This is a genomic window from Gilvimarinus sp. DA14 (assembly GCF_024204685.1).
Lineage (GTDB): Bacteria > Pseudomonadota > Gammaproteobacteria > Pseudomonadales > Cellvibrionaceae > Gilvimarinus.
Map to the genome: position 1 here is coordinate 921,824 of NZ_CP100350.1, position 115,343 is coordinate 1,037,166.

The 115,343-nt window shown below is 52.7% G+C and carries 109 protein-coding genes and 6 tRNA genes (2 of these 115 running past the window's edge); 35 read left to right on the plus strand and 80 right to left on the minus strand.

The annotated features are described in order from the left end of the window. The 3 genes from NHM04_RS03960 to NHM04_RS03970 form a co-directional block, all read right to left on the minus strand. Positions 1-56 carry the start of a ScpA family protein gene (locus NHM04_RS03960; RefSeq protein WP_254265749.1) on the minus strand. The gene continues 793 nt to the left of window position 1, outside the view, so the window shows 56 of its 849 coding nt (coding positions 1-56); it begins with the start codon at positions 54-56; its stop codon lies off the left edge, out of view. An 86-nt stretch (positions 57-142) separates the two neighbouring features. After that, positions 143-769 (minus strand): L-threonylcarbamoyladenylate synthase, encoded by a 627-nt coding sequence (locus NHM04_RS03965; RefSeq protein ID WP_254265750.1) that lies wholly within the window; start codon positions 767-769, stop codon positions 143-145. Between the two features lie 89 nt (positions 770-858). Beyond that, positions 859-1,692, minus strand: a complete 834-nt coding sequence (locus NHM04_RS03970; protein WP_254265751.1) for a PHP domain-containing protein — start codon at positions 1,690-1,692, stop codon at positions 859-861. An 87-nt stretch (positions 1,693-1,779) separates the two neighbouring features. Between NHM04_RS03970 and NHM04_RS03975 the strand changes: the two genes are divergently transcribed. The 7 genes from NHM04_RS03975 (at position 1,780) to NHM04_RS04005 (ending at position 6,396) form a co-directional block, all read left to right on the plus strand. After that, positions 1,780-2,526 carry a VC0807 family protein gene (locus tag NHM04_RS03975; protein WP_254265752.1) on the plus strand — a complete coding sequence of 249 codons (747 nt, stop codon included), beginning with the start codon at positions 1,780-1,782 and terminating at the stop codon, positions 2,524-2,526. 28 nt (positions 2,527-2,554) lie between these two features. Next, the gene (locus NHM04_RS03980; RefSeq protein ID WP_254265753.1) at positions 2,555-2,854 is read left to right on the plus strand and encodes a YciI family protein; all 300 of its coding nucleotides are present in this window, start codon (positions 2,555-2,557) and stop codon (positions 2,852-2,854) included. Between the two features lie 132 nt (positions 2,855-2,986). Further along, positions 2,987-3,691, plus strand: coding sequence for a TIGR04211 family SH3 domain-containing protein (locus NHM04_RS03985; RefSeq protein ID WP_254265754.1), 705 nt, complete (start codon positions 2,987-2,989; stop codon positions 3,689-3,691). Between the two features lie 3 nt (positions 3,692-3,694). After that, complete coding sequence (locus NHM04_RS03990; RefSeq protein WP_254265755.1) at positions 3,695-4,318, plus strand: peptidylprolyl isomerase; 624 nt, start codon at positions 3,695-3,697, stop codon at positions 4,316-4,318. After that, positions 4,315-5,073 (plus strand): pyridoxine 5'-phosphate synthase, encoded by a 759-nt coding sequence (locus NHM04_RS03995; RefSeq protein ID WP_254265756.1) that lies wholly within the window; start codon positions 4,315-4,317, stop codon positions 5,071-5,073. The genes NHM04_RS03990 and NHM04_RS03995 overlap by 4 nt, the downstream gene beginning before the upstream one ends. Positions 5,074-5,159: 86 nt before the next feature. Beyond that, complete coding sequence (locus tag NHM04_RS04000) at positions 5,160-5,576, plus strand: CBS domain-containing protein (protein ID WP_254265757.1); 417 nt, start codon at positions 5,160-5,162, stop codon at positions 5,574-5,576. A gap of 43 nt (positions 5,577-5,619) precedes the next feature. Continuing rightward, positions 5,620-6,396, plus strand: a complete 777-nt coding sequence (locus NHM04_RS04005; RefSeq protein ID WP_254265758.1) for an RNA methyltransferase — start codon at positions 5,620-5,622, stop codon at positions 6,394-6,396. Between the two features lie 64 nt (positions 6,397-6,460). On the opposite strand, the gene NHM04_RS04010 is transcribed toward NHM04_RS04005, so the two are convergent. From NHM04_RS04010 to leuC, 20 genes are all read right to left on the minus strand, one after another. Next, the gene (locus tag NHM04_RS04010; RefSeq protein WP_371872596.1) at positions 6,461-7,744 is read right to left on the minus strand and encodes an ammonium transporter; all 1,284 of its coding nucleotides are present in this window, start codon (positions 7,742-7,744) and stop codon (positions 6,461-6,463) included. A gap of 323 nt (positions 7,745-8,067) precedes the next feature. Further along, positions 8,068-10,068, minus strand: coding sequence for a DUF3488 and transglutaminase-like domain-containing protein (locus tag NHM04_RS04015; RefSeq protein WP_254265760.1), 2,001 nt, complete (start codon positions 10,066-10,068; stop codon positions 8,068-8,070). Then, positions 10,061-11,026, minus strand: coding sequence for a DUF58 domain-containing protein (locus tag NHM04_RS04020; protein WP_254265761.1), 966 nt, complete (start codon positions 11,024-11,026; stop codon positions 10,061-10,063). Before NHM04_RS04020 ends, NHM04_RS04015 begins: the two co-directional genes overlap by 8 nt. A gap of 62 nt (positions 11,027-11,088) precedes the next feature. After that, on the minus strand, positions 11,089-11,952 hold the full coding sequence (locus NHM04_RS04025; protein ID WP_254265762.1) for a hypothetical protein: 864 nt from the start codon (positions 11,950-11,952) through the stop codon (positions 11,089-11,091). Between the two features lie 113 nt (positions 11,953-12,065). Further along, positions 12,066-12,986 carry a MoxR family ATPase gene (locus NHM04_RS04030; RefSeq protein WP_254265763.1) on the minus strand — a complete coding sequence of 307 codons (921 nt, stop codon included), beginning with the start codon at positions 12,984-12,986 and terminating at the stop codon, positions 12,066-12,068. Positions 12,987-12,998: 12 nt separating this feature from the next. Further along, positions 12,999-14,201 carry an O-succinylhomoserine sulfhydrylase gene (locus NHM04_RS04035; protein WP_254265764.1) on the minus strand — a complete coding sequence of 401 codons (1,203 nt, stop codon included), beginning with the start codon at positions 14,199-14,201 and terminating at the stop codon, positions 12,999-13,001. Between the two features lie 11 nt (positions 14,202-14,212). Further along, complete coding sequence (gene purF, locus NHM04_RS04040; RefSeq protein WP_254265765.1) at positions 14,213-15,754, minus strand: amidophosphoribosyltransferase; 1,542 nt, start codon at positions 15,752-15,754, stop codon at positions 14,213-14,215. 35 nt (positions 15,755-15,789) lie between these two features. Beyond that, entirely contained in the window at positions 15,790-16,290 is a 501-nt protein-coding gene (locus NHM04_RS04045) for a CvpA family protein (protein ID WP_254265766.1), read from the minus strand. Between the two features lie 87 nt (positions 16,291-16,377). Next, positions 16,378-17,016, minus strand: a complete 639-nt coding sequence (locus NHM04_RS04050; protein ID WP_254265767.1) for an SPOR domain-containing protein — start codon at positions 17,014-17,016, stop codon at positions 16,378-16,380. Between the two features lie 8 nt (positions 17,017-17,024). After that, entirely contained in the window at positions 17,025-18,281 is a 1,257-nt protein-coding gene (folC, locus tag NHM04_RS04055) for a bifunctional tetrahydrofolate synthase/dihydrofolate synthase (RefSeq protein ID WP_254265768.1), read from the minus strand. Between the two features lie 6 nt (positions 18,282-18,287). Further along, on the minus strand, positions 18,288-19,154 hold the full coding sequence (gene accD / locus NHM04_RS04060) for an acetyl-CoA carboxylase, carboxyltransferase subunit beta (protein ID WP_254265769.1): 867 nt from the start codon (positions 19,152-19,154) through the stop codon (positions 18,288-18,290). Positions 19,155-19,201: 47 nt separating this feature from the next. Further along, positions 19,202-20,008, minus strand: coding sequence for a tryptophan synthase subunit alpha (gene trpA, locus NHM04_RS04065; protein ID WP_254265770.1), 807 nt, complete (start codon positions 20,006-20,008; stop codon positions 19,202-19,204). 20 nt (positions 20,009-20,028) lie between these two features. Further along, the gene (trpB, locus tag NHM04_RS04070; RefSeq protein WP_254265771.1) at positions 20,029-21,252 is read right to left on the minus strand and encodes a tryptophan synthase subunit beta; all 1,224 of its coding nucleotides are present in this window, start codon (positions 21,250-21,252) and stop codon (positions 20,029-20,031) included. Continuing rightward, a complete protein-coding gene (locus NHM04_RS04075; protein WP_254265772.1) occupies positions 21,249-21,890 on the minus strand; it encodes a phosphoribosylanthranilate isomerase in 642 nt (213 codons plus the stop codon). Before NHM04_RS04075 ends, trpB begins: the two co-directional genes overlap by 4 nt. Before the next feature lie 37 nt (positions 21,891-21,927). Then, positions 21,928-22,836, minus strand: a complete 909-nt coding sequence (gene truA, locus NHM04_RS04080; RefSeq protein WP_371872578.1) for a tRNA pseudouridine(38-40) synthase TruA — start codon at positions 22,834-22,836, stop codon at positions 21,928-21,930. A 76-nt stretch (positions 22,837-22,912) separates the two neighbouring features. Continuing rightward, on the minus strand, positions 22,913-26,002 hold the full coding sequence (locus tag NHM04_RS04085; RefSeq protein ID WP_254265773.1) for a FimV/HubP family polar landmark protein: 3,090 nt from the start codon (positions 26,000-26,002) through the stop codon (positions 22,913-22,915). 339 nt (positions 26,003-26,341) lie between these two features. Beyond that, the gene (asd, locus tag NHM04_RS04090; RefSeq protein WP_254265774.1) at positions 26,342-27,451 is read right to left on the minus strand and encodes an aspartate-semialdehyde dehydrogenase; all 1,110 of its coding nucleotides are present in this window, start codon (positions 27,449-27,451) and stop codon (positions 26,342-26,344) included. Positions 27,452-27,564: 113 nt separating this feature from the next. Then, positions 27,565-28,638: a 3-isopropylmalate dehydrogenase gene (gene leuB / locus NHM04_RS04095; protein WP_254265775.1), complete on the minus strand. Its 1,074-nt coding sequence runs from the start codon at positions 28,636-28,638 to the stop codon at positions 27,565-27,567. Positions 28,639-28,659: 21 nt separating this feature from the next. Then, on the minus strand, positions 28,660-29,310 hold the full coding sequence (gene leuD, locus NHM04_RS04100; protein WP_254265776.1) for a 3-isopropylmalate dehydratase small subunit: 651 nt from the start codon (positions 29,308-29,310) through the stop codon (positions 28,660-28,662). Between the two features lie 12 nt (positions 29,311-29,322). Further along, positions 29,323-30,750, minus strand: a complete 1,428-nt coding sequence (gene leuC, locus NHM04_RS04105; RefSeq protein WP_254266593.1) for a 3-isopropylmalate dehydratase large subunit — start codon at positions 30,748-30,750, stop codon at positions 29,323-29,325. A 136-nt stretch (positions 30,751-30,886) separates the two neighbouring features. Between leuC and NHM04_RS04110 the strand changes: the two genes are divergently transcribed. Next, positions 30,887-31,750, plus strand: a complete 864-nt coding sequence (locus tag NHM04_RS04110; RefSeq protein WP_254265777.1) for a LysR family transcriptional regulator — start codon at positions 30,887-30,889, stop codon at positions 31,748-31,750. A gap of 47 nt (positions 31,751-31,797) precedes the next feature. Further along, positions 31,798-32,487: a TIGR04219 family outer membrane beta-barrel protein gene (locus NHM04_RS04115; protein ID WP_254265778.1), complete on the plus strand. Its 690-nt coding sequence runs from the start codon at positions 31,798-31,800 to the stop codon at positions 32,485-32,487. Between the two features lie 19 nt (positions 32,488-32,506). Here the strand turns inward: NHM04_RS04115 and NHM04_RS04120 are convergent, their stop codons facing one another. The 8 genes from NHM04_RS04120 to prmB all read right to left on the minus strand — a co-directional run bounded on the left by NHM04_RS04120 (position 32,507) and on the right by prmB (position 39,683). Continuing rightward, entirely contained in the window at positions 32,507-33,826 is a 1,320-nt protein-coding gene (locus tag NHM04_RS04120) for an ATP-binding protein (protein ID WP_254265779.1), read from the minus strand. Positions 33,827-33,836: 10 nt separating this feature from the next. Further along, positions 33,837-34,523 (minus strand): response regulator transcription factor, encoded by a 687-nt coding sequence (locus NHM04_RS04125; protein ID WP_254265780.1) that lies wholly within the window; start codon positions 34,521-34,523, stop codon positions 33,837-33,839. Beyond that, positions 34,523-34,780, minus strand: a complete 258-nt coding sequence (locus NHM04_RS04130) for a DUF3019 domain-containing protein (protein WP_254265781.1) — start codon at positions 34,778-34,780, stop codon at positions 34,523-34,525. The genes NHM04_RS04125 and NHM04_RS04130 overlap by 1 nt, the downstream gene beginning before the upstream one ends. A gap of 136 nt (positions 34,781-34,916) precedes the next feature. Further along, positions 34,917-35,921 (minus strand): MipA/OmpV family protein, encoded by a 1,005-nt coding sequence (locus tag NHM04_RS04135; RefSeq protein ID WP_254265782.1) that lies wholly within the window; start codon positions 35,919-35,921, stop codon positions 34,917-34,919. Between the two features lie 90 nt (positions 35,922-36,011). After that, on the minus strand, positions 36,012-36,785 hold the full coding sequence (locus tag NHM04_RS04140) for a rhamnogalacturonan acetylesterase (RefSeq protein ID WP_254265783.1): 774 nt from the start codon (positions 36,783-36,785) through the stop codon (positions 36,012-36,014). Positions 36,786-36,831: 46 nt separating this feature from the next. Next, positions 36,832-37,605 (minus strand): amidohydrolase, encoded by a 774-nt coding sequence (locus tag NHM04_RS04145; protein ID WP_254265784.1) that lies wholly within the window; start codon positions 37,603-37,605, stop codon positions 36,832-36,834. An 11-nt stretch (positions 37,606-37,616) separates the two neighbouring features. Beyond that, on the minus strand, positions 37,617-38,717 hold the full coding sequence (gene aroC / locus NHM04_RS04150) for a chorismate synthase (RefSeq protein ID WP_254265785.1): 1,101 nt from the start codon (positions 38,715-38,717) through the stop codon (positions 37,617-37,619). Positions 38,718-38,780: 63 nt separating this feature from the next. Further along, positions 38,781-39,683, minus strand: coding sequence for a 50S ribosomal protein L3 N(5)-glutamine methyltransferase (gene prmB, locus NHM04_RS04155; RefSeq protein WP_254265786.1), 903 nt, complete (start codon positions 39,681-39,683; stop codon positions 38,781-38,783). Between the two features lie 156 nt (positions 39,684-39,839). Here prmB and folE point away from each other — a divergent pair, with 156 nt between their 5' ends. Continuing rightward, positions 39,840-40,382 (plus strand): GTP cyclohydrolase I FolE, encoded by a 543-nt coding sequence (gene folE, locus NHM04_RS04160; RefSeq protein ID WP_254265787.1) that lies wholly within the window; start codon positions 39,840-39,842, stop codon positions 40,380-40,382. On the opposite strand, the gene NHM04_RS04165 is transcribed toward folE, so the two are convergent. The 6 genes from NHM04_RS04165 to NHM04_RS04190 all read right to left on the minus strand — a co-directional run bounded on the left by NHM04_RS04165 (position 40,383) and on the right by NHM04_RS04190 (position 45,276). Continuing rightward, positions 40,383-41,285, minus strand: a complete 903-nt coding sequence (locus NHM04_RS04165; protein WP_254265788.1) for a DUF4892 domain-containing protein — start codon at positions 41,283-41,285, stop codon at positions 40,383-40,385. Beyond that, complete coding sequence (locus NHM04_RS04170) at positions 41,269-42,117, minus strand: alpha/beta fold hydrolase (protein ID WP_254265789.1); 849 nt, start codon at positions 42,115-42,117, stop codon at positions 41,269-41,271. The genes NHM04_RS04165 and NHM04_RS04170 overlap by 17 nt, the downstream gene beginning before the upstream one ends. Positions 42,118-42,176: 59 nt before the next feature. Further along, complete coding sequence (sixA, locus tag NHM04_RS04175) at positions 42,177-42,632, minus strand: phosphohistidine phosphatase SixA (protein ID WP_254265790.1); 456 nt, start codon at positions 42,630-42,632, stop codon at positions 42,177-42,179. Positions 42,633-42,651: 19 nt separating this feature from the next. Further along, on the minus strand, positions 42,652-43,068 hold the full coding sequence (locus tag NHM04_RS04180; RefSeq protein ID WP_254265791.1) for a DUF4389 domain-containing protein: 417 nt from the start codon (positions 43,066-43,068) through the stop codon (positions 42,652-42,654). A gap of 98 nt (positions 43,069-43,166) precedes the next feature. Next, complete coding sequence (locus NHM04_RS04185; protein WP_254265792.1) at positions 43,167-44,189, minus strand: NAD(P)H-dependent glycerol-3-phosphate dehydrogenase; 1,023 nt, start codon at positions 44,187-44,189, stop codon at positions 43,167-43,169. Positions 44,190-44,775: 586 nt separating this feature from the next. Next, complete coding sequence (locus tag NHM04_RS04190) at positions 44,776-45,276, minus strand: flavin reductase family protein (protein WP_254265793.1); 501 nt, start codon at positions 45,274-45,276, stop codon at positions 44,776-44,778. Positions 45,277-45,511: 235 nt separating this feature from the next. Here NHM04_RS04190 and NHM04_RS04195 point away from each other — a divergent pair. The 8 genes from NHM04_RS04195 to NHM04_RS04230 all read left to right on the plus strand — a co-directional run bounded on the left by NHM04_RS04195 (position 45,512) and on the right by NHM04_RS04230 (position 49,717). Beyond that, positions 45,512-45,588 (plus strand) — tRNA-Pro (locus tag NHM04_RS04195). 40 nt (positions 45,589-45,628) lie between these two features. Next, positions 45,629-45,705: transfer RNA gene (locus tag NHM04_RS04200), tRNA-Arg, on the plus strand. Between the two features lie 106 nt (positions 45,706-45,811). Next, positions 45,812-45,887 (plus strand) — tRNA-His (locus NHM04_RS04205). A gap of 112 nt (positions 45,888-45,999) precedes the next feature. Next, entirely contained in the window at positions 46,000-46,851 is an 852-nt protein-coding gene (gene folD, locus NHM04_RS04210; protein ID WP_254265794.1) for a bifunctional methylenetetrahydrofolate dehydrogenase/methenyltetrahydrofolate cyclohydrolase FolD, read from the plus strand. Between the two features lie 24 nt (positions 46,852-46,875). Further along, the gene (locus tag NHM04_RS04215; protein ID WP_254265795.1) at positions 46,876-47,193 is read left to right on the plus strand and encodes a hypothetical protein; all 318 of its coding nucleotides are present in this window, start codon (positions 46,876-46,878) and stop codon (positions 47,191-47,193) included. 7 nt (positions 47,194-47,200) lie between these two features. After that, entirely contained in the window at positions 47,201-47,977 is a 777-nt protein-coding gene (locus NHM04_RS04220) for a pseudouridine synthase (protein WP_254265796.1), read from the plus strand. Beyond that, on the plus strand, positions 47,974-48,678 hold the full coding sequence (locus NHM04_RS04225) for a pseudouridine synthase (protein ID WP_254265797.1): 705 nt from the start codon (positions 47,974-47,976) through the stop codon (positions 48,676-48,678). The genes NHM04_RS04220 and NHM04_RS04225 overlap by 4 nt, the downstream gene beginning before the upstream one ends. Then, positions 48,671-49,717 carry a class I SAM-dependent methyltransferase gene (locus NHM04_RS04230; protein ID WP_254265798.1) on the plus strand — a complete coding sequence of 349 codons (1,047 nt, stop codon included), beginning with the start codon at positions 48,671-48,673 and terminating at the stop codon, positions 49,715-49,717. Before NHM04_RS04225 ends, NHM04_RS04230 begins: the two co-directional genes overlap by 8 nt. A gap of 4 nt (positions 49,718-49,721) precedes the next feature. Here NHM04_RS04230 and NHM04_RS04235 read toward each other — a convergent pair whose 3' ends face one another. Then, positions 49,722-50,450: a class I SAM-dependent methyltransferase gene (locus tag NHM04_RS04235; protein ID WP_254265799.1), complete on the minus strand. Its 729-nt coding sequence runs from the start codon at positions 50,448-50,450 to the stop codon at positions 49,722-49,724. 6 nt (positions 50,451-50,456) lie between these two features. Beyond that, positions 50,457-51,056 (minus strand): DNA-J related domain-containing protein, encoded by a 600-nt coding sequence (locus NHM04_RS04240; RefSeq protein WP_254265800.1) that lies wholly within the window; start codon positions 51,054-51,056, stop codon positions 50,457-50,459. A gap of 224 nt (positions 51,057-51,280) precedes the next feature. On the opposite strand from NHM04_RS04240, the gene NHM04_RS04245 reads away from it, so the two are divergent. The 5 genes from NHM04_RS04245 to NHM04_RS04265 all read left to right on the plus strand — a co-directional run bounded on the left by NHM04_RS04245 (position 51,281) and on the right by NHM04_RS04265 (position 57,447). After that, positions 51,281-51,356: transfer RNA gene (locus NHM04_RS04245), tRNA-Asn, on the plus strand. Positions 51,357-51,469: 113 nt separating this feature from the next. Next, on the plus strand, positions 51,470-51,751 hold the full coding sequence (locus NHM04_RS04250) for a pyrimidine/purine nucleoside phosphorylase (protein WP_254265801.1): 282 nt from the start codon (positions 51,470-51,472) through the stop codon (positions 51,749-51,751). 786 nt (positions 51,752-52,537) lie between these two features. After that, on the plus strand, positions 52,538-53,974 hold the full coding sequence (locus tag NHM04_RS04255) for a polysaccharide lyase family 7 protein (protein WP_254265802.1): 1,437 nt from the start codon (positions 52,538-52,540) through the stop codon (positions 53,972-53,974). Between the two features lie 71 nt (positions 53,975-54,045). Further along, complete coding sequence (locus NHM04_RS04260; protein WP_254265803.1) at positions 54,046-54,252, plus strand: hypothetical protein; 207 nt, start codon at positions 54,046-54,048, stop codon at positions 54,250-54,252. 150 nt (positions 54,253-54,402) lie between these two features. After that, a complete protein-coding gene (locus NHM04_RS04265; protein WP_254265804.1) occupies positions 54,403-57,447 on the plus strand; it encodes a TonB-dependent receptor in 3,045 nt (1,014 codons plus the stop codon). Positions 57,448-57,957: 510 nt separating this feature from the next. Here the strand turns inward: NHM04_RS04265 and NHM04_RS04270 are convergent. The 9 genes from NHM04_RS04270 to NHM04_RS04310 form a co-directional block, all read right to left on the minus strand. Then, positions 57,958-59,757 carry a VCBS domain-containing protein gene (locus tag NHM04_RS04270; protein ID WP_254265805.1) on the minus strand — a complete coding sequence of 600 codons (1,800 nt, stop codon included), beginning with the start codon at positions 59,755-59,757 and terminating at the stop codon, positions 57,958-57,960. A gap of 814 nt (positions 59,758-60,571) precedes the next feature. Next, complete coding sequence (locus NHM04_RS04275; protein ID WP_254265806.1) at positions 60,572-61,669, minus strand: polysaccharide lyase family 7 protein; 1,098 nt, start codon at positions 61,667-61,669, stop codon at positions 60,572-60,574. A gap of 38 nt (positions 61,670-61,707) precedes the next feature. Next, positions 61,708-63,360 carry a fructose-bisphosphatase class III gene (locus NHM04_RS04280; RefSeq protein WP_254265807.1) on the minus strand — a complete coding sequence of 551 codons (1,653 nt, stop codon included), beginning with the start codon at positions 63,358-63,360 and terminating at the stop codon, positions 61,708-61,710. Between the two features lie 33 nt (positions 63,361-63,393). Next, on the minus strand, positions 63,394-64,467 hold the full coding sequence (gene fbaA, locus NHM04_RS04285; RefSeq protein ID WP_254265808.1) for a class II fructose-bisphosphate aldolase: 1,074 nt from the start codon (positions 64,465-64,467) through the stop codon (positions 63,394-63,396). A 42-nt stretch (positions 64,468-64,509) separates the two neighbouring features. Beyond that, the gene (locus tag NHM04_RS04290) at positions 64,510-65,439 is read right to left on the minus strand and encodes a sugar kinase (RefSeq protein WP_254265809.1); all 930 of its coding nucleotides are present in this window, start codon (positions 65,437-65,439) and stop codon (positions 64,510-64,512) included. A 58-nt stretch (positions 65,440-65,497) separates the two neighbouring features. Continuing rightward, positions 65,498-66,250, minus strand: coding sequence for an SDR family NAD(P)-dependent oxidoreductase (locus NHM04_RS04295; RefSeq protein WP_254265810.1), 753 nt, complete (start codon positions 66,248-66,250; stop codon positions 65,498-65,500). Between the two features lie 110 nt (positions 66,251-66,360). Continuing rightward, positions 66,361-66,708: a cupin domain-containing protein gene (locus NHM04_RS04300; RefSeq protein WP_254265811.1), complete on the minus strand. Its 348-nt coding sequence runs from the start codon at positions 66,706-66,708 to the stop codon at positions 66,361-66,363. A 69-nt stretch (positions 66,709-66,777) separates the two neighbouring features. Then, positions 66,778-68,937: an alginate lyase family protein gene (locus NHM04_RS04305; RefSeq protein WP_254265812.1), complete on the minus strand. Its 2,160-nt coding sequence runs from the start codon at positions 68,935-68,937 to the stop codon at positions 66,778-66,780. A 6-nt stretch (positions 68,938-68,943) separates the two neighbouring features. After that, positions 68,944-71,154 carry a polysaccharide lyase 6 family protein gene (locus NHM04_RS04310; protein WP_254265813.1) on the minus strand — a complete coding sequence of 737 codons (2,211 nt, stop codon included), beginning with the start codon at positions 71,152-71,154 and terminating at the stop codon, positions 68,944-68,946. Positions 71,155-71,682: 528 nt separating this feature from the next. Here NHM04_RS04310 and NHM04_RS04315 point away from each other — a divergent pair. Then, positions 71,683-72,462, plus strand: a complete 780-nt coding sequence (locus NHM04_RS04315; RefSeq protein WP_254265814.1) for a FadR/GntR family transcriptional regulator — start codon at positions 71,683-71,685, stop codon at positions 72,460-72,462. A gap of 160 nt (positions 72,463-72,622) precedes the next feature. Then, on the plus strand, positions 72,623-73,927 hold the full coding sequence (locus NHM04_RS04320) for an MFS transporter (protein WP_254265815.1): 1,305 nt from the start codon (positions 72,623-72,625) through the stop codon (positions 73,925-73,927). 339 nt (positions 73,928-74,266) lie between these two features. Here NHM04_RS04320 and NHM04_RS04325 read toward each other — a convergent pair whose 3' ends face one another. Continuing rightward, positions 74,267-75,145: an NAD(P)-dependent oxidoreductase gene (locus NHM04_RS04325; protein WP_254265816.1), complete on the minus strand. Its 879-nt coding sequence runs from the start codon at positions 75,143-75,145 to the stop codon at positions 74,267-74,269. 619 nt (positions 75,146-75,764) lie between these two features. Here NHM04_RS04325 and NHM04_RS04330 point away from each other — a divergent pair. Further along, positions 75,765-76,541: a FadR/GntR family transcriptional regulator gene (locus tag NHM04_RS04330; RefSeq protein WP_254265817.1), complete on the plus strand. Its 777-nt coding sequence runs from the start codon at positions 75,765-75,767 to the stop codon at positions 76,539-76,541. Positions 76,542-76,716: 175 nt separating this feature from the next. Here NHM04_RS04330 and NHM04_RS04335 read toward each other — a convergent pair whose 3' ends face one another. The 3 genes from NHM04_RS04335 to NHM04_RS04345 all read right to left on the minus strand — a co-directional run bounded on the left by NHM04_RS04335 (position 76,717) and on the right by NHM04_RS04345 (position 82,152). After that, positions 76,717-79,644 carry a TonB-dependent receptor gene (locus NHM04_RS04335; RefSeq protein ID WP_254265818.1) on the minus strand — a complete coding sequence of 976 codons (2,928 nt, stop codon included), beginning with the start codon at positions 79,642-79,644 and terminating at the stop codon, positions 76,717-76,719. A gap of 376 nt (positions 79,645-80,020) precedes the next feature. Continuing rightward, on the minus strand, positions 80,021-81,493 hold the full coding sequence (locus NHM04_RS04340) for an alpha/beta fold hydrolase (RefSeq protein ID WP_254265819.1): 1,473 nt from the start codon (positions 81,491-81,493) through the stop codon (positions 80,021-80,023). Then, positions 81,478-82,152: a TIGR01621 family pseudouridine synthase gene (locus NHM04_RS04345; RefSeq protein WP_254265820.1), complete on the minus strand. Its 675-nt coding sequence runs from the start codon at positions 82,150-82,152 to the stop codon at positions 81,478-81,480. Before NHM04_RS04345 ends, NHM04_RS04340 begins: the two co-directional genes overlap by 16 nt. Positions 82,153-82,696: 544 nt before the next feature. Here NHM04_RS04345 and NHM04_RS04350 point away from each other — a divergent pair. Beyond that, positions 82,697-83,293 carry a DapH/DapD/GlmU-related protein gene (locus tag NHM04_RS04350; protein ID WP_254265821.1) on the plus strand — a complete coding sequence of 199 codons (597 nt, stop codon included), beginning with the start codon at positions 82,697-82,699 and terminating at the stop codon, positions 83,291-83,293. Positions 83,294-83,314: 21 nt separating this feature from the next. Here NHM04_RS04350 and NHM04_RS04355 read toward each other — a convergent pair whose 3' ends face one another. The 4 genes from NHM04_RS04355 to cysM form a co-directional block, all read right to left on the minus strand. Next, positions 83,315-84,229, minus strand: a complete 915-nt coding sequence (locus NHM04_RS04355) for a general secretion pathway protein GspB (RefSeq protein ID WP_254265822.1) — start codon at positions 84,227-84,229, stop codon at positions 83,315-83,317. Then, positions 84,229-85,848 (minus strand): ExeA family protein, encoded by a 1,620-nt coding sequence (locus tag NHM04_RS04360; RefSeq protein WP_254265823.1) that lies wholly within the window; start codon positions 85,846-85,848, stop codon positions 84,229-84,231. Before NHM04_RS04360 ends, NHM04_RS04355 begins: the two co-directional genes overlap by 1 nt. Before the next feature lie 66 nt (positions 85,849-85,914). Then, positions 85,915-87,264 (minus strand): 23S rRNA (uracil(1939)-C(5))-methyltransferase RlmD, encoded by a 1,350-nt coding sequence (rlmD, locus tag NHM04_RS04365; protein ID WP_254265824.1) that lies wholly within the window; start codon positions 87,262-87,264, stop codon positions 85,915-85,917. Then, complete coding sequence (gene cysM / locus NHM04_RS04370; RefSeq protein WP_254265825.1) at positions 87,245-88,150, minus strand: cysteine synthase CysM; 906 nt, start codon at positions 88,148-88,150, stop codon at positions 87,245-87,247. The genes rlmD and cysM overlap by 20 nt, the downstream gene beginning before the upstream one ends. A 260-nt stretch (positions 88,151-88,410) precedes the next feature. Here cysM and NHM04_RS04375 point away from each other — a divergent pair, with 260 nt between their 5' ends. After that, complete coding sequence (locus NHM04_RS04375) at positions 88,411-91,179, plus strand: response regulator (RefSeq protein ID WP_254265826.1); 2,769 nt, start codon at positions 88,411-88,413, stop codon at positions 91,177-91,179. Here NHM04_RS04375 and recO read toward each other — a convergent pair. Genes recO through lepA form a run of 6 tightly spaced genes read right to left on the minus strand, consistent with a single transcriptional unit; the run spans position 91,160 to position 96,633 of the window. Further along, positions 91,160-91,870, minus strand: coding sequence for a DNA repair protein RecO (gene recO / locus NHM04_RS04380; RefSeq protein WP_254265827.1), 711 nt, complete (start codon positions 91,868-91,870; stop codon positions 91,160-91,162). The genes NHM04_RS04375 and recO overlap by 20 nt on opposite strands. A gap of 12 nt (positions 91,871-91,882) precedes the next feature. Further along, a complete protein-coding gene (gene era / locus NHM04_RS04385) occupies positions 91,883-92,782 on the minus strand; it encodes a GTPase Era (protein ID WP_254265828.1) in 900 nt (299 codons plus the stop codon). A 9-nt stretch (positions 92,783-92,791) separates the two neighbouring features. Beyond that, positions 92,792-93,472: a ribonuclease III gene (gene rnc / locus NHM04_RS04390; protein WP_254265829.1), complete on the minus strand. Its 681-nt coding sequence runs from the start codon at positions 93,470-93,472 to the stop codon at positions 92,792-92,794. After that, positions 93,469-93,885 carry a DUF4845 domain-containing protein gene (locus NHM04_RS04395; protein WP_254265830.1) on the minus strand — a complete coding sequence of 139 codons (417 nt, stop codon included), beginning with the start codon at positions 93,883-93,885 and terminating at the stop codon, positions 93,469-93,471. Before NHM04_RS04395 ends, rnc begins: the two co-directional genes overlap by 4 nt. A gap of 54 nt (positions 93,886-93,939) precedes the next feature. Next, positions 93,940-94,800 (minus strand): signal peptidase I, encoded by an 861-nt coding sequence (gene lepB / locus NHM04_RS04400; protein WP_254265831.1) that lies wholly within the window; start codon positions 94,798-94,800, stop codon positions 93,940-93,942. Positions 94,801-94,815: 15 nt separating this feature from the next. Next, entirely contained in the window at positions 94,816-96,633 is a 1,818-nt protein-coding gene (lepA, locus tag NHM04_RS04405) for a translation elongation factor 4 (RefSeq protein ID WP_254265832.1), read from the minus strand. A gap of 208 nt (positions 96,634-96,841) precedes the next feature. Here lepA and dapE point away from each other — a divergent pair, with 208 nt between their 5' ends. The 3 genes from dapE to NHM04_RS04420 all read left to right on the plus strand — a co-directional run bounded on the left by dapE (position 96,842) and on the right by NHM04_RS04420 (position 99,546). Further along, positions 96,842-97,978 carry a succinyl-diaminopimelate desuccinylase gene (gene dapE / locus NHM04_RS04410; RefSeq protein WP_254265833.1) on the plus strand — a complete coding sequence of 379 codons (1,137 nt, stop codon included), beginning with the start codon at positions 96,842-96,844 and terminating at the stop codon, positions 97,976-97,978. Positions 97,979-98,079: 101 nt separating this feature from the next. Continuing rightward, a complete protein-coding gene (locus NHM04_RS04415) occupies positions 98,080-98,787 on the plus strand; it encodes a DUF1461 domain-containing protein (RefSeq protein WP_254265834.1) in 708 nt (235 codons plus the stop codon). Positions 98,788-98,808: 21 nt separating this feature from the next. Next, positions 98,809-99,546, plus strand: a complete 738-nt coding sequence (locus NHM04_RS04420) for a dienelactone hydrolase family protein (RefSeq protein ID WP_254265835.1) — start codon at positions 98,809-98,811, stop codon at positions 99,544-99,546. A gap of 26 nt (positions 99,547-99,572) precedes the next feature. Here NHM04_RS04420 and NHM04_RS04425 read toward each other — a convergent pair whose 3' ends face one another. Then, a complete protein-coding gene (locus NHM04_RS04425; protein ID WP_254265836.1) occupies positions 99,573-100,049 on the minus strand; it encodes an NADAR family protein in 477 nt (158 codons plus the stop codon). After that, on the minus strand, positions 100,049-100,543 hold the full coding sequence (gene dfrA / locus NHM04_RS04430; protein WP_254265837.1) for a trimethoprim-resistant dihydrofolate reductase DfrA: 495 nt from the start codon (positions 100,541-100,543) through the stop codon (positions 100,049-100,051). Before dfrA ends, NHM04_RS04425 begins: the two co-directional genes overlap by 1 nt. Before the next feature lie 254 nt (positions 100,544-100,797). Between dfrA and NHM04_RS04435 the strand changes: the two genes are divergently transcribed. Next, positions 100,798-101,553 (plus strand): proteasome-type protease, encoded by a 756-nt coding sequence (locus NHM04_RS04435; protein ID WP_254265838.1) that lies wholly within the window; start codon positions 100,798-100,800, stop codon positions 101,551-101,553. On the opposite strand, the gene NHM04_RS04440 is transcribed toward NHM04_RS04435, so the two are convergent. The 4 genes from NHM04_RS04440 to NHM04_RS04455 all read right to left on the minus strand — a co-directional run bounded on the left by NHM04_RS04440 (position 101,513) and on the right by NHM04_RS04455 (position 105,670). Further along, entirely contained in the window at positions 101,513-102,532 is a 1,020-nt protein-coding gene (locus tag NHM04_RS04440) for a putative zinc-binding metallopeptidase (protein WP_254265839.1), read from the minus strand. The two genes, NHM04_RS04435 and NHM04_RS04440, sit on opposite strands and share 41 nt — an antisense overlap. Continuing rightward, positions 102,529-103,482, minus strand: coding sequence for an alpha-E domain-containing protein (locus NHM04_RS04445; RefSeq protein WP_254265840.1), 954 nt, complete (start codon positions 103,480-103,482; stop codon positions 102,529-102,531). The genes NHM04_RS04440 and NHM04_RS04445 overlap by 4 nt, the downstream gene beginning before the upstream one ends. After that, positions 103,482-104,930, minus strand: coding sequence for a circularly permuted type 2 ATP-grasp protein (locus NHM04_RS04450; RefSeq protein ID WP_254265841.1), 1,449 nt, complete (start codon positions 104,928-104,930; stop codon positions 103,482-103,484). The genes NHM04_RS04445 and NHM04_RS04450 overlap by 1 nt, the downstream gene beginning before the upstream one ends. Positions 104,931-105,001: 71 nt before the next feature. Next, complete coding sequence (locus NHM04_RS04455; protein ID WP_254265842.1) at positions 105,002-105,670, minus strand: 2OG-Fe(II) oxygenase; 669 nt, start codon at positions 105,668-105,670, stop codon at positions 105,002-105,004. A 68-nt stretch (positions 105,671-105,738) separates the two neighbouring features. Between NHM04_RS04455 and NHM04_RS04460 the strand changes: the two genes are divergently transcribed. Continuing rightward, on the plus strand, positions 105,739-105,999 hold the full coding sequence (locus tag NHM04_RS04460) for a hypothetical protein (protein ID WP_254265843.1): 261 nt from the start codon (positions 105,739-105,741) through the stop codon (positions 105,997-105,999). Here the strand turns inward: NHM04_RS04460 and NHM04_RS04465 are convergent. Together NHM04_RS04465 and NHM04_RS04470 are read right to left on the minus strand one after the other, a co-directional pair. Then, positions 105,996-106,796 (minus strand): class I SAM-dependent methyltransferase, encoded by an 801-nt coding sequence (locus tag NHM04_RS04465; protein WP_254265844.1) that lies wholly within the window; start codon positions 106,794-106,796, stop codon positions 105,996-105,998. The genes NHM04_RS04460 and NHM04_RS04465 overlap by 4 nt on opposite strands. Before the next feature lie 6 nt (positions 106,797-106,802). Further along, positions 106,803-107,450, minus strand: a complete 648-nt coding sequence (locus NHM04_RS04470) for an OmpA family protein (RefSeq protein ID WP_254265845.1) — start codon at positions 107,448-107,450, stop codon at positions 106,803-106,805. Positions 107,451-107,579: 129 nt separating this feature from the next. On the opposite strand from NHM04_RS04470, the gene NHM04_RS04475 reads away from it, so the two are divergent. Beyond that, positions 107,580-108,080, plus strand: coding sequence for a leucine-rich repeat domain-containing protein (locus NHM04_RS04475; protein WP_254265846.1), 501 nt, complete (start codon positions 107,580-107,582; stop codon positions 108,078-108,080). Positions 108,081-108,091: 11 nt separating this feature from the next. On the opposite strand, the gene NHM04_RS04480 is transcribed toward NHM04_RS04475, so the two are convergent. The 9 genes from NHM04_RS04480 to queE form a co-directional block, all read right to left on the minus strand. Then, positions 108,092-108,355: a PilZ domain-containing protein gene (locus NHM04_RS04480; RefSeq protein WP_254265847.1), complete on the minus strand. Its 264-nt coding sequence runs from the start codon at positions 108,353-108,355 to the stop codon at positions 108,092-108,094. Between the two features lie 72 nt (positions 108,356-108,427). Next, positions 108,428-109,213 (minus strand): MBL fold metallo-hydrolase, encoded by a 786-nt coding sequence (locus NHM04_RS04485; protein ID WP_254265848.1) that lies wholly within the window; start codon positions 109,211-109,213, stop codon positions 108,428-108,430. 10 nt (positions 109,214-109,223) lie between these two features. Continuing rightward, positions 109,224-110,387 (minus strand): outer membrane protein assembly factor BamC, encoded by a 1,164-nt coding sequence (gene bamC, locus NHM04_RS04490; RefSeq protein ID WP_254265849.1) that lies wholly within the window; start codon positions 110,385-110,387, stop codon positions 109,224-109,226. A gap of 19 nt (positions 110,388-110,406) precedes the next feature. Beyond that, positions 110,407-111,282 (minus strand): 4-hydroxy-tetrahydrodipicolinate synthase, encoded by an 876-nt coding sequence (gene dapA / locus NHM04_RS04495; protein WP_254265850.1) that lies wholly within the window; start codon positions 111,280-111,282, stop codon positions 110,407-110,409. Positions 111,283-111,416: 134 nt separating this feature from the next. Continuing rightward, a complete protein-coding gene (gene nadA, locus NHM04_RS04500) occupies positions 111,417-112,484 on the minus strand; it encodes a quinolinate synthase NadA (RefSeq protein ID WP_254265851.1) in 1,068 nt (355 codons plus the stop codon). Positions 112,485-112,647: 163 nt separating this feature from the next. Further along, positions 112,648-112,723, minus strand: a tRNA-Lys gene (locus NHM04_RS04505). A 75-nt stretch (positions 112,724-112,798) separates the two neighbouring features. Further along, positions 112,799-112,874: transfer RNA gene (locus NHM04_RS04510), tRNA-Lys, on the minus strand. Positions 112,875-113,020: 146 nt separating this feature from the next. Next, positions 113,021-113,698, minus strand: a complete 678-nt coding sequence (gene queC, locus NHM04_RS04515) for a 7-cyano-7-deazaguanine synthase QueC (RefSeq protein ID WP_254265852.1) — start codon at positions 113,696-113,698, stop codon at positions 113,021-113,023. 13 nt (positions 113,699-113,711) lie between these two features. Next, positions 113,712-114,362 (minus strand): 7-carboxy-7-deazaguanine synthase QueE, encoded by a 651-nt coding sequence (gene queE / locus NHM04_RS04520; RefSeq protein ID WP_254265853.1) that lies wholly within the window; start codon positions 114,360-114,362, stop codon positions 113,712-113,714. A gap of 87 nt (positions 114,363-114,449) precedes the next feature. Between queE and NHM04_RS04525 the strand changes: the two genes are divergently transcribed. Further along, positions 114,450-114,767, plus strand: coding sequence for a hypothetical protein (locus NHM04_RS04525; RefSeq protein WP_254265854.1), 318 nt, complete (start codon positions 114,450-114,452; stop codon positions 114,765-114,767). A 3-nt stretch (positions 114,768-114,770) separates the two neighbouring features. On the opposite strand, the gene NHM04_RS04530 is transcribed toward NHM04_RS04525, so the two are convergent. Next, positions 114,771-115,343, minus strand: the 3' portion of a protein-coding gene (locus NHM04_RS04530) for a phosphoribosylaminoimidazolesuccinocarboxamide synthase (RefSeq protein WP_254265855.1). Its footprint extends 534 nt past the window's final position; only the last 573 of its 1,107 coding nucleotides appear in the window; its start codon lies beyond the right edge, outside the window; the stop codon is at positions 114,771-114,773.

Below are 115,343 nucleotides of genomic sequence, written 5' to 3' on the forward strand. Positions count from 1 at the left end.
ACCTCAGTCGTGGATTCTTCCTGGATCTGCGCCTCGGTTACTGTATCTGTGGACATAATCATTTCCGGTTACCGCCTGTCTCTGCGGCTGCGCTTAGGCTATTAAAGGGGCTATGGTATCAACAAATCCGCCGCGCACTCGCTCAGCCCGCCAACAGAGCGGAAAAGTCCCCTTTCCCCTGGCGAATAAGCTCTGGCGTGTCCTCAGTTAAACCCACAACAGTGGTGGGCTCCAGGCCGCAGAAACCACCGTCAATCACCAACTCGACCTGATGCTCCAGGGTGTCGCGGATATCATAGGGGTCGGTGAGCGGAAATTCGTCCCCCGGCAACAATAGCGTGCTGCTCATCAAAGGCTCGTTTAGCTCTTCCAGCAGCGCCAGGGCGATTTTATTGTCCGGGACACGCAAGCCGATTGTTTTACGCTTGGGGTGGCGCAGACGGCGTGGCACCTCAGAGGTGCCCTCAAGGATAAAGGTATAGGGACCGGGGGTGTGAGCTTTGAGCAGCCGGAATACCTGATTATCGACCCGGGCGTAGGTGGCAATTTCCGATAGGTCGCGGCACATAAGGGTAAAGTTGTGATCTTTATCCAGACGGCGCATGAGGCGAATCCGATCCAGGGCCATTTTATCGCCGATATGGCAGCCCAGGGCGTAAGCAGAGTCCGTCGGGTAGGCGACGATCCCGCCGCGACGAATTATGTCAACGGCCTGAGAGATCAGGCGAGCTTGTGGATTTTCTGGATGAATCTGGAAAAATTGTGCCACTTCAGAATCCTTTATACAGGCTATGGGGCCTCGCGGCCCGAAAGGGCCATTATAGGTTTGCGCCGGTCAGGTTACAATTATTGCCGTGCTTATTGCCAGCGATGCCACACAGCCCTGGCACCCTCGGGCAAGTGAGTCGCGCAGCCAAGCTCCTGCCAGGCGGCACCGGGCCGGTGAAAATCGCTGCCCAAAGATGCCTCTAGACCAAACTCAGCAGCGATAGCAGCCAAGTTTTCCGCCACACCACTAGGCTGCATGCCGCTTACCAGCTCCATCGCGCTACCTCCCGCGGCGCTAAAGTCAGCCACTAACGCACGTAGCTTAGTGCGCGTGAGCCCGTACTTGGCAGGATGCGCCAGTACCGCAACGCCGCCCGCACCATTGATGGCGTCAACCACCTCCACCATGGGGGGCCAGAGTAATTTGATATCGCAGCTTTTACCGCTCCCCAGATACTTTTTAAAAGCGCGCGACACGTCGGGTACCCGCCCGTCTTGCACCAGCAACTCGGCAAAATGCGGTCTACCGGGCTCTGCGCCAGCCAGCTCACGGGCGCGCCTGTATGCATCCTGCACTCCGATCTTGGCAAGCTTTGCGCCTATCTTCTGATTGCGGCAACGGCGGCGCTCGCCCTGCTTGCGCACCAATTCGGCCATGGCCGGATGTGTGGACTCAAAACCGAGCCCGACGATATGAACGCCTATTTTACCCCAGCGCGAAGACAGCTCTATGCCACTGACAAACGCCATATTCAGCTTGTCGGCCTCGCCCCTGGCCTCCGTTAGGCCAGCGAGCGTATCGTGATCGGTAAGCGCAATCAGCTCTACCCCTTTTTCACTCGCACGCTGCATCAACTCAGATGGGCTCAAAGCCCCGTCAGAGCAGTGGCTATGCATGTGCAAATCCACCCGCAATTGGTTCAAACCCACCCCTTTTCTTTCGATTTACCGTATAATTGCGGCGCTCAGCCGCCAGAAAAACTCACGCTACAGACAAGGCAATGTGCCGCAATGACTGATACAACTTCCCGGACCTCTGAGTCGACCTCCCAGCAAAACAACCCCGCCCAACCCGGAAAAAAGCGCGAGAGCCTGTGGGGCAACCTGTTGATCAACATCATCATTCCCACCCTGATTCTCAGCAAGCTCAGTGGCGAGGACTACTTAGGCACCCGCTTGGCGCTGGTAGTGGCCCTGGCCTTTCCACTGATATACGGCTTGAAGGATCTGCTGGTAAAACGCGAATTTAATGCCTTCTCGGCCCTTGGCGCCGTCAGTATTTTGCTCACCGGCGGCATCAGCCTGCTGGAGCTGGATCCACAGTATATCGCGATTAAAGAAGCGGCCATACCTGGGCTAATAGGTCTTGCCACTGTGCTTTCGATGAAAACTCGCTTTCCGCTGGTGCGCACCTTTCTCTACAACGACAAAGTGCTCAAAACCGATTTAATCGCCGAGCGTTTACACAGCGCCGACAATAGCGCCGCGTTTGATCGAGCCCTGCGTAACGCCTCTTATTTAGTTGCCGCCTCATTCTTTTTATCGTCATTTCTCAATTATGTGTTGGCCAAATGGCTGCTGGTAAGCCCCCCGGGAACCGAAGCATTTAACGCTGAACTCGGTAAAATGACGGCTTTGAGCTTCCCCGTAATCGCCCTGCCCGCCACCGTAGTAATGGCGGGCGCGCTGATGTACCTATTTCGCCGCATCCGCCAACTGACAGGGCTCGATTTTGAAGAAGTTATAAACGCCAACTAGCAACGTATAAAAGAGTTGAGAGACATTTATGCTTTACGCCATTATCAGTGAAGACGTAGCCAACAGCCTGCCCCTGCGCGCCAAGGCCCGGCCAGCCCATGTCGCCCGTTTACACGAGCTACGTGACAAAGGTCGGCTGATTTTGGCCGGCCCGCACCCTGCAGTGGATGCAGCGGAACCCGGTGATGCAGGCTTTAGCGGCTCATTGGTGGTAGCCGAGTTCGATTCGCTGGCCGACGCCCAGCGCTGGGCGGATGAAGATCCATACATAGAAGCCGGTGTTTACCAAAAAGTGACCGTCAAGCCCTTTAAAAAAGTCGCACCCTAGCTTGTAAGGCGCTGATTCGCTACTGGCGGCTCTAGGCGTGACACGGTTGACAGGGATTGGGGCACCCTTTCGTTAAAATAGCGACGGCGCTCGCCGGGCGCCTTACCAACCAATACGTATAAGGGTAACTTCGTGATTAACAGTAAAAGTATTCTAGCCGGTATTCTCAGCGCAATTGTTTGCAGCGGCGCCTTGTTGCTACCGGCCATTGGCCAGGCCCAGACTCTCTACGTGGCCGACGAATTGCGTGTACCACTGCGCAGCGGCATGGGCAACCAATACCGCATTATTCATCGCGGTCTACCCAGCGGCACCCGTCTTGAGCAGCTCAGCAGCAATACCGATGATGACAACAACGAGTGGACTCAGGTACGCACCCCTGAGGGTCAAGAGGGCTGGATTCGCTCGCAGTATCTACTCAATGAGCCGACTGCCGCCATTAAACTGGCCCGCCTCGAAGAGAAAATGAGCCAGCTCGACGGCGACCAGAGCGAGCTGCTGCAAACCAATGAGCAATTGAGCCAGGACAAAGCAAACCTGGAGCAGCAAGTCGACGAGTTACAGGCAAACCTGGAGCAGGTTCAAAGCGACTACGCCAACTTGAAAAAACTGTCGGCTAATGCGATTACCTTAAACCAGCGCCACAAAGAGCTGAACGAAAGTTACCAATTGCTGCAAACCCGCGCCGAAGTACTGAAAACCGAAAACGAGCGCCTGCAAACTGGTCAGCGCTATCGCGAGTGGTTGTTTGGCGCGGGTATTTTAATTGTAGGGGTTATCGTCTCTCTGGTATTGCAATCAATGGGCCGACGCAAACGTCGCTCGGAATGGGGTTAATACATGTTAAAACTGCTGCAAGCTTTCGCTACTTGTCTGCTAATTGCCATCGCCAATACGAGCATCGCGGCCGCGGACAACAATAACAAGTACGTTACGTTAAAAACAGATTTAGGCACTATGCTGGTAGAACTCTACCCGGAACAAGCGCCCATTACCGTCGCCAACTTTCTCCAATATGTCGACAGCGGGTTTTATGACGGCACCATCTTTCACCGAGTGATTCCCGGATTTGTGGTTCAAGGCGGTGGCTTTACGTTTGATTTCAACCGCAAAGAAACTGGCGAGCCGATTAAAAATGAATCTGACAATGGCTTGAAAAACCATTACCTGACTCTGTCTATGGCGCGCACTAGTGCGGTAGACAGTGCCACCAGCCAATTTTTTATCAACCTCAATCACAATGAGTCGCTCGACGGCAGTGCCGATAAGCCCGGCTACGCGGTGTTTGGCAAAGTGATCGACGGCGAACAGGTGGTAGAGAAAATCGTCGCAGAACCGCGGGGGATTTTTCGCGCTTACCCTGATGCACCCAATGCCGCCGTTCGGATACTGGAAGCCAAGCGCGGCAAGCATATGGAAAAAGCTGCACACACCTCCAAGCTGAAAGAGATGATTGCCGAGTGAGTACCGCCCTTAGTGTCAACTTGAACAAGGTCGCCCTGATCCGCAACTCCCGCGAGGGCCACTTCCCAGACCTGGTGGAGTTCGGCACCTTGTGCCTGGATGCCGGAGCCCAGGGTTTAACCGTCCACCCCAGACCCGATCAAAGGCACATTCGCCCAGCGGATGTATTCACTCTGGCAAAACTGGTGAAACAATTTCCAGGCTGCGAGTTTAATATTGAGGGCAACCCCTTCGCTGCACCTTTGGCCGATTACCCTGGCCTGCTTTCTTTGGTCGAGCAAACACAGCCAGACCAATGCACTCTGGTCCCCGATAGCAACGATCAACTCACTTCCGATCACGGCTTTGACCTCAACCGCGACAGCGAAAAACTAAAGCCCATACTCGCTAAACTAAAAACCTGGGGCGTTCGCGTTAGCCTCTTTATGGACCCTGATCGCGAGCAGATTGCCCGCGCCCGGGATCTCGGCGTCGAGCGCATCGAACTCTACACCGGCCCCTACGCCGAGCATTTTGGTACAAACCGCGGCTCTGAGCTGCTCGATGAGTACCGCAGCGCCGCTCACTATGCACAGGAAATAGGCCTAGCGGTGAACGCCGGACACGACCTGAACCTGGAAAACCTACCCGAGTTTCTCACCATTGAGGGCATCGCCGAAGTCTCCATCGGTCACGCTCTTACGGTAGATGCACTGCGCATGGGCATGACCCCCGCCGTTGCACGCTACCTCTCTATTTGCCAGCACTCGCGCTGAGCCTGTTCTACACTTGAGGGAAAAGCCTCTGGCCGAGCCCATGCTTGGCCAGAGTTCTCTTAACACAGTCAGTCAGGAGCGTTCCTATGCATTCGATTCTGGTTCAGGACTATATGCAAAAAGATCCGGTGGCCTTCGCGAGTAACACCAACCTGTTGCAGGTAGTGCACAAATTACTGGCCGCGCGAGTTACCGGTGCACCGGTAATCGATGAGCAGCGCCGGGTCATCGGCTTTGTTTCCGAGCAGGATTGCATCAAAGAAATTTTACAGGGCGCGTTTTACTGCGAAGAGCCCCCCATTGTTGCCAGCGTAATGACCAGCCAAGTCATAAGCTTTGCCCCGGGCAATTCCATTGTGGAAATCGCCCAGATCATGATCAGCCACAAGCCGAAAAACTACCCGGTAGTCAGCGAAGGAAAATTAGTGGGGCTGATTAGTCGGCGCGACGTGCTGGCAGCCTTACTGGACAATGACGAGGACTGTTATCTACGCGCCAAGTAGAGTAAGCTCAGGCGCTTTTATAAGGCCACTGACCGACTCAATTATGCAAAGGCGCGACAGCGAAGCCTACCTGGCTAAAAAACAATTCTACGACAGTTTACTGACTGTGTACGGGCGCAAACCCGTGCTTGAGGCCCTGCAGATGGCCGATGTAAAAATTCATCGCCTGCATTTGGCCGACAGCAACAAACCGGCAGCCATTCTCAGCGAAATTATCGCCATTGCCGAAGGCCAAGGCGCGGAAATTCTCTACCATTCACGCAACGCACTATCGCGCATCTCTAAAAACAGCAAACAGGATCAAGGTATTGCGGTAGATTTACTTTGCCCCAAGTTTTCCACCTTGGCGAGCCTCCTGGAACAACAAGAAAAAATCAAAGGCGACCTGCTGGCGCTGGATGGCATTACCAACCCGCAAAACCTCGGCATGATTATTCGCTCCGCTTGTGCAGGCAATATCGCCGGCATTTTGCTGCCCAGCAAAGGCAACGCACAAATCGACCCGCTGGTTATTAAGGCAAGTGCGGGCACATTGTTTCGCGCACCCATCATTCGCCTGGAAAAAACTCTGGAGGCTGCATTGAGCGATCTGACGCAAGCGGGCTACCAAATCACCGGCTTGTCGTCCCACAGTCGCGACACCCTGAGCCAATGCTCTGCCAGCGGCAACGTTTTTGTGCTCGGCAATGAAACTCACGGGGTCAGTGCAGCGGTGGATAAACTCTGTCATAAACGGGTTAAAATCCCAATGAATAACGGAGTTGAATCGCTTAACGTGGCGGTTACCGCAGCGCTTATTGCCTTTCGCCACAGCTTGTAAAATTCAGATCAAACAGACATAAAAAAGCCCGCTCACGCGGGCTTAGTGAAAGAAACACAGGCGCTTACAGCTTGTAGCCTTCTTCCTCGTGCATCGTAATATCCAAACCTATTTGCTCTTCTTCGCGGCTTACACGCAGACCCGAGGTCATCACACCGGTGAGTTTCAGTAGCACATAAGTAATGACACCTGTGTAAGCGAAGGTAATTATCACACCCAAAAACTGCACCCAGACTTGCTCCCCCATGCCGGACACTGCCTCAGAAAAACCATAACCACTGAAAACACCCAGGTTAGGCGAGGCAAACACACCGGCCAGCAAAGTACCTAAAATACCGCCCACACCGTGGACCGGAAACACATCCAATGAATCATCGATGTGCCAGACCCGCTTAACGGCCTGGGTCATAAAAAAGCACACCACACCAGCCAGCAAGCCAATCACCAGCGCGCCGCCAGGACCAACAAAGCCAGAAGCCGGGGTGATGGTACCAAGGCCCGCCACCATACCCGTGACAATCCCCAGCACGCTGGGCTTGCGGAACTTAATCCATTCGATAGTCATCCACGCCAGCGAGCCGGCCGCTGCGGATATGTGAGTAACCAACATCGCCATGGCTGCATCCCCGTTAGCCGCCAGCGCGCTGCCCCCGTTAAAACCAAACCAACCTACCCACAACATGCCTGCACCGGTAACTGTCATGGTCATATTATGCGGCGGCATTGCCACAGACTGAAACCCGTCGCGCTGCCCCAACACCAAAGCCGCCACCAGTGCGGCCACCCCAGCAGTAATATGGACCACCGTACCACCGGCAAAGTCCAACAGGCCCCAGCTGCCGAGGAAGCCACCGCCCCACACCCAGTGACACACGGGCACGTAAACCGCCAGCAACCAGAGTGCCGAGAAGATCAGCATGGAAGAAAACTTCATACGTTCGGCAAAAGCACCGACAATGAGCGCCGGGGTAATAATGGCAAAGGTCATCTGAAAGAGCGCAAACAGAGGCTCTGGAATATCGCCCGCCAGCGTATCTCTGCCGATACCGGCGAACAAAATATGACTGAAATCACCAATCCACTGATTGCCCTCGCCAAAGGTCAGGCTATAACCAACAATTAACCACAGCAGCGAGGCCACACAGGCGATAGCAAAGCACTGCATCAGCACCGAGAGGATATTTTTGCTGCGAACCAAGCCCCCGTAAAACAGCGACAGGCCCGGTAGGGTCATAAACAACACCAGTGCCGTGGCGGTTAAAATCCAGGCCGTATTGGCACCATCCGCTGCTGCCAGAGCCCCCGGAGCAACAACCGTTAACCCTAGTGCAGCGCCCAGGCGGACCATAGTGGACATTATTTTTTTCATGAACTCTCCTAAATCATTACCAATGACACCGTTTCGATACCTTTATTTAACGCCCGGCGCACCAAATAAAGGCGGAAAACTGGCACCCAATCATGCTTTATTAATCGCGCCTTATAATTGCGCATGACGGCCTTATCTGCACTTTTTGTGCCCATATTTTTATATCTTTATTATCAACAACTTAAATATATTCTGCACGGAAAACGTACAGCAACGCGCACCAAAAGAGAACGGCAAGAAAAGCAAAGGTCTATTTTGGTGCGCAACCGGAAAACGACGAACCGATATTGGGCGGGGTGAGATTAGTGGGGGGATCTGCGGGAAAGCTTACGCGAAAAGGCCCGAGCAAGGTGCCTGAACTCCGCCGCCGCACTCTGATCATCGGCAAAGCGGATACGCTCGAACAACTGGCTCAAGTGATCGAAGTCCTCGGCCAAGTCTGGGTGCGCCTGGGCCACTCTGCGGGCAAAACTGTGCGGGCCTTCACCCGCGCCTCTTGGCAAACCTAAGCCGGCGAGCGTGCGGCACAAACGCTGGTAAATGCGAACTTCGGTGGCGACCGGCGCTCTTCGCTGCCAAAACAATGCGATCGCAAGCAATAAAATAATCACTGCCACCGCCGCTATAATTGCAAGGGTGCTACGCCAGGCAGCGTTACCGCCAAGTAAAGCACTCAAAAACTGCTGCTGAGCCTGAGCGTCATAGCCCATCACCCAGCGGTGCCAACGATAGTTGAAAGCATCCCAATGCAACTGCCAATTGGCCAAGAGCGCAAAACGTCTGCCCAAGGCATTACCGAGTAACTGTGAATCCGTGTCATCCAGGGAAAACTCAACCCCCCGGTCGATTCGCTCGGGCGCCACAGCGGCGGTGGGGTCCACCCGCATCCAACCGCGCCCCGCAAGCCAAACCTCGGCCCAGGCGTGAGCGTCTAGTTGGCGTACGGTTAAATAGCCCTCGTGCGGGTTGACCTTGCCGCCCTGGTAACCTGTCACAACTCGCGCCGGCACCCCCGCCGCGCGCATAAAAAATACAAAGCTGCCGGCAAAATGTTCGCAAAATCCCGTCTGGCTTTGCAGCAAAAACTCGTCTACAGAATCTTCTCCCAGCAGCGGAGGCTGCAAGGTGTAATGGAAACGGCTTTGCACATAGCGTAAAAAACGGTCGACCAGGTCTTGGGGCGAGGCTGCTTGGGCAGACCACTGGCGGGCCAACTGCCGCGTTTGCAGATTGCCTGTATCTGGTAACTGCAGGGCGCTGCGCCTCTCCCAATCGCTTAAGCCATCGGCCTGGGCACGAAAATCCAATGCCGATACCAAAGAGTACTGTTTGCGCTGGCTGACCGGGCGGCGCTGAAACAGGGTAAACCCTCGACTCAGGTGGATATCGGACGCGGAAGGCTGCGCCAGCGCCAGGCTATACAACCAGTTATGGCTGCTGGGTTCGAGCATAACCTGGTATTCAACCCGTTCGCCGAGGGGCTCTAGCTCCTGCGCAGCGTCCTGCCAAATACTGCCGCGCCCGGCTTTCACGTCCTGTAACCGCCCCTGGCTCCAGCGCCGACCGTCAAAGTGGTCAAGCACCAGGGCACGCCAATAGCGCTGCTGTGGTGCAGGGATAGCACCGGCAAAACTCGCCCTGAAAGCTACCTCGTCGGACTGCATTAAGTTCGCCATATCGCCGGGCGACATGCTATCGCTCAAACCGGTAATACCCGAGCCATTATTTAAAGGCACTGTCCACAGCGAACCTATACGCGGCACCGCGAGAAACAATACCAGCATAATAGGCACCGCTTGTAGCAGCATCCCGGTCAGCCGGCGCCAGGGTTTAAAACCGCCCTGCTCGCCCCTGGCGGCCTGGTTTACCAATAAGGTCGCCGTAACAGCGGCAAAACAGCTGAGGCTATAGAGCATTCCCAACAACTGATTGTAAAAAAGCAGCTGGGTACCGATAACAAAATAAGCGAGGAAACACAAAAGATAAACGTGCGAGCGACTGCGGGCTTCGGTGAGCTTGAGCACAAACCCCGCAACCAACAAAGAGACCATGGTCTCCATACCAAAGCGACCGTTAAAGCTGGCGAACAGTAAGGCGCTGACGGCAATAGCCAGAAGCGCGCGGGAAATCTTACCCGGATAAAAACCGCGGCCTTGGTGTAACAACCAGCGCCAAACCATTATCACTAGCGCCAGGGCGCTCAGCCAATAGGGAATCTGCAGTACGAGCGGGGCCAACACCAGCGCCTGGGTCAACAGTAAGTATTTGAGTGTCTGCCCGGCAATGACGCTACTGTTATCCACCAGCGTGCTCCCCGCCTTTATACAGGGCTAACTCTTTCAACACTTGGTGCAAATGCCGCTCGCCGCTCGCGAGCTCTATACGTACGCCGGGAAGCAGCAAGCCAAATTCCCGCTCTTCGCAGTGCCACTGCAAGGCAAGATAGCAAAGTCCGGAAAGTCTATCTTCCGTTGTTCCCTCCAGCGCGGCAAAGTCGAGCCAAACCCCCTGGCGCTGCCCAGCGGCAAACTCTTTAAGCTGCAGACCCGCTCCGCGGGCGTATAATTTCCAAGCCACCTGCGACAAAGGCGCCCCCGCCTGATAGCGCGAAAACCCCATAAAATCGTCGTCCGCTTTTACTCTGTCACCCAGGTCACCTTCTTCGCCGCCCGGATAGTTCAAGTTCAGCACGGCAGGCTTAGGTTGGGGATACACCAGTATTTCGCTCTTGAGAAACACCCAGGACCAAACCCGGGTAATTCCCAAAGGATAATAACTTTTCAGCAATAAGCGCCCTGGGGAAAGCCAACCGCGACGCTCTGCCAGGAGCGGGACTCTTAGGGTATGCGGGCGATTTTTCTCGAGATCGCAACGTATCGCTGCAGTCCCTGGATACTGCAACTGTAAATGCACACTGCCTCTAGGCGCTGACATCTCCACCGGCAATTCGATGCGCTCACCGGCAAAACCCGGATTGGCGGAGAGCACCTGCAATTGCACCCCCGCCAAATTACGATAGGCGTGTAAGACAGACACGATAAATAGAGCGAAAAGTAAAAAGCTACTGGCAAGAATTAAATTATTTTCGTAGTTAGTGCCAAGCAACCACAACAACACCGCTACTAGCGCATAGCCTAGGCCCGCTTTACTGGGGAGCACGTAAATTGAGCGATGCGCCAGAGTCACCTTTTGCGCACGCGGCGCACGCTTTTCGGTAACGCGCCAAAAGAAGCTTTTTACAGAATTAAACTTGGCAAGCACAACCCAGTTCCGGCAACGAATTTAATCACAACAAACGCCGCCCAGCCTACCATAAACTCGGTTCAGGCCGCGCAAAAATACACTTGCAACGGGTTGCCCTCTACCGAATATCCCACACAAAGACTCTCTTGAGCGGGGCCGCTTATCGTATCGTGCTTGAGGTTGTCTGCGCTCTGCAGCACTTCGCGAAATGCGCTGCCCACCTCGGCGCTGAGCTCCTGCACCAAACGGTCAAAAAAGTCTTCGGCAACCCGTTCAGCTTGCTGGTCATCAAACACCTTACCCGGCAGAGCACTGGCCAAGGTGTGCAAACTTTGTTGACGCTCCGCGACCGCCTGCATAAAGGCCGGTGTGGGCAACACCGCCAGCAAAGACTTGTACCTCCTCCCTTCAAGCCGCCAAGCCCAGTCAGGCATAGCATCCGGTCTGTCGTGGCGAACATATTCTGTATGGGCACATAAACCGAAAACTCGCTTTAGCTGGCGCTCCAATAAATCGGTAAAACCATCAATTTGCAATGCAAAACTGCTCTCTGCAACCCGCTTATTGCATTCGCGTTGATTCCGCCGGTACCAGTAGTGGTAATCTGCCAGAAGGGTATGAAGCTTGTTGTCATCAAAACCGGCGGTCACTGTCAGCGCTCGCCCCAAAGTCATATGGCTGCGCCTTTGCTGTTCCAGCAACTGGTCCACCTGGGCCTTGCTTAGCCATCCCAGATAGATCGCTAACTCACCGAACAGCATATCGCTGGAACGCTGATGCAGGTTGATCTGCGCTCCCTGTGTATCATTCAACCATCCCTGCTCCAGCGCTAGTTGCCCCAGGGAGTGATTGTGAGCTGCCTGGAATTCGAGGGCGCGCGCCAACTGATCGGACGATACCAGACCTTTTATCTGTAGATATTGACCAAAAAAAGTTGCCGTCATAAGCCACACCATTGAACGAATAAGCAGGCCGTCGATTAACTTCTGTTGCCGCTCTTAATGGTTATAGTTGGCTCAGACTAAAATGTCGAGAAATACGCCGCGGAACCGACCATCTAAGAGGTGGCCAACACATCAACTGTCTGCAGTAGCTCGTCAATCAAGCTGTCCGCAGCACTACCGATGCCCGGACTTAGCACTCGATGTGAAACTACTGAGGGCAGTACAGCCTGAATGTCCTCGGGCGCCACATAAGCCCTGCTGTGCATATAAGCCCAGGCTTTGGCGGCATGCAAGAGCGCCAGGGCTCCGCGAGGGGATAAACCGAAACTAAAACGTGTGTCGTGACGGGTAGCGTGTACCAGCCTTTGCAGGTAGCTGATCAGATGGTCTGAGGTGGCTATTTGCTCTATCTCGGTCTTTATTTGTGCCAGCGACTCGGGCGACAATAGTATCTTCAAATCACCAATATGACGCCGCGAATCTCCGCCTTTAAACAGCTCACGCTCAGCTGCCGCATCCGGATAACCCAGGCTCAAACGCATTAAAAAACGGTCCAGTTGCGATTCTGGTAACGGAAAAGTACCCATTTGCGATTGCGGGTTCTGGGTGGCAATCACAAAAAACGGCTCGGGCAACTGGCGGGTTTCGCCGTCAATGGTGACCTGCTGCTCCTCCATCGCCTCCAGCAGAGCGCTTTGGGTTTTAGGCGTGGTGCGGTTGATTTCATCGGCCAATAGCACCTGGGTGAACACAGGCCCCGGATGAAAGCTAAAACCATTGGCAGCAGCATCAAAGATAGAGACCCCGACAATGTCGGCCGGCAGCATGTCACTGGTAAACTGGACACGCTGATAACGCAAACCCGCCACCTGCGCCAACGCATGAGCCAGTGTGGTCTTCCCCATCCCGGGCAAATCTTCAATCAGCAAATGCCCATCGGCCAATAAACAGGCCAGCGCCAACTTGATCTGCTCCTCTTTACCCAGTAAAACCCGGGCTACTTCATCGACTGCTTCGCGAATACTCGTGCGCATATCAAGCCTTAGCTAAAGAGCATCCAGACCGCGGGACAAATCGGCTTTAATGTCTTCGACATCTTCCAGCCCCACAGCAATACGAATCAGATTCTCACCGATGCCTGCATCGCGTCTTTGCTCGTCGCTCAAACGACCATGGGTGGTGGTAGCAGGATGCACGATCGTGGTTTTCGCATCCCCCAGGTTCGCCGTCAGAGACAATATTCTCGTAGCATCAATCACCTTCCAGGCGCTATCGCGGCCACCGCGTACGGCAAACGACAGCACGCCACCAAAGCCTCGCTGCTGGCGCGCGGCAAGCTCGTGCCCCGGGTGATCTTTGAGCCCGGCATAATACACTTGCTCCACAGCCGGATGCTGCTGCAGCCACTCAGCCAGAGCTTGAGCATTGGCGCTGTGAGCGTCCATTCGCAAGCGCAGAGTTTCCAAGCCTTTTAAAAACACCCAGGCGTTAAAAGCGCTCATGGTTGGCCCAGCGCTGCGGATAAAGCCGAGCACTTCGTCGACCAGATGCCTTGGCCCTGCCACCAACCCGCCCAGGCAGCGCCCCTGCCCGTCTATGTATTTAGTGGCTGAATGAATGATTAAGTCAGCTCCGAAGTCCGCAGGCTTTTGCAATGCCGGCGTACAGAAACAATTATCGACAACGAACAGAGCATCGCGACTGTGTGTTAGATCGGCAAGGCGTTGCAAGTCCACCACATCACACAGTGGATTTGAGGGTGTTTCCACAAACACCAACTTAGTGTTGTCGGTAAATGCGCCTTCCCAGGCAGCGAAATCTGTCGGGTTTACAAAGCTGGTGTTAACACCAAAGCGGGCCAGATATTTGGTAAACAAAACCGTGGTAGTACCAAACACACTGCGCGAACAAACGATATGATCACCAGCGCTTAACAAGGCAACGCAAGTCGACAAAATAGCGGCCATGCCCGAGGCTGTTGCCACAGCACTTTCTACCCCCTCCATCGCCGCGATGCGCTCCTCCAGGGTACGCACTGTCGGATTGGTATAACGCGAGTAGACATTGCCCGGCTGATCACCGCTAAAACGCGCAGCGGCCTCGGCGGCGCTGGCGAATACATAGCTTGAAGTTAAAAACAATGCTTCGCTGTGCTCGCCCTCGGCGCTGCGACTTTGCCCGGCGCGCACGGCCAAGGTGTCAATACCGGCGCCGGCAAGGGGATTGTCGTGTTCTGTCGAGTCACTCATATTCGTGTCCGTTAATGAATGTGCAGGTCTTCACCGTCGTTGTGCAAACCTATGGGGCTCTCTTCCTCTTTCGCCCGTTGCTCTTTTTTCTTTTTCGCCTTGCCAGCGTGCCGGTTTGCTTCCAGCGCGTCCAGATATTCCTGGTCCACATCGCCGGTAATATATTTACCGTCAAACACCGCGCAATCGAATTCGGTAACGCCGCTGCCACCTTCTGCAGACGCCGCCACCAAGTCTTGCAGATCCTGATAAATTAGCCAATCGGCGCCAATTTCTTCGCACACTTCATCGTGGCTACGGCCATGGGCAATCAACTCTTTGGTGGTAGGCATATCAATGCCGTACACATTGGGATAGACCACCGCAGGTGCGGCCGAGGCGAAATACACTTTCGCAGCGCCGGCCTCGCGTGCCATTTGAATAATCTGCTGGCAAGTGGTGCCTCGCACAATGGAGTCATCCACTAAGAGTACGTTTTTGCCACGAAACTCCAAGTCGATAGGGTTCAGCTTCTGCCGCACAGATTTTTTGCGCATTTGCTGACCTGGCATAATAAAAGTGCGGCCAATATAGCGATTCTTAATCAGCCCCTCGCGAAATTTAACCCCGATTTTGTATGCCAGGGCCTGTCCCGCCACCCGCGAACTGTCGGGAATCGGGATGACTACATCGATATCGTGATCGGGACGCTCGCGCAGAATCTGCTCCGCCAGCTTTTCCCCCTGGCGCAGGCGCGCTTTGTATACTGACACGCCGTCCATGATGGAATCAGGACGGGCGAAATACACATGCTCGAAAATACAGGGCGTTAACCGCGTGTTTTGCGCACACTGTTTGCGATGCAACTGTCCATCGAACGTAATGTACACCGCCTCGCCCGGGGCGACATCGCCAATCAACTCAAAACCCAACACATTGAGCGCTACACTTTCAGAGGCCACCATATATTCGTCGCCATCTTCGGTGGTGCGTTTGCCGTAAACCAGAGGACGAATACCATTGGGGTCACGGAAGGCAACAATGCCATATCGGGCGATCAATGCCACTACCGCATAGCCACCGCTGACACGTTTATGCACCCCTTCCACCGCCGCAAAAATATCCTCTTCGGTGGGAACAAGCTTGCCTTGCAGCTGTAACTCGTGAGCAAATACGTTCAGCAGCACTTCTGAGTCTGAGTCCGTATTGACATGCCGCAAATCGGTTTTAAACAGCTCTTCGCTGAGTTTGTCGGCATTCACCAAGTTGCCGTTGTGCGCCAAGGCGATACCGTAAGGTGAGTTCACGTAAAATGGCTGTGCCAACGCTGGCCCCGAGCTGCCAGCGGTGGGGTAGCGCACATGACCAATACCCACGTTGCCAAGCAAACGCTGCATATGCCGCGTGCGAAAAACATCTTTCACTAAACCATTGGCTTTTTGCTGCGCCATTTTGCCGCCCTGACAGGTGACAATACCTGCGGCATCCTGTCCGCGATGCTGGAGGATGGTTAGTGCATCATAGAGCTGGGTATTTACGTCACGTTTACCCACTATGCCAACGATACCGCACATAATTGTCTTACCTTTGTTAACGCCAAAAAGAAAAATCAGTCACCAAACAGAGACATCACCCAGGTGCTTATCTCAGTGGTGGTATCACGAGCCCAACTTTCAAACACTAAAAAGCGGGGAATAATTTTCGACTCAGCCCACCACTGATCCTTATCCACAGGGATCATTGAGGGCAGTAGAATGACCAGCGCCATGACTAAAATAGCACCGCGCACCAAGCCAAAAACCATACCGAACAAACGATCGGTACCGGAGAGCCCCGTCATTCGCACTAACTCGCCTATCAAGTAATTCACCATCGCCCCCACCACCAAGGTGGCGGCAAACAGTATGGTAAAAGCGGCGATAGCTCGCAATGATGGGGTTTCAATCAGATTCGTCAATAGTGTTGCCATGCGATCGCCAAACACCATGGCGATGATAAAAGCGGCAATCCAGACCACTAGTGAGAGCGCTTCCTTGATAAAACCGCGCTTGATACTGATCAAGCAGGATACAGACAGTATGCCGACAATAGTCCAGTCTGCCCAATTCATGCGCGGATGGCTCCGAAAGCGTGTGCAAAAGAAGGCGCAAATTTTACCAGAGCGAAACCGCCGGGCATACCCTAAGTTTTCCCGCGCTTAGGGCTTGAACTTAAGCACAAGAGAATTAACCTTAAAGGCCGGATCTACTTCCGCCTTGACCGTCTCGGCCAGAGCTTTATCCACTTTGGGGCCGATAAACACTCGACTCACCTCGCCCTGCGAGGTTTGCGCGAGCCTCACATAGGCCTTATAGCCCTTATCTTGCAGTTTTTTGCGCAGCGTCTGGGCCGATTCGGCCGAACGCAGACTGGCCACCTGTACCACCCAGGCATCGAGATCGGCCAATGCCTCTGACGCTTCCGAGCTATGCGATGAGCTACTTACGCTGGCAACCGCTTCGACTGAACTGACATTCTCGGCATTCTCGCTCGCCATAGGTTGGGGCTCGCTTTCGATATCGGCGGCGGCAGCACTTTGCGCTTCGGCTGGCTCGTCGGTAATGGGTTGGTTGTTCTCGGGAATAAACAGAGTATCGGGGTCCGGAATCGACTCGGGGTTGGTGATCGGTTGCGGCGCACTGATCACAACCGGATCTATCTCTGGGCGTGGAGGGATTTGACTGCGGGTATCAACTTGGTGCATTTGCTGCTCTTTAAAAAAGCCGGGTAGAAATATCACCGCCAACCCCGCCAGCACCAACGCGCCTATTAACCGCTGTTTTAAACCGTCGTTCACTCTTCCCCCTAAGTGACTTTATCCGCCTGTGGCTGCAATATATCCAGTGCAGCGGCCACGGTAAAGAAAGAGCCCAAAATAACCACTAAATCGTCCTCTTCTGCCTGGCTTACGGCAGCCGCAAGACAGTGAGCGAACTCGCCCTGCTCCCGGACTTGCGCGCCAGCCTGAGCAAGGGTTTGCGCCACTACTTGCGGCGCGGCCGCGCGTTCCACTCCCGGCAACTTGGGCAGATACCAACAGCCGGGCAACTTCAGCAACGGCTCGACGGTAGCGGCTATGTCCTTATCAGCCATGATCGCAAAAACCCAGTGCACTTTCGCCGCTTTTGGCAAAGACAGGTTATCCAGCAAATGGGTCGTCGCGGCCGGATTGTGCGCCACATCCAACACAACACGCCGCCCCTGATACTCCAGGGTTTGCATCCGGCCGGTGAGATTAACGCGAGCCACGCACTGTGCAATTTGTGTCGGCGCAAGCGCCACACCCAAGTGTGCAACCGCCATTACAGCGGCGGCTACGCTGTTAGCGGGAAGTTTGATAGCAGGAAAAGAGATTGTTAACTCTGGGCTGGAAAACTGCCAGCAATCGGCAACCTTTTGCATGTGAAAATGCTCCCCCAACCACAGAGCTTTTGCGCCAATAGCCTCGGCGTACCGTTGCACCGACAAGGGAGGGTTGGGATCGGCACAGACCAATGGCTGCCCCGCCCTGGCGACACCGGCTTTTTCGCGGCCAATGGTTTCACGATCGTTGCCGAGCCAAGCTTCGTGGTCCAGGGCAACACTGGTAATTACCGCGACATCGGCATCAATAATATTGACCGCATCCAGACGACCGCCCAAGCCCACTTCGAGCACAGCCACATCCACAGCCTTATCAGCAAATAACCACAGCGCCGCCAGGGTGCCAAACTCAAAATAAGTGAGAGAAATGTCACCCCGGGCACGCTCAATCGCCTGAAAAGCGAGGCACATATCCGCGTCACTGACCGATGCGCCATTAATCTGCACACGCTCGCAGTAGTGATGCAAATGCGGCGAGGTGTAAGCGCCAACCTTTAAGCCGGCCGTCTGCAACAGCGCACTGGCAAGTGCAACGCACGAACCTTTGCCGTTGGTACCGGCAACGGTTAGCACTTTAGGCGGCCGAGGTAAATTCAGGGTTTTATAGACCTGCTGCGTGCGCTCAAGCCCCAAGTCTATTTCGGTGGGATGGGCCCGCTCGATACGAGCGAGCCACTGGGCAAGGGAAAGCTCCGTCACAAGGGCTTAAGCCAATTCCGGACGACGGGTAAACTTGGCGATTAAGCGCGCAACGGTATCGCGCATATCATTGCGATGAATAATCATGTCAATGGCGCCATGATCCAGCAAAAACTCGGCGCGCTGAAAGCCTTTGGGCAGCTTCTGGCGGATGGTTTGCTCGATAATCGCGGGGCCTGCGAAGCCGGCACGGGCGCCCGGCTCAGCGGCATTGATATCACCCAACAATGCCAGCGAGGCGGAAACGCCACCATAAACCGGATCGGTCATAATGGAAAAGTAAGGAGTGCCCTGGCCTTTTAATTTTTCTATGACCGCTGAGGTTTTAGCCATTTGCATCAGCGAAATCAAAGCCTCTTGCATACGCGCGCCGCCAGTGGCTGGGAAACAGACCAGGGGAATATTTTCTTCTAGTGCAACTTGGGCCGCGCGGGTGAAGCGCTCGCCCACAACATAGCCCATTGAACCGCCGTGAAAGGCAAACTCAAAAGCGATCGCCACCACGGGCATGCCCTTAAGCTCACCTTTCATGGCTACCAGGGCGTCTTTCTCACCCGTGGCTTTTTGCGCGGTGGAAAGACGATCTTTGTATTTTTTTACGTCTTTAAACTTCAGACGATCGATAGGCTCTACATCAGCGGCAATTTCCTGGCGACCATTTTCATCCAAGAAAATATCCAAGCGCCGACGCGCACCAATGCGCATGTGATGGTCGCACTTGGGACAGACATCCAGGTTGCGCTCCAGCTCTGGACGATAAAGCACCGCTGAGCACTTAACGCACTTTTTCCACAGCCCTTCAGGTACTTTGCTAGTGCCTTTACGGCCCTCTGCACGCACAACACTGGGAACCAGTTTTTCAAGCCAACTCATTACATTACTCTCTTGCTGACCCCGAAGGGTGTAAATTATCGAATGGGTTACAGGGCGTCTAATGCCTGGCGAATGTCGCGAACAATATTGCCCACGCTCTCGGCCACTTGAGCTTTATCCTCGCCAGCTTTGCTCATGGCATCCACCAGAACACTGCCAATGACTACGCCATCAGCAAGGCGAGCAACTTTAACGGCGCTTTCGGCATCTTTGATACCAAATCCCACGCACACGGGCAGATCCGTCAAAGCGCCAAACTCATCCAGCTTGGCTTTTACTGAATCCACATCCAGATGACCTGCGCCTGTCACACCTTTTAATGAAACATAGTATAAAAAGCCGCTGGCATGACGGGCAATATCCTTTGCCCGCTCACTGCGGGTAGTGGGGGCCAGCAAAAAGATATTGTCCAAATCGCGGCTCGCGAGTTCGGTTTTCAAGTTCTCCACTTCTTCTGGCGGCAGATCAACAGTCAACAGACCGTCAACGCCAGCAGCAGCGGCTTTTTCCGCAAAGGTTGCATAACCCATACGCTCCACCGGATTGGCATAACCCATTAGCAACACTGGTGTAGTTTGGTCGGTTTTACGGAATTCGGCGACCACTGCCAGTGTATCGGTCAGACTTACACCATGGGCCAGCGCCCGTTCATGGCCCTTTTGGATAACCGGGCCTTCCGCCATAGGGTCGGAGAAAGGCACGCCTAATTCGATTACATCCACCCCCTCTTCCACCATTTTGTGCATGGTGGGCAAGGTGGCTTCACGCACGGGATCGCCATTAACGATATAGGCCACCAGAGCCTTGCGGCCATCGGCTTTTAACTGTGCAAATTGTTGACTAATTCGACTCATTCGGTGCTTCCATTTATCTCTTATACGGTGATGCCATCGATATCGGCGACCGTGAGAATATCTTTGTCCCCTCTACCTGAGAGGTTGACGATAATTATCTGATCTTTGTTCATTGTCGGAGCCAGTTTTTCGGCGTAGGCCAAAGCGTGACTACTTTCCAACGCCGGCATAATACCCTCGGTGCGAGTAGATTTACGAAACGCTGCCAATGCCTCGTTGTCGTTGATAGCCACATAGTTCACCCGACCGAGGTCTTTCAGCCAGGAGTGTTCAGGCCCCACACCGGGATAGTCTAGGCCCGCAGACACCGAGTGAGTTTCTATAATCTGGCCATTCTCGTCTTCCATCAGGTAGGTACGATTGCCGTGCAAAACGCCGGGGATACCATCGTTTAACGGCGCGGCATGGCGGCCGGTTTCTACGCCGTCACCACCGGCTTCAACGCCGTACATAGCAACAGACTCGTCATCCAAAAACGGATGGAACAGGCCAATCGCGTTGGAGCCTCCACCGACACAGGCCACCAAAGCATCTGGCAGTTTGCCGGTCATGTCCAAACACTGAGCACGCGCTTCACGTCCGATTACGGCCTGGAAGTCACGCACTAGCTGAGGATAAGGGTGAGGACCGGCAACCGTACCGATGATATAAAACGTATCATCGACATTAGTGGACCAGTCACGCAGCGCCTCATTCATCGCGTCTTTCAGGGTCTTAGAGCCAGACTCTACCGGAATAACCTCGGCGCCCAGCAATTTCATGCGATATACGTTAAGCGCCTGACGACGCACGTCTTCAGCGCCCATATAGACCTGGCATTTAAGTCCCAAGCGCGCCGCCACTGTGGCCGTTGCTACACCGTGCTGGCCGGCGCCCGTTTCGGCAATAACTCGGGACTTACCCGTCATTTTTGCCAAAAGCGCCTGGCCGATGGTGTTGTTTACCTTGTGTGCGCCTGTGTGGTTCAAGTCCTCTCGCTTGAGGTAAATCTGCGCTCCACCCAGCTCGCGGCTCCAGCGCTCGGCGTGGTACAAAGGCGATGGCCGCCCTACATAATGGGCTAGATCTCTATCAAACTCTGCCTGAAATTCAGCGTTATCCTTGAGCTTGCTGTAAATTTCTTGCAGCTCGTCAAGTGCGTAAATCAGAGTTTCTGAGACAAACCGGCCACCAAAAATACCAAAGTGGCCTCGCTCATCAGGAAAGGCACTGTAATCAACTTTTTGCTTACTTGAATCGCTCACTCTCTCTCACCTTTCGCATATGCCTGCTTGGCATTTTCAATAAACTGTTGGACGAGTTCCGGACTCTTTTGTCCGGGGGCAGACTCGACTCCGCCACTGACATCTACGCCATAGCAGCCTGTTCGGATGACCGCCTGAGCAACATTGGCCGGTTGCAGACCGCCGGCTAACACCAGCGGGGTCGTACTCTTTTGCGGAAACCGGGCCCAATCAAAGGTATCGCCTGTACCACCGGGAACGCCCGGGCGGTAGGCATCCAGCAACACACCACAGGCGCCGCTGTAGGCGTCAATAGCGGCTGATACATCCAGCTCTGGCCGCATCCGTAGCGCCTTAATATACGGTCGATCAAACTGCTCGCAGAACTCGCGAGTCTCGTCGCCGTGAAACTGCAGTAATTGCAACGGCACTCGGTTAAGCACGGTCTCGATTTGTTCCACCGAGGCGTTAACAAAAAGCCCCACCGTGGTCACAAATGGACCGCAAGCTAGCGCTATCTGCCGTGCCGACTCAATGTCCACCGCCCGCGGGCTTTTGGGGTAGAAAACCAGGCCGATCGCATCTGCGCCCGCAGTGACTACCGCGCGGGCCTGAGCTACCTCGGTAACACCGCATATTTTAACCCGTGGGGTGAACACTAAAATTTCCAGCTCGAATTCATTTGGAGGGCGAATCTTAGCAGAAATTCGACAGCGAGTCAGAATTGGCAAGCGATCCCACCGGCGCTGTCAGAAACAGCGGCCCTGGCAACGCCACTGGTAAATTGAAGTGCTGCTCATACTCGACCTGAACCAGGTATAAGCCAAAAGGTGGCGCGGTAACCCCACCGACGCGCCTGTCGCGGGCTTCGAGCACCTCTCGGGCCCAGGCTACGGGTTTTTCACCTGCGCCTATGGCCATTAAGACACCCACCATATTACGTACCATATGATGCAAGAAAGCGTTTGCTCGTACCTCCAGAAGGATAAGCTCGCCACTGCGCACAATATGAAGATGCTCGATCGTACGCACCGGTGAATGGGCCTGGCACTGCACCGCGCGATAGGAAGTAAAGTCGTGCTCGCCCACCAGCGCCTGCGCCGCGAGTCGCATTTTCTCTGTATCCAGCGGGTTTCTCGACCAGGTAACCTGATCGTGCAACAGTGCCGGCTTGGTGGGCGCATCGCTAATCAGATAGCGATAAGCACGAGAACGGGCACTAAATCTTGCGTGAAATTGGGGCGCCATCGGGCGCGCCCAGCGTATTCCTACCCCGTCGGGCAGGTGAGCCCGAAGACCGCGTGTCCACGCTTTTTCCGGCCGCGTCGCGAGGGTATCGAAGTGCACTATTTGATTAGTCGCGTGTACACCGGCATCGGTTCGACCGGCGCAGATTAGGGTTACCGGCTCGTCAGCCACAACAGAGAGAGCCTCTTGCAGCGCCTGCTGAACCGTAGGCACCCCCCCTGGCTGAATCTGAAAACCGCGAAAAGCAGCGCCCTGGTACTCCACCGCCATAGCGATACGATTCATGGACTCGGGCCAGGGAGTATCAGGGAACACCTCGCAATTACGTGAATAATACCGTTCCACCGCACCCGCCATTTAATCTACTGTGTATATCAAAAACAAAAAAAGCCCTGCATACCTAGCGCATGCAGGGCTTTTTTATTCGCCCAAATTAACTGTCTACTTTATCCATTAACGATTGCGCTTCACTCTGCTGGGCCTCGTTACCTTCACTGACCACTTCTGCCAGAATATCGCGAGCACCGTCCATGTCTCCCATATCAATATAGGCGCGGGCTAAATCGAGTTTGGTTGCAACCTCGTCGGCGTCCGCCAAAAAGTCCAGATCGTCATCCTCGTCGGCCACTTCGTTGACCGACTCGGGCGTGGGTAGCTCATCGATATCCAGCGAATCCTCTTCGCCTTCATTAACGTCGGCCTCTGGTTCACTTACATCACCTAGTGCCTGCTCAAACGCGTCATCATCTTCAACATCGAAGCTCAGGGACTCATCAGCTTCGAACACACTGGCGTCATCTGCTGAGGAGTCATCCGCCGCGTTTTCTGTTTCTTCGGTCGCAAGAGGCTCGGGAGCGTCAAGATCCGACATTTCACGATCCAGCGCCTCCAGATCGAGATCCTCCATGGGCTGCTCGAGATCAAAATCATCCTCGTCGTCAGCCAACTCCAGGGTTGGAACCTCTTCGTCATCCAGCTGTGGCGCACGACTTTCTGAGGCAGGATCATAGGCCTCAACTTCAGAATATTCAGGTGCCGGCTCATCCTCTTCCGGCAGCGACTCATCCAAAGAGAAGTCAAAATCTTCGTCCAGCAGAGGCTTCTCATCTGCGAGAGACACTTCCGCGCTGTCATCCTCTTGCGCCCCGGAGTCGTCGATATCTATATCATCGAGCTCAAGCTCAAAAGTTTCCTCAACCGATTCCGACGAAGCAGCTACGTCAGCATCGTCATCTGACTCCGGTGCGACAGCATCAGGGGCGGAGGACAAGTCCTGCTGGCCGTCATCCAGCTCAAAGTCAAAATCGCTCAAATCTGAATCGGCGGTGGTCTCTTCCCGGTCATCAAAAGATAAATCGTAACTCGTTTGAGAACCTTGAAGCTCTAGCTCTTCGGTAGCCGGTTTATCCTGCTCATCATCGCTATCCAGATCAAAGTCAAAATCATCATCCAAGACTAACTCGTCAGACTCATCAGTAGACTCGCGACTCTCAACCTCTGAATCGATGTCCAAATCGTCCAGCGTCAATTCATCAGAGCTGTCCAGGTCAAAACTAAACTCTTCATCCTCTGGAGTCTCTGCGGCAATTTCAAGCTCATCTTCAGACGCAGCGTCTGGCTCGTCCTGCGAGTCGGACAACAATTCGCTGCCGGCCTCAGCCATAACCGCACCCGCTGCAGCCACACTGCCTGCGGCGACATAGTCCGGCGCACCTACAAACTGTGCTCGTAAATCCTGCGCACGGTCGATTTCAGCAGCGTCGCCCGAGGCAAGTACCTGACCGTAATAATGATCGAAATCTTCAAGGTTCTCGCTCTCGGCATACACCTCAAGCAATTTCAACTTAATCGCATTGGATTCTGGCTCTTTCGCCAGACCTTTTTTCAGCATCTCCTCGGCTTGGTCATATTTGCCGTAGGCGATGTATATATCCGCTTCGCTCACCACATCGCCAGTTTCGGGCTCTGCGGTCTCTTCCGACTCCAGGGCAAACTCTTCGTCGCCGTCAATATCTGTCGTCGGCTCTTCATCAACCTGTTCAGTCTCTTGCTCGGTGAAAACGCTATCGTCCACCTCAGAGGTAAACTCTTCTACCTCTTCCTCGCTGCCCGAGCGCTTACGCAGAGCAACAAACAGCGCAACGATCAGCGCGATAAGAGCCAGGCCAATCCAGAGGATATTGGCCATTATTTTATCCATCAGACTCGGCTCTGGCGCGCGTCGAACCACCGTGTTTGCCTGACGGGCGGGCGGCTCTTCAACAGCTGGCTCTGGCTCAGCTTCGGCCACAGCCTCATTTTCACCAACATCTGGTTCGGTTGCGGTTCCAGTTTCACTGTCGGCAGGTGTCTCGGTATCGGACACCATAGTATCGGTAGCACTTTGCTCAGCTTCTGACTCTGTTGCAGAATTACTTTGCGCGGCCAACTCCAGCGCGCGCAGCTGCTCATTGCTAACTTCCAGCAACCGCTCCATAGTTTCGATCTGCTCTTCCAGATCGCCTACGCGCGAACGCAGCTCACTGTTTTCACCTTGAGTGCGCTCTAATTCCTCTTCGGCGGCCGCCAATTCCGCAGCCAGCGCACCACTGTCGCTCTCACCGTATCCGCCACCTTGTGCAGAGCCTGAATCGGCCGTGGTGCCCGGCGCGGCGAGCTTGACCCGCCCGGTCACCGAGCCGGAGTCGCGCTCATTATCAGCGCTGCGTCCTGACGCATCCAGCGGAGCACCCATAGCTTCGCCGGACCAATCGCGGTTTTGCTGCGCGACCTGGCTAATCGCCTGACGGTTGGATAATGAACGAATTTCATCCGTGCCGGGAATACGCAAAACCTGCCCTTGGCGCAGCAGGTTGATGTTGTTGTTGATAAAGGCCTCTGGGTTGGCCCTTTGGATACCAAGCATTGCTTGCTGAATGGAAACACCGCCGGGGCGATTGTCCCGCGCTATTTCCCACAGAGTATCGTTGGGTTTTACGGAATATTGACTCTCTCCACCGCCTGAGCGCTGCGCCGATACGGCGGCCGAGTCCTGCGTTTGCCGTACCGGCTCACTCTTTAGTTCGGTGGTTTGCGAGCTAATGGGAGTAACTGTGGCCTGCACCGGAGCTGAGGGGTCATCCGAGAAGGTGGGCAAATCCAGCAGCAACGTATATTCGCGTAGCACTCTGCCCGAGGTCCAGCGCACATCGACAATAAAACTAAGGAAAGGCTCACGCACTGGATCACGACTGCTCACCGCGATAAAGGCATCATCACCCTGATCGGTAATAACATTGAAGCGCAACTGCGAGTAGAAGAAAGAGCGCTCGATGCCGGCGCGATCAAAATCTTCCTGAGAGCCGAGCTGCACGATAATTTGGTCCGGCCCCAACTCACCCAGATCATCCAGAGCGATATGAGCGTCCAGCGGCTGGTTTAATGATGAATTGAGAGTGATATCCCCCAATCCAAGACCAAATGCCGCCCGCGAAATAACCAGCGACAAAACCCCAAGCAGTAATACCAGCTTACGAAAATGCATAGTACTTTCCTTTATTGTCTCCCCAGCCTTCCGACGGCCCGGCCATGCGACGTCCTGTCAGCCACAACAAGTGGCCAGCCATTTTTTGTCAACGAGGCCCCAAAACCTCGAATAAATATTCACTATCGACCGTAAGTATTCATTATAAATAGCTTTTTATCAACACTTCCCACAATTGCCTTCCACCATTAAGCCGTTTTTTGGCTAAAACGGGCACCTCGACACATAAACAAGGATTCATGCGCCTTAGATGCTCGCGGCAAAGTGGAGAATAAAGAACAGGAAATATAAAAAGCCCCGGCACGCCAATGCGTACCGGGGCTCATCAGAACACCTTTATTAGGCGTCGCGCAGCACCTGTAGCATGCGGCGCAGAGGCTCTGCTGCCCCCCAAAGCAGTTGGTCACCTACGGTGAATGCGTTGAGGTACTCCCCTCCCATGCTCAGCTTACGCAGCCGTCCTACCGGCACTGTTAAGGTGCCGGTTACCGCCGTGGGTGTCAAATCGCGCAGAGTGGACTCTTTATCGTTGGGAACTACTTTGGCCCACTCGTTATGGCCGGCAATCATTTGTTCGATTTCATCAAGAGGCACATCTTTTTTCAATTTCAGCGTTAACGCCTGAGCGTGACAGCGCATGGCGCCAATACGCACGCAGGTGCCATCCAGCGGGATCGGATTCCCCTCATTACCGAGGATTTTGTTGGTTTCCGCCTGGGCCTTCCACTCTTCGCGGCTTTGACCATTTTCCAGCTGACTGTCGATAAACGGCAGCACACTGCCCGCCAGGGGCGCGCCAAAGTTATCAGTAGGAAAATCGCCCGAGCGCATAGTGGCAGCAACTTTACTGTCGATGTCCAAAATGGCTGAGGCCGGGTCAGCCAACTCACTGGCCACGCCATCGCGAATCGCACCCATCTGCTCGATCAGCTCACGCATGTTGCGCGCACCGGCACCTGATGCCGCCTGGTAAGTCATGGAGCTGGCCCACTCCACCAGGTTATTGGCAAACAAGCCGCCAAGGCCCATCAGCATTAGACTCACGGTGCAGTTACCGCCGATGTAGTTTTTCACACCGCGCGCCAAGCCGTCTTTAATAACGTTTAAGTTCACCGGGTCGAGAACAATAATCGAGTCTTTGTCCATGCGCAGACTTGAGGCCGCGTCTATCCAGTAGCCGTCCCAGCCGGCGCCACGCAGATCGGAGAACACCGCCTTGGTGTAGTCACCGCCCTGGCAAGAGATAATCGCATCAAGCTTTTTGAGCTCGTCAATCGCGTAGGCATCTTTTAATGGCGGCAGCCCTTCGGCCACCTTGGGCGCTTCGCCACCGACGTTAGAGGTGGTGAAAAATACCGGTTCAATACCGTCGAAATCCTTCTCCGCCTGCATACGCTCCATCAGTACGGAGCCGACCATACCGCGCCAACCTACAAAACCTACTTTCATTTTATAACTCTCTGGTTTGAATGAATTAACGCTCTCCCCGGGCCTTGTGAGCACCGCTTTGAGCGCTATATATCTTGCCGTAAACAGCCGCTGGCTGCAAATTGACCACGCAGTTACAGCGCGGCCAAGACCGCATCACCCATGGCTGAAGTAGAGACCTTACTGGTACCCTCGGTGTAAATATCCGCCGTGCGCAGCCCCTGATCCAGCACCTTACCTACCGCTGTTTCAATCGCGTCGGCCGCTTCAGTGAGACCCAGCGAGTACCGCAACATCATGGAAGCAGACAAAATGGTCGCCAGCGGATTGGCTATGCCCTTGCCGGCGATATCCGGGGCGCTGCCGTGACAGGGCTCATACATACCCTGTCCACTTTCGTTCAATGATGCCGAGGGCAACATACCGATAGAACCGGTAAGCATCGCCGCGGCGTCCGACAAGATATCGCCAAACATATTGCCGGTAACTAACACATCAAACTGCTTGGGTGCACGCACCAGCTGCATGGCCGCATTATCAACGTACATGTGGGACAGTTCGACATCCGGATACTCCGGTGCCAAGCGGTCCATCACCTCGCGCCACAAAATAGTGGCCTCAAGCACATTGGCCTTATCTACCGAGCAGACTTTTTTGCCGCGCTTGCGCGCCATTTCAAAGGCGGTGCGACCGATACGTTCGATTTCGCTTTCGCTGTATTTGTAGGTGTTGTAGCCTTCGCGCTCGCCGTTTTCCAGGGTGCGAATGCCGCGCGGCTCCCCAAAGTAGATACCGCCGGTTAACTCCCGCACGATCAGAATGTCCAATCCAGACACCACCTCGGGCTTAAGGCTTGAGGCCTCCACCAATTGCGGATACAGCAGCGCCGGGCGCAAGTTGGCGTACAGGCCCAGTTGCGAGCGAATTTTTAGCAGGCCGCGCTCGGGGCGAATGGCACGGTCGATGGTATCCCATTTGGGGCCGCCCACGGCACCCAACAAAATCGCGTCGCAACTGCGAGCGTTTTCCACCGCAGCATCGGTTAACGGCTCGCCGTGTTTATCAATAGAGGCGCCACCAATCAGCTCCTCCACAAACGACAAATTCAAAGAAAACTTTTCGTTAACTGCATCCAGCACACGCTGGGCCTCGGTGACAATTTCCGGGCCAATGCCATCGCCCGGTAAGATCATAATTTTTTTAGACACACTTGCTCCTAATCGCAAAAATTAATTTTTTACCGCGTCAAATAACCAAGGGGCTGTCTCGCGGCGCTTAGCTTCATACGCCTTAATCGCATCGGCTTGTTCCAGCGTCAAACCGATATCATCCAGCCCGTTTAACAGACAGTGCTTGCGAAATTCATCGATTTCAAAATCGAAAGCCTGCCCCTCAGGGGTAATTACCTGCTGCTTTTGCAAGTCAACGGTCAGCTGGTAACCCTCGGTTTGATACATCTGCTGAAACAATTGCTCTACAGTCTCTTCACTTAACACCAGCGGCAACAAACCATTTTTAAAACAGTTGTTGTAAAAAATATCCGCAAAGCTCGGGGCGATAATGCAGCGAAAGCCATAGTCATCCAACGCCCAGGGAGCGTGCTCACGGGATGAGCCACAGCCGAAATTTTTGCGGGTCAGCAAAATTTCCGCACCTTGGTAGCGCGCCTGATTAAGCGGAAAATCTTTATTCAATGGGCGACCCGAACAATCCTGATCCGGCTGGCCTACATCCAAGTAGCGCAGCTCGTCAAACAGGTTTTTACCAAACCCGGTGCGCTTAATGGATTTCAAAAACTGCTTGGGGATAATCATATCCGTGTCGACATTGGCGCGATCCATAGGGGCGACAATGCCGGTTACTTGAGTAAAAGGCTTCATAATGGCTCCCGTTTAACTGCGCACAAATTCACGAACATCGACAAAATGACCGGCAACCCCGGCGGCGGCGGCCATGGCCGGGCTCACCAAGTGAGTGCGGCCCCCATACCCCTGACGCCCCTCAAAGTTGCGGTTTGAAGTAGAGGCGCAGTGCTCACCGGCACCCAACTTGTCGGCGTTCATGGCGAGGCACATAGAACAGCCAGGTTCGCGCCATTCAAATCCAGCCTCGACAAAGATTTTATCCAGCCCTTCGGCCTCGGCCTGAGCTTTCACCAAGCCGGAGCCCGGCACCACCATCGCCTGCTTCACGCTATCGGCTTTCTTCCTGCCTTTTACTACCTCGGCGGCGGCACGAATATCTTCGATACGCGAGTTGGTGCACGAACCGATAAACACACGATCGAGCTTGATATCGGCAATGCGCTGACCGGCACTCAGCCCCATGTACTCCAACGCGCGCTTCATTCCCTCGCGCTTAACCGCATCGGTTTCTGCGGCCGGATCGGGCACATTGTCGTGCACACCTACAACCATTTCAGGCGAGGTACCCCAGCTAACCTGAGGCATAATGTCCGCGCCATTCAACACCACCACTTCATCAAAATGGGCGCCTTCGTCGGACTTCAAATCCCGCCAAGCTTGCACGGCACGCTCCCATATCTCGCCTTTGGGGGCATAAGCGCGATCTTTTACATAGTCGATGGTAATGTCATCTACGGCCACCATGCCCGCGCGGGCACCGGCTTCAATCGCCATATTGCAGACCGTCATGCGCCCTTCCATACTCATCGCACGAAACACATCGCCGCCGAATTCAACCGCGTAACCCGTGCCACCTGCGGTACCAATTTTGGCAATAATCGCCAAGACAACGTCTTTAGGAGTAACACCCTCGCCCAATTCGCCATCGACACGAATCAGCATGTTTTTCATTTTTTTCGCCACCAGGGTTTGGGTAGCCAACACATGCTCTACTTCACTGGTGCCGATACCGTGCGCCAAAGCGCCCAAAGCGCCGTTAGTCGCGGTATGCGAGTCGCCACACACAATGGTCATGCCGGGCAAACAAGCGCCCGACTCAGGGCCGATCACATGCACAATACCCTGGCGCTGATCGTTGATTTTGTACTCGACAATGCCAAACTCGTCGCAGTTGTCATCCAGAGTTTTTACCTGAATTAACGAGACGGGATCTTCAATACCACTGATTCCAGAGGCACGCTCTTTAACCGTAGTGGGCACATTGTGATCTGGCGTGGCCAGTACCGAATCCACTCGCCAGGGTTTGCGACCTGCCATACGCAAGCCCTCAAAGGCCTGAGGCGAAGTCACTTCGTGAACAATGTGACGGTCAATGTAAATAAGCGCTGAGCCATCGTCGCGCTGCTGCACAAGGTGGGCATCCCACAACTTGTCATAAAGAGTTCTTGCGGCCATAGTTTCCTCGGCTTTGACTAATCGGTGTTGCCCGCTATAGCGGTTTCTGCCATCCATGGTAAGCCCACCCCAACAATAAAACAAATTTATATTTTTTATATTTTCCATTCCCAAAAGGAATGGATACAATAGGTACATGGACACCCAACAGCTAGCCACATTTATTGCTGTCGCCGAACACGGCTCTTTCTCAGCGGCCGCTGAACGCCTGCACCTAACCCAGCCGGCGGTGAGCAAACGCATCGCCCTACTGGAACAGTATTTAAACACCGGCCTGTTCGACCGCGTGGGCAAACACATTCACCTCAACCGAGCCGGTGAACTGCTGCTGCCCCACGCCCGCAACATAACCCAAAGCCTGCACAATGCAGAGCGCGCCATTGCCGAGCTCACAGGCAGCGTCAGTGGTAAATTGAGCATTGCCACCAGCCACCACATCGGTCTGCACCGACTACCCCCGGTTCTCAGCCGCTTTACCCAACAGCACCCTGAAGTGATGCTGGATTTGAATTTTATGGATTCAGAGAAAGCGATGCAGGCGGTACTGCAGGGCAACTTTGATTTAGGCGTAATCACCCTGCCCGACACCTTGCCGCCAGCAATCACCGCCAGCAAGATATGGCGAGACGACCTATGCTTTGCGGTCGCCGCGTCGCACCCACTGGCCAACCAAGCGGTTAACCTGAGCAACCTCGCCAAGTTTCAAGCGATACTGCCGGACAGCAGCACCTACACCACGGCATTAGTGCAAAAGTTGTTTGATAAAAGAGAACTGCCTCTGACCATCAATATGGTGACCAACCATTTGGACACCATCAAAATGATGGTGTCCATCGGCTTGGGTTGGGGTGTACTGCCGCGTTTGCTGCTGGACGATTCACTGGCCGCGGTTGATGTTAAACTCAAACCGATGCACCGCGAGCTGGGCGCTATCGTCCATCGCGACCGCAGTCAGAGCAACGCCTGCCAAATGTTTTTACAATGCCTGAAAGACGAATAGATAATGCTATTATCTTGCCCGCTACAACATCTGCTATAGGATTTGCCATGAAGAAGTTCGCAACCCTTGTTGCCCTCACCGCACTAACCCCTTTTAGCTTTGCCGATGTACTCGCCATTAAGGCAGACGCCGGCCTATGGCGCACCGACTATGACGGTGAACTGGGCGGTATACCCACCTCAGATTTGGGTTATAGCGACGAAAACAGTCGCTTTTTCCACATCGCCTTCGAACACCCTATTCCTCTTGTACCCAATGCACGACTGGCGTACACGGACATCAATGCCGGGCGCTCAATCTATTGGGAAGATGCGCAATTGATTGACTCAAAAATTGACCTAAGCCATATAGACGCCACCGCTTATTACGAGATTCTGGATAACTGGGTCAATATCGACTTGGGCATTTCACTGCGCAAATTTGACGGTAAAATCAGCGCCAACATCCTCGATTCGGATAACCGTATATCGGTCGACGACGTGATTCCCATGGGTTATGCGCTGTTTGAAGCGGAGCTGCCCTTTACCGGTTGGAGCGCCGGCGCCGAGCTTAACCTGACGGACTTTGACGATTATAAAATCAGTGACTACACCCTGAAATTAAAGTATCTGTTTGATGCGGTAGTAGATTTAGGTTTTGAGGCTGGCTATCGCAACTTCAGCTTAACCTTGGATAAAAGCTACGGCGCCGATCTGGATTTAACTGGCCCCTATGCCTCTTTGGTAATGGAGTTTTAATCGGTTATTTTATATGCGGCTAAGGATCACTTAGCCGCCCCCCCCCCTGCCTCTCGCTTAATGGCCAGCGACACTCGAATCTGGCACCTTTTAGCCGCTGCGGGTCTGTTGCTACTACCTCTCCGCCATGCCAGTTCATTACTCTTTTAACGATCGCCAAACCCAAACCAAAACCCTTAGTGTCTTTTTCCGGCACCTGTTTTAAACGGGTAAAAGTCGCGAATACCCGGGCTCGATCTTCTGGCGCCACGCCTGGCCCGTCATCCTCTACCGCCACGGTATAATATGCGTCCGAAAAATAGAGCTCGACGTTGATTTTTTTGTCCGCATAACGCGCCGCGTTGCTTAACAGATTCTGCAGCACCCGCTCCATTAAAGGCCATTCACACACCACTTCTGTCGCGGCCAATTTATTATCCACGGCAAACTCAAGCCTCGGGTGGCTCTGGCCGATGCGCGCACACAAATCCTGAATTAAATCCACCAGAGCCGTAGCAGGCTCAGGATGCATTACCAGCTGCTGCGTCTGAGCCTCAAAACCCGCGTACCCCAGCAGTTGGTTAATCAGCGAATCCATATCATTCACATCGCAGCGCAAGCTGGCCAGCTGCCGGGCAACGACTTCTTCGTCCTCGCTTGCCTGGGCGAGCTCAAGCGCGAACTTCATTCGCGCCAGAGGCGTGCGCAATTCGTGCGATACCGCATAGGTCATCTCTTTGTAACTGGCCAGCAACTCGTCGATGCGCGACTGCATCCGGTTAAACTCCAGTGACACTTGATACACCTGCGAGCGCGCACCCAACGCCATCCGGCGGCCAGTGGCGCCGGCGCGGCCAAAAGCGCGCGCCTGCTCTTCCAGCGAACGCAAATCCCGCACCAGCGGCCACACCCATAAAAAAATCACCAGCGCCAACAGCAGGTAAAACAACGCCAAATAAATACCGTACCAACGGCTGTCATTAGGCTGAGGTAAAAACACTCGCACGACCCAATCGGTATCAGGCAAGAGTGCATACAGTTGCCGCCCGCCTTCAGCAGTTAATAACAGCGCCTCGCCGGCAAACAACTCTTCGGCCAGCGCACTCTCTGCTAAATCATCACGCCGATAAACACGCCCTTGCAAAGACAGGCGCTGTAACTTTTGCTGCAGAAAGGTTGCTTGCTGCGCGACGGGAATCGCGGGCACTTGCCGAGCCAACTCCAGTATTAAGGCACGCTCCAGTTCCGATACTGAATGGCTGTTAGCCTCTTTTTGGTACAGACGATCCAGACCCCAACCGGCTAGTAAAATAACCAGTACCACAACTACATACAGGGTAAAAAACGCCCGCTTTAGCATGTAATTAGCACTACCAGGCTTCTTCAACCAGCATATAGCCTTTACCCCAAACCGTTTTTATTCGCGCAGGGTTATCGCTGTTATCGCCCAGCTTTTTGCGCAGGTGCGAAACCCGTACATCGACTGTACGATCAAGGCCATCATAGGGGCGATTGCAAATGGTGGTGAATAAGTACTCGCGGCTCAAGACTTTGCCCGGCTGCTTTGCGAGGGTGAGTAATAAATCAAATTCGTGACTGGAAAGGGCCACTGGCTCATTGCGCAATGACACCTCGCGGGCACTGGTGCGAATGGCCAGGCCGCCGATATTAATGTCTTCCACCTCGGCGGGGGCGCGATTGGTGCGCCGCAACAGCGCGTGAATTCTCGCCAACAGAATACGCGGCTCGGCCGGTTTCACCACATAGTCATCAGCGCCGACCTCAAAGCCCAATACCTGATCGGCATCAGCATCGCGTGCGGTGAGCATTAAAACTGGCCCTTCGTAAGCACTGCGCACTTCTTTGCAGATGGTTATGCCATCTTTGCCCGGCAGGTTTAAGTCCAATATCAGGATATCTGGCTGTAAGCTCTGCACCTGACGCGGAACATTCAAACCGTAGGATTCAACCACCACGGTCAATCCGTTGGCCTGCAAATAGTCTTTCACCAGAGCGGCCAGACGCTCGTCATCCTCGGCTAGCAGCACTACACTCATCAAAAAAAGCTCCAGGGGTTACGGCGGCGACGGCGATATTTTTGCGCATCCGCCACCACTTCAAAAGCAGCAGAAGCCAGTACTTTTTTCTGCGCCGCTACGGTTTCAATCAACTGAAAGTGTATATCATCTTGCGCCTCAAGCACCGATGTATAGCTACCGGCGCGACTTCGCTCCCAACAGCGCATAGGTTCTTGCGAGCCACGGGTATAAAGGCAGGCAGAGAACAACCGTTCGGCACTCCAGCTTATTTGCACCTGGTCATCACAAACTTGTTCGCCGCGTTCAAGAATACAAAGACTGGGGCGGATTTCTAAATTGACTGTGTCCGTTTCTTCCCCATGCGTCTTAGCCGTTATTAGTAGCGACGCGATCAATATCCATTTGCCAGCGTTAGAAATGATACACCCCTCCGACGAAGACCGTGGTCGAGGTACTTTTTTCTACCAGAGGGCTATCTTTTATTCCCTCGCCAAACCATTTGTTGTGCAAGGTGGCCTGAAACGTCCAACTGGGTGAAATGGGCTTTATCCAATCGATACGCACGAAAGGCGTGAGTGTATCTTCGCCTTGGTAGTAAAGCTCACTGATCTCGCCCACATCCGATTGGTCCAAACCAAAGTAGTAATCCACCACTTTGTCGGACTGCCAGACAAAACCGCCGGCAAAGGTAAACAGGTTTTTTTCCCCTTGCAGACGATAGTCCAGTCCCGCGCGCACCTCCTGCCCTTCGTGCACCCGCGATACATCCTGTAGCGCCTGCAAGCTGAATACCGCCGGCCCCGCGTAATAGGCGTACTCCAAACCAGCCAAGGCGGCCATACGGCGCTTGCCAATATCGTCCAGAGTAATGGGGCCTGATTCTTCCTCACGCGGCGCGGCGTTGACTTTATGAAAAAACTCATTAGGGCCATCGCGGTCTGTGGTAGTGGGAGTGGTGGTTTCATCCACCGGTGGCGCCAGTTCAATGGGGTCTGATTGCGTCCCCAGGCCTCCCGAATTCACCGCGCCGCCAAAGCTAAATCCGCCCCCGGTTCCCTCTATGACAAAGTTACCCAGGCTCAAATCGTTAAAATACATTTGGTCCAGCCCCAGGGTGGCGACCGCGTTTAGCATATGCCGGGGCTGTTCAATCAGGGTAAAGCCAGCAGAGGTGGTGTCGAGAAAAAAGCGCTCGCCGTAGTAACTCACTTCCGGCAAGAGCACCAGGGGAATATCGTCGCCATCTACCAGTGGGTTGGTGCGCAGCCCCAGGCCTACCCCCAGCGAAAACTGCCAGCTTCCCACCGCCATGCAGTCATCGGGGTTGGCCTGGCAGTACTCATCATCTGCCCAGGTCAACGGCGCGAAAAGCAGGCCAATCAGGCAAAGTAACAGCTGTGGAGAGAATTTAATCAAGAGCGACACCCAGTATTTACTAATCCTCTCACTATAAAAAGTTGCGCGCGCTAACACCATGGCTAACGGCGCACTTTTTGTAACAGATTGTTACTTGAGATGCTTAGGATCGGGAACCCGCAGGCGCTGCGCCAAGGGGTGCTGCCGGGCTTTTAGCTGAGTCAGCACCAGCTGGGCTACTTCGCGAGCGCCCAAGTGATTAAAGTGGGTATTGTCGGTAACACCTACGGGGTAGTTTGGATGTAAGTCGGGCGCGATGTGCATAAAGCGCAGCTTGGAAAGCTCGTCACCCATCTCGGTGAAGTAGCGGCGGGTCACAGCTTCCATGTCCACAAAAAACACATCGGTTTGCTCTGCCACTTCGCGCGCTAGGTCATCGTAACCGTTATGGGTGGGCTCAATAACACCCGCCTCGTTAAAGTAACGCCGCGTCACCGGGGTCATCAAGATTGGCGAGGCCTTGGCTTTTTTCACCTCTGTGATAAAGCGCTTTAAGTTAGCTTGGTAGTCTGCAGGAGCGGTATAGCGATCCGTTTTATGCTCGGACTGATCATTGTGCCCAAACTGAATAATCACATAGTCACCGGGTCTTAAGTCATCCATGATGGCTTGCCAGCGCCCCTCTTCAATAAAGGTCCGGGTACTGCGGCCATTTTTTGCACGGTTATCAACCACGACCGTCTCATCAAAAAAATAGGCAAAAGGTACCCCCCAACCGGTTTCAGGGTAATCTTTCACTTCTTTTATCGACATGGTGGAATCACCGGCCATGTAGACATGGGTGGGGCGCTCGGCGGCTTGGGTGTTAGCAGAAGCGACCAGAGAGGCAACAACAGCCAGAGGGGCAAACAGCTTGCGAATCATAGGCATATACCTTTTGTTATCGTGTTCGAGATTCTGATGTAGCGGGCTAATCTTGCAGGGAAAAATCATCCGCATCAAGGTGGGCGGGAAAGGCCTCGCGATACTCGCACAGACGGCTCGCGCTCAACGGCGCGCTGACACAGACAGCATCTCTGCCGGCATCGAGAATAAGCTCGCCATCCGGTGCCACAATCACACTACCCCCGGCATAACTCTGGCCGTAAGCGTCGACGCCTGCGCGATTGACACCTATGACATAGCTCAAATTCTCGATCGCACGGGCCTGCAGCAAGCTGCGCCAGTGTTGGTGGCGAGCCTCGGGCCAATTGGCAACATAGATGACGGCATCGTAATCGCCGCGATTGCGACTGAACACAGGAAAGCGCAAGTCGTAGCAAACCTGTAGTAAAAAACGCCAGCCCCGATAAGGTATAACCACGCGGCGCTGCCCCATAAGGTAGCGTTCGTGCTCACCGGCCATACGAAACAAGTGACGCTTATCGTAAAAGCTGAGCGGCGCATCGTCAGGCGCCCACAACATACGGTTGTAGAAACCCTCAGCTGTTTTCATTACCACCGAACCGGTAATAGCCGCCTGACGCTGTCGCGCCTGCTCACCCAGCCAGGCACAGACTCTGCCGTCCATCACCTCAGCATGTTGGCGCGCCCTGGGGTGAAAGCCGGTGGTAAACACTTCGGGCAAAACAGCAAGATCAAAGGGCTCGGCCGAATCCAGATAACCTTCCAGCAACCTCAGATTGGCATCCGGGTCGTCACTGACAATATCGCTTTGCAGCAGACAAACTGTCAGATCATCCATAGTAAATACGTCTATTCTTTACCGGCTGGAATACGTGCAATACCGTGCTCTACCCCGCCATTTTGACCCCGATGACGCAGCAGGTGATCCATCAACACCAGCGCCAGCATAGATTCAGCAATGGGGGTTGCGCGAATCCCTACACAGGGATCGTGACGCCCCTTGGTCACAACTTCTACTTCGTTGCCATGCACATCCAGGCTACGCCCGGGAATACGCAGGCTCGAGGTAGGCTTGAGGGCGATATGGGCGACGATATCCTGCCCTGTAGAAATACCACCCAAGACCCCACCGGCGTTATTGGAAGCAAAGCCCTCGGGTAAAATCTCATCGCGGTGCTCGGTGCCCTTTTGCGCAACACTGGCAAAGCCCGCACCGATCTCCACCCCTTTAACCGCGTTGATGCTCATCAGGGCGTGTGCGATATCCGCGTCCAGGCGATCAAATACCGGCTCACCCAAGCCCGGCGCCACCCCCGAGGCTACCACGGTAATCTTAGCGCCCACCGAGTTGCCCTCTTTGTTGAGCTCCTGCATATAGGTTTCCATCTCAGGAACTTTGCTGGCATCCGGGCAAAAGAAGGGGTTGTTAGCAATTTCGTTCCAATCGACGCTGTCGATAGCGATGGGGCCCAGCTGCGACAGATAGCCGCGCACCTGCACACCGAAAAAATCATGTAAGTATTTTTTCGCAATCGCGCCCGCAGCCACACGCATAGCAGTTTCACGGGCCGAGGAGCGGCCGCCGCCGCGGTAGTCGCGCACGCCGTACTTTTGCATATACGTGTAATCGGCGTGGGCGGGGCGAAACTGATCTTTGATATTGGAATAATCTTTAGAGCGCTGATCCGTGTTCTCGATAATCAGCCCAATGGGTGTGCCCGTGGTTTTGCCCTCAAAAACACCCGAGAGAATCTTTACCTGATCGGCCTCACGGCGCTGAGTGGTATAGCGAGACTGCCCGGGTTTGCGCCGGTCCAGATCCAGCTGAATATCCTCTTCGCTGAGCGTCAGCCCCGGCGGGCAGCCATCGACGATGCAGCCGAGAGCCAGGCCGTGGCTCTCGCCGAAGGTGGTAACGGTAAAAAGTTTGCCAAAACTGTTGCCGGACATACGCGCTTGCCTTATAGATACGTGCGAAAAAGGTGGCGATTATACGCCGTTTTTGCTCAGGCCTCACCCCGCCACAAGCTGTTCGCGGGTAAGGACAAAAACTCCATGGCCGCCGCGCGCAAACTCCACCCAGGTAAAGGGCAGCAGCGGAAAGGCGTCCGCCAGTGCCGCCGCGCTATTGCCCACCTCGACCACCAGCAGGCCCCCATCGTTTAAGTAATCCGGTGCTTCGGCCAATAAACGTCGGGTGAAATCCAGGCCGTCTAAGCCAGAACCCAGGCCAATTTCCGGCTCCGCCTGATACTCGGCGGGCATATCAGCCAGGTCTTCATCGTCCACATAAGGTGGGTTAGAGACGATCAAATCAAAGCACTGACCATCGAGCCCGGCAAATAAATCCGACTGTACCGCTTGCACCCGGTGCGCCAGATCATGCTCGTCGATGTTGCGCTCGGCCACCGCCAGAGCATCGGCACTGATATCGCTTAAGGCCACTAAAGCATCTGGAAACTGGTAGGCGCAGGCAATACCGATACACCCACTGCCAGTGCATAAATCCAGCACATAATCTGGCTGCTCGGTAAGCCAGGGAGCAAATCCCTGCTCGATAAGCTCGGCAATGGGCGAGCGCGGTACCAGCACCCTTTCGTCCACATAAAAGTCCAAGCCGCAGAAACGCGCATGGCGTGTAATGTAAGCGGCGGGCAAGCGCTGTTGCACGCGACGGGCAAAATAATCCAGAACCGCTAGCTTTTCGCTGTGGGTCAAGCGCGCATCGAGAATAGCCGGGTTATCAAACCCGGTAAGAGAGATGGCCGCACACACCAGTTGCACCGCCTCATCCCAGGCATTGTCGGTACCATGGCCAAAATACAGCCCGGCGCGGTTAAACTCGCTGGCGCCGTAGCGAATAAAATCGCGCACACTAACCAGTTCGGTGCACAGTTCGGCTTGCTGATCGACCATAGAGGCTATCCTTGATATCACGAGCGTAAGGTTTATAAGGCGGCAATTGTAGCGCAAAACTCGATTAAACCTTTACCTGAACAGCCAGTTGACGTAATGTTGCCGCCCTTTCACAAAAGGTTAATAATCGACCATCTATTGAACAGGATTAGCCTGATGCAAGAGCATTTTGCCAAAATTATTGAAGGGATCGGTGAAGATTTAGAGCGCCCCGGCCTGATCGACACCCCTAAACGTGCCGCCAAAGCCTTCCAATTTTTAACCAAAGGCTATCATCAGTCGCTGGAAGAGGTGGTTAACGGCGCACTATTCCCGTCGGACTCCAGTGAAATGATCATGGTCAAAGACATTGAGCTGTACTCCATGTGTGAGCACCATATGCTGCCATTTATCGGCAAAGCTCACGTGGCTTACATTCCCACCGGCCATGTTCTGGGCTTATCCAAGATCGCGCGCATTGTGGATATGTACGCCCGTCGCCTGCAGATCCAAGAACAGCTTACCCTGCAAATTGCGGAGTCGATTCAAAGTATTACCGGCGCTTCGGGTGTGGGCGTGATTATCGAAGCAAAGCACATGTGCATGATGATGCGCGGCGTGGAGAAGCAAAACTCTTCCATGAAAACTTCAGCCATGTTGGGCTCCTTTCGCTCCAATCAGGCCACCCGCACTGAGTTTCTGTCCCTGCTACGCCAGTAGCTAGCGCAGTAAAACCACATCCACACGGGCCTCGGCATCACCTCTGCCTGCCGGGGCCAAGCCACCCATGCCGTACACCTCAAGCCTTTTCTCATCTACGCCCTGCGCCACCAGAGCGCGCTTTAGCTGCTCGGCATAACCCAGCGATTGCTCACGCTGTTTTTCCAATGGCTGAGGCGCGTAATTGTGCCCCACCAGCGCAAGGCGTAACTGTGGCTGGGCCACCAAAGCTTGCGCCAAGGCTTTTACATGGGCCGGCACCAGGCTTAATGACTCACCGGCGCCGTAGCGCAAACCAGCAAATACCGTAAAGCCATCACGCTGCAACTGTTTCACTAAAGTCGCTGGGTTGCTGACCGCCTGAAAACGGTTGGACTCATCGCTGCTGAGCACTTCGAGCTGCACATACACTCGTTTATTGCCGCGCAGCACACTGTACACAGTGACGTAAACTCCAGCGTACTCTGGAGCGGTTATTTCAAACACACCGTAATACTGATGCTGATCCAGACCGTACAGTTGCAGCACACCGAAATGAATATTGGCCCAGGTGTTGGACTCACCACACTCCCGAGACTGGCAGGTAAAAAGCTCTCGCAGGGGATATTTTTGCAGTTGCTGGTAGAAAAAATTGTAGCCGTCGCGCGCCGAGTGGTTATCGGGCAACTCGTAGGTTTTGCGCTCAAGCTCGCCACTCAACCGCTGCTCGTCAACCCGCCATAATCCGCGCACCTTTTTGTAACTACCCAACGCCAGCACATAATCACTAACATTCTTTTGCGACGCGAACACCACGCGTGCCTGCGGGTAATCGCTGATGACTAAAGGGCTGGAGGCTGCGGCTGTGAACGCACAGCAAAAAAGCAATACAACAGCGCTGATACCACTAGGCAAAAAACGCATTAACCTGATCTGCAACCTGACCCACCTGCTCTTCCATATGTAAATGATGGCCGCCCTCGAGCATTTGCAACTGCAAATGCGGATAAGCCCTGACCGCCTGATCAAACCCGGGAAACAGCTTGGGCATGCCATCGCGCGCCAAAATAATATTACAAGGCGCCTTAATGGCGGCGACAAAGGCACCAATTTGTTCGCGGGTAAATTTGAACGATGAAGGCGCCAGTAAGCGCTGGTCAGTGCTCCACTGGAAGCCTCCGCTCACCTTGCGCACGCCCCTCTCGGTAAGCAGCCTGGCGGCCTCGGGACCAAGGGGGAACATGCCGTTAATTCGCGCTTTTACGGCGGCGTCAATGCTAGGAAATAAACGCAAAGGCTTAGCCGCCAGCTCGCGGGTTTTGACAATAGATTCAGCCAATTGCTGCGGCGCTTTTTCAGGTGGCAGAGGCTCGGGAAATAAACCCTCAATGAGCGCCAAACGGTCGATTTTTTCACCGAAGGCGCCGGCAATTAAGCCCGCCACTATAGCGCCGCGCGAGTGACCCAGAATGGAAAACTTTTGCCATTGCAATTGCTCCGCAATAGCCAACACCTCGGCAACGTCTTCCCAGATATTGTAGGGTGCACTGCCCGGACGATGACAACTCTGGCCGTGACCCGCCATGTCGAGAGCGATGATATTCAGTCCCTTCAGCCGCGGCGCAAGAAGCGCAAAACTGGCGCTGTTATCCAGCCAGCCGTGTAACGCCAGCACCGGCCTGCCAGCTGGATCGCCCCACTGTTGCGCGGCAAAATGTAAACCATCGATATCAAATTGACGCTCTCGCACCTGCATTAAAACTCTCCGCACAGCTTTTTTAACATTGTAGCCGTCACAATAGACGGTAGTGTGCTTTACGGGTGCACTAACCACTCGAGCCGCCCCATATCAGCGGCCATAACATCGCAGTCGACACAGGCAAGCGAGGCTGTGTTCATGCCGTGCTGCTCAGAAGGGCCGCATAATGTATCGAGCAGATGACTTACCAAAGGCTGGTGACTGACAATAAGGAGCGTCTCCAGCCCGGATTGATACAGCTCCTCGATCAGCGCCGCAGGCGAAGCGTCTGGAGTCAGCTGCGCCAATGTATGCGACACCCCCTGCGGCACCCCGAGAATCTCACTGGCGATCACTGCTGTTTGCTGAGCGCGAATATAAGGGCTGCCCCAGACAGCTGGGCACCCCATTAAATGGGCCTGGCGACTGATGACGGCCTTGACTTCGCCACGTCCTGCATCCACCAACTCTCGAGATTCGTCATCCCGGCGATAGGGCTCGGCCTGACCGTGGCGTAGAATAAAAAGTCGCACAATAGATCCGCAAGTAAGTTTATTTTGCAGGTTTCGGGTCGGTCGGGTCAGACTCTTCCGACACCGGAGGCTCAGCTGGCTCTTCGCTGTGAGGTGCAGGGGTATCACCGACAGGCGCCGGTGAAGGTTCAACGACAACTTCTGCCTCGGCCACCGGTGCCGGCTCGGGCCAGTCGGCGAAAGGGAAAGGTTTTTCTTCGCTGTTGTAGGTTAAAAACCGCAAGGCCGCATAAATATACTGCGAAAGAGAGTCGCCCAGCTGGCGCAAGTTGCTATTGTCGCTACCGGTAATCAATGCAAACACAAACTGTATGAGCACCACTATGCCCATAACAATGCCTGCTATGTATAGAATCACCGCAAACAGGATCATATACACGAAGCGCATCCAGTGGTCTGCACTCAATAAGTTCGATTTCAGTTGATCGTTATCCATTTTCTCATCCTATATATTCGCCAGAGCGACTCGTGTTAAGCGGTTATTATGAAAGTTAAAGCCAGACCGATAATAGGTAATCGCCCGATGGTGGTCAATTAGCGGCACTGACCATATTCGACATCATAACTCTGCTCGCCCGTCATCAATTCACGCACGACGTCGGTAATCTGGCGTTTTTCAAACAACACACTGTACAGCCCGGTGACCAGCGGCATATAGACTTGCATTTCGTCCGCTTTGCGCTTTACCTCGCGCAAAGTGTTGACCCCTTCGGCCACCTGGCCCAGCCCGGCGACCACCTCATCAAGCGGTTGCCCCTGACCCAGGGCGTACCCCACTCGGTAGTTGCGGCTCAAATCCGATGAACAGGTGAGGATCAAATCCCCCACTCCAGCCAAGCCCAAAAAAGTCATAGGGTTGGCCCCCATCTCCGAGGCAAAGCGGCCCATCTCGGCGAGTGATCGGGTCAGCAGCATCGCTTGAGTATTATTCCCACCACCCATGGCCGCCGCCATACCGCAAATAATGGCGTAAATGTTTTTCAAAGCGCCGCCAAGCTCCACCCCACCGCGATCGTGGTTGGCGTAAACCCTAAAAGTCTCGGAGCGTAAAGTGCGCTGCACCAAGGCAATAGCCCTGTCACTCTCGCTGGCGATCACCGAGGCGGTGTGCTGCCCGGCGACGATTTCTTTGGCGAAGTTTGGGCCGCTCAACACCCCGATGTCGTGGCCTGGCAGCTCCTCACAAAGAATCTCGCTCATTAGAGTAAAGCCGCCGCCCGGCTCGATACCCTTAGCCGTACTCACCACCACAGCGTCGCTTTTAAGCAGCGGCCGCAGCTGCCGGGACACACTGCGAAACGAGTGACTGGGGATAGACACAAACACCAAGTCCGCCTGAGCTACAGCAAGGTTAAGCTCAGAGGTAATATGTAACGCCCCACAAAGCGGGTAACCGGGTAAATATTTGCTGTTTTCACGCTCACTAGCGCAGGCGGCTGCATTGTGCGCATCGCGCATCCACAGATAGGTCGTATGGCCATTAACCGCAATAATATTGGCGATCGCGGTGCCAAAGCTGCCACCCCCCAAAACCGCGACTTGCAGCGTTTCACTCATCGTTCTTTTCTCCTTGAAGAGGTCTAATTGGCACTCGCACAAACTCGCCCAGTGGCAAAACATTCTATATTCAAAATAAGCATTTAACCGTTACGTGCTTATTTCATTCAAATTGATCAGTTATCTACCCAATTGATTGTTACACAACCAGCGAAACTGTAACTTTTTTGCACAATCCCAGAAGTCTTCATTTTTTCCACACTTTCTGTGGATAACTTAGTGGATTGTTTTTGGGAAAAGTATCCCGAGCCCCGTAATCACTGGCCACCCTACAGATTGAACAATATTTAACCTTAAAGATAAATCCCTTTATTTTCAGCAACTTACGCTCATTAACAAGTGTTTTATCAGTATTAAACAGCGCAGTGCCTCAAATAGGCTCCGAACGCTCCACCTGTGTGCATAAAAAGTTAGTGACTCTTAACCGCATACTCGCGGTAGACACAAAACTTTCACAAATCAAGCATAAAAATGACAAGAAACTGTCATCAAAAGCATATGGTTCCTGGCGCAAGAAGACACCCGTCGTTATGTGTTTTTGGCCGCGCCGTGAGCCAAGACCCTGTCGCCAGGATCATCATTAAAGTTACTCTTGCTGCAGTGAGGCGTAACCACCATTGTGGTAAATCAACGGGCTGGTGTGGTGCTCACTGACCAATACATCTTCTATACGGCCAATGACAATATGATGGGTACCATAAGTAACCACTTTGTCGGTGCGGCAAAAGAACACCGCCTCAGAGTCCATCAAATAAGGAACCTTGTCCGGCCCCTCAAGCCAGTTACCCACGCTAAACCTATCGTGCACAGGTTCAAAGCCGGCACAGACATTGGATACCTGTTGCTGCGCACTGGCGAGCAGATTGACCGCAAAAAGGCAGCCCTCATGCTCCAAGTGGCCCTGCAACGAAATACTTTTATTGATACAGACCAATAGTGACGGCGGCGTGTCTGACACCGAAGTGACCGAGGAGACGGTCATCGCGAACCGCTCTTTCTCATCTACCCGGGTAGAGAGTACGCTAACCCCGGAGGCGAGACGCCTCATTCCCTGTTTCATGGCCAGGGCCAAATCTGAATTGTGCATATCACCTCCAAAATACAAGGGCGCTATTTTGAACACCCCGCTGTATGGACACAACCCCAGCTTGCCAGTAAAGCTAAAGGGCGATAAAACACTCAGTTCGGCCTCGTGTTGATCACATTGCACAGAGTTAAAGCAACGATAAAAGAAAGTTGCACAAGGTTAAGTTTTTTCGTTGACGAACCCCGGGGGCATGGGTATCATGCGCACCTCCTGAAACGTGGTCACCACGAAACGGCGGAGTGTAGCGCAGCCTGGTAGCGCGTCTGCTTTGGGAGCAGAATGTCGGGGGTTCGAATCCCTCCACTCCGACCATTTTTATTACCGAACCTGCCGGGTTCAGTATTCCAGCCATGCGCCCGTAGCTCAGCTGGATAGAGCATCCGCCTTCTAAGCGGATGGTCGCAGGTTCGAGTCCTGCCGGGCGTGCCATCCTGGCTCACCCCGGGATCGACCAACCTCAGGAAAACACAACGCTTTTGCGTAATAAGCTTTTGCTTGATAAAAGGTCCCGCCCGACAGGGACTATGCCAAGATGGTGGCTGTAGCTCAGTTGGTAGAGCCCTGGATTGTGATTCCAGTCGTCGGGGGTTCGAGTCCCCTCAGCCACCCCATTTTCCCGCACTAATTTTAGCGTTTTCAGCCTTGGCGTTGTCGCCCCGCTATGGGAAAATGCCGCTCTCGATTCACCCTCTCTTTTTGACACTTAAAAGGTATTTGCCCTTCATGTCTGCACTGATACTCGATGGCAAGGCCCTGGCCGCCAAAACCGAACAGGAACTGTCCTCCCGCGTTGAAGCTATTAAAGCCGGCAGCGGTGGCCAGACTCCAATCCTTGCAACGATTTTGGTGGGCGATGATCCCGCCTCTGCCACCTACGTAAAAATGAAAGGTAACGCCTGCGAGCGTATCGGCATGCAATCGGTAAAGGTGGAAATGCCCCGCACCACCACCACCGAGGAGTTGCTGGCAAAAATTGATGAGCTGAACAATGATGCCAACGTACACGGCATTTTGTTGCAGCACCCCGTGCCCGAGCAAATTGACGAGCGCGCCTGCTTCGATGCCATCGCGCTGGACAAAGACGTGGACGGGGTGACCTGCCTTGGTTTTGGCCGCATGAGCATGGGCGAGCAAGCCTACGGCTGTGCGACTCCCAAAGGCATTATGCGCCTGCTCGAGGCCTACGAAATTGAGCTGTCAGGCAAACACGCCGTTGTGGTGGGCCGCAGCCCAATTCTGGGCAAGCCCATGGCTATGATGCTACTGGGCGCCAATGCCACAGTGACAATTTGCCACTCGCGCACCGAGAATCTGGAAGCGCACATTAAACAGGCCGACATCGTGGTTGGCGCGGTGGGACGCCCGGAATTTATCAAAGCCGACTGGATTAAAGACGGCGCCGTTGTGGTCGATGCCGGTTATCATCCCGGCGGCGTGGGCGACATTGAACTGGCCCCCTTGACTGAGCGGGTTGCCGCTTACACTCCGGTCCCCGGAGGCGTTGGCCCCATGACTATTAACACATTGATTTACCAGACCGTAGACTCAGGCGAAAAGGCAATCGCCGGTCGTTAATTAAACATCGCGCAAGGTTAGATTATGGAACGTCACCTGTTATGGATCGCCCTTGCGCTGGCAGTAAACGCCAGCGCCGATCACAACTATCAGTACTCCTGCCAGCTGGACGGCGAAACCCGCTTGATTGAAGTCGCTTATTTGCTCCCCGACCAGGCCGTACCCTGCGAAGTTCGCTATCAAAAAAGCGATGACGAGGTAGAGGTACTTTGGCGCGCCGATAACCAAGAGGGGTTTTGCGAGAGCAAAGCCAAGCAGATGGTAAAAGAGCATAGCCAATGGGGCTTTACCTGCGACACCAGCCAAGAGCCCGAAGGCTCTGTATCCATGTCACTGTATTAAGATTGATGTGATCACCGCAAATCCGCCCCACACCAAACCGCTGACTGTTATATACCGCGACGATTTTTTAGTCGCCATTAATAAACCCAGCGGTTTGCTGGTTCACCGTAGTCCCATCGACAAGCACGAAACCCGGTTTGCGATTCAGCTACTGCGCGACCAAATAGGCCAGCGGGTTTACCCCTTACACAGACTCGACAAACCCACTTCCGGCGTACTGCTGTTTGCCCTATCGCCAGACATTGCGCGGCTAATGCGCGAGCACTGGGAAGACGGCCGAGTAAAAAAGGATTACCTCGCTGTGGTACGCGGTTATGGCCCGGAGCAATTACATCTAAATTACCCGTTAAAATACCAGCGCGACGACTTGGGCGATGCGAGTAAAACCGATAGCCCCCTACAAGAAGCCGTCACCGATTTTACTCGCCTGGCCTGCATCGAAATACCCGAGCGCGTCGATCGCTACCCGCAAAGCCGTTACAGCCTGATGCACTGCCGGCCGCTAACCGGGCGCAAGCACCAGCTGCGCCGACACCTTAAACATTTAAGTCACCCCATCATTGGCGATCCCAAGCACGGCAAGAGCGTGCACAACCATTTTTTTGCCCGCCGTTTTGGCGCAGACCGGTTGCTGTTGGCCGCCACTGAGCTCACCCTCTGCCACCCCGAAACCGGCGCAACGCTGCGCATTAGCGCACCTTTAGAAGGCCGGTTTGCAAACTTAGTGCGCAGATTTAATTGGCACGACAAAATCCCCCCACGCTGGTGCGATCAAGCAATATGAGACTGGATAAATTTATCGCCCACGCCACCTTCCTGCCCCGCTCAGAAGTTAAAAAGCTTCTCAAGCGCGGCGAGATAAGCGTTGATGGCAAAACCACAACTCAGGGGTCACATCAATTAAGCGGAAAAGAGGAAATTAAACGTTTAGGCGAGCGGCTGCATTTGCCAAAAGCGCGCTATTTTATGCTCCACAAACCTAAAGGCGTGGTCTGTGCCAACCAAGACCCAGAGCACCCAACCGCATTAGACTGCTTGCAAGAGCCCAACAAAGAAAGCCTACAAATAGCCGGGCGCCTGGATAAAGACACCACCGGCATGCTCCTGCTTACCGATGACGGCCAGTGGAACCACCGCGTTACCTCACCCGCACAACATAAAACGAAAACCTACTGGCTGCGTACCGCAGACCCTTTAGACGAGAATTTAATTCAGCACTTCGCTTCAGGGATACAGTTAAAAGACGAACCCCGCCCCTGCCGGCCCGCGCAATTAACTTTATTAGATGTGCATACGGCTCGGCTGAAAATCAGCGAAGGCAAGTACCACCAGGTAAAGCGCATGTTCGCCGCTTGCGGCAACCACGTGCTTGAGCTTCACCGCGAAGCCATAGGTTCAGTAGCTCTGGATAAAAATTTGCAACCGGGACACTACCGGCCACTGAGTGAATGGGAAGTAAAACAATTGGGTGATACAAATGCATGATCCCGCCCTTCCTTGGCTAAGCCAACAAACTGGTACGGGCCAGTGCGTCTGGTTGTGCGATGAACACTTTTACGGTTTTGAAAATCAGTTACCGGGCGGAGCGCAACACATCTACATCTGCAACCGATACGACATTGTCCAGCGCATGCAAGCGCTGCAGCTGCAAGCCGTGTTCAGTGATTTTGCCGAAGCTGACTTACCTGGCGCCATCAATACCCTGTTCTATCGGGTATCCAAAGAAAAGCCGGTGGTTCACCGCGCGCTGAATATCGCCGCTGCAAAGCTTGCCGCAGGCGGCCAACTGCACATGTGCGGACTTAAAAGCGAAGGGGCCAAAAACTATTTAGACAAAGCCGCACAACTGCTCGGCTGCGCTAAAGCAACACGAAAACACGGCCTGGCTTACTGCGCGAGCTTAACTCGACACACCAGCGTAGAAAGCACACTGGATGACAGCCACTACCCCGAGTTGCGCGCCCTTGCCAAAGCGCCACAGTTTGCTAGCAAACCCGGGCAGTTTGGCTGGCAGAAAATCGACCAAGGCAGTGAGTTTTTGTTACAGACCCTCGCTCAGCAAAAGCTGCTCAAGCAAACCGACTCACTACTGGATTTAGGCTGTGGCTATGGTTATCTGGCACTGGAAGCCTGTCGGAGCCTGTTGACCGATCTACCCCAGCGACTAGTGCTAACGGACAACAATGCCGCCGCCCTTATCAGTGCTGAATACAACAGCAAACAATTACATATAGCGGCCGAGATTGTCCCCGGCGACTGCGGCGATAGTGTGAGCGGCCAATTTCAAACCCTACTCTGCAATCCGCCTTTTCATCAGGGTTTTGCGCTCAGCCAGGACTTAACCGAACGCTTCTTGCACAGTGCTGCGAGGCATCTGGAGAACGACGGCAGCGCCTTTTTTGTGGTAAACAGTTTTATTGCTGTCGAACAAAAAGCCAAACCCTATTTTGCCCAGCAAGAGACGCTAGCAAATAACAAACAATTTAAAGTAATACGCCTGAGCAGACCGCGAGCGCGGGCTTAGCACTTTAAAAAACGGCTTTTATGTTGACGCAATCGCCAAGCTTGACGCCGTAATTTGCCAAGCGCGTCGCCATCAAAGCGGCGCCATTGCGCACCTCACTTAAGTAACAGGCCGCAAAGATATTTTCATACTGCGGCATCTGCAAGGTGTACCCACTGTGAAAGCCCTCAGCGGTCGATGCCATGGCGCTTTGCTTGTACTCCTCGTGCGAGCCAAAGTTTGCCACCAGCAGACCATTGGGCTGCAAATGTTGTGTTAATACCCTGCACCAGGCGCGATCCATTGGCAGAACCCGCTCTGGCTCACCAGCGCTGCCGGAGAACAAATCATCGATAATCAAATCAAACCCGGGGCCACGGTAGTATTTCATAAACGCCACAGCGTCGGCGCAGTACAGAGGCATATGACCGCCTCGCACCCCAAAGTAGCGCCGCGCCAGTGCCAAATGCACTTGGCTCAAATCCACTCCAACAATCAATGCCCAGGGGTAAAGCCGGTTGAGTTTACGCACCACCGCACCGCCGCCGACACCTAACACCAACACGCGCTTAATGCTCTGCTGCGGCTGCAGCAGACTGGGTAACCAGAGCAAATCCCACAAGTTTCCCTCAAGCAGCCTGTGAGGGTGATACTGACTGTGAAAAATACCATCGGTGTATAAGCGTAAACTGGCGCCGGCGCTACGCACCTGACACACCTGCCCCCACTCATCAGTCTTTTGCGCGATTATCATGCATGGTCACCGTTTGGCTTGCAGCACCGACATAGCCCAATTGATGCGCTGCAGCTGCTGGGTATCGCCGCCGCGATCCGGGTGCGCGCGCATCGCCAAACGGCGGTACTGTTGTTTTATCTGGGTATAGTCCGCTGAATCGCAAAGCCCCAGAATATCCAACGCTTCTTGCCGGTCACCCGGCGACACCTGGTGTTTTGCAAGCTGGCGCCAAAAACCATCTAAAAGCTCGGTGACGGACTCATCGGTCGCGGCGCGAAAATGCTCCCAATTAAGATAGTACTCACTTAAGCGGGCCTCACGAGCACCACCCAGAGCAGCCCCCTGCCCCGACGAACTGTCCATGGCATAAACCCGAACCTCCACCAAGCCTATATCCAGCCCGATAGAATTCTCAGCCAGTTCAGCTTTCAACAGGTAAAGCCCGTTGAATAATAAGAAATGCGTTTGGAACAACCGTTGAGGAGCGGCATTGTAATCCTCTGGCAGCAAACCTCTGGCCACCAAGATCTTAATCAAGCCGTGCTCGGTATAGCCGTCGCCGGGCTCGCAGAGCAGCTCCCGCAAGACACCAAGCAGAGGATTATCGCTGTTGTCGGTGCGCATAAAGCGGACTCCAAAACGGTTGGCACAAAGCGCCCAGTATAGCCATAAGGGCGCTCGGGACTCCAACAAGCAACCCGCTATCTCTTTGAATTGTATAGGGTTAATACAATTTGTAGGGTTTTTAGGCACACCTCTATATTTATTCAACTTTTTCCCAATCAGGGGTTGACCAAATCGGGATCGCTCTATAATATGCGCACCACTTCCACAGAGGAAGTCACCGTTCCGCCTTAGCTCAGTCGGTAGAGCAAATGACTGTTAATCATTGGGTCGCTGGTTCGAGCCCAGCAGGCGGAGCCAAATAAAGATGAAAGGGCTACTCAGAGATGGGTAGCCCTTTTTTCGTTGCACAAAGAAAAACTGCAGACAACCTCTGCGCTTAGACATCATTAACGAAGCATAAGGGTCACAGCATGTTCAACGTAAACAACTATTTCGAAGGCAAAGTCGCCTCCATCGCCTTTGCGGGCGAAAAACTACCCGCCACCGTTGGCGTGATGGCGCCCGGCGATTATGAGTTTGGCACCAGCCAGCGCGAGTATATGAAAGTAATCAGCGGCGCCCTAACCGTTAAACTGCCAGGCTCCGACGATTGGGTCACCTATGGTGCTGGGGAAGAATTTATTGTCGAAGCGCAGCAGAAATTCGGCGTTAAGGTAGAATCCGATACCGCGTATCTGTGCCTGTACGAATAAGTTTAAACGCCGGGAGTGAGGCGCAAAGCCAGCTCCCGCCCTCGGCCAACTTTATAATGATAAAAACATCGCACCGCGACCTGTGTACACTAATTAAACGCAGTCTATTGCTACCTAGAGTTCGTCAATCAAGACTTTAGGGGCTAAAGCTTAAGTGGCCGAACGAGAGGTTTGATCACTGCCCATGGACGACACGCAACACTTAATGCCTCTCGCGCCTGCGCCCCCTTTAAATAGGGCTTAGGGCAGCTCCTGCCGCAACCCGCCGAGCTAAAACCAAGTCTATCGCCAAAAGCCAAAGCCCAGAGCACGCTCGCAGGGCCGGCTTTGGCTGTGTTAAATAACCTCACCTGCTCACTGCGCCTAACTAGCAATAAGTCTTGCTTGCAAAACAGGGGCTTCCTTGCGGCGTATTTATTAGCATCAATAGGCTCTTGCAGCAATGATCAGAAAACCCTTGCCTAAATTAGCCCTGCTATGCCCTGCCCCCAACCTCGAAATCAAACCAATATGACGTCAAACTGGTTTACATTTTTGTAAGAACAAGTATAAAATTTTCATCAGAGCCACGATGATATCTGACTGAGTACAGAAACTATCCCTCGAAGCAGAAGCGGCGAACGACACCAAAAAAGGTGAGATACGGCCACCGAACGGCAAGCCGTATTACTCGCTAAAGATAAAAATAATATGCAAAAAGCTCAGCGTTAACCAACAGCAAATATATCTTTTACTTTTAATAACAACAGTACTTTCAATACCGGCAAGATTTCTCAGGAGCCATAGATGCTTTCATCCCGTCGCCTTTTTCTATTATTTTCATTAACCGTCACGAGCCTCGCTGGATGCTCCGGCTCTTCCAGTCAAGATAATACTACGACCAGCTCATCCAACTCGAGCGCATCCAGCCTGCCATCAACACCACAAAGCTGTAGCTCAAGCACAGCGCTTATTATCGACTCAATTACCGAAAACGACAGCGACGAGAACAATGGCGCTGCAAAGGCTATTGACTACAACCTTTCCCCGGAATCACGCTGGTCATCGCTCGGCGACGGCAAAAGCATTACATTGGATATGGGCACTCAGGCAACGATAACAGAAGTAAAAACCGCCTGGCACAAGCACGATGAACGAACAAGCTTTTACGAGCTGGAAGCGTCAACCGATGAAACTGACTGGGTGAACCTAGTAGCCAACGGGCAGTCCGAAAATACTCAGCTTTTCACCTCAGCCACGTTTGACGAAGTTACTGCTCGCTATATCCGCTTAATAGGTCACGGAAACTCCAACGATTTATGGAACGATTTAATTGAAGTAGAAGTTTACGGCTGCGACGGGCTGGAGGTGGCCTCCGCGCAACCCAGCGGAGCACTTGAGCCTACCGACTTATCCCCGCTCAGCCCCCCTTCGGATAATTTTGATTTATCTCGCTGGTATCTAAGCGTTCCAAGCGATAACGACAATAATGGCAATGCCGATAGCATAAAAGAAAAGCAGCTTAACAACGGCTACGAAAACCCCGACTACTTCTTCACTGGTGACGACGGCGGCATGGTGTTTCGGGTTTACCCCACTGGCTTCAAAACATCAGCAAATACCAGCTATACACGAACCGAACTGCGCGAGATGCTCCGTGCCGGCGACACCAGCATTGACACAAAGGGCGTGAATGCCAACAACTGGGTATTTGGTAGCGCCCCTGCTTCAGACAGAGCAAAAGCCGGTGGCATAGACGGAAATATGCGCGCTACACTAGCCGTTAACAGAGTCTCGACCACTGGCGAGAACTATCAGGTGGGGCGCGTCATCATCGGCCAAATACACGCTAACGATGATGAACCCATTCGGCTTTACTACAGAAAACTCCCCGACAACAGCAAAGGAGCTCTCTATTTCGCACACGAAATTAAAGACGGAGACGACCAGTGGCACTCTCTGATTGGAAGCAGAAGTGACCAGGCAGCAGATCCTAGCGATGGAATAGCCTTAAACGAAATTTTCAGCTACGAAATTGACGTTCGCGGTAACACCTTAAGCGTGCATATTTATCGCGAAGGTCAACCCACCATCTCTAAAAGCATTAGCATGCGCGACAGCGGCTATGATCAGGGCGGCCAGTATATGTACTTTAAAGCGGGCGCTTACAACCAAAACAACAGCGGCGAGGACACTGACTACACCCAAGTAACCTTCTACGCACTAGAGCAGCGACACAACTGATGTAAATAGCAGCGTCTCTTATTAAATTTCGTTAGTCTGACTTGCTCCGGCAAACATTAGCCGGAGCAGTCATGCTGCCCAAACTTCAACCCGCCGCCCCCGCAGCCCTAGATTCACGATTCCTCAACCACCTATCATTTGGGATTGGTTTACCAACTGAGCTTATCCTTGTCACCACCTTAAGCATTTCAGCTAACCCTTTGTTTTCATTATTTTTTAATGTTACTGCAGCGCAGCTTAGCGGCTTTTATCATGGCAAAACTTGGAACAACACCTAAAGTTCAATCGTTTGGTATAGCAACTTTTTGCTTCATCCCCTTGCACTTCAATGGCATTTTGGTTGACAATATTATCTGCCAAATGAATACAAATTGGGCGCCAAGAGGCGTTTACCCAAATATCAACAATAACGGGCCCTGGAGGATATAATGCGAAATAACAATAAGTTCGCTCAAAAGTCATCACGCAAGCATAGTTTCAACCGCTCAATGCTGGTTAGTGCTATAGCCGCTATTTCATACACCGGCATGGCGCAAGCTCAAGATTCATCGGACGAAATGCTTGCACTTGAGGAAGTTGTGGTACAAGGCACACGCGCCACGATTCAAACCACCATCGACATTAAACGAAACTCCACCACGATCGTAGACGGTATGTCCGCCAACGATATTGGTGACATGCCTGCCCTTTCCATTGGTGAAGCACTAGAATCTATTACTGGCGCGTCTTCACACAGGGAAAATGGCGGCGCTACTGAAATTTCGATCCGCGGGCTCGGCCCGTACCTGAGCGCCACCACTTTCAACGGCCGCAACGCCACAAACGGCAGTGGCGACCGCTCAGTAAACTTCTCTCAGTTCCCATCCGAGCTAATCAACAAACTGGCCATCTATAAAACTCAAGATGCCAGCTTGATCGAAGGTGGTGTAGCAGGTCTAATCGCCCTGGAAACCGTTAGACCTTTGGATTTCAACAAGCGACGCCTGCAAGTCGAAGCAAAAGCCGGCTTCCAACCAAATCAACAAAACATTGAAGACTCAATGTCAGGAGATGTGGGCTTTCGCGGCAGTGCCAGCTATGTAGACCAATTTGAGTTTGACAATGGCTCTGCACTGGGGATCTCTTTGGGATATGAGCAAAGCGATATTGCTCAGCCTGAATCTGAAATGCGTGCATCCAGTCCCAGCGGTACCTCGCTGTTTGCCTGTATCAATGATCCGAGTGTGACTGATCGAGGTTACTACCTGGAATCAGCCGGTGACTGTGAAGACCCCACCACCGGGCCTTCTAACTCTGGCGATTACAACACTGAGATCAACCCAGAAACTGGGGAAGCCTATGACGCAGGCAAAGACTATGCGTTTGCCCCCAGCTCCAACAGCTATCGTCAGAACGACACATCTGACGAGCGTGAGGCTTTCTTTGCTGCACTTCAGTTCCAGCCTAATGATCGCACGGATATTAATATCGATTACCAAACCTCCGAGCGTATTCAGGCAGAGAAACGTCACGACTTAAACTTTGCCAACCAAAAGCGCACTACCCCAGGGGTTACACCAGAAAACCTGGTGGTATCTGAAAACGGCGCTATTCACAATTGGGTGGGCGAAACCGCCATCGAATCAAACAGTGAGCTCTATCGTCGTGACGAGAATTATGAGGGTTACGGGATAAACATCGCCTATGATATCACCCAAGACTTCACCGTTTCGGCCGACTACTCATTCTCCGAAACTACACGTGTAGAAAACCAAATCTTACTGCGTACACAGTCTGACGATCGCAACGTATACGCTGAAGATATCTCTCAATATCGCCCCATGGTTCAATGGGATACCGATTCGGGCATCCGCCAATACGAGATCACCGGGTTTGATGTGACCGACCATTCACTGTTCTCGGATCGCTACCGTGCTCGTATTGACAGTGACGTGGATCGTACCAACACCATCGAAGCTTTCCGTGCAGACTTCGAATGGCGCTTAGACGGCATGATTACAGCCGTTAAAGGCGGTGTCCGTCACTCCGAGCTCGAATATCTGGACATGGGCCCCACTGTACGCAATGAGTTTGAAGTGACCATTGGGGAGTACGAGTTCCTGTCTCAAGTAAACGAAACCTGTGCGATCGATTTCCCTGAAAGTGACTTTATGGGAGCAGAACGCGACGGCGCACTGTTTACTATCTTGGACGATCAGGGAAATATTGTTAAGGAAACCAACAGCTGGGCTACATTCGATACCGCCTGTGCTGTTTCCATGCTCGCCGAGCATACCGGTAACAGCATGGATTTCCCAGAAATGCCGGAATCCCTGGCCAGCACGACTGATGTGACCGAAACCACAGACGCCGCCTACATCATGGCTGACTTTGACAGCGAGATGTTTAATAAAACCGTTCGCGGTAACTTTGGTGTGCGTGTTATTCAAACCGACGTTGAGTCCATCGGTTATCGCACCCCCTATACCATTGAAACCTCAGACGAGGGCATCCTCTCACTGGTCCCTGTAGAGAGTGCAGATCTTGAGCGCGTAGAAGCAGGCGGTGACTACACCGAAGTACTGCCAAGTGTTAACGTCATTATGGATCTCAGCGAAGAGCTGATGCTCCGCGGTGCGGTATATCGTGGCTTATCACGCCCAGAGCCTGCAGATCTCAGTTATCAACGCGGCTTTACCGTAAGCAGCGAAGAAGACATTACCGAGCTGGATGAGCTGATTCAAAACGTTAGTGGCGATGGTAATCCCAACCTGCAACCACTGACCTCTTGGAGCTTTGACGCAGCCATCGAGTGGTACCCGAATCAAGATACCATGCTGGCTTTCGGCCTCTATCACAAAAAATTCCAAGGCGGTTTTGATACTACCCGGACTACCGAAGAGTTTTTAATTGATGGCCAGATGGTCCCTGCCGATTTTGATTTGACTGAAACCAACGACGACACCAGCAATCTCACCGGTATCGAGATCACGGCCACTCATAACTTCTCCTATCTGCCGGGGCTGCTTAGCGGATTTGGTTTCAAAGCGAGCTACAACTACGCCGATTCTGACTTTGAATTTGAAGACAGCAACTATGGCGACATTACCGTGCGCGATGACGAGGGCAATGTCGTTTATCAAACAGATGGTATTGTCGAACCGGGCAACGTTCCCGGCTTCTCAGATCACGTTTTCTCTGGACAGTTGTACTTCTCTGAAGGCGATTTTGACGCTAGCTTGATCTACAAATATCGCAGCGAGTACTTTCAGCCCTACACTAGCAATGGCACACGTTTGCGCTTTGTTGGAGATACAGGTGTATGGGAAACACGTATGTCTTACTACATTACCGACGACGTCCGTGTAAGCCTGGAAGCAATTAATCTGTTTGACGAGCCGAAAAAACAATATCACTACACCCGGGATTACCTTGGCGAGCTGAACAGCTTTGGTCCCCGTGTATTTATGGGTGTAAAAGCTAAGTTCTTCTAGCCCTACCCCTTCCGGCGGCCCACTCCGCCGGAAACCACTCGTGCCCGCGCTTGCGCGGGCTTTTTTATGTCAGTTAACAACAACTCTATTACCACTAATATCTATCTCGCGCGCCTTCTACTCCACCCTATAGCCGATTGCCCAGACGGTCCTCACAAAGCCCATTCTATTAGCTACACACATACCCGCTAGCAAATAGATCACAAATACTGAACCCGTGAAAAACGCCACCCTGATCGACCTGAAGCCGAAAGCGACAGTACAGGTGCACGGGCGTTAGTCGATTCAGCCAAATTTTTAGTATGCACGTCAGCGTCCACCAGCTTATAGGCGTGTTATTTTGATGTATCACCCGCTTCTTTAGTAAACCATCAGGTAAAATTTTTTGAGCCGTACTAGCTATGCCAACAGCATGGTTTATAAAAAGCGAAAGACAAAAGGCGGGACAAAAAAAGCCCCCAAGAATGGGGGCAAAAGAGAACAGCTATGGAACTAAAAAAACATTCGAAATCACTCGGAAATCACAATAACTTCCGCTGAATTCGAATGGTAGACAGAGTTTGGATTAACATCTGGGTCAAGAGAGTCGCCAAATACGTAATCCTCAAAGTCATCTTCAAACACCAAGGAAGTGCCTTCTAAATCCTCAAATATTTTAACCTCATCGATATGATAAGCGGCATCAGGAATCGTTGAGCCATTATCACCAAGCTTGAAGATGGCATATTCAACACCATTCATTACCTCTGAGGGCGAGCCTGAAGCCGAACTAAAAGGCTCAGTGGTAACACTTGTACCATTGATGGTGATAGTCATCAGGGGCGTTGTATCCGCGCTGGCAGCCGACGCATCCCACGTCATCTCCACTTCGGTCCACTCGCCTGGGGTAAAAGGAATATCGACGGTGATATCGTCACGGTCACGAATGGCAAACTTATCTTCCTGAATGCGCAAATCGACAAGAGCATTGCTGGTGCTGGTAGAGGAACCAAACAAACCGATGTAAGCGTCTTTAGCCGATCCGTCTTCAGTTACTGCATTGTCGTCTTTAAGAAACGAAACCGATAACTTACCCAAGGCAACAGCTGATTCAAGCTTATATCGCAGCTCACCGGCGTCATCAATCATATTATCGGTAATCTGCGCAATTTTATTGCCAGGTGTACCAGGACCTGATTCATCACCAGAGCCGCCGCCTGTTCCTTCCCCGCCAGCAGTTACATTTGCCACCACGGTTTCTGCAGTATTGCTGTGATAAACAGAATCACTGTTTTCTTCAGGATCCAAAGATACGCCAACCTCATAGCCTTCAAAGTCATCTTCGAAGGCTATGCTATTACCTTCAATATCGGAATATACCTTTACGTTATCAACATAATAGGCGCCGTCAGGAATGATCGAGCCGTTGTCACCCACTTTGAAGATTACCGCTTCTACACCATCCATTACCGTTGTCGGAATTGAAGAGGCCGAAGAGAACGGCTCAGTGGTTACGCTTACGCCATTAATGGTGACAGTAACTAAAGGCGTCGCGTCTGCGCTCGCCGCGGAGGCGTCCCAGGTCATTTCGACGTCTGTCCACTCACCGGGAACGAAAGGAATCTCTACTTCGATGTCATCTCTGTCACGGATAACGTACTTATCAGCCTGAATACGTAAGTCGACCATAGCCTGACTGGTACTTGTAGATGAGCCGTAAATACCAATATAAGCGTCTTTATCTGCTCCATCTTCATCGACCACGTTCTCGTCTTTCAAGAAAGATACGGTAAGCTTTCCTTTCTCGATCGCTTCATCAAATTTATAGCGAAGCTCACCGGCATCATCGAGCATATTGTCGGTGATTCGAGCGGCCTTAGTGGTAGTAAGGACGGTATCCGCTCCGGTAATCGTGATTTCGAGGCTCGCCGATGTTCCATCTACTGATTGAACCTCCACCACATCTACGATCGAGTCATCCGGTCCCGCCAAAGAGGCAACGGTGCTATTCTCAGTGTCGAGAGTGTACACCCAGTTACCATCCTCGATAATTGAGAAAGTGCCGTACATAGTACTTTCATCGGATAGCGGCTGAACTGCGTCTTCGTCTGAGTCAGGATCAGTGACCACGATGGTGCCGGCCAAATCTTGAGTGCTGTTATTGGTGTTTGCTTCCAGGCCGCTAAAGGTCGCGGGAGTATTCTCTACCGGACCCGCGCTTGAGCTTGACCCCCCTGAGGTATCAGGCACGTCAAACACATCGTCCCCGTCGCCGCCGCACCCTGCCAAGCTGGCAGCCAGAATGGAAGCTGTTAACAGTTTCATTTTCATAAGTGTGTATCCTTATTGTTAATTGATGACTTGATACGAATTTCTTACAGATTTAATTATTGTTGATTCACGTTAGTTTATTTACCAAGACACAGCATATTCAGAGCGTGACTTCTTTTAACAAAAAGCCGTTTAACTTCAAGTTAAGTCTCATTTTGAACTCACCGAACAGTTAAACCTTTAGTCTCAATCCCTTAGTTTCCAAACCAAAAGTGCACTTTTCTGTCGCAGAGCCTGCCTACTTATCACAGTGAACCAAACCGCGTTCTTATCCCAGCATATGTTGTCTAGCGTGGAAAAAGGCGGGCTTCTGCCGAAGCCCGTTAAGCGGGTAACCACTCTCGTTAACCCATCGGAGAGGACCACAGACACTGTGGTAAAAACATGGCCTTGACGCCAATACATACTGGCGCTGTTGAGTTAACACCTACAGCGCCAAACAAACTTGCTGAATCAAAAGTTTCAATCATTTACTCCCTAATTATCATTATTTATAGGAAAGCATAATCGCCAGATAGGAAGACCTTACCGAATTGACTGCACTTTTGTCAACCGATTTGACAATAACAGCTTCAACCAATTTATAGACTCTAGAAATTAATTAATAAAGGCTTATATTTCAGCAACTTATGAGACAGAATCGGAAATGCAGAACGGAAACACAAAACTGAGAGGTAAGAGCTGCAAACGATGCGAGATCACCGTTTGCTCTACCCCTCACCAAGTTACGGCCAACAAAGGAGGGGTGGTGATAACACCGAAGCAGCGCCACTTAGAAAATAGGCTAGGTGGCGCTGCTAAGTAAGGCTATAGGCTATTTAACTGTCAAGGACGAAAAGGTCGCCTGCACATAGTGACCGTTTTGATAGTCTTCCTCCCAAACACCACTGCCCGCACAGCCCGCATACCACATGCCCTCCTGGTCTTTACTGCTGCATTGGTTGTAGGCGCCTGCTTTAAAGTAGAACCAGTCACCGCTATAACCGCGGGGGTTATCGAGTTCGTCCACCACGCCATTAGGATCGACATTATTCGATAAATCTACCGAGTATTCGACCGTCGGTTTACCCTCTGCAGAGAAGGTCAGATTCATAATATTGCCGTCAACATCAACGGTGTAACTGAACGTTTCATTAAGCTTGAGCCCAGCTTCTCCTGGATCCTCAGACGAATCCCATAGATTGCCCCAGACAGGGTAAGCAATGTCGGTGCGATTGGGGTCATCACGCTCTAAGTTCCGTTCGTACGTCCAAAACACCGAACCGTGTTCGTGATTAGGCCATTTCTTGAAATAAATTTTTAAAGGTTCATTACCATAACCAAAACCGCGAGCCATTGAATCATCCTTGCCCGCATGAATTTGACCTACCACTACGGAGAAGGCCGGTTTCTTGTCGGGATTTTTAGCGTCGACGGCCACATGATTAACGGCCAAAGTAGCCGATAGTTGCCCGCCAATCGCCCCATATTTACTGGCTTTAGAGTGAGCTGCCAGGGCAAAATTATTGCCGGGTGCTTTGGTTTTAGAGCCCTCGGGATCAACCATTTGTCGCAGCTCGCTGCGGGTATTGGTAGAGTTGGCAGTGGTTATCGCTTTATTGGGTGCCGCAAAAACCACGCCGCCCTCTTCATTTGCGTAGAAAAAACGCGGTTCCAGCAAGCGGCTGATGTTGGGCGGGCCTACTTCGTCTATCTTTCCGTCGCGATTACTATCCATCGGCAGCGTTATCTTCCAATGCGAGAAATCCATAACAGAGCCGGGAATCCTTTTACCGATCATCGCATCGGCGTTATAAGTTTCTTTCTTGGTTTGTGTTTGACCCTGACAGGCAGTCAGAACAGCAACTGAAGAAACGATTGCCATAGCAGCAACTGGGATGCGTCGCATCGACTTTTGAAGGTTTATTATCATCTTATTTCTCCCGCTAACTTTATGAGTTGGATATAGGATTAAATTAACTGAAATTTCAAATTAGAGCTTCGCTCATGAATAGAAAATAAATAGGTATTATCAGCATCGGCGATAAAAACCATACCGGCAACGCCCGTTAAATCTCGATATGCACCGGAAAATCCACCGTCTACGCAAACCAAATGTCCATTGGCAAACCGTGGTGACTCACCGTCCTTGAGTTTTACCGGCAGATGACCATTGACGATAACACTACTGCCATCGCCGCCAAGTTCTTTAGCAACTGAAGCAATAAACGTCTGATTATCCCTTGTATTAAAGTAAGGATTCTTGCCTTCATCGTGAAAGCGTTTGTCGGCGACGAAGTAACGCTCGAACGTTGTCATCTTATTACGTCCAAACAAAGGCGATAAAGGCCCGCACCACAGATACCAAGCGATATCAGATAAGTACAGACAATTTTTACTTCCGCGCCGAGAATAGGCCTTGCGCAATTGCAGCTCGAAAGCATCGAACAAGGCTCTACCGCTGAGTTCTCTCTGGTTCACCTGAAAGGGTGCAGGCTTGAGATCCTCGTTCACTGGGAGACAGCCGTGAAACATGACAAACCGACCGTCCGATGCTAACAAACTACCGTTGGCAAACAAAAAATTGATGTGTTTCTGCAGCCGTTCAGACTCGACAAACTGCGCTTTCAAATCCTCTATAACCGACCACTCTTGGTCAGTTAAAGCAGAAGTGGAATTTGAGTTTACCGTGGGGAAATATGTGTCGGATAGGCCAACTGATTCGCCCTCTAAGATGATGAAGCCATTAGAAAAATCTACTTTTTTCAGCATGGCTCTATCGGCGAGAGCAAAGTTCGGATTGCGCTCTATGATCTGCTCTTCAAGTTTAAACTGCAACACCGCTATGGCTTTATGCATAGCCTCCCAAGGCTGATTGGGGTCCGTCGTGGTCGAGCCTACAGAAAACTGTTCAGCTGGTTCGCACGCATAAGAATCACGAGCAAGCTGCGCCAAATTATTAAGATTTATACCATAGTCTCTGGTAAGGGTTTCGATATGCCCATACTTGAGACAAAGTCGCACTACCGTGGCGATGCACTCTAGCGACCCGGAGGCCGCCCCCATCCAAAGGACATCGTGATTACCCCATTGAATGGTGACGTCAGGCATGCCTTGCAAACGATCCAGAATTTTCGCCGCATCTGGGCCACGATCAAAAATATCGCCAACCACATGCAAGCGATAACACGCCAATGCCAGCACCGCTTTGGCAATATATCGACACAGTTGCTCCCTATCTTGATAATCTAGCAAAGCGATAGCATCACGGCGCTGATCGTCAAGCACACCGTTAATGGCGTATTCATCCAGAATATTTAAAAACCAGCTGCAGCTGGCGAATGTCTCTACCCCGACGGGCCAAAAACGGCGATCCTGCTTAAATCTAAGCAGAATTTCCATCATGGCCGTAAGTTCCGCAAAGTGGTCCGAGAGCCCCGGAGAAGTCGCCTCTTCACCGAGTAGGTAATGACGCAAAGCGCTTAAGGGAGCGCCAGGACTCTGCCTCGCGTAATCTTCCAATAGCGCCTCTAATATGCCGAATCGTCTTTCCGTTAACGCGTCGAACATATCCCCCTGTGCATGTAAATCCGATATAAAGACTTTGTAGGGCTGTGCAGGCATCTAAAGGGTACTCACCAAATATACGCGTCGGCGCTAAAACACACTTTCGCAATTTAATTGGCGGCAGATGTCCGTCAATTTAGAAGAAAAGCCCTCTTCGGCTTTGCGCAACCAGACCCTTGGATCATAAAACTTCTTGTTTGGTGCATCCGGACCCTCAGGATTGCCAATTTGAGCCTGAAGGTAATCTTTACGATCTTCATAAAACTCGCGCACACCATTCCAGTAAGCCCACTGCAAATCGGTATCCACATTGACTTTCACTACACCGTACTCGATACCTAAAGCGATATCTTCGGCCGACGATCCCGAGCCACCGTGAAACACGAAGTCCACTGGGTTATGACCCAAGTTGAAGGTTTGCTTCAAATGATCTTGAGAGTTACGCAGGATTTCTGGCCGCAAGGTTACATTGCCCGGCGAATACACACCATGAACATTACCAAAGGCCGCTGCGATAGTGAATTTATCGCTGATCTGGCTGAGCTTCTCATAGGCATATTCAACTTCTGAGGGCTGCGTGTACAAGCGGGATGAGTCTATTCCCGTATTATCGACACCGTCTTCTTCACCACCGGTAACACCCAGCTCGATTTCAAGCGTCATACCCATTGCACTCATGCGCTTAAGATACTCGCAGCAAGTTTCAATATTCTCTTCCAAAGGCTCTTCGGACAAATCAATCATGTGTGAAGAAAACAACGGCTTACCGTGTTGACGGTAATACTCTTCTCCGGCGTCCAGCAAACCATCGATCCAAGGCAAAAGTTTTCGAGCGGCGTGATCGGTGTGCAACATCACGTTGGCGCCGTAAACTGGCGCCATCGCATGGACGTGTAAGGCAGCAGAGACAGCGCCGTTTATAGAGCCTTGGTGGTTAGAGTTCGCTACAGATTTACCACCGTAAAACGCAGCCCCACCGTGTGATAGCTGAATAATGATTGGCGCACTAATCTCAGCAGCAACCGCCATTACGCTGTTAGCCGTGCTAGAGCTAGTAATATTGACCGCAGGCAAAGCCATGTGCTGTGCCTTGGCGTAGGCGAAGGTCTTCGAAACCGCATCACCTAGAATAACGTTTTCAGGTAAGGTTAGCTTATTAATCATGGGCAACTCTCTTGTGGATTGTTTGCTACATGCAGATCTACATTACTGAAAGTTAGGCATATCACTTTCAGCAATAATCGCACCTTTATGTTGTATCACCGTTGAGGCCAAGATATGCCCCATTTTGGCAGCCAATTCATAACTCTCGCCTTGTGAGCGATAGTGCAGGTAGGCAGCGTTGAAGGAGTCCCCTGCAGAAGTCGTATCAACCACCTCTACCCGACGGCCGCTCACGACTTCGCGACTGGATCCGTCGTCGACACAACAACCTTCGGCACCCATTTTCAACACAATTTCACGGGCGCCACATTTACGAATTCGATCAATGATCGCGTCTTTATCTGTCTCACCAAAAAGCTGAGCTTCATCATCAATGGTGGGGAGGGCTATATCGCTGATAGCGTAAGCCCGACTGAACGCCTTTTGAGCTAGATCAGTGCTTTCCCATAAAACCGGACGGTAATTTCCGTCAAAAACTATTTTTTTTCCGTCATCTTGCAATTCAGATAATAATCTGAATAAACGGTTCCGAGACGGCTCATCAATAATCGCTAGGCTAATGCCGGAAAAGTAAATAAAATCAAAGTGTGATAGTTGCTGACGAAGCAGTTGCGCTTTGCCATCGCTATCGAGGATGTACTTTGCAGCTGAATCGTTACGCCAATATATAAAGTGACGCTCGCCTGTTTTATCGTTACTAATGTGGTAAATCCCGGGACGTTTGCTGGAATCCTTTCGCACTACCGATGTATCAACACCAGATTTTTGCCATTGAGATATCATCCACTGGCTGGCCTGATCGTCACCCATTGCCGTAACAAAACTGGACTGAGAACCGAGTCTCGCCAAATACACCGCCGTATTCAAAGTATCTCCACCGTAACCAATCACGGCAGGAACCTTGGCCAATTCATCCGATAAGCTACCGCTGGACATCTCCAGCATACATTCCCCAATAGCTGCAATCTTCACATTCTACCTCTTAGTTAACACAGAGACCCTTGGCCCCACCGACTCTAAAGATTTGCCCTTAGGAGAAGATCAGACCGCCGTTCACGTCCATATTTAGACCCGTTAAGAAGGTGGCCTCATCGCTAGCGAGATAAGCAACGACATCCGCAACTTCATCCGGCGAGCCTTCACGACGCAGAGGTGTTGCTCCAGCAACATTCTTGCGCGCTTCGTCTTTGGTAAATGTATCGTGGAAGGTGGTGCTAATCATGCCCGGACACAGTGAGTTAACACGAATACCGCAGGGGCCCAACTCTTTAGCCATGGCGCGGGTAAAGGTCATCACTGCACCCTTGGCAGTAGCGTACGCCGAAGCACCAGGACCTCCCCCGTCGCGGCCGGCCTGGGAGGAGAAGTTAATCACCACGCCACCCTGCTCCATATGGGGAGTAACATATTTGGTCAGCAAAAAGGTACTGGTAAGGTTCAAACGCACTACAAAGTCAAAAAAGTCCGGGTCCATTTCGTCAATGGTTTTCCGCGCTACAAGACCACCAGCCACATTGACCAAAATATCAATTTTATCGCCGAATGCCTCTTGGGTTTTAGCAACCAGATTTCGCACCTCATCGGGCTGCCCCATATCGCCACGAACCAGAATGGCCTCGGCTCCCAGGCTTTTCACATCGGCAAGTGTTTTTTCAGCAGCTTCCTGATTACCGAAGTAATTGATTACCAGTTTCGCCCCCTCCTGAGCCAATTTTAGCGAGATCGAGCGACCTATATCACGCCCACCACCGGTTATTACGCAAACACGATTTTTAAGTTTCATAGAAAGCTCACCTGATGATTAAATATGTATATGCAAGAATCCGTATAGCGCCGCTACCTTGAGCGATACATGGATGAGAATGTAGCCGCTACGCTACTCTGCGCAAAGACCTACTTACCACCGACCATATCGGCGCGAATCGGACTGAAAATATCAATCAAGATGCCGGCCTCAAGACACACAGCCCCATGCTCCTCATTCGGCGGAACATAAAAGCAATCGCCACCTTTTAAAATTTTCTTCTCGCCATCAATCATTACTTCGAATTTACCACGCTCTACATAGGCCACTTGAGAGTGGAAATGGCTGTGAACATAGCCTTCACTGCCCTCTTCAAACGTAACCCGCACTACCATAATCTGTTCGTTGTAACCCATGATGCGCCGTTTTACACCGGGGGCTACATCCTCTTCTTCAATGGTGTCCAACTCAATAAACTTACTTGACTCAATCAGCATAATCGTCACCTGTTCAATCGAGAATCAAATTAAAGCCCACTCACAGTACTCGCTAAGAGGGCATAAATATTAGTTATCACTAATTTTTGAAACCTTGGCATTAACCGGCACCAATCCCTTGCCATCACTGGAAACAACAAGTTCGTAGGTTCCCGCATCACCCATATTTACAGTAAGCGTAGCACCGGTGTCCGTCGTGGTATAACGTAAACTTTTTATTCGGCTGTAAGCATCTTGAACATATTCGGCGGTACCGTTGTACTCACCATGAGGCTCAATTACTGCGTACATCACGGCATCGCGTGCGTCTAGCCGGCGAACAATTCCCTGATCACGACGAAGATTGTGATTCGGATCATTCGCTCCCAGCTGAAAAAATAACGTCTGCGCATTTTCACCAGCTTCTGCTTGATAACCGTAGGTGTAAGAATAGAAACGATTATCCAGCAACCAGGTCAAGCGATTACTGTGGTCAGCGTTGCTCCCCTGAGCGCGTAACAGCATATGCTGATAACCGTTGTCATCGCCCATGGCTCCCCATGCATTAAATGTTTCAGCGTCGCTCAGGTTATGATCAATAATCTGCCCGTTGAAATGCAGTGGCAGATCATAGCTGTGCTTAGCATCCGCCCGCACGCTGAATAGGTCAATCACAAAGGGCTCTATGGAGTCAGGTTTTACCAAAGCTTGCACGCGGCTCATCTGCACGCCTTTGTAAGCGGTATCAATACGGCCAATGCTAATGTCGGCCAAATCGTCTCGTACAAAAGCAACTTGCTCAGCGGCATGTTGATTCGCCTTATCCAAGTCAGCACCAAACTGGCTCTTTTGATCCACAACAAGGGTGTTGTGGGCTACCGTTTGCTTCGCCCAGCTGTCATTTTCTGGAAGGTAGTGACCGCCATACTTTGCCTCAACATTGAGGTAACGAGCAGCGCCATAATCAGTTACCACTTCCTGGCCGTTGTCATACAGCTGCCAGCTTAAGCGGTCAAAGTGGCCATGCCCCATGCCCTGACTGGTATTTTTTGCTACCACCAGAGTCCCTGTTTCATTGTCGCCGGATCGCATCAGGGTCAATGCACCTTGATCGCCTTTTGCGCCATCGCGATAAGTTTTAGACTCATAGTCATATGGCGCTACTTCATTGTTCGCAATAATCTCAGAAAGAGCCACTCCACCTGCACTCAGACTGACCTTCTCCTGTTGCCGAGCAATATCGCTCAAGGTCTTATCTGAGGTGATTTCAAATGCAATCGCTAGAGCTTGAACTAACTCCTCTGTTTTTATGCCTTTGTCTTTAATAGCGTCGTTAATCGGTAAAAAAAGACCGTTATAACTTAGCTCAATGGTGGTATAAATCGCCTTAAGCAAAATGCCGTCGCGATACTCAAAAATTGCTTTTTGAGGTTCGTTGGTTTCAATAGCTTTAGCAAACCACACAAATGGCATCAGGGCATAGCGCTGATAGTATGGCCCCTCTGTGTAATAGCCATCGGGAGAGAAAAGCTCATCCAACTGTTTATAGAACCCAGATTCGCCGCTTTTGTCCAACCCCTTTAAGGCCTGTTCAACATAGTCATGCCGACCCGTAGCATAGCCAACCATACCCACTGCAGCGACGGCCCATGTGCCATGGTTATGTATCTTATCAAAGGTCTGCGGCTGTCCCTTAGATAAGTAATCCGCCACTGGATAGAACAATTCACGCTGGAATCTATCGTTCTGTTCATCCGTAAATGTTTGAGCCACCATATCGTAGGCCTGAATGGCGTACACCAGCCACACGGCCTCATTCAGACTCTGCCAAAATAGCTTACCAGGCGTTTGCTCTTTCTTTTCAGGATGCAGACCTAACTGTGGATACATGTCCGCGTAAGCAGATAGCATTGCACCCACATAATCACTATAAAGACTATCGCCACTTAACTGATACTGCATGGCGGCTGCGTACATCGCTTTATAGTTGCGTTTGTGCTGCTCGTGGGTATAGCCACCACCTGCATCTTTGGGCCAGGGAACCACTACACCTGCGGCAAGAGCTTCATCAGCGACTCGTTTATTATCCTTCTTGGACTGCTCCAACAGCCCAGCGGACGCTTCTCGCAAAGCAGCAATGTCTGTTTCGCTAATAACCAATGAAGGCGACTCGGCGACGGCCGTTTGATAACAACCTAATAGAAGGCAACCAATGGCTCCCGCTCGAACAAAAAAAGAAGGTAATCGCATAAATAATTACTCAGAAAAACTATTATTATCGGCAGTAAAGGTCGATTCCATACCTGGAACAACATCCTCCACTTGGTACAGCGGCTTGTGGTTGTAGGTATTACCCTCAATACGAATAACCGGTCCACCTACAGTATGCTGCACTAGAATAGGAGCACTGTTATCAAAATGGCTGTTTTCAATCAGGCCACGCTGAACACCGTGCAATAGAATACTATTACCTTGAGAATCGGCTCTCGGTGAGGAGCTCACGGTAACCTCATCGACATGAACATGAGGGCCAAAAGTACTCTCATCGGTGCCGCCACGATACACGGTCATCAAACTGCCTGTAGCATTATTTACCGAGGAGTTCTTGACCGTAATGTATTCGGCGTTATACATGCCGTAATCGTCTTTTTCAGAATCCAGTTTTAAGACTGAACCCTTGATGTTGGCGAAGCTGGAATCCTGAACCAGAACTTCATCGGCAAAGGTGCTCTTGCGCAGCTTAATTACGTCAAAATCCTTATTAATATCCAGATCGATGACTTCCACACCTACCAGCTCCAAGGAAAAGTTCTTATTCATTGGCTTACTGTCACTGCGAATCACCGCATTTGCTTTATCATCCGGAGCACGCACACCACTGATAGATACATCCTGTAAACGCAGAGCGCTGCCGTTCAACAAGTCAACCAGGGACTTTCTGGCGAAAGTCAGTCGGGTTTTACCCTTACCGGCACCACGAATCACCAGAGGCTTATCCAGCAGCAAGGTTTTGGAGAAGTGATACTCACCTTCACTCAACACCAACTCGGCGGCACCGGAAATCTTGGCATAAGCATCCAGCACTGTATCCGTTCCCGGTTTTACTCGAACACTCTCATTAATGGTGAATCGATCAGACTTTTCATACTTGGGGTACCATGACACCCCAACCTCTTCTTTTTTTACCGGAAGGTCAGGCTGAGGCGACGCTAATCCTTTGACTTTTTCGAAACCATCGCTCAGCTCATCACCAACGATAAAATTGGCTTTGTTTCCGCTAAACTCGATACCTTTAACACTGTCATGCAGCTCGAACGGTGACTCACCCGAATCATTCACGACAACGTTATTGGTGAAGCGGCTGTTGGACGGTATGGCGCTACGCTCTTCGTCAGACCCTGCACCAAAAATAATACGCTCTACATTGACCAATGTATTGCCGGAAATCACAGAGTTCTTCACCTGGTGATAACGGTTAATCGGGGAGTCGGGCACCCCATTCATAACCACCAGAGCGCCACCAAAACGAGAGCCAGTCAAACCCGACATATAGTTGTTCTTAACTACTTGGTCGGCATTAATCACCCGAATACCGCCGGTATGATCGACGCCATTGCCGATAAAAGCATTTCCTTCCACCAGGTTCCCATTACCGTGACGTAATGTCAGGGTGCCGCGCGACTCGAAAAATACATTATCCCGGAAGACATTCTTACCGGACTTGTTAGAAATGATTTCCACTTCACCGTCGCAATGCTCAAAGTAGTTATTGGCAACAGTCGTTAGAGAATCACTCAGAGAGTAGTGGCTAGTACCAATGCGCAAGGTCTCACCACCATTCGAGCCCAATACAGGCCGGGGGCCAAAGTAGTTGTACTCAATTACATGATTGTTCTCGCGGCTGTGCTCTGTATCCAGACGCACCGCCATGGTTACACCTTTATTGCGCTTAAAACTGAAGTGATTGTGATCAATACGGTTATTCTTTCCGTAGATGCTGACCCAGTAATCAGTTTCATAGCGATCTGGATTACTGAAATCATCAATAACCACTTCAGTTAGACGACTATTAACCGCGACCGTAGAATAATCACTATCAGACTCAGGCTTAGCGGTACGAAATGAGATAACCGTATCCGAAGGGGTGTAGCCGTTTTTGAACACCAAGCCACGCACTACCAGATGTTCACCTGCCAGCTTTAAATTTGAACGCCCGCTGATCACTGCCTTGCCGGGGTTTTCCGCGGCCAAAGTGATAGGAGCTTGCTCGGTGCCTACCGCAGCAAACACAAGCTCAACATCGCGCCACACGCCGTCTTGCAACAGAACTCGATCTCCAGGCTGCAATTTTTCAACGGCCTGCTGATATTCTGAGTAATCTGAAACGGAATAATCTTTGGCCGCGCTCAGCGCAGAAGCGATGGATAGAAGGAAGAATCCCGAGAAGATAAAAAATTTATTATTCATATTAACTACACCACACTTTTGCCCAAAAAAGCGGCCGGACCTCCATAGGAAGTCCGGCCCAAGGAGAGCCACACACTAGAACCAGCGCTATCGCTTGCTTCTAGCCTGGGACCAGTGCTCGTATTCGCAAACTCAATGCACAACCCTGAACCTAAAACTCGCCTGCATTGATCACTTGCAAACTAGACTACCAATCAGAATACAATTGTGTCAACCAATCTTTATTACAGAATAGCCAATGACAGCTCCCAGAAAGGCCCGGGCAGCGGCATCACACCAGCCGATAGCCCCCGACCCGCATAGGAACTTGAAAACCTGCCAAAAAGTAAAAGCCCATAAATAACCCATAAGACACTGATTTTATTATCAAAAATTTGCTTTGGGAGATATAAATGTTAGAAATCGCTAGACCCAACGTCACTTTTGCACCGATTCGTCTACCACAATGTATTACCAATTGATAATATTCATGTTAGGATCAGCGGAAATCTTTAGACGTCTTGATAAAAATTCGTGGACCACAGACTAATGAATAAGCCAAGCGGCACCAAAACCCAAAGAACCTACCGCAAAGTGGCAGAAAAAATGCTGAAAGCCTTAGATTCAGGAGAATTTCCTGCTGGCGCTCGACTGCCGCCAGAAAGAGAGCTCTCAGAAAGATATGGCGTTAGCCGCCCTACTGTTAGGGAGGCCATCATCGCCCTGGAGGTAATGGGACGAGTTGAAGTGCGGACAGGTTCAGGGGTCTACGCCGTTAAGTCCTTCAAGGCAAAAAGCGACAACCCTCGCGAGTACAGTCCCTTTGAAATAACCGAAGCCCGAGTTCTGATTGAGTCAGAAACCGCCGCCCTGGCCGCATCCACAATGAGCGAAGAGGACCTGCAAGAACTGGCCGAAGCGCTGGAAGAGATGATTCTGGAGAACAAGAGCGGCGACCTCACCTCCGAGGTCGCTGATAAAAAGTTTCATACAATCATTGCTCAGTCCACACGCAACCGCCCTCTAATGAGCATCATTGAGCATCTATGGGACATTCAAGCAAACTTGCCGGAAATCAAGACGGCCCATCAGTCCGTATGCAAAACCGATGGCCAAAAGCGAATTGAAGAACACCGTCAAATACTCAACACCCTTAAGGCCAGAGATGCTCATGCAGCGAGAGTATCAATGCGGAACCACTTCTGCCGCTCTCTAGATGCCCTGCACGCCACCACTGAAAAAAACGCCGTAGAAGAAATACAAAGACAACTGAACGCCCGCAGAGAAAGGTTTTCTCTCAATCGCATCCAGTACTCTAGTAAGAATTAAATCATTGCAACCCCTAACAAGAGGTAAATAAGATGGAAGGAGACTCACAGCTTAAAGCCATTCAAATAAATCAACGCCATTATCGGCAAAGCCAAAGGTAATGCAGACCAACAGGCCAGAAATTCACACCATATAAAACACCTTCTTAGGGAGTAAAATAATGAAAGTAAAAAATTTACGATGGTGGGTGATTGCCCTAATCGCTCTAGCAACCATTATTAATTACATCGACCGCCAAACCATGAATGTGCTCTGGGCCACCAGCATGGGCGAAGACCTTTACCCAGAGCTGGACGCCGACGGCCGCAAAGCTATTTACGGCACTATTTCAGGCTTTTTTATTCTTGCCTACGCATTAGGCCAGGCAATCTTTGGCAAAATTTTCGACTGGATTGGCACTCGTATTGGATTTGCTGTCTCCATTGGCGTATGGTCCATTGCCACAGCGCTTCACGCATTTGGGCAAGGCGTTATCTCTCTGAGTATTTTTCGCAGCCTTCTCGGTGTGGCAGAAGCCGGTAACTGGCCAGGGGCTGCAAAAGGTAATGCAGAGTGGTTTCCGTCTAAAGAGCGTGCCTTAGCGCAAGGTATATTCAACTCAGGCGCCGCAATAGGCGGTTTAGTTTCCATACCAATTATTGCTTATTTGGCTGTGCATTTCAGCTGGCAGGCTATTTTCGTTATTGTGGGTTTAATCGGTTTGCTGTGGCTGGTTCCCTGGTTAGTATTGGTTAAGTCGCCTCCCAAAACTCACCCATGGATTACCGAAGAAGAACGCGAGTACATTCTTACCGGACAAAAAACAACGCCCGCAACCGACGACAATAACGTCGAAACCGAATACGCTCCGGACACCAAGGAAATGCTCTCGCGCAAACAAAGCTGGGGGGTAATTATCGCTTCCGCAGCTATCGACCCAATCTGGTGGCTATTTGTTTTCTGGATTCCGACTTACCTTGCCGAAGTGTATAACATGGACGTTAAAGGTATTGCGCTATACGGCTGGGTTCCCTACGTGGGCGCAATGTTCGGCGCCTGGTTCGGCGGACTATTATCGCAAAACCGAATTAACGCCGGCTGGACCATCAACAAGACCCGGAAATTCGTTATCACCTTAGGCTGCCTGCTAATGCTGCCCTGCCTTCTGGCTATGGCCAACCCCGGCGGCCCGGTTACTGCAGTACTGTTAATGGGCGTTATCCTGTTCGGTTTCCAAACCACCATCAGCAGCGTACAAACTTTGCCTGCCGACATGCTGAGCCAGAAATCTGTTGGCTCCCTGTCAGGCTTTGCCGGTATGGCTGCTAAATTCTCAGCCTGGGGATTGACTATATTTGTACCTTGGTTGACACAGGGCGGAAACTACACCCCGGCATTCGTTATTGGTGCCTCACTGGCTCTGATTGCACTGGCCGCCATCTGGATTCTTATTCCGACGGTTGAGCCATTGAAGGCCAAGAAGTAAACCTAAGTTTTCCCTTCAAATTTAGGCATTAAAAACCCGGGTTAAACCCCGGGTTTTTTATATCGGATAACCGCACACGCCAATACAAAACTCAAGCCTGATCTGACGATGCTTATTGCATACACCACCTCTACACTCAGAGAGTTTTTCACCAAGCAAGCTCAAACACGAGAGCAACACCCCACTAAAGTCCCCCACTCTCTTTACTTTAGTTATACCGCTCAACAGCATGAGTCCCAACTTCACCTGAGCAGCCCCGCTTTCAGCATCGGCAAAATTCAGACACAAAAAAACCGCGCCTGGCGATCAACCAAAGCGCGGCTTTTATTTTTACTCGACTTACTTCTCTAGCTTGAGATAATAATCGAAGATTTCCGGAACATTGCCATTACCCATGCCTGCATCAAAAGCCGCTTGCAAGCCGGCCGAGGTACCCTCTGCGATCGGCGCCTGAGTGCCCAGATCTTTCACCATTTCCAGAAAGTAACCCAGGTCTTTATTGGCATTAGCGATTGAAAAGCCCAGATCGCTCACGCCGTCCACCGCATAATTTTTACAGAAGTTCATAAATGGTGAAGCCGAAGGACCAGTAGACATAATGTCATACAGCTGTTGGCGATCCACCCCGGCACGGTCGGCTACCGCAAAAGCCTGCGACATGGCGCAAACGGTGGTCATACCCATAAAGTTATTAACTAATTTAGTGGTATGACCCGCACCCAACTCACCTAAGTAAAAAATATTTTCGCCTTGCTGCTCGAGAATCGGCTTAACCTTCTCGAAGGTTTCTTTATCACCAGCAGCCATAATATTCAGCAAGCCATCTTTAGCGTGTGCGGGGGTACGGCCCAATGGAGCATCGACCATACCGGCACCTTTTTTGGCAAGATCAGCACCGATTTTGCGGGTAGAGGCGGGAATTGAAGTGCCAAAATCAATAAGTACAGCACCTTCTTTGATGCCGGCAAGAATACCGTCATCGCCATAGACCAGCTTTTCCACAACATTAGAAGTGGTAAGGCATAGCATAATAATATCACTGGCTTCAGCCAGCTCTTTTGCAGTTTTTGCCTGCTTTGCACCGCGAGCCACGACGGCATCAACGGCCTCCTGATTCAAATCCATCACTATGGGCTCGTGACCTTTCTTTTGCAGGTTCTCGACCATGTTGCCACCCATAAGGCCCAGCCCAATAAATCCAATAACAGGGTTTGCCATAATAATTAACTCCTAAAAATACAGTATCAATCTCGGTTGCGGCTTTGACTTATCGATCAATAGCCTTCAGCACCCGTTTAAGATTCGATGAAACCGGTCACAGGCCCAACCGAACAAAGCTCTGAAATCAATCGATTGTCACAATAAGAAATAGACCTAGAAAAATATAAAAACTGATACTTTCAATTTTTTATTATTCGAATCTATTACACGTTACGCAGTCGCTGAAAACAGGCAAACTTGCACCAAAACAGCTGGGCTTAGGCTACCACCTGTACTACAATTGTGTCAACCAATTATTATTACCGAACACCTGTCTGTTTAGCGCCAGATGGTGCATCTCGCACATGTTTCTTACAAACTGAATACGCATCAAAAAACCGCGCGCGACCCACCCTATTGGCCCTTATTTAAAGGGTATAGAAGGAGTTAGGAGAAAATAATTTTATCTCCTCACGAGCTACAACCCTTGTCTACCAAACTGAAAACCAGAGGCTTTCAGACCACTTCAACTCTGCCTACCGGCGTTAACCAACCTGTATTACCAATTTATGAAAATCGTGTTAATATCGGTTACACAGCAATAAAAAGCATCTGTAGATTTGGTTGGAGATACTTCATGACTAAAACCGGTGGCAATGGCAACAAGCGCACCTATCGCAAGGTTGCGCAGAAAATGCTTGCAGCCCTTGATTCGGGTGAGTTTCCAGCGGGTGCTCGCCTCCCCCCCGAGCGTGAACTTTCAGAGCGCTATGGAGTGAGCCGCCCGACAATTCGTGAAGCGATCATCGCCCTAGAGGTCATGGGGCGAGTAGAGGTTCAAACGGGCTCCGGTGTCTACGCTCTTAAGGCTTTTAAAACTAACAGTGACAACCCCCGCGATTACAGCCCTTTCGAGATTACCGAAGCCCGTGTGCTGGTGGAATCGGAGGCGGCAGCTCTGGCCGCATCGACATTAAACGAAGAGCAGTTCGAAGAGCTGCAAGCGGCGCTGGATGAGATGATCCAAGAAAACGAAAACGGCGACCTCACATCGGAAGTGGCAGATCGAAAGTTTCATGCAGTCATTGCTGATTCAACGCAAAACCGTCCTTTAATCAACATTATTCGCCACTTATGGGATATTCAAGAGAATTTGCCGGATATTAAGATGGCGCACCAATCCGTCTGCAAAACCGATGGCGCCCGCCGTATCGCTGAGCATCAGGCAATTTTGGACGCCCTGAAAGCCCGAGATGCCCATGGGGCACGCGTCGCCATGCGCAATCATTTCTCCCGCTCACTGGAGGCGCTTCACGCCACCACCGAGCAACGCGCGGTCGAAGAGATTCAACGACAACTACACGCCCGCCGGGAGAGGTTTTCGCTTAACCGCATTCAATACGCAGCCGAATAACCCTCCTCTACCAGCCCGGCAGCTTAGGCTGCCGGACTGCTTAAAATACCCAAGCTAGCCTTCTATCTGAACACCAACATTTCATTGGCGTGCGACAATAAAGCTCTCATCATTTTTTAGCGGGCATAAAAAAGGCCGGGAATAAATCCCGGCCTAAGCTCAGCTCTAATCGCACTTAGAACTTGTAGCTAGCACCTAAGGTGATACGACGATCGGTCAAGCCTTGGAAGCACAGCAGCGCGCCTTCGTTAACACAAGATTGCTCGATGTCAGACTCGGTCAGGTTAACCCCTTCGATGCCTACCGCGAACTGATCGGTGACATCGTAGTTAACGCTGGCATTCAACTGGCCGCGAGCCTCTTGTACCACGGGGAAGCCCCAGGGATAACTTGAGGTGCTGCCAAAGTCTTCCGAACGGAAGGCATCACGCCAGGTGTAGCGAGCACGAGCAGACAAACCGTACTTCTCGTAGTACACGGTAAAGTTGTAAGCGTTTTCAGAGTTATCCAACAACTGAGCACGCATGGTTACATCTTCGTTACCCAAAGCCGAGAAAACAGTGCTGGCGCGGCTGGTAGCGTTGTAGTAAGAATCGCCACCTTCAAATTCTTGCCAGGTGTAGTTGGTTACGATACCGAAACCCGATGCCCAGCCCAGAGTGTCTTCAAAGCCCGACAGATCGTACTGGAAAGCCAGCTCGATACCTTTTTGCGTGGTTTCGCCATCACCGTTAACTGTAACCGATGTTGGCACACACACGCCCGGAGGCGAACCTGGAGGGCCAAATACGTTCGGGTCGGCAATTGGGTTGAAGATACCACCACCCTCACAAGGAGCGGTCATATCCCGGAAGCCGGTATCTGGGTCAATGGCCGGATCTTCCTGCTGGCCAACGAACAAACCAGTACGGGTTTTATGGAAAAAGCCCGCGCTCACCATGCTCGAAGGCGCAAAGTACCACTCGGCAGAGATCTCCCAGGACTCTACTTCTTCAGGCTCCAGACCAGGGTTACCAATAGCGGCAGCCGGGTTGGGGCTGGTATCGAATGAGAATGACGTAGACAGAGCGTCAAAGTCCGGACGACGAATGTCTTGCGACCAGGCGGCACGCAGCATGATTTCGTCGGTGACATCGGCCACAATGTTGATTCGCGGCAAAAGGAAGTCGTAGCTACCGGTTGTCTCGGTTTGTACTACTTCACCGTCGGTTGTGCGGTTCCCAACAGAGCTTACTTCGGTTTCCAGGTAACGCAAACCGAAATTACCGCGGAAAATACCAGCCTGGAAATTGGCCTGCGCATAAAGCGCGTTGGTTTCTTCGGTAATATCGAAGAACGAGTTAGTGGTTGACGTCGGCTCGTCGATCGGCGGCTGACCAATAGCGTTCATAGCCGAGTTAATAGAGTCCAGAACTCCACTTGGATCGGAGTTCGACAGCGCCGGGTTAATTACCAGGAAGTCTCCAACATACAAATCACGACCGTCTGCGTCGTTGAAGTTGTCCGGACCAGCGGTCAGAACATCGGCGTAAAGATTACCGCGAGGTGATTCAGCCATGTCGCGCAAACCAGTATTGTTAGCACTGTCGTTGTTTACGCTTTGCGAGCTGTTAAAGCGGTAACCAAAGTCCAAGGTGGTGAAAATAGAAGCATCCAAGTCGTAGCTTACGTCGATACGGAACGCATCTTCAGTGTTTTCTACCACATCGTGCGACTGGTTGAGATCGCGCAGCACGTAGTTGGCCGGATCCAGTAATTGCTCGGTGGTTGGAGCATTGGCAACATCGGCGATACCAAAGGCCAGTGAGCCACCAGACAGATCATATTCAATTGGAGTGCCGTTATCGTTGGCAGTACCCGTTGCGGTGTTGGGGTTAATGAAGTTCAGAGTGGTGCTGAAATCCGGATTGATGGTGTCGTTTGTAGAGCGCGCAATCTCAACCTTACCCGAGAATTTACCCAGGTTAAAATCCGTACCCAAGCTGAAAATATCACTTGAAGTATCGCGCGAACCGGTATCAGAAGATAAACGCAGGTTCGGATCGTAACGATCATCGTTTTGCGCATCAATCACGCCAGTCAGAGCAGCCTGAATAGAGCCCAAATTTTGCGTGCCGTTCTCACCATCAACAGAACCGAAGTCAACGGTTTCGTAGGAATCGGGGATAGAGGTGCCAATCAGAGTACTAACCCCAGAGGCCTGTACACGGGTACTTTCCTGGTAACGCTCTTGCTCGTTCATCACCGCATCGAAATAGAAGGTGAAAGCATCGCTTGGCGCCCACTCGAAGGTACCCACTAAGTTCGTAGTTTCATACTGGAAGTTGTCGTAATCCTGTACGAAGAACTGAATCGGCAAATAGTTAGTGCCGTCGGGCAGCGTGTCCAGGTTATCGCGGTCGGCACGAGGGCGGAAGGCTGATACATCCTGCTCAGAATAGCTGGCACTCAGAACCACACCAAACTCACCAGCACTGGTATCCCAGTTATTACCGAATGAGCCAGACAAGCGCGGACTCCAACCGCCGTCATCAGACAGACTGCTCTGCTCGCCCTGCGCTCTAACGGCAATCAGAGGCTCGCTCAAGCTAAGAGGACGGATAGTTTTCAGGTTGATGGTACCACCCACAGAGCCTTCAACAGTTTTCGCGTCCGGGGCTTTAGTGACCTGAACTTCGGAAATAATGGCTGCAGATACGTCATCGAAGCTGATACCACTACGACCCGCACCAGAACCTACGGTAGAAACACCGTTGATCTCAGTGCGGTTGGCATTAGTACCACGAATTTGCACACCGGTACCCACACCCGCCGAACGGGTAATTTGCACACCGGTGATATTTTCCATGACTTCTGCAAGGTTCTGATCTGGGAGCTTACCAATGTCTTCCGACTGGATAACTTCCATCACATTATCGGCAGCGCGTTTTTCCTGAATAGCGCTTTCCAGAGATGCACGAATACCCGTTACCACAACCTCTTCCAGCATTTCAGATTCTTGCGCCATGGCTGTTTGGGCAAACGCCAGTGTTGACGCCGTCATCATTGCGCCACTAATGGCGGCAACGGCTTTGGACAGATTAAATTTATTATCGTTGCTCACTACTCATTCTCCATCGTTATGTTTATTAGCAGAATAATTTCTCACTCGCCGGAGAACATTACCGAACATTCTGCATTACTGTCAACCATTTTGAATTCAAATTGCCAATACCAATCTGAAGACAAGTTTAATTAATTTATTAATAAATAAAATCAGTAACTTACAAACATGACGAATTCTATCAACGTAATTCTGGATACACAGATTAAGCGCTCAGAAGTCGAAATTTGTCATACTATTTACGACTCACACGCTTTAAACCACACCTTTCGGAAAACTTTTTGGTCAACCAATAGAGGTCGATTGGTAACAATCTAATGCTTTATTTGGATCGGAGGAATCAAAGGCTGGATGAAAGGGGCGCATTAAAAATGCGTTAGCGGCAATTCTCTAAACGCCGCCGTTGCCCGCTGAGCAAAGCTTCAAGCTGAGCCAGCACGCAGGGGTTTTCTCCCATTACCACATGCCCGGTGGCGGGAAATACGGTGAGTTCGCTCCCCTGCCAGGATGATTGCAATTGCTCGGCCCAATGGCTGGGCGTAATAGGATCGAAAGCACCATTAATCATTATCACCTTTACCCTTTCGGGTAAATTTGGCACGGCGGGAGGGTCCGCTTTTGGCCAAAGATGGCAAACCTGATCGTTCCAGCCGCGCTCAAGATAACGGCCCAGTCCCGCAAGTTGTTTTACCTGCTGCTGATAATCCTGCTTGGTTCCCAGCGGGTTATCCCGACAGTCTACCGCCAGAAAAACCAGTGAATTAACACTTTCAGACACCACCTGATTGGCGTAGCGCTCGATCAAAGGCACCATATCCTTACGGGCACGCTGGGGGGCTCCTGCCATTGCACGAACTGCCAGTGCCCAGCGGTCGCGACGATAACTGGCGGCAAAAAAAGCGGCGATAAAACGCTGATCATTAATTGCCACCCGCTGAGGTAAACCATCTAAAGATACATCCACCTGCACAGGTAGGCGCGCTAAATATTCGAGCGTATTGCTGAGCGCCGCGAGAAGGTTGTCGCGGTTAAGCACCTGTTGTGGGTAGTACTGGCGCCAGGCAGTTCGGCACGCCTGGTCACTGGCACAGGCAGCGGCAAAACGATTTATGCTGTCCCCAAACACGCTCGGCCACTGCGCCACTCCACCCACACCCGGTGGGTAAACTGCATCCAACACCAGAGTATTAAGCCCGGGTAAATCCGCCGCGGCAATGGCAAGGCGCGAGCCATAGGATGCACCGTACAAATTGAATTCAGTAAAATCCCAGAGCCGCACCAGCGCCGCTAAATCAGCGCGATTGTGCCACGTGCCGAACTGGCGCGGGTCAAAGCCATTAAGCGTCTCCAGACACTGCAACAGGGTCGCCCGACCAAGCTCAAACTCCCGCTGTAAAGACAGAGATTGTGCCAAAAGCTTGCGCCCCAAAGATTCGTATTGAGGGCAGCGCCACCGACTGTCCGGGCTGGTGCCACGCCTTTGCATCAGGATTAAATCGCGCTCAAGCCCGGCAAAGTCCCGCCAGCTTTGCCAGGATTGCAGCTCTTTTGGGCTAAAACCCGCATCCACACCCGGGCCGCCCTGCAGGTAAATAAGCGGCGCCTTACCGTCTGAGCCATCACCCTTGAGACGGCGCACTTCTAGGATAAAACCCTCAGGCGTTGTCAGGCGGGCGCAGCGCCACGCCAGATCAATTCGCAGAGCATCTGCACAGGGATATTCACTAAAACCGTAAGTAGTGACGACAGCGGAATCCGCTGAGCGCTCAACCGCTAACCACTGCCATAGGACGAGCGCGACGCCCAGCACCAATAGTAGCCCTACAACCGGACTTAAACGCGCGGCCACGACAACTGCTCCGGCGGACTCCACGCTGCCAGCGCCTGGGGCAATTCGGGGCGCATAAAGTGCTCACCAAAATCGGGCGTTTGGGTAAAAACATAGCCCTGCCCGGCTAGCTGAAAGCCCAGGCGCCATGCATGTAAGTAGACTCTGTCGGCGGGCTCGCCAGCGTAGAGAGTATCGCCCAGAATGGGCGCGCCGATACTTTTTAACGCCACCCGCAACTGGTGGGTTTTGCCGGTAAAAGGCTTGAGTAAAAACAGACGTAATCCAGGAGCCAGGGAGCTGGACACAAACACCGTGCGCGCAGGGTTATCCATACTGCGCGCCAGGCGCCAGGCGCCCCGTCTGGCCGGTTGCATATCACCCGCGATGGCACCCTGCTTTTTCACCGGCTTTTTAGCACTGATGGCGAGGTAATACTTTTGCACTTGCGCCTGACGAAACTGCTCACACAGCTCGCGATTGGCGTCGGCGGTGCGTGCCATCACCACCAGACCCGAGGTGACTTTATCCAAGCGATGTACCGGGTAAAGCTCCTCCTCGCGCAAATGCTGGCGCACCTGTGTAAACAAACCGGGTGTCCCCTGGTCATCGTGAAAATCGCAACCCGCGGGTTTATTCACCACCACAAAGGCGTCGCTTAAGTGAACAATTGAGACCATATTTATTACTTAAACTAGTTTCAAAACAGCTGTTAAGTCGGAGAAAAACTAACCAGCCTATAGCCAGAAAGTAACACAGTGCTAAACTGCAGTTGGGTGTCCGTTCGCCGCAGCGCCCCGTCAAAATGGCCATTTAAGTTAATCTTAAACGCAGGTAGCAGGCCAGTGGGTGCAATGCAAAGTCATCCACCTCTTAGGGATTGAGGCTGCCATTTTGGCAAGGCAATACCGGAACTCAAGCACGGGAAAGCCGCCAGCGTTTGTGAGCGCGCAAGGAAAGCGTCGGCAGCGCGAAGGCAACCTGAGAGCGTCCACTCGATGCTCCACCGATGTTTCAACCACGCCCTGGTTCCGCGTGATACGGTGAACTTTCCGTTCAACTGAAACGCTTACCGGCGGCGGGCACCTTCTCTCACCCTCCCTTCACCGCCCGGGCCAATTCCCGGCGGTGTGCTTTTACCTTCCAAGTGTGCGCTGTCGCATCGCCACCTCTGAACACAAGCTCAAGCAATCATTTACAATAATGCTTTTGTGCACCTTCATTATGATCGACTACACCGAGCAACATAAACAACGCTTAAACTACATGCCATGGCTGTACTACAGCCTCAAACCAAAGCACCTTGCTTGGGCAGAGCCCTGGCAGGCCCAGATTCAGCAGCAATTGTGCGCGCTGGAAACCGTGCATATTGGCAGCAACGTATTTATCGCACCCAGCGCGCGAATATTTGCCGAGCCAGGTCGCGACATTGTTATTGGCGATAACACCTATATCGCCGCCGATACTTTTATTCACGGCCCGGTTACTTTAGGTACAGGTGTTTCGATCAATCACCACACCTGCCTGGACGGTGGTAGCGCCGGCATTGTTATCGGTGACAACAGCCGTTTAGCCCCCTACTGCCATTTATACGCATTCAACCACGGCACAGATTCGCAGCGTTTAATCAGCGAGCAACCCGTAACCTCTAAGGGAATTGTCCTCGGACGTGATGTATGGCTTGGTAGTCACTCTGGTGTGACCGACGGCGTTAACATCGGCGACGGCGCGGTGGTGGGCATGGGTAGCATAGTCACTAAGTCCGTTAACGCTAGCACTAAAGTGGCGGGTAACCCGGCCCGGCCCATTGGCAAGCGCTAAGCGTCGGCCGGCCCGGCGCCACTACATATTCACCCAGCTCGACAGCGCCCGCAAGCGAAAATGGTGATCCTGGTAGCGCAGCACCACACCATCGGCCGCGATCACTTCAACCACTATATTGCCATTAATGCGCTCGCCTTCGCGCAAGGTCTGGCCGTTAATCACCACATTGCTGTCACCGCCTCTGCGGTAGTTATGCTGGCCGTACATTAAAGTGGGAATGTCATTTTGTATGGCTAAGGGTAAAGATCTGACACCTCCAACATTGTCGTAGCCGTCTAGGTTGTCTGGATTAACCGTTTGCGCAGGTGGCTCGGATTGAACCTCAGGCTGTTGTACAGGTGCGCTTTGCTGTTGCGCATTTTGGCTGTACAGGCGGGCCACCGCGTCGCGATCTTCAGCGCCGGCGGTTGCGCTGTTAGCGGCGCGCGTTTGTTTTGTTGCTGCACTGTCTTTGTCAGTTGTTGCCGTACTGTCTTTGTCAGAGGCTAAGGAGGCTGCTGGCTCTGTTACCGTAACTGCCGCAAAAGCCTCACCCACCTGGGAAGGTGTAACTGGTTGAACCTGGTCGGGGCTTTCGACCGTTGCGGCGCTGGAAATAGATGAGGAGTTTGCCGAAATCTTAGTGCTCTGATTGTTTTCAGATTCTTGGTTAGCATTAACCGTATCTTTTTGCGCCGAGTCCAGCGCCGGTGCATTTTGTTCAGGGGTTGGCCGTACTGCGGGCTGCAATTCGCCAGAGCTTTGTTGACTGGGCCAAAGCCAAATGACCAGGGCAATCAGCAACAGCAGCACCATCGCCAACAGCGCCAACACCGCCCACAACAACGGAGATTGGTTCTTGCCGGGCGAGTCGCCCGCACCGATTCCCGCCGGAGCCTGCTGTTGATTACGCTCGCGATCGGCTTTGCGCAGTGCATCTAATAGTAAAGACATTAGCGCGGCTCCTCATCGCTTAACACCGGGTCGAGCCCTAGTACTTGGTTTAATGTAAGCACCGTCTGCTGCCCGGCTATGCCGTCAGCCTTAAGCCCATGGGCTCGCTGAAACAGCTTAACCCGCGCAGCCAGGGCCTGATTATAGGTTTGCTGCGCCAAGGGCTCCTGCTGGCCATCCATGCGGGCAAACTGCTGCGCCAGCCAGGCTACCGCGGCGCTGCGATCGCCCAGTGTCAGCGCGCCAGTGTAGCCCTCGGGCCTGTGCCAGGCGTACTGCACCTGGCCGGTCCACATGGGGCCGAGCTTGGTGAGCGGCACAAATCGGCGCTCGCCGTCTGCAGTGATAAGCTGTGCATGCTGTTCGGTTAGCCCCACCAGCACGGCATAGGCGGTAAACCGCTCCTCGGTGGTAAGTGTAAGCACCACCGGTCGGTTAAGCTCCTGTAATTCACGCCAAGTCATTAAGCGTGCGGTTTCGCACTCCAGCCCCTGACTTTGCCCCTGCCAACACGACTGCACACCCAGGCCGCCAAAGCGCGCCAGCAACAATGCCTGGGCATCGCCCAAACGGCGTACGATAAAATCTGGGTCCGGGCTCTGTGTAGGCGTGGGCTCTGGCGCGGCGGCAGGCGCTTGGGTGCTCCCCGATGACGCAGGCACTTCCTGTTCTACCGCGACCTGTGGCACAACCTTAGCGGGCTCACTTGCCTGCCACCACCAAAAACCTAATCCCGATAACACTAACACCAGCAGCAAAAGTGCCGTCAGCCAGTACCAGTGGCTCATGCTGCGCCCGGTGCCTTCGACGCTGCCGGTCACTTCTTTTTTTGCCAAGCGTAAAATGGCGTTATCCACTTTCACTTTGTTATGGCCGTACAAACCCACTAAGGCCCGCTCGCATAAAATGTTAATGCGCCTTGGGATACCACCACTGAATTTATGGATTTTGCGTACCATGGCAGGCGAGAAGGGGTTGCGGTCGGCGCTCAAACCCGCCACCTGTAAGCGGTGGGCGATATAGGCCTGGGTTTCCTGTAGGGTTAGCGGGTGTAAATGAAAGCGCGCGGTAATCCGTTGGGCCAGCTGGCGCAAGCGCGGTTGCGCCAGCAGTTTATTTAGCTCGGGCTGGCCCACCAGCACAATTTGCAGCAGTTTCTGAGTATTGGTTTCAAGGTTAGTGAGCAGGCGAATTTGCTCCAGCGCCTCGGCGGATAGTAGCTGCGCCTCATCAATCAACAGCACTGTGTTGTGCCCACGACGGTGGTTGTCCAGCAAATACTGATGCAGTGCATCGGTAAGCGCTTTTACCGAGGGCTGATTCTTGGGGTAGTCCGCTCCCAGCTCGTCGCAAATCATTGCCAGCATTTCGGGCACGGCGGCCATAGGGTTGAACACCATGGCAATATCGGTGTTCTCTGGCAGTTGTTCGAGCAGCGAGCGTATGATGGTGGTTTTACCCGTGCCCACCTCGCCGGTAAGCAGCACAAAGCCGCCCCCGCCTACGCCGTAGAGCAGATGCGCCAGCGCCTCTTTATGCTGGTCGCTCATATACAGATAGCGCGGATTAACCGCGATGGAAAACGCAGGCTCGGTTAACCCAAAATACTGATGATACATGCTCCGCTTTTCCTTTTTATCTCGCGCCCGGCCGATCATACACGTAAGCGCACAGGGTGCGAAATGTCAGCGTTCAAACAATGCCATGGATTCGACATGTGCCGTCTGCGGGAACATGTCCATAACACCCAAGCGCGCTAAGCGATAGCCACCCTGGGTTAAGGTTTGCGCGTCGCGGGCCAAGGTGGCCGGATTACAGGACACATAGAGCACGCGCTTAATTGCGCTGTCTGGCAGCTGTTCGCACACTTGCTGAGCCCCGGCACGAGGTGGGTCCAGTAGCAGCGCGTCGGCAGTGCCTAGCTCTGTTAACAAGTCCGACAGAGAGGTGCGAGTAAGATCGCAAGCACGAAACTGAGCTTGTGACAAACCATTGCGCTCGGCATTTTCGCGGCCCCGCTGTACCATGGTTTCCACCGCTTCTATGCCCGTCACCTCAACCCCGAGACTCGCCATCGGCAGGGTAAAGTTGCCCATGCCGCAAAATAAGTCCAGCACTTTTGTGCCTGGCTCGGCGTTTAGCCAAGTCATGGCCTGGCGCAACATTAACTGATTAATGTGCGTATTCACCTGAGTGAAATCGGCGGGATGAAACCCCAGCTCAAGTCCGTACTCGGGCAGAGGCAGGCTCAATCGCGGATCAACACTCTGGCCGTCTAAATCGATTAATAAACTGGGATCCTTCTGCGCCTGTAGCCATAGCTGCAGTTGATGCTCCTGCGCCAGCTCCCTAAGCGCCGCCAGCGCGTTATCGGGTATGGCTTGGGTATGGCGCAGAACACATGCCGGGCGCGCTTGCGTCGCGATTAAATCGATATGGGTGACGGCATACAACTGGAACTGCTGTAGCCATTTATTTAGAGGATCGAGCAGCGCTTCAAGCTCGTTTGCCAACACTGGGCACTGACGCAGATTGACCAATTGCTTATCGCGCCATTGCCGAAACCCCAGACTGACCTGTCCGGCCTTATCAAAGGTCACCCCGAGTCTGGCGCGAGTACGGTAACCATAGCTCTGTGCCACCAGGGGCTGGGCTATCTGCTCTGGTGCCGGCACCCCGGCGCGCGCCAGCTGGTTCAGCAACCCCTGTTGTTTGACTAAGGGCTGATGGCGGGCGTCCATAAACTGTAGCTGGCATCCGCCGCAGTGACCAAAGTGGCGACAGCGGGGCTCGACACGCTCGGCAGCAGGTTGCAGCACCTCAAGGCAGCGCGCCTCGCTGTAACGGGACTGATCACTGGTAAGACGCGCGCGCACCCGTTCGCCCTCAAGGGCTCCAGAGACAAAAACGGTCTTGCCATCCACACGGCCAATACCACGTCCGTCGTGGCTGGTCGCAGTGAGGTTTAGCTCAATGTCGCGCGCAACAAACTCGCGTGCAGGGCGCCGCGAGCGGTTAGGCTTGTGACGTTTCATTAAATAGGCCCGATGACAAATAGCGATCGCCGCGATCACAGACAATCGCCACAATCACCGCATTCTCGACCCGCGCGGCCAACTCCAGCGCAGCGGCTACCGCACCGCCCGACGAAACGCCCGAGAAAATACCCTCGCGCCTGGCCAACAAACGCATGGTTTGCTCGGCTTTGGCCTGCGACATACTGACAATTTCATCCACCCGCGACTCGTCGTAAATTGCCGGCAGATACGCCTGCGGCCAGCGGCGGATACCGGGAATACTGGCTCCCTCTTCGGGCTGCAGGCCTATAATCTGCACCCGCGGGTTCTTTTCTTTTAAATAGCGCGAGCAACCCATAATAGTGCCGGTGGTACCCATGGAGCTGACAAAATGGGTAACCCGCCCCTGGCTCTGCTGCCAAATTTCGGGGCCGGTGCCCCGGTAATGAGCTTCTGGATTATCCAGATTACCAAACTGATCCAGCACTTTACCCTCGCCCTCTGCCTGCATTTTTAGCGCGAGATCGCGAGCCCCTTCCATGCCTTCTTCTTTGCTTACCAAAATCAGGCGCGCACCGTAAGCGGCCATAGAAGCCTTGCGCTCGGCGGTGCTGTTATCCGGCATAATCAGGGTAAGCGGATAGCCTTTAATGGCCGCCACCATCGCCAGGGCGATTCCGGTATTGCCGCTGGTCGCCTCAATCAAACGATCTCCGGGTTTGATATCACCGCGCGCCTCGGCGCGGTTAATCATTGACAGCGCCGGGCGATCTTTTACCGAGCCGGCCGGATTGTTGCCCTCAAGTTTTAATAACAGGGTATTAGTACTGCCGGCATCCAGCAGACGTTGAGCCTTGACCAGGGGCGTATTGCCCACACAGGCTTCAATGGTAGGAAAATCCATGAGGACCTCTGACAACTTGCAGCGACGCGCAAAAGCCGACTATTCTAAGGAGCCGTCAAAAAAGTATCAATTGGCGATCAATGTCGCACTAATAGGTGATGGGGAAAATTAGGTGGCAAAGAAGCAACGTCAAGGCGGCCAGAACCTATTGGAGTACTGGGGCTGTTTCGAGCATTTCCAACCCAGCTCTGGGCACTTTGACAAAACAAACCGTTACTTAACTTTCCACCCACCCCACTAACAACCCCGTAAGAGCAATAATGAAAGCAAACAGCGTAAAATCCGAACTCTGGCGTCTTATCTTACTTCCTGCCATCAGTATCACGCTGTTGCTATCGGCAACCCTGACCCTGCTGTATATGAGTGCGCTGGACCGCTTTATCGACCAGCGCGGTCGCCTGCTGGCCGAAAAAACAGCGCATTTGGCTCACATCGCTATTCGCAACCACAATCCGCAAATGTTGCAGCAGGTTTTACAGTCGACCCTTGAAGAACCAATGATTCGTGCCATTCATGTGGATGATCATGAGCAGCAACAAAGCCAGCATTTTGGTCCCAGGTTTCTCGAAATCACCCAAAAGGCCCCCTCGCGGGAAGACTTGGCACAGATTGCCTACTCGGACTATACCGCGCGTTTTTCCTACCCAATCGTCAACGACCAGGGAGAGGACCCGGTGGGCAAGCTGGAGATTGAGCTGGCGCTTTCCTCTTACTGGGTCACCATTTACCAAACTCTGCTAATTGTGGTGTTAGCGACCACCGCCTGCCTGTTATTGGCGGGTTATTTTGCGGTTAAGCTGCATGGCAACATTGTTCGACCCGCCAATATTATCAATGCCGCCATAGGCAAACTAAGCGCCGGCCAGCTAGACACCCGAATTGAGGGCGAATTCGCCTATGAATTTCAACAGCTGGCACAAAACGTCAATACCATGGCGAGTATTCAGGAGCACGCTCAGCAAGATATGCAGCAACATATCGAGCAGTCCATGGACGATTTGCGCGAAACGCTGGAAACCATTGAGATTCAAAATATCGAGCTGGATATCGCGCGTAAAGAAGCTGTGGCGGCCAGCCAGATAAAATCCGAATTTCTCGCCAACACCAGCCATGAAATCCGCACCCCGCTCAACGGGATTATCGGCTTTACCAACCTCGCCATGAAAACCCCGCTGAACGACAAACAACGCAGCTACGTTCAGACCATTCATGACTCCGCGCAAAACCTGCTGACGATCATTAATGACATTCTCGATTTTTCAAAAATCGAATCGGGTAAAATTGTGCTGGACTATATTCCCCTGGCGCTACGGCAAGTGGTTGAATCCTCCGTCGACACCCTGGCTTACGAGGCCCAGGAAAAGAACCTGCAAATTCTCACCATTATCGACAACAATATTCCGCCGCAATTGATGGGTGACCCACTGCGCTTCTCGCAGATCATTACCAACCTGCTGGGCAATGCGGTTAAGTTCAGCAACAAGGGGACAATTATCATCGAACTTAGCCTTGAGCGGTTTGAAGAAAACCGAGTAACCCTAAAAGGTGCGGTAACCGATGAAGGTATTGGCCTGAACGAGGAGCAACAGCGCGAACTGTTCAGCGCTTTCACCCAGGCGGACACGTCTGTTTCCAGAGAATACGGCGGCACGGGACTGGGGCTGGCAATCTGCAAAGGCCTGGTAAACCGTATGAATGGTTCTGTAGGTGTAGACAGTGCGCCAGACAAGGGCGCCACTTTCTGGTTTACCGTAGAACTGGGAGTAGACCCCCATTTTGCGGCCACTGAGTACCACTATCTGCAGAACAAGCGGCTGTTAATCAGCAGCGATATTGAAGCCGGCTATCGTCAACTGGCAAGCCTTACTGAATCCTGGGGCGCGCAAACCAGCTGGATTCAATCGGTTCACGACATTTTCACCACCCTGCGCGGCGAGCAGCAATCGGGGCAGAGTTACGACTTGATTTTGCTGGATGTATCACCGGGCGAACGCCGCCTGCCGCTCGGGTTGCTGGACAATCTGGCCGAGCAACTGGAAAGCGAATTTGGCTGCAAGCTGATTATCTGCTGCACCGCCGGGCATAAAATGTTGTTCGCCCAACATGCCAGTAGCAGCACGATTGAATTTGTCACCAAACCCATAACCCAGGCGCACTTGCTACAAGCCTGCGGCCACGCCATGAACATGGATTTGGAGAACGGCGACGAACCCGCCACCGGCGAGCAGCCGGAGCAATATCATGTGCTACTGGTGGACGATAACGAAGCCAACCTGCAACTTGCCAGTGAATTTCTGCAAGATTTAAACGTTCGGGTAACCCAGGCTAAGTCTGGCGAGCAGGCCCTGCAAATGTACACCGACGGCGCTTTTGACCTGGTGTTTATGGATATTCAAATGCCGGGCATGGATGGTATGCAGACTACTCAGGAAATGCGCAAAATAGAAAGCGGCAAACGCACCCCTATTATTGCGCTCACCGCCCACTCTATGACTGAGCATAAAACTGATTTGCTGATTTCGGGTATGGACGACTGTATTCGTAAACCCGTTGCGCAAGATCAACTGGCACATATGCTCACCCGATGGCTGGGGCTAAATCAAAACCGAATCACTCCAGAACCACGAGTCATCGGTCTGGCTCCGCCTCCTCAAGCGATAGACAACAGTGGCCCGGTCAATATCAGCCAGTGTCTCGGGCTTGCCAATCAAAAGGCAGATTTGGCAAAAGACATGCTCTCGATGCTGATTGATAATTTGCACGAAGAAAAGAAAGCCATCAACGATGCGTTTCGCGCGCAAAACTGGGCAGTGCTGCAGGATTTAATTCACAAGCTCTATGGCAGCAGTTGTTACACAGGGGTGCCACATTTACGCGGTTTGTCGGGTTTGATCGACAAAACACTCCAAGCGCGCCAAACCGATGCCCTGGCGCCGATGATACGCAGCTTAAACACAGCCATTGACCAGTTAACTAAATGGCAGAAAAACACCAATATCGATAAGCTGTTTAACGCTTATGCTGAATAAAGAGTTCCCGTGAGCGCAAGGGTTTGCTGCCCAGTAGCGGTTGTAACAATTGGCGATTGGCAAGCTTGGCCGTTTTACGTGCTGTAGCCAAATCGAAGCGCTGCCCTGCCACCTGTAAGATGTGCTCACCGTAAAACAGCCCTGCCGTTTTTTCACCGGCCACAACCGGCACAAAACCCTGCTCTGTTTCCAGCCGATAATATGCATCAGCCTGAATTGGGCCTCCATCCCAGGCGGCTTCGCGCCAACTGATACCCACCCCTAACGCCAGCAACAGCGACATTTCAAAACGGCGCAATGACGGTTCAAGCGCCTCTTGCGCCACCAAAGACTCGATAGCCGTTTGATAGGCGGTAAAAATTTCCGGGTGGGGGTCGGCCTCGGGCAGCAAGCGGTGCAACAGTTCATTGAGGTATAGGCCCGAGTATAAACTAGCACCGGTTAAAAAATGCGGCTGCCCACGGGCCTCAAAATGAGTCATCAACAGCATACCGCCCTTGCCTTGCGCAGAGATTAGCAGAGGGATAAAAGGGTTGAGCAGGGAGCGCTGGGATTTCTTTTTTTGCCGCTGGCCGCGCACGACAGCCGCAACAATGCCATATTGAGGAGTAAAACAGTGGACTATAAAACTGGTATCGCGGTAAGGGCGAGCATGAATAATATACGCCGGTTGCAACTCGACCCGCTGCATAAGCTACAACCTTTACAGGTCGTCGTAACCTAAGCTGCGCAGTGCCCGCTCGTCGTCAGACCAACCAGATTTAACCTTAACCCAGAGCCGCAGCATAATTTTGCTATCCAACAACTTCTCCATATCAAGGCGCGCCTGCTGACCTATCTGCTTGATCCGGTCGCCCTTGTTACCGATTAAAATACGCTTCTGCCCGTCGCGCTCAACCAGAATAACGGCGCCAATATGCAGGGTGCGCCCCTGCTGTTTGTACTCTTCAATTTCTACCGCCATCTGGTGGGGTAGCTCGTCGCCCAGCTGGCGAGTAATTTTTTCACGAATAATTTCCGCCACCATAAACCGGGCGGAGCGATCGGTGATCTGATCTTCGTCAAAAAAATGCGGCCCCTCGGGGATATAACCCAGAATAACCTCCTGCAAGCGATCTAAATTAGTGCCGCGCAGTGCCGACATAGGTACGATTTGATCGGCATTTAATCGCTCGGACAATTTCTGCAAATGGGGCAGCAAAGTGTTTTTATCGTCAATTTTATCGATTTTATTCACCGCGAGAATAATTGGTGAACGGATAGCCTCGAGTCGCTGCGCCACCATTTCATCTTCTTCGGTAAAGGTTAAACGATCCACCACAAAGATCACCAAATCCACGTCTTTCATGGCGGAGCCAGCGGCGCGATTCATGTAGCGATTAATTGCACGCGGCTCATTCTTATGTAGCCCGGGAGTGTCTACAAAAACTATTTGATCAGCGCCATCGGTAAGAATACCGGTAACATTATTACGCGTGGTTTGCGGTTTGCGCGAGGTAATACTCACCTTCTGCCCCAGCAGATGGTTCAACAGCGTCGACTTGCCCACGTTGGGCCGCCCGACGATTGCCACATAGCCACAGCGGGTGGTTTGTTCAGACATAGTATTTTCCTAACTGACCCCAAGGCGCTTCAGCGCTTGCGCGGCGGATTGTTTTTCGGCGGCGCGACGACTGCTGGCGCGCGCACTTTCGGGAGTATCTAGCAGCGACACATGACACTCAACGGTGAACATTTGCGCGTGTGCCTCGCCAGCCACGGCCACCACCTGGTAATCCGGCAGCGGCTCGCGCCTGGATTGCAAATACTCTTGCAAGCGGGTTTTGGCGTCTTTGGCCGGGTTTTCCAAACTCAGGGCTTGTAAGCGTGAGTCGTACCACTGCAGTACCCGCGTGCGGCAGCTGGGCATATCTGAATCGAGATAAATAGCACCAATAATGGCCTCTACTGCATCGGCCAGAATTGAATCGCGTCGGTGGCCGCCGCTTTTCATTTCGCCTTCACCCAAGCTCAGGCACTCGCCCAACTCAAACTCACGAGCCAGCTCAGCCAGGGTTTCGCCTTTGACCATTTGCGAGCGCAGGCGACTCAATTGCCCCTCTCGGGCCTTGGGGAATTGTTCAAAGAGCGCTTCACCTACCAGGAAGTTGACAATCGAGTCCCCCAGAAACTCCAATCGCTCGTTGTTTGCTGCACCCACACTGCGATGGCTTAGGGCGAGCTGTAGCCGGGTTATGTCTTTAAACTGATAACCCAAGCGCTGTTGCAGACGTGTCAGTAAAATATCGCTCACTGGTCTTCAAGTTTCTCTGGGGCGTCACAGCATTCGTCCGGGAGACTGCTGTCCAGTACATTGTGAAAACTCAGCACCACATCGATGTTGGATATCAGAGGCACGCGAGTTTCGTATTTATTGACAATAATAATACCCTTACTGCTCTGTACAAACTCAAGCTCTTTAGCGCCAGCGCTGCGTACATTATTGATACTGAAGTAGCTGTTCAGCTTGCGGGTAATCTCGCCTTTACTCATGCGCTTGAGAGCTTCACCTTCGTCGGCCAGGGCCTTTAAACCGTTAACAATGTAGTAGTTTTCGGCATATACCGGTACCAGCTTGGCCGCACACAGGCCAAAAAACGCCACCACCATAATGACCAATAACCAACCTATGGACGACAATCCCCGTTGCGATGAACCTGTACGCATAGTCGCTATCCTCAGCTTAAGTGTTGTTTCGCTTTTACGATTTTTTGTCTGGCACTAGTCAATGGCACCAACACGGTCAAAACTGGGCAAACTGAACAGTGAATCCCAGTGCATCCATACCGCTACAGCTTTACCAACGATATGATCTTCCGGCACAAAAGGATCATCCCAACCGCGACTGTCGAAGCTGTTATCGCGGTTATCCCCCATCATGAAATAATGCCCCTCGGGTACAGTCCATAAGCCGTGGCGGCTGAATTGTCCGGGGCGCAGATACTTGCGCGAGGTGTAGGTGTGCTCTCCCAAGCTCTCCTCAACCAGCCGAAATTGCGGGCGCTGGGGCGGCAATACAGCCTGCAGTTTCTCGGGTACTGGCTCACCATTAACAAATAGCTCATGGTCGGTGTATTCAATGGTATCGCCAGGCAATCCGATTACTCTTTTAATGTAGTAAGTATCGGGCAAATGCGGTGGAAAAAATACCATTACGTCGCCGCGCTCGGGCTCATTTATGGGAATAACTTTTTTATTGATTACCGGCAGGCGAATGCCATAGGTGTATTTATTGACCAGAATAAAATCGCCAATATCCAAAGTTGGCTCCATTGAGCCCGAAGGGATTTGAAAAGGCTCGGCGACAAAGGAACGCAACACAAACACCACCAGTAGAACTGGAAAGAACGACTTGCTGTACTCCACCAGCGTAGGTTCGCGAGACGCTTCGTCTACCGCGCGGTGATACAACTTGCGGCTATCGCTGCCCTCTTCCCCCAGGTCTTTGCCATCAAACTGCGCCTTGGCGGCCGCTACTTTTTGCTTGCGCGGACCGGCCAATACCAATGCATCAAACAGCCAAACCAAGCCGGTAAAAAAAACCCCGATGGTTAGAATCAGGGGCAGGTTTATGTTTCCCATGTATTTGCCTTGTAATTAATTGTCTACCTGGAGCACAGCGAGGAAGGCAGACTGGGGAATTTCCACATTACCCACTTGCTTCATCCGCTTTTTACCTTCTTTTTGCTTTTGCAGCAGCTTTTTCTTACGTGAGGCGTCGCCGCCGTAACATTTTGCGGTTACATTTTTACGCAGCGCTTTCACCGTGGTCCGCGCCACCACGTTGCCGCCAATAGCCGCTTGAATGGCCACATCGAACATCTGCCGGGGAATCAATTCTTTCATCTTTTCGGTCAGGTTACGACCAATGCTCTGAGCGTGATCGCGGTGTACAATGAGAGCCAGGGCATCGACTTTATCGCCGTTAATCAACACATCCAAACGCACAAGCTTAGCCGCCTCAAAGCGCGCAAAGCTATAGTCCAGCGAGGCAAAACCGCGGCTGACCGATTTTAGGCGGTCGAAGAAATCCAACACCACCTCGTTCATGGGCATGTCGTAACGTACCGATACCTGATTACCCATGTAATGCATATCGCGCTGCACGCCGCGCTTTTCCACACACAGCGTAATCACCGCGCCCAAGTGCTCTTGCGGCACCAGGATATTCGCCTCGACGATGGGCTCGCGCATTTCATCAATGGTACCGAGATCGGGCAGCGATGAGGGGTTATCCACGTAGATGGTATCGCCCTTGGTGGTTACTACCTCATACACCACCGTCGGCGCGGTGGTAATCAGATCCAGATCATACTCGCGCTCGAGCCGCTCCTGGATGATCTCCATATGCAACATGCCGAGGAAACCGCAGCGAAAACCAAACCCCAAGGCGTCAGAACTTTCGGGCTCGAAAAACAGCGAGGCATCGTTCAAAGTGAGCTTTTGCAGCGCTTCGCGGAAGTTTTCAAAGTCATCCGAGCTGACCGGAAACATCCCCGCGTATACCTGCGGCTTAACTTTCTGGAAACCGGGCAACGCTTCGGTATCCGGGTAGCTGCTGGAGATAATGGTATCCCCCACAGGGGCGCCCTGAATGTCCTTAATGCCGGCAACAATAAAGCCTACCTCACCGGCTTTTAGCTCTTTAAGTTTGGTGAGCTTGGGGTTGAACACCCCCACGCTATCGACCACATGGGCCTTGCCGATAGATTTGGTAAGAATCTTATCTTTCACCCGCAAGGTGCCCTGAGTCACACGCACCAGAGACACAACCCCCAGGTAATTATCGAACCAGGAGTCGATAATCAGCGCCTGCAGCGGCGCCTCGCGATCACCGGTAGGCGGCGGCACCAGGCGCACTAGCTCTTCCAGTACATCTTCAATACCGAGACCGGATTTGGCACTACAACGCACCGCCTCGGTGGCGTCGATACCAATCACGTCTTCGATTTCCTGGGCGACGCGATCCGGCTCGGCCTGGGGCAAATCCATTTTGTTCAGTACCGGAATCACTTCCAGTCCCTGTTCAATGGCGGTATAGCAGTTAGCCACCGACTGCGCCTCGACCCCCTGAGCGGCGTCCACGACCAAAAGAGCACCTTCACAGGCCGACAGTGAGCGGGACACTTCATAGGAGAAATCCACATGCCCCGGGGTATCAATAAAGTTCAGCTGATAGGTTTGGCCATCGCGGGCTTTGTAGTCCAGGGTCACGCTCTGGGCCTTGATGGTAATGCCCCGCTCGCGCTCAATATCCATTGAATCGAGCACCTGCGCCGCCATCTCACGGTCGGTAAGACCACCGCACAGCTGGATAAAGCGGTCCGCAATGGTGGACTTGCCGTGGTCGATGTGGGCAATGATGGAAAAGTTGCGTATGTGGCTGATTTCTTTGGGATTAATACTGTCTGACATTCTGTCTCAACTCATGCGCCGGCGCAGTGCGCAGGCGGCGAAATGTGGCTTGCCGCACAGGTGTTAAAGCCTTACCACCGGCGGGCTGGTCAAAGGCGGCAAGTTTAGCTTATTTGCCCGGGCCATGCTATGACGCGCTTTCGCCCTGACGCTTGCGATTTGCTAGAATCGCCGCCAATCAAATACTACCGACCCAAGCGAACCGCACATGAATGCAAATACCCCCACCCTAGAGCTCGCCTGCGACCTGATTTCGCGCCAATCTGTCACCCCCGAAGATGCTGGCTGCCAGGCACTGATGATCGAACGATTAGAACGCATTGGCTTTACCGTCCACCGCCTGCGTTTTGGCGAGGTGGATAACTTTTGGGCGGTGCGTGGCGACTCTGGCCCATTGTTGGCTTTTGCCGGCCATACCGACGTGGTGCCCACCGGCCCCGCCGAGCATTGGCAATACCCCCCATTCGAACCTTGCATTGTTGATGGCATGCTCTGCGGCCGTGGCGCGGCAGATATGAAAGGCTCCCTCGCCTCCATGGTGGTGGCCTGCGAAGAGTTTATCGCCCAGCACCCCGAGCATCACGGCCGGATTGGCTTTTTGATTACCAGCGATGAGGAAGGTCCCGCCGACAACGGCACCGTAAAAGTGGTGCAATGGTTAGAAGATAATGGCGAGAAAATGGACTGGTGCATTGTGGGCGAGCCCTCTAGCACCGATAAGCTTGGCGATGTAATCAAGAACGGCCGGCGCGGCTCGCTGGGCGCCGAGCTGAGCGTAAAAGGCGTGCAAGGCCATGTGGCCTACCCGCACCTGGCGGAAAACCCTATTCACACTCTGGCACCGGCCTTGGCCGAGCTGGCGAGCACCGAGTGGGACAAGGGGAATGACTTCTTTCCCGCCACCAGTTTTCAGGTGTCCAACCTTAACGCTGGCACAGGCGCTACCAACGTGATTCCCGGTGAAGCTCACGTGATATTTAACTTTCGCTTCTCCACCGAGGTTACCGAAACCGAGCTGCGCGAGCGCACTGAGGAAATTTTAAATCGCCACGGACTCAATTATGAAGTCAATTGGAAACTGAGCGGTCAGCCATTTTTAACCGCCGAGGGCTCACTGGTAGACGCGGTGGTGCAAGCCGTTGAAAACACCACCGGTTATAAGCCTCAGCTGTTGACCACCGGCGGCACCTCGGACGGGCGCTTTATTGCCCCCACCGGCGCCCAGGTGGTAGAGCTTGGACCGCGCAATGCCACCATTCACAAGGTCGATGAGCGTATCAGTGCCGCAGATTTAGAACTGCTGACCCAGACTTATCGACGCACCCTGGAATTATTGCTGACGTAGATTATCAGCTACGGCAGCGGCGCTGGCATACAGGCAAAGCTCGGGGCAAAAGCCGAGCGCCGCTGGTATGATGACAAAAAATTTCTCGATAGGGATTGATCGTGCGTTTATCGTCCGTGCTCTGGCCTCTGTTTTTTCTCAGCCACTGGCTTTTGTGTGGCTTTATTGCCTGGCACCTGTTCGCCAAGGTGGATTTTGCCTACCCGCTCGCCTACCAGGCCCTGAACATAGAAGAACACATCCAAACCTACGGCCCGCAAAATCGCTACCGCGACGGCTTTGCCAATACCGATGAAGCGCAACACCTAAGGCTATTTGCCGAGATTAATCAGGCGATTCATCAAGATCCTGCGGCCCTGGCAGACATTACCTATACCACCGAGGCGGGAAGCGCCGAATTGCTGCTGCGCCGGGATGAGGTTATTCATTTGCAGGATGTAGCCCGCCTGGTAGAGGGCGTTTACACCCTGGGCTGGGCTTGCCTCGCGCTAAGCTTGCTCAGCGTTTTAATCTTACACTTCAGGCGCAGTCCGCTACCGCGCGCGCGAAATATCATTGCGGTGTTTACCGGCGTCATTAGTCTCGCCTGTATAAGTGTCTTGTTGATCGGCCCCAAAAAGGTGTTTTACACATTGCACACCTGGGTTTTTCCTCCGGATCACCCGTGGTTTTTTTACTACCAGGACTCCCTGATGACCACTCTGATGAAAGCCCCTGACTTGTTCGGTTTTATTGCCGTGTTGTTATTGCTGCTGTGGATGGCTCTGTGGGGTATTAGCTTACCGATATTGGTGCGCCTGTGGCGCTGAGTAAACCGAGAGATTGAATTTATGATCATTAAAAATGAAACCGTCGATATTCCCACCCCCACCGGCACCATGCGCACCTACGTGTATCGCCCGGCAGCCGAAGGACAGTTTCCGGCGGTGATTTTTTACTCCGAGATTTTCCAGCAAACCGCGCCTATCGCCCGTTCGGCCGCCATAATGGCGGGCCACGGTTTTGTCGTGCTGGTTCCCGAGGTGTTTCATGAGCTCAACCCGATAGGCACAGTATTAGCTTACGACGACGCGGGAAAAGATAAAGGCAACCAGGATAAGTTCACCAAGCCCTTAACGGATCACGACAGCGACACCGCCGCTATGCTGAGCTTTTTGGATGACAGTGATTACTGCAATGGCCATGTGGGCAGCATGGGAGTCTGCATCGGTGGCCACCTGGCATTTCGCGCGGCACTCAACCCCCGTATCCAGGCGGCGGCCTGCCTGTACGCCACCGATTTGCACTCCAACACCTTACCTGCGACAGAATCAGATCAAACCCTGGCGCGCTGCGCCGATGTCAAAGGCGAGCTGATGATGATCTGGGGGCGCCAGGACCCTCACGTGCCTGACACAAACCGCGCCGACATCAACCAGGCGCTGCGCACCGCCGGATGCAATTTTACCTGGCATGAATTTAACGGCCAGCACGCCTTTATGCGAGATGAAGGTGAACGCTATGACGCAGAACTGGCCCTAAACGCCTACCGTATGTCGGTGGACTTGTTTCGACGCACGCTTAATTAAGCTGCGCCAGTAGCTGTTTCTGACGCCTAGGGCTTGGCCAGTTGCTGAGCCTCGTCCCGCAGCTTAGCCCGCACATTCATCAGCACCTTACCGTAGTGATTGTCGCCGCGTTTATCGCGGCCACAGCCCCAAAAGTAATCGAACTGACTATCTTCCACCAATGTCTCGTTGCCGGTTGCCAGTAACTTCTCGGTAAGCGGCGGATAGCTGCGCATTTTGGTGTACACGGCTCGGGTCATCACCACGGTTTGCACCTGCTTCCAGTCGCCACGCTTTTTGCGAAACCAACCTTTGGCCGCTTTGCGTGCCGCCATAACACCCGTGGCCTGCCTTACCTTTTCCTGATCTTCCTCGCGTATAAGTCGCATTGCCAGATAGTAATGCTCAACCGTGGGCCAGTGTTTACCCTCAAGCTCAAACGGGTGGGGTGAGACACGGCTCAAACCGTCGTCAGGATTTTCCATGGAAAGATACAACGCCTGCTCAGGTGCCGCTGTGAACATCAGACGCCTCCAGGAACGCTGGATTGGCGCTGCCAGATTTGATAACGGTAATCAATATTGGAATGGAACTGTTGCTCAAAGACCTTATGCAAAAAATCGGGCAACGCCGGAAAACTCACGTCCCCCTCGGGGCGACACTGAATCACCGACAGATGCAGAGTATCGATATGCGGCAGCAACTGCCGATATATCTGGCCACCGCCGGCGACCATCAGGTGGTCGGTGCGCTGTGACATCGCCTCAAGCGCCTCGTCGATAGAGGCAAACACGACCACAGAGTCGTCTTCTGCCACCGCTTTAGTACGCGAGACCACGGCATAGCGCCGATTGGGCAGCTTTCCCATGGACTCGAAGGTGGTGCGCCCCACCAATAGCCATTGATTAAACGTCAGCGCTTTGAACAATAATTGTTCGCCCTTGGCCTGCCAGGGGATATCTGCACCGGCCCCGATTACACCATTCTCGGCGCAGGCGGCCATCATTGATAATTTCACTGTTTGTCCTTATATCGACTTCAAGAGCTGCAGGATAACATCGAACAGCCGGCTTTCGCCCGCGCCTATTACGGACACGGCAGGGTAAAGTCCTTTTAGACGGCTGCTCCGCGTTGGTGTCTGTAACCACCTGGCAGCTAGGCCCCATCAACATCCAGCAGACACATTTTTCAACGCAATCGGCGCTTGACGCTCCGTGGATTCGAACTTAACCTAGCCCACCTATCTACCCCTGTTCCTAAACTGTTTACCTTATGACCTATTGCGTTGCCATCACCATGAATGCCGGATTGGTATTCTGCTCTGACTCACGTACCAATGCCGGGGTTGACCAAGTCAGCACCTACGGCAAGATGTACCATTACAGCGTGACGGGTGAAAGGGAGTTTGTGATCTTATCCGCGGGCAATCTGGCCACTACCCAGGCCGTGGTGTCTCAGGTTAAACGCGATATTCGCGACAATGCGGCCACCAGCTTAAAAACCGTACCGGATATCAGCGAAGCGGCGAGCTATTTGGGCGAGATCAATCGCCTGGAGCAAGATAAACACGCCTCCGGAGGTGGCCCCAACGGCGGTATGAGCTTCGAGGCCAGCTTTATTATTGGCGGTCAGATAGCCGGTGACAAACCCCGCTTGGCGATGGTTTACCCACAGGGCAATCACATCACCACCTCCAAAGACACACCTTACCTGCAAATTGGCGAGAGCAAATACGGCAAACCGATCCTCGACCGGATTCTGACCGCTGCTACCAGTTTAGAGAATGCCGCGCGCTGCGCTCTGGTATCCATGGATTCGACCATGCGCAGTAACCTGACTGTAGGCCCGCCAATTGAGCTTGCCATCTACAATGCCGACAGTTTTTCACTACAGCGGTTTCGCTTTGACGATGATGACGAATACCTGCGCGAGCTGAAAAAAGCCTGGGACCAGTACTTAAACGAAGCCTTCGACCGCCTGCCCCCGCTTAATTGGGGCGACTCGTTACAATCCGATGAACAAGCCTGAGTTTATCGCTGATAGCCGGCGTAATCACAAAAGGATAGGCATCGCCTAACCCCATACTGCGATTGAGCGCATTGAGTGACACGGATAACTCCAGCCAATGCGCCAACAGTGAATCCATACTGTTAAAGTCAATCTCGCCTTTTAGTAGCCCAAATGAGCGGGCCGTTTCCAATGTATCGACTATGTGCAGGTAATGGGCCCAGGTTTCGGCCCAGTCCTCCATTGGGTGTGACTGGGCGTAGTGACTGATATAACTCTGCTGCCAATTGTCACTGACCGGTGTCTGGTAGTGCGCCTTCAGCGCCTGCTGATAATCCAGATTCGGGTCGCCAAACAAGCGGCAAAACTCATCCAGCCACGGCGAATCGGCCACCAGTAATTCATAGTAATAATGGCCGATTTCATGTCGAAAGTGGCCGAGAATAGTACGGTAGTGCTCGCCCAATTCGAGACGGGTTTTTTCTCGATACGCGTCGTCTGCCTCAGCCAAATTAATCGTAATCAACCCAAGGCTGTGCCCGGTTGCGACAAAAGATTCGGCCACCGCTGGGTTACTGCGACTGTCCTCCAAAAACTCGAACGCCAGGCGCAGGTTTTTATCGTTGGCCGGAGTCAGGTTAAGCCCCATGGACAGCAGCGAGTAGATCAAATGCCGTTTCGCGGCTTCAAGTTTTGCCCATTGAGTGACGTTATCAGCGTGAGATAAGTCCGGCACAGTATCGTTTAGACGACAGCTTAAACAGTACGGCTCTGAGTCGTGTTCGTGCAACAGCCAATTACATGCACCGTAATCATAGTGATTTTTACAATAGCGATAGCGTGTGCCATCGGCTGAGGTCAGGGCCGAATCCCCTTCACTAGAATCCAGACTCAACATTTGCATTTGCTGCGGTGCAAATCCCAAACGCCGCTGGCAATTAAGGCACTGGGTGTTGCGAAAAAACACCCGCGCGCCGCAGCGACAATAAAAATCCTTCACGCGCTAACCTGCACTTGCGGCAAAAACCAAGTAGCAGCAATGGCCTGATGAATTGCGGCGATCTCGGATTGCACCGTATCGATATAATCGTGCAGCCCGGAGTCCATCAAGGCCGCAAAGTCAGCGCCTTTTAACTGTCGCCGTAATGCAGCTACTTCATGCAACGCTTGATCGCTGTTAGGCAACTTGGCAAAACAGTCTGTCAGCTCTGACAAACAGTGTTCTACCGCGCGGGGAAATAGCGGATCTTGAAATAAGAACATCACCACGTCCTCGGCATTAACTCTGTCCAGCACATGCTGACGATACATCTGATAGCCACTTAATGAGCGCAACACGCTCATCCATAAAATATTACTGTAGGGTTCATTGGCACTGTTATCTTCAACGGCTTTGGGCAGAATACGGCTGGCCCCTACATCGACAATGCGCGAGGTCATATCCGCTCGCTCAAGGTTGCGCCCCAGGCGAATAAAGCTGTAAGCATCGTTTTGACTCATACAGCCTGCCAGCATACCGGTAAACTGCTGCACACGCTGAATCACAGCTTCAAGCAGTAAATGCCGCTCGCGCCTGGCGACAGCGCCGGAGGCGTAATCATTTAAATACCAATAGGTGTCGTTGATCAGCTCGTAGACCTCCGAGGGCATGATCTCGCGGGTAATACGTGCGTTTTCCCGGGCGTTGGCCATTGACGTTAAAAGCGAGCTGGGATTGTGGGTGTCGGCCAGCATAAACCGCATCACGCTGCGCTCGTCGGCATTTTGCGTATCGCGGGAAAAGTAATCGTCCAGGCCCATAATTTCTACCAGGGTGCCCCACCCCACGCTGACGCCGCGCGGTAAATCCAACAACAGCTTGGTGTTTACATTGATCAGGCGAGCGGCATTTTCACACCGCTCCATGTAGCGTCCCATCCAGTAAATTCGCTCTGCGACTCGAGATAACATTATTTGTCCTCCTCAACCACGACCCAGGTATCTTGACTGCCGCCGCCTTGCGACGAGTTGACCACATAGGAGCCTTTGCGCATGGCCACTCGGGTCAACCCCCCCGCGGTCACCGAACTGTGACGTCCCTGCAAAACAAAAGGTCGCAAATCGATATGCCTAGGCTCAGCGTTTTTACTGCCAATAATGGGTGTTGTCGATAGTGAGATTAACGGTTGTGCCATGTAGTTACGAGGCTGGGCTTTGATGCGCGCTGCGAATTCCTCACGCTCTTTCTTGCTCGACTGGGGGCCTATCAACATGCCGTAACCGCCAGACTCATTGGCCGGCTTAACCACTAACTTATCGAGATTTTCCAGCACGTAATCGCGCTGCTTTTTATCCACACATAAGTAGCTGGGCACATTGGGCAGTATAGGGTCTTCACCCAGATAATACTTAATCATCTGTGGCACGTAGGTATAGATGACCTTGTCGTCGGCCACGCCGGCACCCGGTGCATTAGCAATCGCCACATTGCCTTTAAGCCAGGCCCGCATCAGCCCCGGCACCCCTAATACCGAATCGGGGTTGAACATTTGCGGGTCGAGAAACAGGTCGTCGATACGGCGATAAATCACATCCACCCGCGCCAAACCATTGATGGTGCGCATAAACACATGATCATCTTCAACCACCAGGTCGCTGCCCTCTACCAGCTCTACCCCCATTTGCTGCGCAAGATAGGAGTGCTCAAAATAGGCTGAGTTGTAGATACCGGGGGTTAGTACGACAATTTCGGGAAACTCCAGCGGTCGGGGCGAAATAGCGGCCAGGGTGTCGAACAGCTGGCTCGGATATTCGGTAACCGGCAGAATATTGTGGTTTTCAAACAATTCGGGAAAAATGCGTTTGGTGACTTTGCGGTTCTCCAGCATATAAGACACGCCAGAAGGCACCCGCAAATTATCTTCCAGCACATAAAAGCGACCATCGTTATCGCGAATCAAATCGCTGCCACAAATATGTGCCCAAACACCTAATGCAGGCTTCATCCCCACGCATTCAGGGCGAAAATTAACTGAATCGGCCAACAGCTCCGCTGGCAGCACTTTGTCTTTGACAATGCGCTGTTCGTTATAGACGTCGTCGATAAAGCAGTTGAGCGCTTGCAGGCGTTGGATCAGCCCCTTTTCGGTGTGCAACCACTCTTTATGCGCGATCACCCGCGGAATGATATCGAAGGGCCAGGCGCGGTCGATATTGCCCGCCTCCGAATAGACAGTAAACGAGATGCCCATGGTTTTAATGGCAAGCTCCGCCGAGTGTTTGCGCTCGGCGATCTCTTCACTGCTAAGCCCCGCCAAATGCTTCGCCAGCTGCCGCGCCACCTTGCGTGGATGCCCTGGTGAGCTGATCAATTCATCGTAGAAATCGCCGCTGTGATAGTCACGCCAGTTAATTTCCATAGCCACTCCCGACTGATTAACCTGATTACGCCACTAGAGCAGCATAAGTCAGGCCAGCGTGACTGGCAAAATTATTCCGGCGGATCTAAGTGGGTAGCGGTACTGGTATTAACCCTAAACCAGCCGGCAATACTGTAGCGCTCGCGATGGGCGGGTAACACCTCGTGGGGAAAGTCCTCACTGAGAAAGACCACCAAACGCCCGCCTTGGGGCACTATCGCTTCCATTAATGTCTTATCCGCCCTGTCATAGAGCAAAAGCTCGCCGCCATCGGATTCACGCCAATTCTGGTTGAGGTAAAACACAGTGGATAACACCCGGTTTGAGCGCCCTTTAAAAGCGTCCCAGTGTTTTTTATAAAATGCGCCCACGGGGTAATACGCTAGGTGGCTTTCGTAATCGAACAAGCCCATAAACAGGCGTCGGTTTAGACCATGGCGAATCGATGCCATGGTATCGAGAAAAAAAGCGGCCGCGCCGGTGCGCCCCTCAAGCCAGCAGATGCGATCGCCACGCACCTGGCGGGCAATGGTAAAATCTTCCTGGCGGCCGATACCGGCATTTTTAAACCGGCAATCGGGGTGCTCAAACTCGGCCCTTAAAGAGGCTACCGCGGCCGGACAAAACACATCATCCAAAATGGCATAGCCGTGCTCGGTGAGTTGATCAGCTAACTCATCGAGAAACAACTCATCGACGCGGGAGGTAAATTTTTGATGCACAAGCGGGCTAATCGTCACACAGTATCCTCGGAAGCAGGAGCAGCTTATACCCTCGCTGGTATCAATGCGCAAGTGAAAGCTAACCAATGAAACTAAAAGAGAGGTTTATCGCCTACTGTTCGGTACCCCTGGCGCAGAGCTTTAAACAGTTTCGCCTGGGCGCGGTACTGTTTTTTATCGGCTTACTCGTGGTGTATTTGGCCTCACAACTGCTCGCTCCCTCTCTGCAGCAAGAGCTGGCAACTCTAGCCGGCCTGTGTGTTATCGCGGTGGGGTTCGCGATTGCCATTTGCGCGCAGATGCGCATGCTGGCTTCGCGCTTGCTGGCGTTTTGGCGCAAACGTTAATTCAGACTATCGGGAAATTTCTGCAGGGCGTAGATATCAAAACGCCCCGATTTACCTTCTAATCGATAACTGGGGGCGCGCTCGGCTAAATCCGGCGCATTGCGCGGGCGCTTTACCACAACACGATAACGAGCCACCTCAAGCGCCGCTTGCAACAGGCCATCGGCGTCTTCATCCGCTCCCACGAGAGAGTGGAAAGCCCGCATCTCTTTTTTCACCGCCGCCGACTTTTGCCGCTCAGGAAACATGGGGTCCAGATAAACCACGTCGAACCCATTGCTGCGCTCGGTCAAAAGGCTGGAGCTATCGCCGTAATCCAGGCTGAGCCTGGCTATAATCTCGGCCAGCTCGCTGTCGGCCTGTTCAGCGGCGCGGGCCAACCCATCGCTTAGCAGCGCATGCACAGCAGGGTTGCGCTCATGCATATGCACCTGACAGCCCAGAGTGGCCAACACAAAGGCATCGCGGCCCAGTCCTGCGGTGGCATCCAGCACATAGGGTTTTACCCGCGCCGCAATCCCCACCGCTTTGGCAATGGCCTGCCCCTTGCCACCACCAAACTTTCGACGGTGATTCACCGCGCCGGTAACGAACTCAGCTCGCACCGGCCCCGGGGCCTTGCGCCCGGTTTGCTGAAGGCTAAGCCCTGTGTCATCAAACACCAGCGCAAACTCGGGACCTTCGCGAATATCCTCCAGCCCAAGATCAAATAGCAATTCCGCCTCCAGCGCCGCTGCCAAGCGACTGGCAGGCATGCGCCGCGAAGCGGTGTTACACACTACGACGATATCGGTCATTGAGGATTAACGCGGTACCAATTCAATTTCTACACGACGGTTCTGCGCCCGGCCCGATGCCGAGGAGTTGCTGGCGATAGGATATCGGGGGCCATAACCAGTCGCATTCAGACGACCGTAATCCACCTTGCGCTGGCCCAGGTAATCGCGCACGCTCTGGGCACGGCGTTCACTCAGCATCTGGTTGTAACTGTCTGAACCTGTGGAATCAGTATGTCCGGCGATATTCACGTTAGTCTCTTTGTACTCGGCCAACACCAGCGCCACCGAATCCAACACATCGTGAAACTCGGGGCGAATGGAATACTGGTCCGTTTCAAAAGTAATATTGCCCGGCATAATCAGCGAGATGGTGTTACCGTCGCGGCGTACCTGCACCCCACTACCCTGCAATTTCTGGCGCAGCTCGGCCTCCTGGCGGTCCATATAATGACCCACGCCGCCGCCAATAGCACCGCCTGCCACAGCACCTGTAAGGGCGCCCTTGCCCCGGTCTTTTTTACTCGAGGAGGCAACACCAATAGCCGCCCCGGCCACGGCACCAATGACTGCACCTGTAGTCGAGTTAGAGGTTTTCTGCTCCCCGGTGTAGGGATCGGTGGTTGTACAGGCAACTAAGCCCAGCACACTTGCCATTGCAATTAGTTTTTTCATTTTGACTCCTGAATCTGGCCAATGAATATCTGGCGATAATCCTATACCATTGTCCGCCTGGACACACTGGTAGTTATCACATTTGCATGAACTCCCTTAACCAACACTGAACACTGCAACAGGATTATCATGAAAACACTTATTCGCGCTGCGGCGCTAACGCTCATCGGCGGTTGCAGTCAGTACGATATCTCCGTTAACGACAATGTCGTTTACACTCCCAAACCGCTGCTAAAAGAATCCAGCATAAGCGACGAGAATCTCAAAACTTGCATTGAGCAAGCGATTCAAGACCGTAAAGTAACTGCCGTAAGCCAGCTTACCCGCCTGCAGTGTAGCCATGCAGGAGTGACAAATCTCGCCGGCCTTGAGCGCTATTTTGCCATTGCCGAGCTCGATCTGGCAGACAACCAGATTACCGACATCAGCACACTGGGAAGACTGGGGAAATTAACTCTTTTACACCTGGAAAATAACCATATTAGCGATGCCGCGCCGCTGCTCAGCCTAATTAAGCTGACCGACGTAAACCTGGAGGGAAACAGTGACGTTCAGTGCCGAGATCTACAACAGGTGAAACAGGCGGTAACAGAAAACAACGGCTCAATTCTTCTACCAGAACACTGTTAAAGCCGCTGTTCTTATACAGCGAAGGACAAACCAATCGTGTTGCGAAACTGGTGCACGACTTTCATGGTCACCGGCTCAGCATTGATAGGCCCCACCACTTTGCGAAACAATACCTGCAACTCGGTCCCCACTGGCGGGATCGCTTGGTTTTCAAGCATAACCTGCGCGCCCCCATCTGAGATATCCGTGGTAAATCCCACAATGGTGCCGATACTTGGATGCAGCATTTCTACCCGGATGCTGCGACTGGTGCGTTCGTGCTGGCGACGTTCCACTTTTCTACCTTTGTTACTTTGCTGAACCTACCCTGCACTATAGCAAAGCTTTGGCGCACTATAGAACACGCGCTAAGCGGTTGCCGCTGTTTGTGCAGCGGACGAGATTTCGAGCCAGCCAAAACCTTCATCCTGACAGGCATAAATCGTATTCGCGATACCGGCCGTAAACGGCTCTAGCGCCAGCTTAGCCAATGCCAGGGTATTGTTTTTTTGGCTGATGTGCGCCACCACCAAGTGCTGTAACCGCTGGACGTCAACTCGCTGTAAAAAACCGGCCGCCTGCTGATTGCTCAGGTGCCCCCACAGGCCGCCAACCCGCTGTTTTAGCGACGGCGGGTAAGGTCCCCCGGCGAGCATCATAGGATCATGGTTTGCCTCAAGAATCAGTGCATCGCAATCGCAATAGGCGCGCTCGACATGGGGGGATATATTTCCCAAATCCGTGAGAATACCCAGACTGCGACCATTGCAACGAAACACAAACTGCGCTGGCTCTCGGGCATCGTGAGGCACCGCTACAGGCTTAACCTCCAGCCCCCCCAGAGTGAAAGGCTGGTAGTTTTCTATCAACTTTAACTCGGGAATGCGACCGTGATCGCGACTGTGATAGGTGCCGGGCGTCATATAAACCGGCATCTGATAGCGCCGCGCCAGCGCGGCGACGCCTTTAATGTGATCGCTATGCTCGTGGGTAACAATGACCGCGGTTAGATCCTTGGCGGCTCGCCCCAGGCGTGCTAGGCGCGCCTCGGTTTCTTTTACGCTGAAACCACAGTCCACCAGCAGCGCGCCCCCAGGCCATTCAATCAGCGTGCTATTGCCCTTGCTGCCGCTGCCTAAGGAGGCAAACCTCATGGGGAGCCTCTTAAATCAGGTTTTTGCGCAACAGCGTAAGCATTTCGCGTGCAGTACGTGGGTCCAGTCGCTTGCCATAGGGATCGCGCAGATGCACGGTGTAATCCCCAGGCTGGCCTTTGATAAACAACAGATAACCGGGCGCATCCGGATTCACCGTCTCGGCACTGCGCTTAGACAGTGGCGCAGTGGTAAAGGCTTCTGCGGTGGGCACATTTGGCAGCAGCTGCGCCAATGTGTAAGGACTGGTATGGACCACCTCGCGGTCACTCTCAAACCAGCCGCTGAACCAACCCTCGCCCTCGGGCTCGACCGGCTCATAATGCAGGTAATAAACCCCCTGATCCGGTGCGCTGTCATAGATGGCAAAGCCATCTTGCTTCATGGCGTGGAATAAAGTGGCTTTGGCGCGCTCTTCGTTCAAGCGTATTTTCATTACCGGCTCACTGGCCTCTACTACCAGCGCCGATTTGGCCTCACCGCCAATGGCCTGTGCCAGCAGCGAGGTGCCACCTATGGTTTCGTCCTGAGCCAGCGCGGCGGCAAGCTCATCCAGCAGCCAGGCTTCGCGCTCAGCAGAGCTGGACTGAGCTGGCCACTGGGGGCTGTCGGGCGGCGTGGTGCCGCTGACCGATTGGTGCAGCACGTGAATTTCGCTGGTTTCAGGCTGGACGCCCTGATCAATCTGGATACGATAGCGGTCCGTGGTGCTCAGGTCCGTTTTAAACTGCAGCCAGTGACTTTCAATCAAGCCGCGGCCGATATCGGCACTGGCCACATCCACATTGTTCTCGTTCATAAAGCTGCGCACCCGAGGCCAAACTTCACCCGGAGATACGTTCATCAAAATCCAGCGTTCATCGCCAAGACGCTGAATTTTTACGTTCTCCTGCATTAAGTTGGTCGCCAACGGCTGCGGCCGTGGCACTTCGTTGTGATCGGCCGCCACCGCCTCGTCGAACTCGCTTTCCTGAATAGGAGGTATGGGATAAATTTCCCCCAACCTCTCACCGCTCATCCCCTCGGGAACTTTCAACGGCTCGATTTTATCGGCCTTTTGGTAGTCACCGTCGCGGTTGCGAAAATAGGCTTGGTCGCCCCAGAACACACCGCAACCGACCAATTGCGCCATTAAGGTCAAAACGAGCCCGCGAAGGGCGATAGTTTTTATCATAGGATTGTCTTCAGCTTACTTAAATCAGTCCGGCATCTCGCAGCGCAGTGCGAACCTGCTCGTGATAAACATCGGATAGCGGCGTCATCGGCAATCGAATACCCTCGCCAATTACCCCCATTTGCGCCAGCGCCCACTTCACTGGAATCGGGTTGGCCTCGAGGAACATGGCGCGGTGCAACGACATCAGCGAGTCGTTAATTGCGCGAGCCTCATCAGCTTTACCGGCGATAGCGAGCTCGCACATCTGCGCCAGCTTGCCGGGTATGACATTAGCGGTGACAGAAATATCCCCGTGCCCACCCAATAACATCAACTCTACGGCTGTTTCGTCATCGCCGGAGATAATTTTAAAACCGGCGGGAGCGGCATCTATAATTGCCTTGGCACGCACCATATCGCCGGTCGCTTCTTTAATACCGATGATATTAGGCAGCTTAGCCAGCTCCAACACAATCTCCGGCTGCATATCCACCGCAGTGCGTCCAGGCACATTGTATAAAAGCTGGGGAATGTCTACGGCCTCGGCAATGGCTTTATGATGCAGGTACAAACCCTGCTGGGTCGGCTTGTTGTAGTATGGAGTAACCAGTAGGCAGGCATCGGCACCGGCGTTTTTCGCACCCTCGGTAAGCTCGATCGCCTCGGAGGTGGAGTTCGCCCCTGTGCCGGCAATCACAGGAATTCTGCCAGCCACCTGATCCACCACATGTTTGATGACCGCCAGATGGTCATCGACATCTAAGGTGGCCGACTCGCCGGTGGTGCCCACAGCAACGATGGCGTGAGTACCCTGCTCCAGATGCCAGTCCACCAGGGCGGACAGTCGCTGCCAATCCAGCGAGTTATCAGCGTTCATCGGGGTTACCAGGGCAACCATACTGCCTTGAATCATAATCTCTCCACTGCGGAACAAGGGGCGCCTTGGCGGCGGCGCGCTCGACGAGCAGTGCGGCTCATCGATTACTGTTTACAAAAACTGGCGACATGTTACGCACAGCCGCCCATGGACACAAGCGAGGCTGAAAGCTAACCCTTTTTAAACGCCAGCATTCTATTGAGCGGCCGCATGGCCTGCTCGGCCAAGGCCTCGTCCACAAAAATTTCGTTGTCGTCCTGCTCAAACACTTTTGCCAGAATCTCCAGCTCATTCAGTGCCATCCATGGACAGCTGGCACAACTACGGCAGCTTGCGCCACTGCCAGCAGTCGGCGCCACATGAAACACCTTATCTGGACACAGCTGCTGCATTTTGTAGAAAATGCCCTGATCGGTCGCGACAATAAACTCGCGGTTAGGCAGGTTTTTTGCCGCGTTAATCAACTGCGATGTAGAACCAGCGACATCCGCAAGCTCCACCACCGATTGCGGCGACTCGGGGTGCACCAATACCGCAGCATCCGGGTATAGAGTTTTTAAATCTTCAATGCCGCGGGCTTTAAATTCCTCGTGCACAATGCAGGCACCATCCCAAAGCAGAACATCGGCACCGGTTTGTTTCTGCACATAGGTGCCCAAATGTTTATCCGGCGCCCAGAGAATTTTCTCGCCTTTTTTATCCAGATAATCCACCACATCCAGGGCAATACTGGATGTGACCACCCAGTCGGCGCGTGCTTTTACCGCCGCCGATGTATTGGCATAAACCACTACCGTACGATCCGGATGCTGATCGCAAAACTCGGCAAACTCATCCGCCGGACAGCCGATATCCAGTGAGCAGGTGGCTTCGAGCGTGGGCATCAAAACGCGTTTATGCGGCGTAAGAATTTTAGCCGTCTCACCCATAAATTTAACGCCAGCCACAATCAGTGTGGACGCTGGGTGGTCGCGACCAAAACGCGCCATTTCCAGTGAGTCTGAGACACAGCCACCAGTCTCTTCGGCCAGTGCTTGAATCACGGGGTCGGTGTAGTAATGAGCCACCAGAACCGCATCGCGCTCGACCAGCATCTGCTTGATCTGCGCCTTATAGGCCTCTTCCTGCTCGGGAGTTAAATCACTGTGCCGACCAATTCCAGCCAGATGGTCCTTAACCACTTGGCGATCAGAGGCCAGTGTCTGGGCATCAGTATTTTCGAGGGCTTCAACGGACATACTTGGGTACCACGGTTGGCGCCATAATCTATTCAGCCGGGCGCTTTATAAAGGGCGCATTCTAGCATAAGCCGCCAAACTGGCGAGAGCGTCCGCCCTGCCCGCTCAGGAATTGTTACGGACAATAAAAAAGCGCCAAGTGCTGACACTTGGCGCTTTTGAATGGTGGGTCGTACTGGATTCGAACCAGTGACCAATTGGTTAAAAGCCAACTGCTCTACCAACTGAGCTAACGACCCGTAAAAAGAAACTGTTTGTCTGCCAAATCCTGTGGCGGGCGACTGGCGGCGCTCAGTAAACTGCCGGTCAAAATATGGTGGGTCGTACTGGATTCGAACCAGTGACCAATTGGTTAAAAGCCAACTGCTCTACCAACTGAGCTAACGACCCGTGACCCTGACACCTGCTTCTGAAGGCGCCCAAATCAGAGGCGCACATAATAATGATTTAGTCAGAAAACACAAGCGCTTTTTTGCAATTTATTGGTAATAATCACCAACTGATCAATAACTTACCAATGTGTGCAGTTTACACTCTCAGAGCCGGTAGCGAGTGGGGTCTGCCACCCCAGCCTGTTCGAAGCCAGCGCAACGCAAACGGCAACTGTCGCAGCGCCCGCAGGCACGACCGTCGTCATCGGCCTGATAGCACGACACCGTCAAACTGTAGTCGACCCCCAGCTCAATACCCTGACGAATGATATCGGCCTTGCTCAAATCAATTAACGGCGTACGGATGGAGAGCTTTTGCCCCTCAGTTCCCGCTTTAGTCGCCAAGTTGGCCATGGTTTCGTAAGCGGCAATATATTCCGGTCTGCAGTCTGGGTAGCCAGAATAATCCACGGCGTTCACACCGATAAAAATATCCGCCGCTCCAAGCACCTCTGCCCACCCCAAGGCGATCGATAAAAACACCGTATTGCGTGCCGGCACGTAGGTAACGGGGACCCCTTGGGTCTCTTCCTCAGGCACAGCTATGCCATCGTCGGTGAGCGCCGAGCCACCAATTGTGCGTAAGTCCAGCTGTATTACTTTGTGGGCGGCACTGCCCAAGGCTTCGGCGGCGCGCTCGGCCGCCAGCAACTCAGCGCGCATGCGCTGACCATAATCAAAGCTAATGGTGTAGCACTGGTAGCCTTGGCTACGCGCTATGGCGAGAGCCGTGGTTGAATCCAGACCACCCGACACCAGTACCACTGCTTTTTTATCCGTCATTCAATATCTCCACTCAGTGCCCAGGAACATCATCCCACAGCAATTTGTGCAACTGCAGCTGAAAACGCACAGGCAGATTATCTTCGATCACCCACTCGGCCAGCGCGCGCGGCTCAATTTCACCGTAACTGGGCGACATCAGCACATCGGCGACTTTCTCGTGCAGGCAATGCTCGTGAATTTTTAACTTGGCCCACTGATAATCCTCGCGCGAGCAAAGGACAAATTTTATCTGGTCCCGGTCCGTGAGAAGCTCAAGGTTCTCCCAGCGATTGCGATGCGACTCCCCCGAGCCAGGGGTCTTCAAATCCATCACTTTGACCACCCGAGTGTCTACACTGTCGAGCGCCATGGCACCACTGGTTTCCAGAGATACCTGATAGCCCTGCTCACAAAGCGCCACAAGAAGCTCGGGCGCATGCTTCTGCGCCATGGGCTCACCGCCGGTAACGCACACATAGGTGGCACCATATGCAGCCACTTTCTCCAGCACCTCGGCGATACTCATACGCTCGCCACCATAAAACGCGTATTCACTATCACAGTAACCGCAGCGCAACGGGCAACCAGTCAGGCGCACAAATACCGTGGGCAGCCCCACGGTATTGGACTCCCCCTGCAGGGAGTAAAAAATTTCAGTGATTTTGACGTTCGCTTCTGCCATAACTTCGCCATTTGCTGCCGTAGCTTCACGCCCACGGGGCCAGATGATATTCTAATCGGCTTTGCTACCGTCGCCTCGGATTGCAGTATGAAACCGGTCAAATCCAAAAAGGAGCAGCGCCAAGAGCTGGAGGCTCAAATTCGCGAGTATCAGTCTCGCGGTGGTGTTGTGAAACAAGTTCCTCAGGGAATTTCCGGCCGCGAAGAAACTCGCCAGCCACTTCCCCATGTGTTTGAAAAAAAATCAGAGGGCGACACTCGCACCGCCGTGAACGATGTTATTGCCGCGATCGAGCAGCGTCGCAAACCCAGCAAACCGCAAAAACCCACCAGTCTGAAACGGCCACGCAAAAAAATCATCTACGATGAGTTTGGCGAGCCACTGCGCTGGGAATGGGACAACTAAAGTCTACTCGTCAATCAACCCGTACTCGTCGCGCAGGATATCAATAATCTCCTGCTTGGGACTTTCCGACAGTTCAATTTTCACACCGGTTATCTTTTCCGCGATACCGCAGTAGGTTTGCGACACCTGCATCAGCACAGCCTCGGGTAAAGCGTTATTTGCCGCCAGAGCGCTGCGCTCATCCATGCGCTGCTTGTTAAGCAAAATGTCCGGATCATCAAAATGGTTGAGCAACAACTGGCGGAACGCCTCTTTAGACTGCTCCACCACCTCCCCATCACGGTAGCGGGGGCCATCCCAAATGCGAGAGGAATCGGGCGTGCCCACCTCGTCCATATAAATCAACTTATCTTCACCGGCGGCATCGGTCACATAACCAAACTCAAACTTGGTATCGACAAAAACCTGATCCAACTTAGCCAGCTCCGCACTGATCAATCCAAAACCTTGTTTCAACAGCTTTTCGTATAAATCGATATCGCTTTTTGCACGAAAGTTGAAAGCAGCGTAGTTGTTCTCGAGGTTTTTCCGGGTGACATTCACATCATCCACCTCGGGCACCCCGGGAATGCCGCG

Coding starts and splice junctions, on each gene's coding strand:
- NHM04_RS04360 (WP_254265823.1), bottom strand. CDS start 85,848: ATGTATCATCAGTATTTTGGGTTAACCGAGCCTGCGTTTTCCATCGCG.
- recO (WP_254265827.1), bottom strand. CDS start 91,870: ATGCAGCGGGTCGAGTTGCAACCGGCGTATATTATTCATGCTCGCCCT.
- NHM04_RS04005 (WP_254265758.1), top strand. CDS start 5,620: ATGCAAAGGCGCGACAGCGAAGCCTACCTGGCTAAAAAACAATTCTAC.
- bamC (WP_254265849.1), bottom strand. CDS start 110,387: ATGATAAAAACTATCGCCCTTCGCGGGCTCGTTTTGACCTTAATGGCG.
- NHM04_RS04010 (WP_371872596.1), bottom strand. CDS start 7,744: ATGGTCCGCCTGGGCGCTGCACTAGGGTTAACGGTTGTTGCTCCGGGG.
- nadA (WP_254265851.1), bottom strand. CDS start 112,484: ATGTCCGTTGAAGCCCTCGAAAATACTGATGCCCAGACACTGGCCTCT.
- NHM04_RS04300 (WP_254265811.1), bottom strand. CDS start 66,708: ATGCTGATTGAGTCAAGTAAGTTTATTGAGTTGGACACCATTGAAGAA.
- NHM04_RS04000 (WP_254265757.1), top strand. CDS start 5,160: ATGCATTCGATTCTGGTTCAGGACTATATGCAAAAAGATCCGGTGGCC.
- NHM04_RS04265 (WP_254265804.1), top strand. CDS start 54,403: ATGCGAAATAACAATAAGTTCGCTCAAAAGTCATCACGCAAGCATAGT.
- NHM04_RS04305 (WP_254265812.1), bottom strand. CDS start 68,937: ATGCGATTACCTTCTTTTTTTGTTCGAGCGGGAGCCATTGGTTGCCTT.
- NHM04_RS04325 (WP_254265816.1), bottom strand. CDS start 75,145: ATGGCAAACCCTGTTATTGGATTTATTGGGCTGGGCCTTATGGGTGGC.
- NHM04_RS04260 (WP_254265803.1), top strand. CDS start 54,046: ATGCTGCCCAAACTTCAACCCGCCGCCCCCGCAGCCCTAGATTCACGA.
- NHM04_RS04450 (WP_254265841.1), bottom strand. CDS start 104,930: ATGGAAATTAACTGGCGTGACTATCACAGCGGCGATTTCTACGATGAA.
- NHM04_RS04345 (WP_254265820.1), bottom strand. CDS start 82,152: ATGGTCTCAATTGTTCACTTAAGCGACGCCTTTGTGGTGGTGAATAAA.
- leuD (WP_254265776.1), bottom strand. CDS start 29,310: ATGAAGCCTTTTACTCAAGTAACCGGCATTGTCGCCCCTATGGATCGC.
- NHM04_RS04475 (WP_254265846.1), top strand. CDS start 107,580: ATGAAAACACTTATTCGCGCTGCGGCGCTAACGCTCATCGGCGGTTGC.
- NHM04_RS04085 (WP_254265773.1), bottom strand. CDS start 26,002: ATGCATTTTCGTAAGCTGGTATTACTGCTTGGGGTTTTGTCGCTGGTT.
- folD (WP_254265794.1), top strand. CDS start 46,000: ATGTCTGCACTGATACTCGATGGCAAGGCCCTGGCCGCCAAAACCGAA.
- NHM04_RS04355 (WP_254265822.1), bottom strand. CDS start 84,229: ATGTCTTTACTATTAGATGCACTGCGCAAAGCCGATCGCGAGCGTAAT.
- NHM04_RS04145 (WP_254265784.1), bottom strand. CDS start 37,605: ATGGATGATCTGACAGTTTGTCTGCTGCAAAGCGATATTGTCAGTGAC.
- aroC (WP_254265785.1), bottom strand. CDS start 38,717: ATGTCCGGCAACAGTTTTGGCAAACTTTTTACCGTTACCACCTTCGGC.
- NHM04_RS04035 (WP_254265764.1), bottom strand. CDS start 14,201: ATGAGTGACTCGACAGAACACGACAATCCCCTTGCCGGCGCCGGTATT.
- NHM04_RS04115 (WP_254265778.1), top strand. CDS start 31,798: ATGAAGAAGTTCGCAACCCTTGTTGCCCTCACCGCACTAACCCCTTTT.
- NHM04_RS04425 (WP_254265836.1), bottom strand. CDS start 100,049: ATGTTCACAGCGGCACCTGAGCAGGCGTTGTATCTTTCCATGGAAAAT.
- NHM04_RS04215 (WP_254265795.1), top strand. CDS start 46,876: ATGGAACGTCACCTGTTATGGATCGCCCTTGCGCTGGCAGTAAACGCC.
- NHM04_RS03990 (WP_254265755.1), top strand. CDS start 3,695: ATGTTAAAACTGCTGCAAGCTTTCGCTACTTGTCTGCTAATTGCCATC.
- era (WP_254265828.1), bottom strand. CDS start 92,782: ATGTCTGAACAAACCACCCGCTGTGGCTATGTGGCAATCGTCGGGCGG.
- NHM04_RS04395 (WP_254265830.1), bottom strand. CDS start 93,885: ATGCGTACAGGTTCATCGCAACGGGGATTGTCGTCCATAGGTTGGTTA.
- NHM04_RS04140 (WP_254265783.1), bottom strand. CDS start 36,785: ATGATTCGCAAGCTGTTTGCCCCTCTGGCTGTTGTTGCCTCTCTGGTC.
- NHM04_RS04165 (WP_254265788.1), bottom strand. CDS start 41,285: ATGCGTTTTTTGCCTAGTGGTATCAGCGCTGTTGTATTGCTTTTTTGC.
- NHM04_RS04025 (WP_254265762.1), bottom strand. CDS start 11,952: ATGACGGCAACTTTTTTTGGTCAATATCTACAGATAAAAGGTCTGGTA.
- cysM (WP_254265825.1), bottom strand. CDS start 88,150: ATGGATTTTCCTACCATTGAAGCCTGTGTGGGCAATACGCCCCTGGTC.
- NHM04_RS04255 (WP_254265802.1), top strand. CDS start 52,538: ATGCTTTCATCCCGTCGCCTTTTTCTATTATTTTCATTAACCGTCACG.
- NHM04_RS04320 (WP_254265815.1), top strand. CDS start 72,623: ATGAAAGTAAAAAATTTACGATGGTGGGTGATTGCCCTAATCGCTCTA.
- NHM04_RS04170 (WP_254265789.1), bottom strand. CDS start 42,117: ATGCAGGTGCGAGAGCGTCAATTTGATATCGATGGTTTACATTTTGCC.
- NHM04_RS04350 (WP_254265821.1), top strand. CDS start 82,697: ATGATCGACTACACCGAGCAACATAAACAACGCTTAAACTACATGCCA.
- lepA (WP_254265832.1), bottom strand. CDS start 96,633: ATGTCAGACAGTATTAATCCCAAAGAAATCAGCCACATACGCAACTTT.
- queC (WP_254265852.1), bottom strand. CDS start 113,698: ATGACGGATAAAAAAGCAGTGGTACTGGTGTCGGGTGGTCTGGATTCA.
- accD (WP_254265769.1), bottom strand. CDS start 19,154: ATGAGTTGGCTTGAAAAACTGGTTCCCAGTGTTGTGCGTGCAGAGGGC.
- rlmD (WP_254265824.1), bottom strand. CDS start 87,264: ATGAAACGTCACAAGCCTAACCGCTCGCGGCGCCCTGCACGCGAGTTT.
- NHM04_RS04435 (WP_254265838.1), top strand. CDS start 100,798: ATGACCTATTGCGTTGCCATCACCATGAATGCCGGATTGGTATTCTGC.
- NHM04_RS04125 (WP_254265780.1), bottom strand. CDS start 34,523: ATGAGTGTAGTGCTGCTAGCCGAGGATGACGAGCGTCTGGCCGCTCTG.
- NHM04_RS04445 (WP_254265840.1), bottom strand. CDS start 103,482: ATGTTATCTCGAGTCGCAGAGCGAATTTACTGGATGGGACGCTACATG.
- lepB (WP_254265831.1), bottom strand. CDS start 94,800: ATGGGAAACATAAACCTGCCCCTGATTCTAACCATCGGGGTTTTTTTT.
- NHM04_RS04275 (WP_254265806.1), bottom strand. CDS start 61,669: ATGATAATAAACCTTCAAAAGTCGATGCGACGCATCCCAGTTGCTGCT.
- dapE (WP_254265833.1), top strand. CDS start 96,842: ATGAATGCAAATACCCCCACCCTAGAGCTCGCCTGCGACCTGATTTCG.
- NHM04_RS04030 (WP_254265763.1), bottom strand. CDS start 12,986: ATGCGCACGAGTATTCGCGAAGCAGTCGATGAAGTAGCCCGGGTTTTA.
- NHM04_RS04280 (WP_254265807.1), bottom strand. CDS start 63,360: ATGCCTGCACAGCCCTACAAAGTCTTTATATCGGATTTACATGCACAG.
- leuC (WP_254266593.1), bottom strand. CDS start 30,750: ATGGCCGCAAGAACTCTTTATGACAAGTTGTGGGATGCCCACCTTGTG.
- NHM04_RS04460 (WP_254265843.1), top strand. CDS start 105,739: ATGAAACTAAAAGAGAGGTTTATCGCCTACTGTTCGGTACCCCTGGCG.
- NHM04_RS04485 (WP_254265848.1), bottom strand. CDS start 109,213: ATGAGGTTTGCCTCCTTAGGCAGCGGCAGCAAGGGCAATAGCACGCTG.
- prmB (WP_254265786.1), bottom strand. CDS start 39,683: ATGGTCGATCAGCAAGCCGAACTGTGCACCGAACTGGTTAGTGTGCGC.
- dapA (WP_254265850.1), bottom strand. CDS start 111,282: ATGATTCAAGGCAGTATGGTTGCCCTGGTAACCCCGATGAACGCTGAT.
- NHM04_RS04230 (WP_254265798.1), top strand. CDS start 48,671: ATGCATGATCCCGCCCTTCCTTGGCTAAGCCAACAAACTGGTACGGGC.
- NHM04_RS04310 (WP_254265813.1), bottom strand. CDS start 71,154: ATGAATAATAAATTTTTTATCTTCTCGGGATTCTTCCTTCTATCCATC.
- queE (WP_254265853.1), bottom strand. CDS start 114,362: ATGGCAGAAGCGAACGTCAAAATCACTGAAATTTTTTACTCCCTGCAG.
- NHM04_RS04240 (WP_254265800.1), bottom strand. CDS start 51,056: ATGCGCACCGACAACAGCGATAATCCTCTGCTTGGTGTCTTGCGGGAG.
- fbaA (WP_254265808.1), bottom strand. CDS start 64,467: ATGATTAATAAGCTAACCTTACCTGAAAACGTTATTCTAGGTGATGCG.
- truA (WP_371872578.1), bottom strand. CDS start 22,836: ATGGCGGGTGCGGTGGAACGGTATTATTCACGTAATTGCGAGGTGTTC.
- NHM04_RS04110 (WP_254265777.1), top strand. CDS start 30,887: ATGGACACCCAACAGCTAGCCACATTTATTGCTGTCGCCGAACACGGC.
- NHM04_RS04180 (WP_254265791.1), bottom strand. CDS start 43,068: ATGGATAACGATCAACTGAAATCGAACTTATTGAGTGCAGACCACTGG.
- purF (WP_254265765.1), bottom strand. CDS start 15,754: ATGTGCGGTATCGTTGGCATAGTGGGTAAACGTGACGTAAATACCCAG.
- NHM04_RS04525 (WP_254265854.1), top strand. CDS start 114,450: ATGAAACCGGTCAAATCCAAAAAGGAGCAGCGCCAAGAGCTGGAGGCT.
- NHM04_RS04420 (WP_254265835.1), top strand. CDS start 98,809: ATGATCATTAAAAATGAAACCGTCGATATTCCCACCCCCACCGGCACC.
- NHM04_RS04235 (WP_254265799.1), bottom strand. CDS start 50,450: ATGATAATCGCGCAAAAGACTGATGAGTGGGGGCAGGTGTGTCAGGTG.
- folE (WP_254265787.1), top strand. CDS start 39,840: ATGCAAGAGCATTTTGCCAAAATTATTGAAGGGATCGGTGAAGATTTA.
- NHM04_RS04470 (WP_254265845.1), bottom strand. CDS start 107,450: ATGAAAAAACTAATTGCAATGGCAAGTGTGCTGGGCTTAGTTGCCTGT.
- NHM04_RS04120 (WP_254265779.1), bottom strand. CDS start 33,826: ATGCTAAAGCGGGCGTTTTTTACCCTGTATGTAGTTGTGGTACTGGTT.
- NHM04_RS04270 (WP_254265805.1), bottom strand. CDS start 59,757: ATGAAAATGAAACTGTTAACAGCTTCCATTCTGGCTGCCAGCTTGGCA.
- NHM04_RS04465 (WP_254265844.1), bottom strand. CDS start 106,796: ATGACCGATATCGTCGTAGTGTGTAACACCGCTTCGCGGCGCATGCCT.
- NHM04_RS04315 (WP_254265814.1), top strand. CDS start 71,683: ATGAATAAGCCAAGCGGCACCAAAACCCAAAGAACCTACCGCAAAGTG.
- NHM04_RS04045 (WP_254265766.1), bottom strand. CDS start 16,290: ATGAATTGGGCAGACTGGACTATTGTCGGCATACTGTCTGTATCCTGC.
- NHM04_RS04375 (WP_254265826.1), top strand. CDS start 88,411: ATGAAAGCAAACAGCGTAAAATCCGAACTCTGGCGTCTTATCTTACTT.
- NHM04_RS04190 (WP_254265793.1), bottom strand. CDS start 45,276: ATGCACAATTCAGATTTGGCCCTGGCCATGAAACAGGGAATGAGGCGT.
- asd (WP_254265774.1), bottom strand. CDS start 27,451: ATGAAAGTAGGTTTTGTAGGTTGGCGCGGTATGGTCGGCTCCGTACTG.
- NHM04_RS04250 (WP_254265801.1), top strand. CDS start 51,470: ATGTTCAACGTAAACAACTATTTCGAAGGCAAAGTCGCCTCCATCGCC.
- NHM04_RS04225 (WP_254265797.1), top strand. CDS start 47,974: ATGAGACTGGATAAATTTATCGCCCACGCCACCTTCCTGCCCCGCTCA.
- NHM04_RS03975 (WP_254265752.1), top strand. CDS start 1,780: ATGACTGATACAACTTCCCGGACCTCTGAGTCGACCTCCCAGCAAAAC.
- NHM04_RS04295 (WP_254265810.1), bottom strand. CDS start 66,250: ATGAAACTTAAAAATCGTGTTTGCGTAATAACCGGTGGTGGGCGTGAT.
- NHM04_RS03980 (WP_254265753.1), top strand. CDS start 2,555: ATGCTTTACGCCATTATCAGTGAAGACGTAGCCAACAGCCTGCCCCTG.
- NHM04_RS04185 (WP_254265792.1), bottom strand. CDS start 44,189: ATGAGTGAAACGCTGCAAGTCGCGGTTTTGGGGGGTGGCAGCTTTGGC.
- NHM04_RS04330 (WP_254265817.1), top strand. CDS start 75,765: ATGACTAAAACCGGTGGCAATGGCAACAAGCGCACCTATCGCAAGGTT.
- trpA (WP_254265770.1), bottom strand. CDS start 20,008: ATGAGTCGAATTAGTCAACAATTTGCACAGTTAAAAGCCGATGGCCGC.